Here is a 115343-nt window from a genome sequence, read left to right as displayed (position 1 = left end):
CTGCGGCGGTTTTTCGGCGGCCGAATCGGCGCTGAACATGAACCTGCCGGCGATCAGCAGTCATATGTCGGACCTCGAAGCGCGGGTCGGCATGCGCCTGTGCGAGCGCGGCCGCAGCGGCTTCCGGCTCACCGAGGCAGGGCGCCAGTTCTATGCCTCGGCCGAACGCCTGATCGCCTCGGTAGAAGTGTTTCGCGAAGACATCGGCCTGATCCAGGGCCAGCTGCGCGGCCGGCTCGCCATCGGCACGGTCGACAACACGGTGAGCCATCCGGCCTCACGCATCGCCAGCGCCATCCAGGCGGTGAAGCGGCGCAATGGCGACATCAGCCTCACCCTGGAAATCCTGCCTGCCAGCCAGATCGAAGAAGCCGTGCAGGAAGGCCGGCTCGATGTGGGCATCGGCCCCTTCCGCAACACCTCGGCCAACCTCGCCTGTGCGCCGCTGCACAGCGAGACCCTGCTGCTCTACTGTGGCCGCGGCCATCCGCTGTTCGAGCCGGCACGCTGCGGCATCGAGGTGAGCCAGATCGGCTCGCTGGACTATGTGGTGCGCGGCTATCTGCGCGAATCGAAGGAGATTCCGGACGTGGAGAATTTCCGCCCGGCCGCGGTCGCCTTCAACATGGAAGCGGTCGCGATGCTGGTGCTCTCGGGCCGGCTGGTCGGCTTCCTGCCGGACCACTACGCCGCCCAGTGGGTGGCGCGCGGCGAGCTGCGCGCGCTGCGGCCGGATGTCTTCCGGCATCAGGTGGAATTCAGCTGCATCACCCGGCGCGAGCAGAAAAATTCGCCCGCGCTGGCCTGCTTCCTGCAGGCGCTGCACGAGGGCCAGCCGGCCGCACTCGAGAGCGCCTGAGCGAGGCGCACCGCACTGGTGCGCCCTGCCCCGCGATGCGGCGCTCAGCCCGCGTTGCGTGCCACCGCCGGGCCGGCCGGCCCCTGGCAGGTGGGCATCATCTCGATGGTGTTGATGTTCACATGCGGCGGCAGCTTCAGCAGCCAGGAGATGGTTTCGGCAATGTCGGCCGCGGTGATCGGCTGGGTGCCCTGATACACCGAATCCGCACGTGCCGCGTCGCCATGGAAACGGGTCACCGAGAACTCGGTGCCGCCGCACAGGCCCGGCTCGATGGAGGTGACGCGCACATTCTTGCCCACCAGATCGGCGCGCAGATTCAGGCTGAACTGGTGCACGAAAGCCTTGGTCGCGCCATACACGTTGCCACCGGCATAGGGATAGGTGCCGGCAATCGAGCCGAGGTTGAAGATCCAGCCGTGGTTGCGCTCCACCATGCCCGGCAGCACGGCATGCGTGCAGTAGAGCAGGCCCTTGATGTTGGTGTCGACCATCACTTCCCAGTCTTCCAGCGCCACCTTGTAGGCCGGCTCGATGTTGAGCGCGAGGCCGGCGTTATTCACCAGCACATCGATCGCGCCGTACTCGGCTTCGATGGCCGCGATCGTGGCGCGCACTGCCGCACCGTCGCGCACATCCAGCGCGCGCGCCACCAGATTGCCGCCGCAGCGTGCGGCCAGCGCATCGAGCTTGTCGGCACGGCGCGCGGTGGCGAACACACGATGGCCTTCGCGGCACAGCCGCTCGCTGATGGCTTCGCCGAAGCCGGCACTTGCGCCGGTCACCAGGATGTTCATGGAATGTCCTTTCATTGATGGATGAATGTCGCGCCTCAGACCAGCAGTGCCAGCAAGCCGGAAGCCAGCAGCAAGGCGCAGACGAGACGATCGAATAGCCGTGGCGGCAGACGCGGGCTGAGCCGCTCGCCGGCCCGCACACCGGCCGCAAAGGCGGGCACCAGCAGCGCGCTCAGCACGAGATGCGGCGCCTGCAGCTGATGAGCTGCCGCCAGCAGCATTGTCACACCGCAGAAGAGCAATGCGAAGCAGCCAAGCAGATTGGCGCGCAGCACCGCACCCTGGGCAATGCCGCTGAAATAGCAGACTGCCGCCGGCCCGCCGAGACCGCCGAAAGCCGTCATCGCGCCGCTGGCGAGCCCTGCCAGCACGGTGGAGGACCAGCGCCCGCCATGTTGCCAGCGCCAGCCGGACAGATGCGGCAGCGTGGCGAGCAGCACGCAGGCGCCGATGATCCGGCGCATCCGCGCGGCATCGCTGCCGGCCGCCCAGTGCGTCACCAACTGTGCAGAAAGCAGCGCCAGCAGTACGAAAGGCAACACCCGCGACCAGCGCACCTGCGCATGCCAGCCGCGCACGCCCTGCAGCGACGTGGCGGCATGCACCAGCACGATCAGCAGCGCGGCCTGCTGCGGGGGCACGAAGAAGCTGAACAGCGGCGCCATCACCAGTGCGCCGCCAAAGCCGGTGAGCCCCTTCGCCAGCCCGGCCAGCAGGCTGATCGCGGCCAGCGCGGCGAGCGCTGCCGGACTCGTCCCGCCCATCAGGCGAGCGAGGCGATGGTGCTGCGCAGGATCTCGGTCATGCGCGCGATATGCGCCTCGCTGAAGATGAACTGCGGTGCGAGGATGGCGCAGTCACCGGTGGTCTTGAGGTGCAGGCCGTTGTCATAGAGCTTCTTCTGCAGCAGCTGGCCGCGGCGCCCCGGCTTGCCATCGGACGCGAGGTCGATGCCGGCGATCATGCCGTAGCCGCGGATGTCGGTCACCAGCGGCAGATCGCGCAGCGAGGCCACGGCCTCGAGGAATACCGGCGAGAGCGCACGGGCCCGCGCAAAGAGGCCATCGCGCTCGTAGAGATCCAGCGATGCGAGGGCGGCCGCGCAGGCCACCGGATGCGCCGACCAGGTGTAGCCGTGGAAGAACTCGATCGCGCCTTCCGGCGCCGCTTCCATGACGGTGTCGTGAATGAAGCGCGCCGCCGCCACCGCCGCCATCGGCACCGCGCCGTTGGTGATCGCCTTGGCCATGGTGATGAGGTCCGGCGTCACGCCGAAGCTCTGCGCGGCAAAGGCCTCGCCGGTGCGGCCGAAACCGCAGATCACTTCATCAAAGACCAGCAGGATGCCGTGCGCCGTGCAGATGTCGCGCAGGCGTTCGAGATAGCCCCGGGGCGGCACCAGCACACCGGTGGAGCCCGCGATCGGCTCGACCACGCAGGCGGCGATGTTCTCCGCGCCATGCACGCGGATCGCGGCGATCAAATCGTCGGCGAGTTCGGCGCCCTGATCCGGCTGACCGATCTGGAAGCGGGTCGCCTCCTGCCAGGTCGCCCGCATGTGGCTCACGCCATGCACCGTGCCGCCGAAGGCGCGCCGGTTGTTGACCATGCCGGAGAGCGCCACGCCGCCGAAATTCACGCCGTGATAGGCCCGCTCGCGTGACACGAACACGGTGCGCCCGGCCTCCCCTCGCGCACGATGATAGGCGAGGCACATCTTCATTGCCGTATCCACCGCTTCGGAGCCGGAATTCACGAAGAAGACGCGGTCCAGCCCCTCGGGCAGCAGGCCGGCGATGCGGCGGGCCAGCTCGAAGGATTTCGGATGCGCGCGCAGGAAGCCCGGCGTGAAATCCAGCTCCTGCAGCTGGCGATGCACCGCCTCGGCGATCTCGTCGCGGCAATGCCCGGCCGGCGTGGTGAAAAGGCCGGAGCCGGCATCGAGAACCGGCCGGCCGGCGAGGTCGAAATAGAACTGGTCCTTGGCGCGGGCGAAGAGCTGCGGATCTGCCTTGAACTCGCGATTGGGCGTGAAAGGCAGCCACTGATGCTGCATGTCGGGCAGGGCAAGGACGGGGGATTCAGCGGGCTGGTTCATGAGGGGCTCCATGGGCAGGTGGCCCCATCATTGCAATTTCCGATGGCGCCAGCATACTGCCAGCAGGAAGAATCGATGGTGCCAGAGGAAACCGCCATGTCCGGCGACGCTCAAGAACTGATGTGGCGGCAGCTGCTGCTCCCGCTCGAACGCGGCAGCACGCCGCTGCAGCTCCAGCTGCGCAGCCGGCTGGTCAATGCGATGCTCGACGGCCGCCTCGCGGCCGGCCTGCGCCTGCCCTCGGGCCGCGAGCTCGCCGCCTGGGCCGGCCTCTCGCGCAACACCGTGGTGCTGGTCTATGACCGTCTGGTGGAAGAAGGTCATCTCGAATCCCGCCAGCGCGAGGGCTACTTCGTGCGCGGCAGCTTCGGCAGGGAAGCGCCGCGCGCACTGGCCAGCACGGCGGCCCCCGCCGCGCCGGACTGGTCACGGCATCTGGGCCCCGCCGCCCCCTTCCGCTGGCTGGACCGCCCGGCCGGCTGGCAGACCCTGCCCTATCCCTTCGTGTTCGGCCAGTTCGATGCCAGCCTCTTTCCGCTCGCCGAATGGCGCGAATGCAGCCGCCAGGCGCTGCAGGCGCAGGCGCTGCCGGACTGGGCGCACGACATCCCCGGCAACGACTGCCCGGAGCTCATCGAGCAGCTGATCCACCGCGTGCTGCCCCGGCGCGGCATCGCCGCCACGCCCGGCCAGATCCTGCTCACCCTGGGCACGCAGCACGGGCTCTACCTGCTGGGCGAGCTCTTCGGCCGGCCCGGCTGCCGCCTCGGCGTGGAGAACCCCGGCTACATGGATGTGCGCAACATCTTCGGCCGCTTCGGTGGCGACATCCTGCCCCTGCCGGTGGACTCCGAAGGCCTGCAGATCGGCCCGGCACTGGCCGGCTGCCGCTACCTCTACTGCACGCCCAGCCATCAGTGCCCGACCGGCGTCACGCTCTCCACCGAGCGCCGGCTGGCGCTGCTGGCGCACGCCGCCGAGCACGACCAGATCGTGTTCGAAGACGACTACGACCCCGAAACCCAGTATCAGGGCCAGCCGCTGCCGGCCCTGAAGGCCATCGATCGCGCCGACCGGGTGATCTATCTCGGCAGCTTCTCCAAGCTGCTCTCGCCCGGTCTGCGTCTGGGCTATGTGGTGGCGCCCACCGAAGTCATCGAACGCCTGCGCGTGCTGCGCCGGCTGATGGTGCGCCAGGCGCCGGGCAACAACCCGCTCGCCGCCGCCTTCTTCATCCGCGAGGGGCATTACGATCGCCTGCTGCAGAACACCCGCAACGCGCTGGCCGAACGCGCGGGGCTCCTCGTCGCCGCGCTGCGGCGCCACCTGCCCGAAGCACGCTTCACGCCCCCCCAGGGTGGATCCGGCCTGTGGCTGGCGCTGCCCGGCACGGCAGACCCCGGCGCACTGCGTGAAGCCGCGTTCCGCCGCGGCGTGCTCTACGACCCCGGCGAGCCCTTCTTCCAGCAGCCTGCCGCAAGCACCTGCCTGCGCCTGGGCTTCTCCTCGATCCGCCCGGCCGCCATCGACGCCGGCATCCGCGAACTCGCCGCGGCGCTGGCGTCACTGGGCTGATGGACGGGTGCTGGGTGCTGGGTGCTGGGTGCTGGGTGCTGGGTGCTGGGTGCTGGGTGCTGGGTGCTGGGTGCTGGGTGCTGGGTGCGCAGGATGATGCGCGTTTTCGTAGGGCGCCCTGAGCGCAGCGAAGCGCGCCGAAGAAGCCCGGCCTCGCGCACCGGCTGAGGGACCCGGGCGAATGCGAGTTTGGCGGGAAAGCCGGGCGCTCGGAGGGACGCCCAGGCTTGCCGCGCGTTGCGGCTGCGGCGCGCTTCGCTTTGCTCAGGGCGCCCTGCTTTTTTCCCGGCGCGGCGCGGGTGTTGCGCCGCCCTGGCTCCCAACACCGGGCGGCCAGTCAGCCGCCTTGCTCGGTGCGGACCGCTTGCCCCGTCGCATCCGGCAGACGCCGGAAAACGAGGTCGCCCTCGTCCATCGAGTAGAGCACCGGCAGCGCCTCGCCCTGCACGGAAACGTAACCCGCCTTTCGCAACAGCCCCTGACTGCGAAGGTTGTCAGGATGCACGGTGGCCCAGCAGGCGGGGGTGTCCGGCGCGCACGCCAGTTGGCCATGCAGCCAGTGCAGCGCCTCCAGTGCGTAGCCTTTTCCCCAGAACGCCGGGTTCAGCAGCAGACCGATTTCCGCCAGGCCGTGATGCAGCGTGACTTCGACGCGGCCGATGAGCGCGCCGCTGTCTGCCAGGCGCACGGCGTAATGCCGCCACTGTTCGTCCAGCCCGGGCGGCGGGCCTTCGATGGCGCGTTGCAGGTCGAGCAGAAACGCGTCTTTCGCCGGCAGACCGCCGATGAACTCGAACACCGCCTCCTGATACAGCACCGGCAGCAGCGCCTCGGTGTCCGCCTCGCAAAGCGGAAGAAAAGTCGTGCGGGAAGTCATGCGCGCCAAAACCCTTAAGCCGTCGAGAACACACAGTGTGCCGCAGAGCCTCGCGCCGCGGCCATGACGTTGCTCGCTTCGCTCAATGCTCGCCGGAAGTGCGCCGGAGAAGCCGTTGAAATCATGAAAGCATTTTCATCGGGCGCCCCCGGCGCTGCGAATGACGCCGCGACATCGCTTGGCACGCGGTTTCGCGCGGCCAGCGCATACGGCGCCGGCACCCTCAGGCGCCCGGCTGCCGGGCCAGCCAGGCGGTGAGTTGGCCGAGCTTGCGGGTGAAGTCCTGCGAGACGATGCCCTCGGGGCGCTCGCGCTTCACATAGGGTGCGATCTCCGGCGGGTTGGCAGCGTCATAGGGTGAGGTGTCGTAGATGTCACCGACATTCCGGCTCATGTATTCGCGACCGCCGTGTGCCTTGCGGGGGCCGTCGCCGCGATAGGGGTTGGTCACCGCGGGCAGCGGCGCGAGCCAGTAGTCGCGCGTGCCGAGCGACTTCAGCAGCCCGGCCACGGCCTCATCCGTCAAGGCGGGCAGATCCTCGCGCCCTTCTGCAGCATCCATCAGGCTCTGGCGACCGAAGCCGAAGAAGCGCGGCAGGCGGCCCTTGCCCCGCTGCAGCAGCGGCGAGTTGTCTTTCAGGGCCTGCCGGGCCTCGGGCGCCAGCGCGCGCAAGGCCTGGTATTCGGCTTCCAGCGCATCCAGTTTCAGCATGCGACCGGCCGAATAATGGCTCAGCGTGTCACGGTGGTCATGGTCGCTGTAGTAGGCGCCGTTATGCACATTGGATCCGTAGCGGTGCACATAGCGGGCGCGGTTGCTGCCTTCATCCACGAACGTGGGATGGGTGCGGCCCTTGAGCAGGGGATTCTCCGCGAGGACTTTCTCCGGCAGCGCACAGCGCTTGAGCCAGTCGATGGCTTCCGGAATGCGCGCGAGATAACGCTCGTCTCCGCTCAGGCGGTAGAACTCGCAGAGCTGGCGGATGTTGGTGGCAGTGGTGTGGGTCGCAAAGGCGCGCGGCTCGTAGCTGCGCGCCGCGGCAATGGCGCCTGCAGGGCGACCGCCTGCGGCCTTTGCCAGATGCTGCAGCCCCCAGCCGGCCTGTGGCGCGGGTTGCTGCATGCGTGCCATGCAATCCATGCCGCGCCGGATGGCAGGTGCCAGGCGCGGGTCATCCATCGTCAGGTGGCACAGCAGCAGGAAGCGGATGTTCTCGCCGGCCACGTCGTCATTCCAGGTCACATGGGCGGTGTAGTCGCCATCTTCCATGCCGCCCCGCGCGCCGCGCGGCAGGCCGTAGGGCGGCTTCATCACCGCCGTGCCCGGCACGCGGGGCCAGCGTTGCGGCCAGCCGCCGTCAGCGATGCCGCCGGAATACTGGGCAGCGAGGACAAAATCGATGGCGCGGGCCAGCGGAGCACGGAAGCGCTCGCTGCCCCAGGCCTGATACACGCGCAGCAGCACGCAGGCGGCAGAGGAACTCACCGCGTCGTCAAAGGTGGCATTGCCGTACCAGTGCTGGAATTCTTCCAGCCGCCAGCCGTTGCGGCCGATGGTGTCATACCAGTGGCGCAGCGAATCCTCGCCGGCAAAGTCGTGGATGTAGTTCCAGCCGCCGCAGGGCAGTTGTGCCGCCACCAGCGCATCGGCCGCGCGCTCGGCGGCCACGCGGAAGACCGGGTCGCCCGCGGCCTGCCAGGCATCGATGAAGGCATGCGCTACCGCCGGTGTGCCCGGCGGCTGGATCCAGCACATGCTGCGCTTGGCTTCCATCTCGCCCCAGGAAAGCGAGAGATCCGGCAGCCAGGCCCACACATAGCCGCCGCGGTAAGACACCTGCTCGTCCATGTAGCGCACCGCGCGACGCATCGCGTCGAGCACGCCGGCGCGCTCGCTGCTGCCAGCAGCCTGTGGCGATGATGACGATGGACTGCCGGTATCCGCAGCCGGCGTGGCGCACGCGCCCGCCAGCAGAGGAATCAGGCTGCTGCCCAGAAAGCTTCTGCGATCCATGCGAACTCCCTCCTCTGCCGGCACGCGCCGGGCGCGTCACTCAGCGGTAATACCAGCTCTGCGGCAGGCCACCAGCCGGAGTGGCGTAAGGCCATGCCCATGGCATTTTGTCGTAAACATTCACCAGCCGCTTGCTGACGATGCCTGGCACCTTGAGCGTGGCGACCGTGCCGATCACTTCGAACTCGTCAGCCGCGATCTGCAGGATCTGGCGCAGCAGCGCGTCGGCCTCAGCCTGGTTCTTTGCGACCTTCCACTGCTCATGCAGCTCGAGCCGCTTCTTCATCGAAGCGGAAGGCTCCTCGCCCTGCTTGCCGTCGGTCATCGCCCACTTCGCCCACTGCAGGCTCTGGCGCGATTCGACGCCGGACCAGACAAAGACGCCGGTCTTGTCGAACTGCGGATCCAGCCCGCCACCGACCACGAAGATCGCCATCTCGTAGTCGTTGGTATTGGAGCGGTCGTAGAACAGCGAACGCTCGACGCCCTGGATCACCAGCTCGACGCCCACCTTTGACCACTGCCGGCGCAGCACTTCCATGGTGTCGACATAGTTGCCGCTGGAAATCTGGACCAGCCCGGCAATGCTCACGCGCCCGCCCGAGGGATAGAGCCGGTAGCCGTCGGCATCACGCTTGGTGAGGCCCAGCTTGTCGAGCATCGTGTTGGCGAGTGCCGGGTCGTACTTCAGGTATTGCGTGGCGAGCTGCTCGTTGTAGAAGCGGTTCTGCTTCTTCGGGCCGATCTGCCAGGGCTGGGTCTGGCCGAGATAGACGACTTCGGCGATGTCCTTGCGGTCGGTCGCATGCGAGAGCGCGATGCGGAAATCCTTGTTGCGGATCAGCGCGCGCAGCTTCTCGTTGCGGGTGCTCTGGTTCAGGTAGAGCCCGGCGGCGTTCGAACTGATGTCCTCGAGCTCCAGCACGCGGTAGTTGCCCTTGCTTGCATTTTCCTTGAGCACCGGCAGATTCTGGATCACGCCGATGTGGCGGAACTGGAAGTCGAGCTGGCCATTGATCGCGGCCAGCACCATGGTCTCGATTTCCGAGATCACCGCCAGCCGGAGTTCATCGAGGTAGGGCAATTGCTGGCCCTTGCTGTCGACCTGCCAGAAATACGGATTGCGGCGCAGGGTCACGGCCGAGGAGCCGCCACCGTAGGGATTGACGATGACCCACGGGTCCAGCGTCGGGCGCTCCGGATTGCCCCAGCGCGTCGGAATTTCCAGGTCGCCGCAGCGCACGCGCATCAGGCTGCCCCAGTCCTTCGCGCCGCTGGCCTTCACCAGATCCGCGACCTTCGGGTTGTACTTCGGATGGAACTGCTGGCAGTAGTGCTTGGCATAGAACACTGCCTGCTGGCCGGTGGGATGCGCGAGGTTCTCGATGAAGGACACATAGGGCGCGGCGAAGCGGAACTTCACCGTGTTGTCGTCGATCTTCTCGACGACCACCGGCTTGTCGCCCACGCGATACATCTCGGGCGGCGTGCCAAGGAAACCCTTGTCGCCCATCAGGTCCTGCACGTAAAAGAGAATGTCATCGGCATTAAAGGGAACGCCATCCGACCACTTCGTGCCGGCGCGCAGCTTGAAGGTGTATTCGGTCGAGTTGTCATTCACCGTCCAGCTCTCGGCGAGATTCGGCACCACCTTGTTGAACTCGGTATTCCAGCGCACCAGGCCCTGGTTGCCGACGAGACGCAGGATCGCGTTGCCGTCACCATTGCCGCGCAGCGCGCTGCGCAGCGTGCCGCCGTATTTGCCCACGCTCTGCAGCGGCGTGATGACCTCCGGCTTCGCCGGCAGGCGCTGGTCCACCGGCGGCAGTTTGCCGGCTTTCACCAGCGGATCGAGTACCGGCGCACCGGTGTAGGCCTGGGCCATGGCCGGCAGGATCAGGCCCGCCAGCAGAGCAAGCATGCGCTTGGACATCTTTGTCTCCTTCTTGTTGTCATGGCCGGCGTCGTGCGCCGGCCTTCCGCAATCGTTCAGAGCGCTTCGTAGCGGAAATTCCGGAAGCGCACCTCGCCTTCGCCCGCGGCATACAGCCCGGGGCGCAGGCTCAGAAAATCAAAGGCTACGTTGTGGTGATAGCCACTGACCTCCATCTGCACGCCGAACTTGTGCCAGCTCTGGCCGTCGGCGCTGGTATGGATGGTCACGATGTGGTCGCGGTTGGTCACGCGCATGAAGAGGCGCTTGCCATCGATATGCGGCGCGCGCGGCATCAGGCGCTCGGTGCCGTAGCGATGCATGATGAGTGAGCCCCGGCCCTCTTCCTGCGGAAGCAGGGCGCCCCCCGAGGGGGCCAGAGCCGGCTTGGGGCGGCCCTGCGCCGGCTCTTCCGCTTCGTTCGCGTTGAATCCAAGTCCGACATACAGACGGCGGCTGTAGAAGAGCAGCACGCCACCGGTGGCGCCCTCGCCCACTTCCACTTCCACCTCGAAGCGGTAGGCGCGGTCGCCGCATACACAGGTCAGCGGCGAGCAGTCCGCCGGCACCGTGCCACGGCCTTCGATCACCAGCGCGCCGTCTTCATAGCGATGGCGCACGCCGTGCGTGGGCAGCGGGTCGTAGAAGCCCCACTGGATGCCGAACTTGTCGCGCGAAAAATCATCCGACAAAGCCATGCCGTGCGGCAGCGCGCGCCCCGCAACCGGCAGCGCCAACGGCTGTGACACATCGCCCCCGGCCGCACGGAACCAGCCGTCATCGGTCCATTCGATCGGTTCGAGCAGGCACTGGCGGCCGAGGTTGTAGTAGCCGTTCTCGTAGGCGTGATAGACCATGTACCACTGCCCCGTGGGCCCTTCCACCAGCGTGGCGTGGCCGCGCGACCACCAGGCTTCCTGCGGCGACTGGGTGCGGATGATGGGGTTGTGCGGCGCGTTTTCCCACGGGCCGTGGATCGACTTCGAGCGCGCCACCACCACCATGTGGCCGGTGGCAGGACCTGCGGTGCCGCCCTCGGCGAGGATCATGTAGTAGTACTCGCCGTGGCGCGTGATCTTCGGCCCTTCCTGGGCGAAGGCCTCCACGTCCCATTCCTCGGGGTACTTCCAGCCGTCATAGACATGCTCCATCTCGCCAACGATGGAGAGGCCGTCGTCCGCAAGCTGAACGCGGTCGCCGCCGGAGAGGAAGAGGTAGCGCTTGCCGTCTTCGCCCACGGCGTGGCCAGGGTCGATGCGCGGGTTGCCGAGATCGATCGGCTCGCTCCAGGGGCCACGGATGTCGTCCGCCCAGATCACGTAAATCGAGCCGCGCCCCTGCAGGCCCTGATTCTTCAGGCGCGTGGGGATGTAGAGGTAGTAGCGGCCTTCATGCTTGATGAGCTCCGGCGCCCACACCGAGCCGATGGGCGTTTTCAGCGCGGCCGTCACCGGCTGCCAGTTCACCAGATCCTGCGAATGCCAGATCACCAGACCGGGATAGGCATCGAAGCTGGAGAAGGTCATGTAATAGTCGTCCCCATCCTTGAGGATGGAGGGGTCCGGGTGGTCGCCCGGCATGATCGGGTTGAGATAAGTCCCGTTGCCCAGATCGGCCTTGCGTTGCCCTTCGATCCCCTGCGCCCAGCGCATGTCTGCTGCATGAATCAATCCACTCTCCCCTGCTCAGAAATAACGATTGAGGAGATTTTCGTAGCATTCCTGCCGGCCGGAAACCGGCAGCACATCGCGATCTTCCGCCAGCACGCGATCGGCCAGCGCAGCAAGGTCGAGATGACCACCGAGAATGCCCTGCCCCAGCTCGCCTTCCCAGCCGGCATAGCGCGCCGAGACTTCGGCCTGCAGGCTGCCGTCCTTGATCATGCGCTCGGCAATCAGCAGGGCGCGGGCGCAGACGTCCATGCCGCCGATGTGCGCATGGAAGAGGTCTTCAGGCGCGATGGACTGACGCCGCACCTTGGCATCGAAGTTGAGCCCGCCGCTGGTGAAGCCGCCGTGCTTGAAGATGTGATAGAGCGCGAGCGCGGTTTCCGGAATGTTGTTGGGGAACTGATCGGTATCCCAGCCCAGCTGCGCGTCACCGCGGTTCATGTCGATCGAGCCGAAGATGCCCAGCGCCTGCGCGGTCGCGATTTCATGTTCGAAGCTGTGACCGGCGAGCGTGGCGTGGTTGGCCTCGATATTCACCTTCACTTCGTTTTCCAGACCGTAACGCTTGAGGAAGCCGTAGACGGTGGCGGTGTCGAAGTCGTACTGATGCTTGGTCGGTTCGCGCGGCTTCGGCTCGATCAGGATCAGGCCCTTGAAGCCGATGCGATGCTTGTATTCCACCGCCATCGACAGGAAGCGGCCGAGCTGGTCCAGCTCGCGGGCCATGTCGGTGTTGAGCAGGGTTTCATAGCCTTCGCGGCCGCCCCACAGCACGTAGTTCTCACCACCCAGTTCGAGCGTGGCATCCATCGCGTCACGCACCTGTGCCGCCGCCATCGCGAAGATGGCCGGGTCCGGATTGGTGGCTGCGCCGGCCATGAAGCGGCGATGGCTGAAGAGGTTGGCCGTGCCCCACAGCAGCTTCATGCCGGTGCGTGTCTGATGCGCGGCGAGCTTTTCCACCATGTGGCGAAAGTTCGCATGGGATTCTTTCGGCGTGCGGCCCTCGGGCGCCACGTCGCGATCATGGAAGCAGTAGTAAGGCGCGCCCAGGCGGCTGAAGAAGTCGAAGGCGGCTTCGGCTTTCTGCTCGGCCAGCGCCAGCGGGGCTGCGCCATCGAACCAGGCGCGCTCGAAGGTGCTGCCACCGAAAGGATCGCCGCCGCCCCAGACGAAGCTGTGCCAGTAACACACGGCAAAGCGGAGCTGGTCTTCCATGCGGCGGCCCAGTACGACACGGTCCTTGTCATACCAGCGGAAGGCGAGCGGATTGCGGCTCTCCGGCCCTTCAAAGGGGATGGCCGGGATGTGGGCGAAACAGCTTGTCATGGTGCCTTGTCCTTCGGGTTTGAATGCGGGTGAATTCATGATCGGAAGCTCGCTTGCAGGGCGGGATAGAGCGCGCGGAAGCGCTGGTAGCGGGTCTCGAATGCGTCGCAGTCAGTGGTCGGGCAGAAGCGCGCCGAGACCGGCGGCGGCATGCAGACGGCATCCTGCGAGGCACCGTCGGCGAGCCAGGCCAGACGCGCCGCGCCGAGTGCTGCGCCAGCCTCGCCATCGAGGTGGGTCACGATCTCGACCCCCAGCACATCGGCCAGCAGCTGTGCCCAGAGTGCGCTGCGCGCACCGCCGCCCACGAGCGACAGGCACTGCACCCCGGTGCCGGCGGCCTGCAGGGCCGCAAGCCCGTCACGGAATGCGAAGGCCACGCCTTCGAGCACGGCCCAGCCCAGATCTGCCGGACCGTGTCCGAAACCGAGGCCGAAGAACACGCCCTGCGCGTGCGGGTCGTTGTGCGGCGTGCGCTCGCCACAGAGATAGGGCAGAAAGAGCGGTGCAGCGGCGCGCGCGGCCGCATCGAGCTGCGCCACCTCCCCGAGCAATGCCGCCTCGCTCGCACGACCGCACAGGCGGGTAACCCATTCCAGACAGCTGGCGGCCGAGAGCATCACGCTCATCTGGTGCCAGCGCCCCGGCACGGCATGGCAGAAGGCATGCACGGCCGAGCCGGGATTGGGCCGGAAGGCCTCGTTGACCACGAAGAGAACGCCGGAAGTGCCGAGCGAAAGGAAGCCCGCGCCAGGTTCCACTGCACCGATGCCGATCGCGCTGGCGGCGTTGTCGCCTGCTCCACCGGCCACCGCCACGCCGGGCGGCAGCCCCCAGCGCCGGCACAGCGCAGGGCTCAGATGCGCAGCAAGCTCGCTGCCCTCGACCAGGCGCGGCATCTGTGCACGCGTCATGCCGGTGGCATCGAGCAGCGCGTCGGACCAGTCACGTCGTGCGACATCGAGCCACAGCGTGCCAGCGGCATCCGACATCTCGGACACCTTTTCGCCGGTCAGGCAGAAGCGCAGCCAGTCCTTGGGCAGCAGCACGCAGCGGGTGGCAGCGAAGATCTCCGGCTCATGCCGCGCCACCCAGAGCAGCTTCGGCGCGGTAAAGCCGGGCATCGCGAGGTTGCCGGCGATCCGGCTCAGCGCCGGGCAGCGCCGGGCGAGCTCGTGGCATTCCTCGGCGCTGCGGCCGTCGTTCCACAGGATGGCGGGGCGCAGCACGGCATCCGCGGCATCCAGCAGCACCGCGCCATGCATCTGGCCCGAGAGCCCGATGCCACGCACCCGGGCCATCCAGTCGGGATGCGCCGCGGCCAGCGTGTCCAGCGCACTGCAGCAGGCCGCCCACCAGTCTGCAGGTGCCTGCTCCGAGTGCAGCGGGGCCGGGCGCGACACCGTGAGCGGCACGGCTGCCGTACCGATCACGCGATGGTCGTCGGCCAGCAGGAGCACCTTGAGCCCCGAGGTGCCGAGATCGATACCGAGCCAGGCACTCATGCCGTGCTCCCGCCGGTCGCCGGCACCGTCGTTGGCGCACGGCGGCCGGAAGCCGGAAAACTGCGCGAGGGAATGGAGAAAGGTGTCATGCCCGGAAACTCCTGCAGGCGTCTGGATGAATCAAATTCTGATTAGCGTACCTCAAACTTGGGCGCAGCACCCGCACCGTCAAACTTCATAAGCGGCCTCATGAAATTCAGGGCAGGTTGTCTTTCAGGTACACCTCGATGCGGATCCGCTCCTGGCTGCGCACAACCTCGCCGCCTTCGCACAAGGCCTGCAGCACGCGCACCGCGCTGCGCACTTCATGTGCGGCATCCTGGCAGACGATGGCGTCATAGACCCCCTCGACCAGCGCCTGCCGCACATGCGGCGTGAGCTCGTGCGCCACGGTGACGATGCGTCCCGGCGCACCGGCCTGACGCAGCACTTCCACCAGGCCACGGTTACCCGCCCCCATGTTGTAGAGCCCGACGATGTCGGGGTGGGCGGCGAGCAGTTCGCGCGCGACCTGGGCCGTGGTCTCGGCAAAATCCCGCCCCTCGACCACCGGCAGCGTGCGCAGATGCGGAAAGTCCGCGCGCAGCACCTGCTCGCACCCCAGATGCCGCTCCATGTGGTCACGCAGCGTCATCGAGCCTGCAATCAGCGCAATGCGCCCGCTGCGCCCCGCACTGAGCCGCCCGAGCAGACGTCCGGCCACCCGGCCGGCCGCGATGTTGTCGATCCCCACGAAATGCTGGCGGTGCGAGGAAGGCAGGTCCGACACCAGGGTGACCAGATGCAGGCCGCGCGCCACACAGGCATCGATCGCCTCGCGCACGCCGGGCGCATCCGGCGCCACCACGGCCACACCGTCGCAGTCATCCGGCGAGAGGGCATCGAGCATGCTCGCCACGGCCGGCCCGTCGAAGGCGTCGACAAAGCGCAACTCGATGTCGCAGCGCTCATGGCGCAGGCGATCGGCCGTGCTGCGGATCTCCGCCACCACCATGTCCATGAAGCTGTTGTGCCCGCGCGGCACGATGAACATCAGGCGCAGCGCCTGGCCGCGGGCGAGCCGGGCGGCATGGATGTCCGGCCGGTAGTCGAGCGCGCGCAGGGCGGCTTCCACCTTGTCGACGGTGACCTGGCGCACGCCCGGGCGCTTGTTGAGCACCCGGTCCACCGTTGCCAGGCTGACACCCGCGGCGGCGGCCACATCATGAATCCGGATTCTGGGTCTGTTCATGTCGGATCGAGGCTCTGATCAAAATGCAACACCGGAAATGATGTACGCACATCAAAATATGAGTGTTCTGATTATACTTCCGCATCAGCACCACTCGCGGAGGATCCGCCGGATCTTTCCAGAGTTTTACGAATCCGCTGCCAGGGAGACCTTCATGCCTCGAGTCCTGTTGCCTTGCCCGCGGAGGGCGCCCGCAGCAGCAAGCCGCGCAGACGGCCCCGGCTGCCACGCCGTGCAGGGGGCGCCGTCATGAGTCCGGTCCTGCATCAGCCGGTCAGCCAGAAGACCCTGCGTGTGGCGCTGCTGTTCAATGCCAACAAGGTGTATGACCGCGAGATCATCGCCGGCATCGGCCAGTACCTGAGCTCGACCCGCACGGCGTGGGACCTCTACATGGAAGAGGATTTCCGCTGCCGTCCGCAGCAGATGGCGGACTGGAATGGCGACGGCATCATCGCCGACTTCGATGACCCCGATATCGCGGCCCTGGTGGGCAAGCTGAGCTGCCCGGTCGTGGCCGTCGGCAGCTCCTATGCCGAAGCGGCGAGCTATCCCGAAGGCATCCCCTATGTGGCGACCGACAACCAGGCGATCCTGCGCATGGCCTGCGAGCACCTGCTCGCGGCCGGCCTGCCGCGGATGGCCCTCTACAGCATGCCGGCGCGGCCGGACAACCGCTGGGCCCTGGAGCGCGAGCACGCCTTCCGCGCGCAGCTGGCGCTGACCGGCGAGCAGGCCGAGATCTGGCGCGGCGACCACACCGATTCCCGCAGCTGGCAGCAGCACCTGGACAGCCTAGCGGCCTGGCTGCACAGCCTGCCCAAGCCCGTCGGCATCATCGCCGTGAATGACGCCCGCGCGCGCCATGTGCTGCAGGCCTGCCTGGCCACCGGCATCGCGGTGCCCGAGGAAGTGGCGGTGGTCGGCATCGACAATGACCCGATCAGCCAGACGCTGACCCGCATTCCGCTGAGCTCGGTGATCCAGGGCACGCGCGAGATGGGTCAGACCGCGGCCCGCCTGCTGAGCCGCCTGATCCACGGCGCGCGCGAATGCCCGCGACCGGTGCTGGTGCCGCCTGCCGGCATGCAGGTCGCCACCTCGAGCCAGCATGAAGCGCTGCGCAATCCGTATGTGATGCGCGCGCGTCACTACATCCGCCAGTACGCCGGCCAGGGCATCAAGGCCGAGCAGGTGGTGGACCACATCGGCATCGCACGATCAACGCTGGATGCGCATTTCAGGAAGGAGCTGGGTCGCACGATTCATGACGAAATCATGCTGACGAAACTCGCCCGTGCCCAGGAGCTGCTGCGCTCGGGCCGGCAATCCTGTGCGCGGATTGCCGAGCAGTGCGGCTTTACCTCACTGCAGTACATGCACGCCGTATTCAAGCGCGAACTCGGCTGCACGCCGAGGGAATACCAGCACTCGCAGCGCAGCAACTGATATCGCAACAAACGCCGCCAGATATCGGAATTGTCCGGCCACCGGCCTGCGGCAATCATTCCGGCAGCACCCTCCCGGCCCGTGTCAGGGGGATGACGGGATTTCACCAGAACACATACAAAGGGGACTCATGATGAAACAGCACGGCGCCTTCGCGTCCACTCCGATCGCCCTGGCACTGGCCGCGCTCCTGAGCACGGCGGCCCAGGCCCAGGAAGTCAAGCTCGGCGGCAAGTTCGACGCCGGCTACCAGTTCAAGCACACCGCTGCCGCCGACAGCAGCAACGGCGCGCGCAACGGCACGGCCACCACCGAAACGCTGGGGGACGGCGGCGCCTCCACCTCGCGCATCACGATCGATGCGAAGGAGCAGATCGGCAGCAGCCTGGAAGCCTATGTGTCGCACGATCTGCGCTTCGGCAACGTGCAGGAAGGCACCAGCGGCATCTCGAACAACGACAAGAAGGTCATGGGCCTGCGCACGCCGGTCGGGGACTTTGCCTGGGGCACCTACAACATCACCAACCTGGTCATCGCCGAAAAACCCTACATGACCAACATCAAGGACATGGAGATCGTGAAGTTCGGCATCTCGAAGCTGACCCAGTCCGACCTGACCAGCCGCAACACCGAATACGTGACGCCGATCCTGACGATCGGCCCGGCGAACATGCTGCTCAAGGGCAACTACGCCTTCGGCGACAACCGCAAGAGCGGTGCCAGCGATGACCAGAGCGTGACGGCCACCCAGAGCTCGGGAGACGCCTGGAGCGCGGGCTACGAAATGGTGCTGGGCGCGGTGAAGGACCGCAAGCTGACGCTCTCCTCCGTGGTCACCCGCCGCACGCCGTCGAGCAATGTCGCGCAGGATGGCTACATGTCCTGGGATACCGGCCTCACCTGGCGCCCCGACTTCCTCGACGGGCTCAAGTTCTCGGCCAGCTACTTCGCCGCCAAGGGCTATGTCAGCGGCCCGGATACGGCTTACCAGTACAAGAACACGAACTTCGTGGTGGCCTACAACTACGCCAAGCTCTGGCAGGTCGGCGTAGGCATCTCGCATGCCAACGACGTGGGCTCGAACCGCAACAGCGGCCGCAACATCATGGTCGGCGGCGCCTACTGGCTGAGCCCGAACGTGTACCTCTACGGTGCCGCCTACCAGCAGGACTTCGAGCGCAACGAATCGATCTCCGGCGCCAAGTACGACGGCACCAAGACCGGCTTCAAGGACAGCCTGAAGAAACTCGACGAGAACTACTACCGCTTCGGCATCGTGAAGGAATTCTGACCCATTCGTCATAACTTGCAGTCCGGCTCCGCCCGGGCTGCACCCCGATGATCGCCTCACATGAAAACACTCACCCTGCTGGCCGCCACGGCCGGCTTTCTCCTCGCCTCCCTGCCCTGCTCCGCCGCCAATCCGCTCGACCTCGGCACCGGCCTGCACACTGCCGACCCTTCCGGCCACGTCTGGCCGGACGGCAAAATGTATCTCTACACCTCGCATGACGAGGAGTGCCAGCCCGACTTCTTCATGAAGGACTGGTACGCCTTCTCGTCTTCCGATCTCGTTCACTGGCAGAACCACGGCGCAGTGCTCTCGGTGAAGGATCTCGCCTGGGCAGACAACTACGCCTGGGCGCCGGATGCGGCTTATCGCAACGGCAAGTACTACCTCGTGTTTCCCGCCGGCAATGGCGAGAAGAACCGCGAGAATCCGAAGCTCAGTACCAAGTGGATGGGCATCGGCATTGCCGAAAGTGATTCCCCCACCGGACCTTTCAAGGACATGATCGGCGGCCCGCTGTGGCGCACGCCCTACGCCAACGATCCGGCGCTCTTCATCGATGACGATGGCAAGGTGTATCTCTATGCTCACGCGGTGGGCGCCGACTACAGCGTCGCTGAAATGGCCGATGACATGCGCGGCCTGAAGGCGCCGCTGCAGAAAATGGACATGGGTGGCTACGAGCCGAAGATGGAAGGCCCCTGGGTCTTCAAGCGTCAGGGCCTCTACTACTTCACGATGCCGGAAGGCAATCGGGTGCTGAGCTATTACACCGCCCGATCGCCGAAGGGTCCGTGGACCTACAGGGGCGTGTTCATGGATGAGGAAAACGCCAGCAACAACCATCACTCCATCGTCGAGTACAAGGGTCAGTGGATCCTCTTCTACCATCGCTGGCTCGACACCCCCGACTCCACTTGCGGCAAGCGGCAACGCCATGTCGCTGCAGAGTATCTGGCGTTCAATGAGGACGGCAGCATCCGCAAGGTCCAGCGCACCCGCGAAGGCGTGAGCGACTTCGCCGCACGCACCGCTGCAAAGCCCTGAGCACGGTTCGCATGCATGTTTCGGGATGGCGGCCATGTCGTCATCCCGATGACATGACGGAGTAATATCCTTGCAGACAGGCCGCCATCCGGCGGCCTTCGCCTGCCACCTCCGCCAGCCACCATGACCGCTCGCCTTCTGCTGTGCCTGCTGTTCCCCACGCTCCTCGTTCAGGCGGCCCTGGCCGCCACGCCGTCGAGGAAAACGGCGGAGAAAACAGTCCCGGCTGCAGAAGCCAGGCCTGCGCCCGGGCCGGCAGCCCTTCCGGTACGCAGTCTGGAAGGCATCACCGAATACCGGCTCGCCAATGGCCTGAGGATCCTGCTCGCACCTGACAGCAGCAAGCCGACCACCACGCTCAACATCACCTATCTGGTCGGCTCGCGTCATGAGGGTTATGGCGAGACCGGCATGGCCCATCTGCTGGAGCATCTGCTCTTCAAGGGCACGCCCTCGCTGCCCGGCGGCGCGCTGACGGCCGGGCTCAAGCAGCGGGGCATGCAGTTCAACGGCACGACAGCCTTCGACCGCACCAATTACTTCGAGACCTTCACCGCCGGGGATGAGAATCTCGACTGGGCGCTGACGATGGAAGCGGACCGGATGGTCAATTCCTTCATCGCCCGGAGTGATCTCGACAGCGAGATGAGCGTCGTGCGCAACGAAATGGAACGCGGCGAAAACAGCCCGGTCAGTACGCTGCGCAAGCAGGTGACGGGGCTGGCCTTCCAGTGGCACAACTATGGCAAGAGCACGATCGGCGCCCGTTCGGATGTCGAGAACGTTGTCATAGAACGCCTGCAGACCTTCTATCGCAAGTACTACCAGCCGGACAACGCCGTCCTGATCCTCACCGGAAAGTTCGACACCGCTGACGCGCTGGCGCGCATCCAGCAACGCTTTGGCGCCATTCCGCGCCCGAGCCGCACGCTGGAGCCGACCTGGACGCGCGAACCCCCTCAGGAAGGCGAACGCACGACCACGCTTCGCCGCGCAGGGGATCAGCAGGTTCTGACCGCAATCTACCATGTGCCGAACGGTGCCCACCCCGATCTGGCGGCGCTGGATGTGCTGGGCAGTGTGCTGGCCAGTTCGCCCGGTGGGCGTCTGAACAAGGCGCTGGTGGACACCGGCAAGCTGACCTACGTCGGCGCCGGCGCGATGGCGCTCGCGGAGCCCGGTTACTTCATCGTCCAGGCCCTCTTCGGCAAGCAGGTCGCTGCCGGGGAGGTCCGCCAGCGCGTGTTCGACATCATCGATGCCGTGCGCACCAGCCCCCCGTCTCCCGCCGAGATGCAACGGGTTCAGACTGCCCATGCCAATGCCTTCGACCGTCTGATCGCCAATCCGCAGGCGCTTGGCATCAGCCTGTCGGAATCCGTCGCGCTGGGTGACTGGCGCCTGCTCTTCCTGCGGCGTGACCAGATCGCCGCCGTCAGTGCGGCCGATGTGCAGCGTGTGGCCGCCACTTACCTCAAGGCCTCGAACCGCTCGGTCGGCCAGTTCATTCCGGAAGACACGCCTGATCGCGTGCAAATGCCGGCCGAGGCCAGGCCGGATGAGGCGCTGGCCAACTACACCGGGCGCAAGGCTCTGGAAAGCGGCGAAGCCTTCGATCCGACGCCGGCCAATATCGAGCAGCGCACCACTCGATACATGCTCGACAATGGCGCCAGGCTTGCGCTCCTCGCCAAGAAGAATCGCGGTGAGACCGTCTCCGGCCGCATCGTGCTGCGAATGGGTGACGAGCAATCCCTCGCAGGTCAGCGCGAACAGATCCGTCTGATGGCGGTCATGCTCATGCGAGGCACGAACGGGGCGGACCGCGAACGCGTCGCCGAACGCCTGCACGCCGCCCACAGCCAGGTGAGTATCGGCACCTGGTACAACAGCCTGATCGTCAATTTCGAGAGCCGGCGTGAGTCGCTTTCCGAGTTCCTTCCGCTGCTCGCCGAGATCCTGCGACAGCCTGATTTCCCCGGAAAGGAGTTCGATGTCCTGCGCGCCCAGCAGCTTGCGGCGCTCGAGGCAGTGCGACGCGAGCCCGATGCCCTGGCGCCTCTGGAAGCAGCACGCCAGGGCAGTCCCTATCCTGAGCAGGATCTGCGCTACCGGCCCAGCATCAACGAAAGCATGGCCGGCCTGCGCAGCACCAGCGTCCGTGATCTGACCAGCCTGCACCGCAATTTTCTCGGCGCCCAGGATGCGCAGTTCTCGCTGGTTGGCGACTTTGATGAGCAAGCCGTTCGCCAGCAGCTCGCGGAACTGTTCGGCGACTGGCGCGCCCAAAAGCCCTCCGCGAACCTGCCCCTGCCCTGGTTCGCCAATACCCCGGCCAGCCTGCAGCTGGAAACGCCGGACAAGGCCAATGCCCGCCTGGTGGGAATCCTGAATCTCCCGCTGGGCGAAGCTTCGCCGGACATGCCGGCGCTGGAACTCATGAACGCCATCCTGGGCGGGAGCGGGCTCTCCAGCCGCCTGGCCAACCGGGTCCGGCAAAAGGAAGGGATCAGCTACACCATCAACAGCACGCTCAATCTGCATGAAAAAAGCGCCTCCGGCGTGCTGACGATCAGTGCCAGCTTCGCGCCGGAAAACCGTGAGCGCCTGCTCGGAGCCGTGCAGGACGAGCTGGCCCGCCTCGTCTCGGAAGGCGTCAGCAAAACGGAATTGCGTGACGCACGCAAAGGCCTGCTCGAACAGCGGCGACTCGCTCGCAGCAACGATGCCAATCTCGCCCGCATGCTGTCGACCAATCTTTGGCTGGAGCGCGACATGGGCTGGCAAGCCGGTGTCGAACAGCAACTTGAAGCGGTAACGCCCGAGCAGCTCAATGCCGTCATCCGCCAATACCTGGACCCGGCGCGCTTCACCTTCGTGGTGGCAGGCGATTTCGCCCGGGTCGCGGGCGCAAAATGAACGCGGGAACGCGAGAGACGCGGCCGGACGCCGTCCCGGTGAGGACAAGGAAAAACGACGGGGGAAGATGGGAAAAACAGACTTGTCCGGAAAAGGACAAGTGGCGCATCCGAGACGATTCGAACGTCCGACCCCTGCCTTCGGAGGGCAGTACTCTATCCAGCTGAGCTACGGATGCGCGGAGAGGCCGCAATTGTACATGCAAGCCGGCACTTGGCCCAGCCCCCGGGTAATATCCCTGCTTTCAACGCGTTCAAGCTCGTTATAATCTGCGCTCACCCGGAAAACCTGAGGACTTACCCATGAACAAGGTCTCGCGTCTGTCCCTGCCCGTCCTGGCGCTGGGCATCGCTTCGCTGTTGCTAGCCTGCAGCAAGGGCAAGGTCGATGAAGAGAAGACTGCGGAGCTGATCCAGCCGGTTGCACGCGTTGAAATGGCAGCCCCGGCGCCGGTCGCGGAGAGCACCGGTCCGAAGTCGGCCGAAGACATCGTGGCCCAGGTCTGCAGCGCCTGTCATGGCACGGGTGCGGCAGGCGCGCCCAAGATCGGCGACAAGGCCGCCTGGGCTCCGCGGATTGCACAGGGCATGGATACGCTGGTTCAGCATGCCTTGCAGGGCAAGGGGGCGATGCCGGCCAAGGGGGGCAACCCGGCCCTGTCGGATGACGAAGTCAAGGCCGCGGTGGCCTTGCTGGTCAAGCAGGCCAAGTAAGCCACAGCAGCAAAAGAAAAGGCGACCCGCAGGTCGCCTTTTTTCATGCCGTTGAGCCTTGGACTCAGCGGGCGGCGTCGAGCATTTTATGCAGTTCGCCGGACTGGAACATCTCTTTCATGATGTCGCTGCCGCCGACGAACTCACCCTTGATGTAGAGCTGGGGAATGGTCGGCCAGTTGGCGTATTCCTTGATGCCCTGGCGGACTTCGTCGTCAGCCAGCACATTCACGGCCACATAGTCGGTCACGCCACATGCCTTGAGCATCTGGGCGGCCGCGGATGAAAAACCGCATTGCGGGAAGGTGGGGGTGCCCTTCATGTAGAGGACGACGGGGCTGCCGGTCACGGTTTCGTGGATGCGGTCTTGGACGGTGCTCATTGGGGTTCTCCTGCGCGCGGGGTCGGCGCTCATCTGTCAAATACCCGAGCAACTTTATCGGATTAGTCGCTCCGCGCAAAGCCTCTGCGCGGCAGGAGTTCAGAGATAACCGCCGCTGACGCGCTCGATTCCGGCCAGGTCACGCCAGGACTGGATGGCGTTGAAACCGGCGTCTTCGAGCAGATCGCTGACCTGGCCGGCCTGGTTATAACCGTGCTCGAGCAGCAGCCATGCGCCGGGATTGAGGTGTCGCGGCGCGGCGGCAATGATCTTGCGGATGTCGTTGAGTCCGTCACGCCCCGAGGCCAGTGCGGTGAGCGGCTCGTAGCGCAGGTCGCCCGTCGAGAGATGCGGATCGCCCTCGGCGATGTAGGGCGGATTGCTCACGATGCAGTCGAAGCGCTCGCCTTCCAGCGGGCCGAACCAGCTGCCGGAAACGAAGCGTACCGGTGCGCCGAGCGCCATCGCGTTGGCCTGCGCCACATCCAGCGCGGAGGGCGAGAAGTCGCAGGCCGTCACCGTGGTGGCTGGCGACTCCAGGGCCACGCTGATGGCAATCGCCCCGCTGCCCGTGCCCAGATCCAGCAGGCTGCCGGGCCGGGTCCGCTCGCCCAGGAAATGCAGGGCGAGCTCGACCAGCAGCTCGGTTTCAGGCCGCGGAATGAGCGTGGCCGCATTCACCCGGAAACTGCGGCCGTAGAACTCGCGCTCGCCCAGGATGTGAGCCACCGGCTCACCCTTGGCGCGACGATCCAGCCACTCCATGTAGCGCAGGGCCGCCGCAGGCGCGAGCGGGCGCTCCTGAAAGGCGATCAGCTGCGCTGCAGTTGCACCACTGGCTTCGCGCAGGAGGATGCGGGCATCCCCCTGCTCGACCCGCCCGCGTGCCCGGGCAAGTGCTTCTCCCAGGCTTGCAGGCAGGGAGCTCATTGCGAGGCAGCCGGTTTGGGCTCTGCTGCTGCGGCCTTGCCTTCTTCAAGCTTGGCCTTGCCGACGAGCTCCTTGATGTAGTTGCCGAGGGCTTCCTGCTGCATGGCTTGCTGGAGCTGTGCCTTGATGGATTCCAGCGGCGGCGGCGAGGGCTTGCGGGTGTCTTCCAGCAGGATCACGTGATAACCGAACTGGCTCTTCACCGGCGCGGCAGTGTACTTGCCCTTTTCGAGCGACTTGAGTGCCGCTGCAAACTCGGGCACGAAGGTGGCGGGATCGGCCCAGCCCAGGTCGCCACCGGTCGCGGCACTGCCGGGATCCTTGGAGGCCTTGGCCAGATCAGCAAACTTCGCGCCCTTGTCGAGCTTGGCGATGATGGCCTTGGCGTCGTCTTCCTTCTCGACCAGGATATGGCGCGCGTGATATTCCATCTGGGCAGACTCGCCCGTGCGCTTGTCATACTCGGCCTTGACCTTGTCATCGCTGACCGGGTTCTTGGCGAGCCAGTCCTTGATGTAGGCATTCACGAGCTGCTCGTCACGGATGTAGTCCATGCGCTGCTTCACAGCGGGATCCTTGTCCAGCCCGGCCTTGCGGGCGGCCTCCAGCAGCACCTCGCGCTGGATCAGGTGTTCGCGGGCCTTGGCGCGCAGCGCGTCATCGATCGGCGTGCCGGCCGGCACCTGCTCCTTGAGCAGCCAGTCCAGCGTCTCGGCGGTGATGGCCTTGCCGTCTACCTTGACCAGCACGTCGCCTGAGGGCGCCTTGTCACCGCATGCGGCCAGTGCCAGCACTGCCAGAACCGCTGCCACACCTGCCTTGAGGGAATGCGTCACTTCTGTCTCCTGTCGATTCAATCCGGTGAGAGTGTCGGGCCTGCGCCCGGGTTCAGTCTTCCTGTGTGAGCTGAGCGAGCAGCTCGGTCTGATGCTCGGTGACGAGTGCGTCGACGAGTTCGCCGATTTCGCCTTCCATGGCCGCATCAAGCTTGTAGAGCGTGAGGTTGATGCGGTGGTCGGTAATCCGGCCCTGGGGGAAATTGTAAGTGCGGATGCGCTCGGAACGATCACCACTGCCGACAAGACTCTTGCGCGTGGCCGCTTCCTTCTGCTGCTGCTCGCGCAACTGCGCGTCCTGGATGCGCGCCGCCAGCACGCTCATGGCCTGCGCCTTGTTGCGGTGCTGGGAGCGATCATCCTGGCATTCGACGACGAGGCCGGTCGGCAGGTGCGTGATGCGCACCGCGGAATCGGTCTTGTTGATGTGCTGGCCGCCCGCGCCCGACGCCCGGAAAGTGTCGATGCGGAGGTCGGCGGGATTGATGCTCACTTCGGCCAGCTCGTCAGCCTCCGGCATCACCGCAACGGTGCAGGCCGAGGTATGGATCCGGCCCTGCGTTTCGGTCACCGGAACACGCTGCACGCGATGACCGCCCGACTCGAACTTCAAGCGCGAGAACGCGCCGGCTCCCACCACCCGCGCGATGACTTCCTTGTAACCGCCCAGATCGGATTCGCTGACCGAGACCAGCTCGACCTTCCAGCCCTGGCGCTCGGCATAGCGGGTGTACATGCGCAGGAGGTCTCCCGCGAACAGCGCCGCCTCGTCACCGCCGGTGCCGGCGCGGATTTCGAGGAAAAGATTGCGCTCGTCATTGGGGTCTTTCGGCAGCAGCGCAAGCTGCAATTCGTGCTCGATGCCGGCCTGTGCCGCGCGTGCCGCGTCAAGCTCGAGCTGGGCGAATTCCTTCATCTCCGGATCCGCCAGCATCTCGCGGGCACTGCCTTCGTCGGCCTCGGCCTGCAGGAAGCGCAGCCACAGCGCGACCACCGGCGTGATCTCGGCATGCTCGCGACTGAGCTTGCGGAACTGGTCGATGTTCTGCGTGATCGTCTCGCTCGCGAGCAGGCCATCAAGCTCTTCGAGCCGGAAGGCAAGTTGTTCGAGTCTGGCGCGGATACCTGGTTTCATGAATCCTGTGCGGGCGGCAAATCGCCCCCTGTTTCTTCGAGCTGGAATACGCGGCGCACGGCGCCGACCGCCGAGGCCACATCCACGTCGGCCTGGTTCAGGAAGCTGACCGGCCCGTGCAGCATCTTGTTGGTCAGCGCCTGGCTGAGTGCCTCGAGCACCTCGGCCGGATCATCGCCGCGCGCAAGCATACGCCGTGCGCGCGTCAGTTCGGCCTGCCGTCGTGTCTCCGCCTGCTCCCGCAGCAAGCGGATCGTGGGCACGGCGTCACGACTGTCGAGCCATTGCCGGAAGCCGTCGACCCGCGTGCGGATGATCGCTTCGGCCTCCTGGACCGCGGCCTGGCGCGATTCCATGCCGCTGCTGACGATCTGGGCCAGATCATCCACGGTGTAGAGGAAGACGTCGGACAGCTGCGAAACTTCCGGTTCGATGTCCCGCGGCACGGCCAGATCCACCATGACCATGGGCTTGCGCCGGCGCGCCTTGAGCGCGCGCTCCACCATGCCACGGCCAATCAGCGGCAGCGGGCTGCCGGTGCAGCTCACGACGACGTCATACGCGTGCAATACGTCGGCCAGCGCTTCGAGCGGCAGTACGTCCGCCCGCACGCGCGCCGCGAGTGTCTCGGCGCGCGCCAGCGTCCGGTTGGCAATGCTGATTCGCGCAGGCTGGCTGCCCGCAAAATGGGCGGCGCAGAGTTCAATCATCTCGCCCGCGCCGACAAAGAGGACTTTCGTGTCGCTCATGCGCTCGAAAATGCGCGCTGCCAGATGCACCGCTGCCGCGGCCATCGACACGATATTGGCGCCGATGGCCGTGCTCGTGCGGACTTCCTTGGCCACCGCGAAACTGTGCTGGAAGAGCTTGTGCAACTGGGGCCCGAGCGTCCCGGCGGACTCCGCCATGCGTGCCGCGTCTTTCAGCTGACCGAGGATCTGCGGCTCGCCCAGCACCATGGAATCCAGCCCGCTCGCGACGCGGAAGGCGTGCGCCACGGCGTCCTGCTCCGGCAGCGTGTAGAGATAGGGCGAGATGTCGGGCAGATCGAGGCTGCGCGTCCGTGCCAGCCAGTCCGCCGCGGCTTCAGGCGTGCCGGTGTTGCAGTAGAGCTCGGTACGGTTGCAGGTCGAGAGCAGTGCCGCCTCGCTCGCGACGCCTTCGCTGACCAGCCCCTGCAGGGCCTCGACGAGGCTGCCGGGCGGAAATGCCACGCGCTCCCGGATCGCAACGGGTGCCGAGTGGTGATTCAGACCGAAAGCGAAAAGAGGCATCGTGGGGCGGGAACGCTGCCAACAGGCAGGGAGATGAACCTTGAAGCGACGCGGGCCGGCAGCACCGGCCCGTCGCGGAATCGTGTGGATTGTAGCATCGGGCGGGGCCCTGTCCGGCGCGGGAAAGCCCGCAGCGCGGAATGCGCAGGGCTGGATGCGGAAGCGGCCGTGGCATACTTCGCCACCTCGGCGTACCCCGGTACGCAACGGCGCACGACCTGATGACCTCTTCCCGCACCACGCTGTTTGCCTGTCTCGCCCTCATCGTTGTCACCCTGACCTGGGGCACCACCTTTCCCGCCATGAAAGCCGTTTCGCAACAGATGCCGGCCGGCATGATGGTGGGCGTGCGCTGGGCACTCGGCGCGCTGGCGCTGGCCCCTTTCATCCGATGGCGCGACCGCAGGCTCTGGCGCGACGCCGCCCTGCTCGCCACGCCACTGTTCCTGAGCTTCGTGCTGCAGGTGCTCGGGCTGACCTTCATGAGCGCGGGCCGCAATGCCTTCATTACGGCACTCAACGTGATCATGGTGCCGCTGATGATGCCGCTGCTGGGCGGCCGTATCGGAGGCAAGGTCTGGATCGCGACCGCCCTGGCCGGTCTGGGCATCGTGATCATGAGTTACGAGCAGAGCTCGGGCTGGCTGGGCGACACGCTCACCTTCGGCTGCGCCATTGCCTTTGCCTTCTACGTGCTGGCCATGGAGCGGTTTTCGCCGCGCCATCCGGCCCTGTCGCTGGCCGGTGCCCAGGCCGTCATGATGGCGGCGCTCTCACCGCTCTGGATTGCAGGCGAATGGCTGCACTGGGGTGCGGCCTATCCGGCCATGCTCGCTGGTACCGGCAAGGTATGGCTGGAGCTGCTTTATCTGGGTCTGATCTGCAGCGCCTTTTCGCTGATCCTGCAGACCTGGGCGCAAGCACGCGCGAGCGCGGTGCAGGCCGCCCTGATCTATGCTCTGGAGCCTTTTTTCGCAGCGCTCTTTGCCGCCTGGTGGCTGCATGAAGCGTTCGGGCCGCGCGCCATCGCGGGAGGCGTGCTGATCATCGTCGCGATGATCGTCTCGCAATGGCCGAGCCGACCGCATCAGGGCGCCGGGCACCCCCATGTGCCCAACTGAAGGCGTGCGCGGCGCCCTCCGGCAGCGGCTCAGAGCTGCCTGAACGCGTCCTCTGCCGCCGCCAGCGTGGCCGCAATATCCGTATCGGAATGCGCAGCCGAGACAAAGCCGGCCTCGAAAGCCGAGGGCGCCAGGTAATGGCCTGCCTCCAGCATCAGATGGAAGAAACGGTTGAAGCGCTCGCGGTCCGATGCCATGACGTCGGCAAAGCTCTGCGGCAACGCCGGGCTGAAATACAGGCCGAACATCGCGCCAACGGCCTGGGCCGAGAATGCGACGCCGTGCTTCGCGGCAGCCGAAGCAATGCCTGCCGCAAACGCAGCCGTCCGTGCCGACAGCGCTTCGTAGAAGCCGGGCTGGCGGATGAGACGCAAGGTAGCCAGGCCGGCCGCCACAGCCACCGGGCTTCCCGACAGCGTACCGGCCTGGTACACCGTGCCCAGCGGCGCGATCTTCTCCATGATCTCGCGCTTGCCGCCAAAGGCGCCCACGGGCATGCCGCCACCGATGATCTTGCCCAGCGTGGTCAGATCCGGGGTGATGTTGTAGAGCCCCTGCACACCCTGCAGGCCGACGCGGAAGCCGGTCATGACCTCATCGAAGATCAGTACCACGCCATGCTCGGTGCAGAGCGCGCGAAGGCGATCCATATAGGCCTGCGAGGGGCGCACCAGGTTCATGTTGCCGGCTACCGGCTCGATGATCACGCAGGCGATCTCGCTGCCGCGCGCGGCAAAGCATTCTTCCAGCGCGGGGATGCTGTTGTAATCGAGGACGAGGGTGTGCTTCGCGAAGTCTGCCGGCACGCCGCCCGAGGACGGGTTGCCGAAGGTCAGCAGCCCCGAGCCGGCCTTCACCAGCAGGCTGTCGGCATGGCCGTGGTAGCAGCCCTCGAACTTGACGATGGCATCGCGCCCGGTAAAACCGCGCGCCAGCCGGATGGCACTCATCGTGGCTTCGGTGCCCGATGACACCAGTCGCACCATCTCGATCGACGGCAGCAGCCCGATCAGCAACTCGGCCATTTCGATCTCGCGCTCGGTCGGTGCGCCGAAGGAAAGTCCGTCAAGGGCTGCACGCTGCACCGCCTCGACGACTTCGGGATGGGCATGGCCGAGAATCGCCGGCCCCCAGGATCCGACATAGTCTACATATTGCTTGCCATCGGCATCCCAGGTGTAGGCCCCCTGGGCGCGGGTCAGGAAGCGGGGCGTACCGCCCACCGAGCGGAAGGCACGAACCGGCGAATTCACGCCGCCGGGAATTGAACGCTGTGCGCGTTCGAAGAGTTCAGCATTCTTGGACATTTCGATGAAAACCGGGTGAGCGGGAGTTCGGGTCAGGCATATAGCGCAGCAAAGCGCGCGGCCTGCGCCCCGGGATCTCCGGATTGGTAAATGTCGGTGATGACGGCGAGCCAGTTGGCCCCCGCTTCGACCAGCGGCCGGGCATTGTCTGCGGTGATGCCGCCGATGCAGGCGACGCGGGCACCGAGTTCGCGCCGCGCGCGCCCGACAAGCGCCAGGGGTGCCGGCGGCGCGGCAGGCTTGGTCGGCGACGCGTACATGGCGCCGAAGGCCACATAGTCGGCGCCCGCCTGGTGCGCCGCACGCGCACGCTCGAAATCCCCGTAGCAGGACACCCCCGTCAGCAGACGGCCGCCACTGGCCCGGCGCACTTCGGAAACGTCACCATCGTCGCGACCGAGATGTACGCCATCAGCTTCCGCAGCCAGCGCCAGCGCCAGACTGTCATTGACGATGAAGACGCAGTCCAGCGCGCGGGTGAGTTCGCGCAAGGCGCGCGCCTGTTCGTGGCGGAGCGCTTCGTCAGCCGTCTTGTTGCGATACTGCAGGATCCGCGCGCCCCCCTGGATCGCGGCGCCACTGATCGCCAGCAGGCGCGCGGTGTCGGCCAGGTCCGGAGTGACGAGATAAAGCCCGTCCCTCATGACTTGGCCCAGTCGCACCAGCGGTTAGGCAGGTTGTGTCCCATGCCCAGACGCCAGCTCTGCGACAAGGTCTGCCAGGTGTAGGCCTGAGCGGCATGCGCCGCGGCAGAGAGCTCCATGCCCTGCGCCAGGAAGGCTGCCAGCGCAGCCGAAAGCGTGTCGTCAAACCCCCGCAGGCCGCCGCCCAGCCGTTCCCAGGCATCGGTGCGCAGCACTCCGCCTTCACCATGAAGCGTATTCACGAGCTGGGGGCCGGGCTGACTCGCACCGGTCAGCAGAACATTCGACGCGCCGAACTCGATCAGCCGCCGTGCGCATTCGGAACCGGTCAGGACGCTGTCCTGCTGCTCTTCCTCGTCGCTGACCAGCCTCAGGGCAAGTTCGCCATCCAGAACCAGCACGGTGCTGAGCGGCACGAGCAGCTCGCACAAGGCGCCGATCATCTCCTCTTCAGCCATCTGGTCGGTGAATGCGGGCAAACTCGGACAGCAGACCACCGGCAATTCGGGATAATCGGTCAGGATATCAGCGACTTCAGCTGCGTTTTCGGCACAGCCCAGACCGCCCACCTTGAATGCGTGAACCGGAATATCTTCAAGCAATGCGCGCGCCTGATCGGCCACCCAATCGCCATCCATCGGCTGGCTGGCCTCGATCCGGGAACTGTCCTGCACGGAATAGCCGGTCAGCACTGATAATGGATAGACGCCCAGAGCAGCGGCTGTCAGCAGGTCTGCCTGTACGCCTCCACCGGCAGTGGGGTCGGACATGGAAAAACTCAAAAGGACGCGCGGCGCAGGCAGATTGGGCATGTCAAACAAAATGCGGTAAAGGTCCGGCTGATTTTAACCGATTACCAGAGAAGCTCCGGCAGGCGAAAGCCGGCTGCAGCGCGCTCAGGCTGTATATTTGCTACACAAATCATGCCAGCTGTAACATCATGCGCCCTGCAGGGCACAGTGCTACAGCAAACTTGCTATAGTGTTTTGCAGCATGCGCGCGGAAAATGCATATCGAATGACCGCAGTCAGATGTCACGACGACAGTCTGCAGGCTCGTCACGGAAAGGGTTGAGAGGAGTTTAGCGTTGGCAGAACGAGCTGAAGTCTCGGGAACAAAAGTCATGGTGATTGATGACAGCAACACCATCCGCCGTAGCGCTGAGATCTTTCTCGCCCAGGCGGGCTATCAGGTCTTGCTCGCAGAGGATGGTTTCGATGCCCTGTCGAAAATCGCCGATCACCTTCCCGACCTGATCTTTGTGGACATCATGATGCCGCGTCTGGATGGCTATCAGACCTGTGCACTCATCAAGAAAAATCCGAAATTCTCCGGAACGCCGGTGATCATGCTCTCGTCCAAGGACGGCCTGTTTGATCGCGCCCGCGGCCGCATGGTCGGATCGGACGAGTACCTTACCAAGCCCTTTACAAAAGACAGCCTGCTGAAAGCCGTGTCGTTGCACATGGCGACCCGCGGGCAACGCTGACCTATCCACTGCTAGAGGTTTCCCCCATGGCTATCAAGAAAATCCTGGTCGTCGATGACTCCCCCACCGAACGTTTCGCGCTGATCGAATTCCTGTCCAAGCAGGGTTATTCGGTCGTCACCGCCGACAACGGCGAAGAAGGCGTGATCAAGGCCAAGGCCGAAATTCCCGACCTGATCCTGATGGATGTCGTCATGCCCGGCATCAACGGCTATCAGGCCACGCGCACGATTTCGCGCGAGGAAACCACCCGCCACATCCCGATCATCATGACCACCAGCAAGGATCAGGAAACAGACAAGATCTGGGGCATGCGCCAGGGTGCCTTCGACTACATGACCAAGCCGCTCGACCTCGACGGCTTGCTCCGCAAGATCCAGGCAATCGGCTGACATCACTAAAAGGATCTGTTGAATGGCCAAGCGCATCAGCCTGCGGGAGTTTCAACAGGATCTGACCAAACGGCTCGCCGAGATGAGCAACTCGGGTCGCCGGTCGGCCTTGCTGGCCGTCACGGCGGGCAGCGAGAACTGGCTGGTCGACCTGTCGGATGCCGGTGAAATCATTGCAGCCCCCAGCCTCACGGAAGTCCCGCTGACCCGGAACTGGTTCCGCGGACTCGCAAACGTTCGCGGCAACCTGTTCAGTGTGGTCGATCTCGCGGCCTTCAGCGGCGACCCCCTGCCACCGCTGACCAATGACTCGCGGATGATGCTGATCGGCACCAAGCACGGCCTGCATACCGCCCTGCTGGTGTCGCGGGCGCTGGGTTTGCGCAACCCCGATGATTTCGATGTGGATGAAACCTTCACCGACACCAGACCCTGGATCGGCGGCGCCCTGCGCGACAGCCAGAACCGTCTCTGGAAGAAGCTGATCATCCGCCCCCTGTTGTCCGACACCCGTTTCCTCGATGCAGGGGCGGATTTGCGCTGATCAACCAACCGAGCCGGCGATCCCGCTTTCCTGAGGAATCGCCTCAATCAAGACCGAATCTCCACACGCCCGCACCAATCGGAGCATACGAATGGCACTGAATCTCCCCGGCTTCCTGAATCGTTTCAAGGCCAAGTCCGCTCTGTCGGACTCCACAGAAATGGACGCCCGCGCAACGGTCGTAGAGCGTTCCGCATCGGATTCTGCCTCGGGCAGACGGTTCTCGCTGCCGGTCATCGGCTCGCGACCGCTGAACGAACAGATGCGGATTCTCGGCACGATTTTCGGTGTGCTGGTCGTGATCGTCGTGGCCCTGACCTTCTTCCAGCTCAGGTCCGCACGTCAGGGAACGGCTTTCGTGTCCGCAGCGGGTCAGATGGGTACGCTCTCCCAGACACTGGCAAAAGCCGCACAGCTCGCCGTGACCGGCGGACGTACCGGCTTCTCCGAACTGAAGGAAAGCCGTGAAAACTTCGAAGCCACGCTGAAAGCGATCACGGACGGCGGAGAAATCGACGGGACCGGCATCCCGGGCTCTCCCGGTGCCGTTCAGCCCCAGCTCAAGGCAGTGACCGAACTGTGGACCAAGCTGAACAAGGAAGCACTGGACGTTATCGGTCAGCAGGTCCAGATCGCACGTCTGGGTACCGCGGTCAGCAACATCAACAACAACAACGCCCAGCTGCTCGACTTTGCCGAGCAGGTGGCCCGTCTGAAACTCGAATCGCGCGGTTCCGCCCGTGATATCGAAACCTCAAACCAGATCGTGATGCTCTCGCAGCGGATGGCAAAGAACGCCAACGCGCTGCTGGCTGCGGACACTGTGGACCCGGAAGTGATCTTCCTGCTCGGTCGTGACTCCAACAGCTTTGACGAACTGCTGGAGCAGATCGGCGAAGGCATGGAAGGCGGTGACGCCGGCCAGAAGTACGAAAACCTCAAGCTCTACGGCACCAAGCACCAGATCGCCGTCGGCGGTATCCTGGCCAACGTTCAGCCGCTGCTGACCGCCAAGCACGCCGGCATCTCGATTTTTGACGGTTCCAGCAAGCTGCTGACCGCGATCGACGAACTGAAAGTCGCTTACAGCAAGGCGTTCACCGGCTTCAACATCTTCCTGATCGGTCTGCTGATTTCCGGTCCGCTGGCGCTGATCGCGCTGGTGCTGCTGGTCTGGGTCTATAACAACGACTTAGCCCTGCGTCGTGACGAAGCCGATCGCCAGCGCGTCGAGGCTGAAACCGACAAGAACAACACCCAGCAGGCCATTCTGCGTCTGATGAACGAAATGGGTGACCTGGCTGACGGTGACTTGACGATCCGCGCAACCGTGACCGAAGACGTGACGGGCGCCATCGCCGACTCAGTGAACTACACGATTGAAGAACTCTCGGTGCTGGTACGCCGGATTAACGACGCGGCCGGTCGCGTGACGATCGCAACCGAATCCGCCCAGCGCCTCTCGGGCGAACTGCTCGACGCTTCCGAGCGCCAGTCGCGTGAAATTACCCAGGCCGGTTCGCAGGTGCAGGAAATGGCCCGCTCGATGACCGCCGTTTCCGGCTCCGCACTCCAGACCGCACAGGTGGCACGCCGCTCGCTGGAAGCCGCGCGCAAGGGTGCGGACGCTGTGCAGAACTCCATCAAGGGCATGAACGAAATCCGCGAGCAGATCCAGGAAACCTCGAAGCGGATCAAGCGCCTCGGCGAATCCTCGCAGGAGATCGGTGAAATCGTGGAACTGATTTCCGACATTACCGAACAGACGAACGTTCTGGCTCTGAACGCCGCCATTCAGGCCGCATCCGCCGGTGAAGCCGGTCGCGGCTTCACGGTGGTTGCGGAAGAAGTGCAACGCCTCGCAGAACGCTCCGCCGAAGCAACGAAGCAGATCGCGGCGATCGTGAAGACCATTCAGACGGATACGGGCGATGCCGTGGCCGCTATGGAAAACTCGACCCGTGGTGTGGTGGAAGGAGCCAAGCTGTCTGACGCGGCCGGTCAGGCTCTGTCCGAGATCGGCGACGTGTCGGTGGAAATGGCAACCCTGGTTGAGAAGATCTCCTCCGATACGCAGCGTCAGGCCAACGTGGCAACCGAGGTGTCGGAAGCCATGCGCGGCATTCTCTCGATCAATGAATCCACCACCCGCGGCACCCAGCAGTCCGCGGTGTCTATCGGTCAGCTGGCCGACCTGGCAGTCGAACTGAAGGGTTCGGTGTCGGGCTTCAAGGTCTGATCCATACAGGGGGCGGTCACGATACCGCCCGTACCGCGCCCCCCGGTCTGATGACCGGGTCGAGGCGGTTGAGCCGAGTCTCAAGAAGAGGCAATAGATGAGCCCTAGCAACGAGTTTGATGTCGCGCCCCTGACTTGGGTGAAAGGCGAGATTGACACGGCCCTGAATTCAGCCCGGGAGCGCCTGGAAGAAGTTCTGGCCGACCCGTCACAGCGCGAGCCGCTGCGATTCGCACAAAGTCACGTTCACCAGGCAAGCGGGGCACTCTCCATCGTTGGCCTTGACGGGGTTTCCCAGTTTGCGGAAGCCATCGACAAGCTGCTGTCCGGCATGGCTTCAGGCGAAATCGGCAGCACCCCCGAAAATGTCGCACTGAGCATCCGCTGCGTGGGCATGCTTGGCAACTATGTCAATGAAGTTTCCGCCGGCGCCCCGCACCAGCCGCTCCGCCTGCTGCCGGCCTACACCGATCTCGCGAAAGCACGCGGCGCGGATGCGCCGCAGCCCTCCGAGCTCTTCTTCCCCGACCTCAGCGTGCGTCCGCAGCTCGACAAGTCGGAAAGCATCGCACCGGAACGCGCCGCACATGAGCTGCGCGTGCTGCGTGGCCGTTTCGAGAAGGGCCTGCTGAACTGGATCCGCAAGCCGCAGGACACCGCCGGCCCGATGGAAATGCTCTCCGCGGTTCATCGCATCGAGCAGATCCAGTCGCTGCCCGCCACGCGCGCGTTCTGGTGGGCATCCATTGCCTTCTTCGAAGGCCTGACGCTCCAGGCCATTCCGGCCGATCGTCCGGCCCAGCGGCTCTGCCGCCGCATTGACACGCAGATGCGCCGCTTGATGGAAGGCTCGCAGATCGTCGCGGATCGTCTGGTCCGCGATGTGCTGTATTTCGTGGCAACGTCCGGGTTCGATTCCGAACACGCCCGCGCAGTTCGCCAGACCTACGGTCTGGATCGCGTCCTGCCACCGTCTGACGTGGAACTGTCCGACACCCTGCGTCAGCCCTTCGCACTCAAGGTTCGCGAATCGCTTGAGCAGGCAAAGGAATCCTGGAACCGGTTCTGCGCCGGTTCTGCCGTGGCGCTGCCCCAGTTCCAGGAGCAGCTGGCCGAGCTGCTGCAACGCATCGAGCCGATGCGCATCTCGCAGGTGGATCGCCTGCTGGAAGGCCTCGCCGAAGCAGTGACCTGGCTGCGTGCAGATCCCCTGCGACTCAATGACGACTTCTCGATGGAAGTCGCGACCAGCCTGCTGGTCATCGAGCAGGCCTGTGAATCCCCGAATGCCGACCCGGCGCTGCTGCGCCGTCAGGTCGATCTCTTGTGCAACCAGTTCAGCGCCCGCGTAAGGGGCGACGCCGTCATGGAGCTGGACGCCTCGCCCTTCGGCGAAGCATCGCGGCGTGCGCAGGAGCGCCAGTTCTTTAATCAGCTCGCCCGGGAGGTGATGACCAATCTGGGGCAGATCGAGCAGAGCCTGGACAGCTTCTTCCGCAACCCGGCCCAGCGCGACGGTCTCGCCGCACTGGCCGGCCCGCTCAAGCAGATCGAAGGCGCGTTCGCGGTCCTGGGCGACATGCAGGCCGTCGAACTCGTGACGCGCAGCGCAGCCGAAATTTCGCGATTTGCGGCCCAGGATGATGTACCCAGTCAGGAAGAGTTCGATGCCCTTGCGCACCAGCTCTCCGCCCTGGGCTTTTACGTGGAGGCACTGAGGTCGGGTTCAGCCCGCCTCGAGCGATTTCTGAATCCGGCCGCAACCCTCGTTGAAGAAGAAGTTGTCAGCGCCGTCCAGAACACCGTCGAAGCCCAGCTCGAACGTGAAACCCGGGAAACCCACAATCTGGTCGAGGCCCTGCGCGAAGCGCCGGAAGACGAAGGCCTGCGCCAGCAGCTCGTCAGCAGTCTCGAATCGATCCGGGAAGACGCCCAGCTGGTCGCTGATGCAGACCTCGAACAGAAGGCCCGGGAAGCACTGGCCAGCCTGAAATCGGGTGAAGCAGACCAGGAAAAACTCGTTCAGGCCTTCGCCGCCCCGGCAGCACCGGCTTCGCCTGCGCCCTCCGAAAGCACCGCTCGCCTGCTTGAGGCCAGCGAGCAGGAGGTCGACGCGGAACTGCTCGAGATCTTCCTCGAGGAAGCCGTCGAAGTACTCGCAACCATTGCCGAGAACCGCAACAAGATCATCGGCGCTCCGCATGACGTCGATGCGCTCACGACCGTGCGTCGCGGTTATCACACCCTGAAGGGCTCCAGCCGCATGGTCGGACTGGTCGACTTCTCTGAAGCCGCCCGCCACGTCGAGATGGCCATGAACCGCTGGCTGCAGATGGAACGTAGCGCGGACGCGAGCCTCATCTCGATGATCGACAACGGCTGCCTGACCTTCGGTGCCTGGGTCGAGCAACTCCAGGCCGGCGGTTCCCTGTACAGGGATGCCGATGCACTGATCGCCGAGGCCCAGGCTGTTCTGGCATCGATGGACGCTCCGGCGGACGAATCCGCAATCAGCGCCCCGCCAGCCCCTGCCGCACCCGTTTTGACGCCGGCAGCCAGCGCTGAAAGCTCCCTGCTCAAGACAACGCTCGCGCCGGTATTCGTATCCTCCGAATCCCAGGAACTGGTTGAAGAGGCCGCTCAGGGCGACTCCGAACTGGACCTGACCAGCACCCTGCTTGAACTCGACCTGGCTTCGATCTCCTCCGGCGAGCATCAGGACATGGTCGTCGATCTGGCCGCGACGGACTTCGAAGGCGATGCCCTGCGCGCCTTCAGCGAAGAATTCGGCGAGCAGGCCGGCGATGAAGCCGCCAGTCAGCAAGCCGGGCGCTTTGTACCGCCGGTCGAGCAGTCCCTCGATTCGCTCGATCTGGAATTCGACCTGGATGACCTCGACACCGAAATGGCGGTCTCGGAATCCGGCAGCAGCGCCCTCAGCATCGATACACAGTCCGAGGCGGCTGCTGTTGAAGCCCAGCCCGCTGAAGAAGCTCCGGTCGAGATCGACCTGACCGCGTCCATGACCGGTGGCGACCTCGATGAGCTCCTGCTGGACGACGCCGAAACGGAAATCGACCTGACGGCCACCAACCTCGCCGTGAGCGAGCCGGAGGCGGAAGAGGTCCTGCCGGCCGAAGACCTGCTTGCGCCGATCGAGATCGACAGTGAAGTGCCGCCGGAAGCGGTGGCGCCCCTGGAGCTCGCCAGCCTCGCGCCCGACACATCCGCCGAAGAGACCAGCGCCGCAGACGCTTCCGTGCAGCCTGACGAATCCGCCCTCACCGAGCTGCTCGCACCGGTCACGGCGGAGGCCGACGAAAGCCTGCCCGTCCTCACCGACGAAGCCGAAGCGCTCGATGCGGCCGGCATTTCTGAAGTGCCGACTCAAGCGGAGCCGGCAGCGCCCACCGGATTTGAAGCCCCCGAAGCGGCAGCCCCTGCAGAAGAAGAGTTGTTCGAGATTGCCATTGATGACTCGGATCCTCATGTGGATCTGCCGATCATCAATCTGAGCAGTCTTGGTGCCCCGCGTCCGGTGTCGGTCAGCGAAGCGCCTGCGGCGGAAGTCGTCACGGATGCGGAGGTCAGCATTGGCGACCAGGTGCTGTCGAGAGGTCTTTATGACCTCTACATTGCCGAAGCGCGCCAGCTGCTCGATAACCTGCTGGATGAGCACACCCGCCTGGCCGGCAATCCGCTGAGGGTTCCGACCATCGACGCCTTGCGCGCCGCACACACCCTGGCCGGCATCTCGGGAACAGCCCGCATCGAATCCGCCTATGCCCTGGGCAAGGCACTCGAGCACGCGCTGCACCGCTTCACCGACGTGAATACGCCGCCGCTCCCGGCGCAGACCGATGTTTTCGGCACCGCAATCGTGACGCTCGACGGCATGCTGGCCGAGGTGGTGCACTACGTGATGCCGCTGGAAACGCCCGATCTGATCGAGCAGCTGCGTCAGCTCCAGCCGGTCACGGCAGACGCTCCGGCGGAAGCAGCGGAACCCGAGGCCGCAGCACCGGAAGTCGCTCCGCCCGAAGAGCTGCGCGTCGATGCCGAAATCGCCGAAGCCATTGCGCGCATGCCGACGCCGGAGGAATCCTCCGTCGGTCAGCATGACGAGCTGGATGAACAACTGCTGCCCATCTTCTTCGAAGAAGCGGAAGAGCTCAGCGATGCGATTGCCGGCGTACTGCGCGACATGCGCGCCGATCCGGCAGACACCGCAGCCCAGCAGGCCCTCGCTCGTCATCTGCATACCTTCAAGGGCAGCGCACGGATGGCTGGCGCCATGCGTCTGGGTCAGTACATCCACAACATCGAAAGCCATCTCGAGGACAGCCTGCGCCAGGACGCCGTCGGCGCCGCGCTGGTCGACGAACTCGAGAATGGGCTGGATCACATTGCCAGCCAGATCGAAGCACTGAAAAATCCGCCCGCTGTCACGACGGAACAGGATGCCGGCCTCGAAGCGGAAGCGCTTGTCGAAACTCCGCAAGCTGTTCCGGCCGCAACCGCAAATGTCAGCGAAGCGCCCGTCGCACCGGCAACGGTCAGCGCTGCACTGAGCCCGGCCGTCATGCCCAGCCCGGTTTTCGACGACCTCGAAACCGCGCAGCCGCAGCAGCGCGCACCGCTGCGCGTGAAGGCCGACATGATCGACCGCTTCGTTAACGAAGCCGGCGAAGTTTCGATTGCGCGAACCCGGATCGAAGGCGAACTGCGCGTGCTGCGCCGATCGCTGCTCGATCTGACCGAAAACGTGATCCGTCTGCGCAACCAGTTGCGTGAAGTCGAAATCCAGGCCGAATCGCAGATGCAGTCCCGCATCGCGCAGGCCGAAGCCCAGCACGGCGGCAACTTCGACCCGCTCGAGTTCGACCGTTTCACCCGCCTGCAGGAACTGACCCGGATGATGGCCGAGTCGGTAGGTGACGTCACCACGATCCAGCAGAACCTGCTGCGCAACCTCGATGGCGCTGACGCGGCATTGCATGCCCAGGGTCGTCTGTCGCGCGATCTGCAGCAGGCGCTGATGGGTGTGCGGATGGTGCCTTTCGAGGAACTCTCCGACCGTCTGTATCGCGTCGTCCGCCAGACCGCAAAGGAACTCGGCAAGCGCGCCAACCTCGATATCCAGGGCGGCTCGATCGAAATCGACCGCGGCGTGCTCGACCGCATGACCGCACCGCTGGAGCACCTGCTGCGCAACGCGATCGCTCACGGCATCGAACTGCCCGAAGTGCGCTCGGCCGCAGGCAAGCCGGAGTTCGGCCAGATCACCCTGCGCCTGACCCAGCTTTCCAACGAAATCGCACTGGAACTCGCCGACGACGGCAAGGGCCTGGACTATGCGCGCATCCTGGCACGTGGTCAGGCTGTCGGCCTGATCGGTCCGGATGAGCAGCCCAACGAAAACCGCCTGACCCAGCTGATTTTCGAACCCGGCTTCTCCACCGCAGAAAGCGTGTCCGGCGTTGCCGGACGCGGCGTCGGCATGGACGTGGTGAAGAACGAAACCCTGTCGGTCGGCGGTCGCATCGAGATTGCCTCCGAGCCCAACAAGGGTTCGCGCTTCCTGATCCATCTGCCGCTGACCCTGGCCGTAACCCAGGCGCTGCTGGTGCGCTCGGGCGAGCGCACCTATGCCATTCCGTCGAACATGGTCGAGCAGGCACTCGAGCTGAAGGAAGCCGCACTCGCCGAAGTTCGCGCCAAGGGCTATGTCGACTGGAAGGAAGCGCGCTACCCGCTGACCTATCTGCCGCGCCTCCTCGGCAATGTGCATGCGCAGCCCCTGCCCGCTCGCTACCAGTGGGTCCTGCTGGTCCGCGCCGGCAACCAGACGCTGGCGGTGCATATCGACGAACTGCGTGGCAACCAGGAAATCGTGGTCAAGAACGCAGGCCCGCAGTTCGTGCGTCTGCAGGGTTACTCCGGCGCCACGGTGCTGGCGGACGGTGAAATCTCGCTGATTCTGAACCCGGTTGCATTGGCGGCCCGCCAGACCGCAACGGTCGGTACCGAAAGCGAAGCGCAGGCAGCCGATACGGCTTACACCGAAGCGGAGCAGACCAAGATCCCGTCCATCATGGTGGTCGACGATTCGCTCACGGTGCGCAAGATCACCAGCCGCCTGCTCGAACGCGAAGGCTTCCAGGTGGTCACCGCGAAGGACGGCGTCGATGCGCTCGAACAGCTCGTCGAGTACAAGCCGGACGTCATGCTGCTGGACATCGAAATGCCGCGCATGGACGGTTTCGATCTGGCCCGCAACGTGCGCGCAGATGCCCGCCTGAAGGACGTGCCGATCATCATGATCACCTCGCGCATGGCCGACAAGCACCGCAACTACGCGATGGAAATCGGCGTCAATCACTACCTCGGCAAGCCGTATCAGGAAGAGCAGTTGCTCGAACTGATCACCAGCTTCATCGCCGCCCAGCGCAGCAACTGAGCCTCAGCTGCCGCGCAACGGCACACCCGGCCGGCCCGCTCTGCGGGCCGGCTTTGTTTTGTGGGGGCCGTGCAAATCCGGACCGCTGCCGTGACATATTCGTGCCTCGCGCTGCGCAAAAAGTAAGCACCTCTCAATCCTGATCCGCTAGAATTCGTCCCTTCGCGCACGCTTTTCATCTCCCTCCCCCGTACCATGGAATTCGCAGGTGTCCCGTTGAAAAACAGCCTGTTCGTCGCCCCCATGGCGGGCGTCACGGACCGGCCCTTCAGGCAGCTCTGCCGGCAGCTCGGCGCGGACATCGCAGTCTCCGAGATGGTCACATCGAACGCCCAGCTCTACGCCAGCAACAAGACCCGCCGGCGCACCGACCATCGCGGCGAAACAGGCCCGATTTCGGTCCAGATCGCGGGAGCCGATCCGGCGATGATGGCAACTGCGGCCCGGTTCAATGCGGACAACGGCGCCCAGATCATCGACATCAACATGGGCTGCCCGGCCAAGAAGGTCTGCAATGTGGCGGCGGGCTCGGCCCTGATGCGCGACGAGAAACTGGTGGCACGCATCCTCGAGGCCGTGGTGAGCGCGGTACCCGAACTCCCGGTCAGCCTCAAGTTCCGCACCGGCTGGGATCGCGAGCACCGCAACGCGCCGACGATCGCACGCATCGCGGAAGAGTCCGGCATCCGGCTCATCGCGATTCACGGCCGCACCCGCGCGGATCTCTACATGGGTGAAGCCGAATACGACACGATCGCCGAGGTGAAGTCGCGAGCGGGCATCCCGGTCATCGCGAACGGCGATATCGATTCGCCGCGCAAGGCCAGATTCGTTCTCGAATACACCGGGGCTGACGGCGTGATGATCGGCCGCGCAGCGCAGGGCAGACCGTGGATCTTCCGCGAGATCGCTCACTACCTTGCCACCGGCGAAGAGCTGCCCCCGCCGGAAGTCGCCGAGGTTCACGCCATCTGCCGCCGTCATCTGGCGGAGCTGCATGCCTTCTATGGCGGGATTGCCGGCGTACGCGTGGCCCGCAAGCATCTGGGCTGGTATACGCGCGGCATTGCCGGCTCGCATGCGTTCCGTCAGCACATGAACCAGCTCGAAACCGAAGCCGGGCAATTCGAAGCGCTCGACGAATTCTTCAACCACCAGGCCAGGCTCTCGCCGCGCCTGCAATACGATCCCGGCCTCGCAGCCGGGATGGAAGTCCTTGCAGCATGAACAAGAAAAACGACATCGCCCAGAGCGTCAGCTACGCGCTCGACCGTTACTTCGCCGACCTTGATGGCGAGAAGCCTGCCAACATCTATGACATGGTCATGCGCCAGGTCGAGCGTCCGCTGCTCGAATCCGTCATGGGTCGGGTGGGCAACAACCAGACCCAGGCTGCCGAGATCCTCGGCATCACCCGCAACACCCTGCGACGCAAGCTGACCGATCACGGTCTGCTCTGAGCCCGCCGCCTTTTCTACCCTGTCATTCCCGAACCAGGTCAAGCCATGAAAGTCACCCAAGCCCTCCTGAGCGTCTCCGACAAGACCGGCGTCGTCGAGTTTGCACGCGAACTCGCCGCCCTCGGCGTCGAACTCCTGTCCACCGGCGGTACCGCCAAGGCTCTGCGCGATGCAGGCCTGGACGTCACCGACGTCGGCGACTACACCGGCTTTCCGGAAATGCTCGATGGTCGCGTGAAAACCCTGCACCCCAAGGTGCACGGCGGCATCCTTGCCCGTCGCGACATGAAGGAGCATCTGGACACCATCGACGCGCATCACATCCCGCGCATCGATCTGGTGGTGGTGAATCTCTACCCCTTCCAGGCCACTGTTGCCAAGGCCGGTTGCACGCTGGCCGACGCAATCGAGAACATCGACATCGGCGGCCCGACCATGGTCCGTGCGGCCGCAAAGAACCACGGCAATGAAGCCGGCGGCGTCGGCATCGTGACCGACCCGACCGACTATGCCGGCATCATCGCCGAGCTCAAGTCCAACGCCGGCACGCTGAGCCACAAGACCCGCTTCGAGCTGGCTCGCAAGGCCTTCACCCACACGGCCCGCTATGACTCGGCCATCGCCAACTGGCTGACCGCGGTGAACGCAGACAAGCTCGACGACGCGGCGGCACCGGAACGCGCCGAATACCCCACCCGGCTGCAACTGGCGTTCGACAAGGTTCAGGATCTGCGCTACGGCGAGAACCCGCACCAGACTGCCGCGTTCTATCGTGATCTCGCCTCCCCCGCCGGCGGCATCGGCAGCTACACCCAGCTGCAGGGCAAGGAGCTTTCCTACAACAACATCGCTGATTCGGACGCTGCCTGGGAATGCGTGAAGGCCTTCGACACCGCAGCCGTGGCCTGCGTGATCGTCAAGCATGCCAACCCCTGCGGCGTGGCGCTGGGTGCGACGGCGGAAGAAGCCTATCGCAAGGCGTTCTCGACCGACCCGACCTCGGCCTTCGGCGGCATCATTGCCTTCAATGCCGAAGTCGACAGGGCCACGGCCGAAGCCATCTCCGGTCAGTTCATGGAAGTCTGCATCGCCCCGTCCTACACCGCCGAAGCGCTCGAACTGCTGGCCGTGAAGAAGAACGTGCGCGTGCTGACCTGCCCGCTCGGCAAGATCAGCCAGACCGATTACAAGCGCGTGGCGGGTGGTCTGCTGGTGCAGACTTATGACGACGCCGTGCTGACCGAAGCCGACCTGAAGGTCGTCACCAAGCGTGCGCCGACGCCAAAGGAGCTCTCCGATCTGCTCTTCGCCTGGCGCGTCGCCAAGTACGTGAAGTCCAACGCCATCGTGTATTGCCGTGACGGCATGACCGTTGGCGTCGGCGCCGGCCAGATGAGCCGCGTGGATTCCGCGCGCATTGCGAAGATCAAGGCCGAGAACGCCGGACTGGTGATCCCGGGCTGCGTGGTCGCGTCCGATGCCTTCTTCCCCTTCCGTGATGGTCTCGACGTACTGGCCCAGGCCGGTGCGACCGCCGTGATCCAGCCGGGCGGCTCGATGCGTGATGCGGAAGTCATCGCCGCGGCCGACGAGCAGAACGTCGCCATGGTGTTCACCGGCTTCCGCCATTTCCGTCACTGATCCTGCAGTGGTTGCGGACAGCCCGGCTGTCCGCCCGCCCCCCAGCCAAGAATACCCATACATCATGAAAATCCTCGTCATCGGCTCCGGCGGTCGCGAACACGCGCTGGCCTGGAAGCTTGCCCAGTCCAAGCGTGTGCAGAAGGTCTTCGTTGCGCCCGGTAACGCCGGCACCGCGCTCGAACCCGAACTCGAAAACGTGGCGGCCAGCACCATCCCGGAATGGATTGCCTTCGTGAAGAAGGAAGGCATCGGCATGACCGTGGTCGGCCCCGAAGCGCCACTCGCCGCTGGCGTGGTGGACGCCTTCCGCGCCGAAGGCCTGCCGATCTTCGGCCCGACGAAGGCTTGTGCGCAGCTCGAATCCTCGAAGGATTTCGCCAAGCAGTTCCTCGTTCGCCACAACATCCCGACCGCGAAGTACCAGACCTTTACCGATGCCGCCGAGGCTCACGCCTATGTGGATCGCGAAGGCGCGCCGATCGTGATCAAGGCCGACGGTCTCGCTGCCGGCAAGGGCGTGGTGGTGGCGATGACCCTCGTCGAAGCGCACGAAGCGATCGACATGATGCTGGTGGGCAACAGCATGGGGGACGCCGGCGCGCGCGTGGTGATCGAGGAGTTCATGCAGGGCGAGGAGGCCAGCTTCATCGTCATGGCAGACGGCCGCCATGCGCTGGCGATGGCCACCAGCCAGGATCACAAGCGCCTGAAGGACGGCGATCAGGGTCCGAACACCGGCGGCATGGGCGCCTATTCGCCGGCGCCGGTCGTCACCCCGCAGATCCATGCACGCGTCATGCGCGAGATCATCAATCCGACGCTCGCCGGCATGGCCGCAGACGGTCTGCCCTACAGCGGCTTCCTGTATGCCGGGCTGATGATCGACGAATCGGGTGCGCCGCGCGTGGTGGAATTCAACTGCCGCTTCGGCGACCCGGAGACGCAGCCGATCATGATGCGTCTGAAGACCGATCTGGTGGATCTGGTCGAGGCCGCGATTGCCGGCAAGCTCGACACTGCCGAGGCCGACTGGGACCGTCGCGTGGCGCTGGGCGTGGTACTCGCTGCGGGGGGCTACCCCGAAGCGCCGCGCAAGGGCGACGTGATCTCCGGCCTCGACAGCAAGGTGGAAGACGCCCATGTCTTCCATGCCGGCACCACGATGCAGGATGGCAAGGTGGTCTCTTCCGGCGGTCGCGTGCTGTGTGTCACAGCCCTGGGCGACTCGGTGCGCGAAGCGCAGGCGCGTGCCTATGAACTCACCGGGCAGATCCGTTTCGAGGGCATGCAGTACCGCCGCGACATCGGCCACCGTGGCCTCAGCAAACGCTGAGTCTTCCACTTCCCGCAAGAAAAGCGCCTCGCGAAAGCCAGGCGCTTTTTTCATGCGCTGCGTGACTTAACGGCACGCGTTTGCTTTTTTTCAACTTCCCTCGCTTACGTGATTTTCATTTGTTTTTCTTCGTTTACCATGCCCTCGCCTCGTGGTGATTCACCACATGTCAAAGGAAAATCATGTTGAACAGAAAGTTTGCCGCTCCGCTGGCGCTCGCCGCCCTTGCCACCCTCTCCGGATGTGCCACCGAAGGCTCCCGCAGCCTGGAAGTTCCCCGTGTCGCCACGGTGAATCAGCCTTACACCGGGGAGCGCAGCCCCTTGTCCGTCGGCAAGTTCGACAACCGCTCGAGCTACATGCGCGGCATCTTCAGCGACAACGTTGACCGTCTCGGCGGCCAGGCCAAAACCATCCTGATCACCCATCTGCAGCAGACCGGCCGCTTCATGGTGCTGGATCGCGACAACCTCAAGGAAACCGCGCAGGAAGCCGGCTTCAACAAGCAGAACCAGAAGATCAAGGGCGCGACCTACGTTGTCACCGGTGACGTGACCGAATTCGGCCGCAAGGAAGTGGGCGACCACCAGCTGTTCGGCATCCTCGGCCGCGGCAAGGAACAGGTGGCCTATGCCAAGGTCGCGCTGAACGTGGTCAATGTGGAAACTTCGGAAGTCGTGTTCTCGGCGCTGGGCGCCGGCGAGTACAGCCTCTCCAACCGCGAAGTCGTAGGCTTCGGCGGCACGGCAAGCTACGACTCCACGCTCAACGGCAAGGTGCTCGATCTCGCCATCCGCGAGGCCGTCAACAACCTGGTGCAGGGCATCGAAACCCGCGCATGGCGCCCCTGAACCCAGCGGACTGATCCATGACATCCATCCAATCACGCAGCCTGGCCCTGCTGGCCTGTGTTGCAGGGCTCGCGCTGGCCGGCTGTGCCAGCAAGCCCGCCGGCCTCTACTACTGGGGTGACTACCAGAAGCAGGTCTATGCCGAACTGCGCAGCGAAAGCGGCGGCGGGCCGGAGCAGATCATCGCGCTGGAGAAAACCGTTCAGCAGGCGCGCTCGCAGAGCAAGCCCCTGCCGCCCGGCTTCCACGCCAACCTCGGCCTGCTCTATCTGGGTCAGGGCAAGATCGACCAGGTCGTGCAGGAATTCGAAACGGAAAAGGCGCTGTTCCCTGAAGGCGCGTCCTTCATGGACTTTCTGCTCCGCAAGATCAAGGGAGAGCAGAAATCATGAACCTGTCATCACTGCTGAAATGGGCCGGCGTCGCACTGCTGGCGCTGCTCGCCTCCGGTTGCGCAACCCGGCAACCGTATGACTACAGCGCCTTCCGCCGTGCACAGCCGAAATCGATTCTGGTGCTGCCGCCGGTCAACAAGTCGCCCGACATCCTGGCCTCCAACAGCCTGCTCGCTCACATGAGCATGCCGCTGGCCGAAGCAGGCTATTACGTTTTCCCGGTTGCGCTGGTCACCCGGACCTTCAAGGAAAACGGCCTCAACAGCCCGGATGAAATGCACGCCGTCAGCACCGCCAAGCTCCGCGAAATCTTCGGAGCCGATGCGGCGCTGTATGTGGAGATCACCGAGTACGGCACGAGCTACGCCGTCATCCGCAGTGACACGGTGGTGGCTGCCAAGGCCCGGCTGCTCGATCTGCGCAGCGGCGAAACGCTCTGGGAAGGCAGTGCCCGTGCTTCAAGCGGCGAGGGTCAGAGCAACAACAACGGGCTGATCGGCGCACTGGTCAAGGCTGCGATCGACCAGATCGTGAATACGATCGGCGAAAAGGGGCACGAAATCGCGGGCATCACCAGCCAGCGCCTGCTCTCGCCCGGCCCCTCCGGCATTCTGGTCGGGCCTCGCTCGCCGGAATACGGCAAGGACACCGGCAACCGGCCTTGACGCGGACCTGCACGGTAAAACGCCCGGCATTGCCGGGCGTTTTTCATTGCGCGCCGGCCGGCAAACCGGCCGCTCGCTCAACCCACCGGTGTGACGCCCGGCAGATGGCTGTCGAGAATCGCACCGCGCAGCAGATCGATGACCTTGGTCCGCGGATAGGTCACGCGCCAGGCAATCGCCACGCGCCGGCTCGGGGCCGGCTCGGCGAAGGGGCGCACCGCCACCAGCTTCTGGCTCTCCACGAGCGGATCCGCCGCAGCCGCCGGCAGCACGGTCACGCCCAGACCGGTGGCGACCATATGACGGATGGTTTCCAGCGAACTGCCTTCCATCGTTTTCTGCAGCCCGGTGCCATGCGCACAGCGCGGGCAGGCCTCCAGAACCTGATCGCGGAAGCAATTGCCGGCGCCCAGCAGCAGCAGGGGCTCCTCCTGCAACTGCTGGGTGGTGAGCTCGCGGAAGCCGGACCACGCATGATTCGAGGGCATCACGACCCGGAAGGGCTCGTCATACACCGGCTGAGTCACGATGCCTTGCTCCACGAAAGGCAGCGCCAGCACCGCCACATCGATCTCGCCCTTCTTGAGCTGCTCGGCCAGCTTGTGGGTGTAGTTTTCCTGGATCACCAGCGGCATGCGGGGAGCACGCTCGGCCAGCAGCGGAATCAGTGAAGGCAGCAGGTAGGGTGCGATGGTGAAGATCACGCCGATGCGCAAGGGCCCCGAGAGTGCGTCACGGCCAGCCTCAGCCAGATCACGGATCTGGCTCGCCTCGCGCAACACGCGTTCGGCCTGATCGACGATATGACGACCGATTTCGGTGACTTTCACATCCACCGCGCTGCGTTCGAACAGCGTCACGCCCAGCTGCTCTTCAAGCTTCTTTACGGCCACCGACAGGGTCGGCTGACTGACATGGCACTTCTCGGCCGCGCGACCGAAGTGACGCTCCTGTGCCAGTGCAACGATGTATCGCAGATCAGTGAGGGTCATGACAGCTCCGGCACATCCGGTCCGGAACCGGATGATGAATAGGATTTTTCAATTATATGCCTCTCGCTGGATAGCCTGATTGATCGAAATCGACCTCTCTTGAAGTTTGCGCCCCCCACCCCATTTCGTAACGAGATGTAAATCCCCGGAACCGCCTACGGCGGGGCCGGGTCGGAATCACCGTGCCACGCAAGCCGATGTCGTGGTGCACAGGAAATCACTGTTATTCCGGAGGACCTCAATGCGTCAATCCCTGCTTCGTGCGACCCTGCTTTCCGGCGTGGCCGCCATTGCATTCACCGGTTGCATCGATGCGACCGGCATTTCCGCTTCCCACGCCAGCACGCCCGCCACCGCGGCGGCAGCGGCGCCGGCACCTGCGGCAACTGCCGCACCCGCCAGCCGGATCGCACTGCCGGACTTCAGCAGTCTGGTCGAAGCCGTCGGGCCGGCCGTGGTCAATATCAGCGTCACCAGCGTCGACAAGAGTTCGCCGGCCGCGCTGCCCTTCGATGAAAACGACCCCTTCTTCGAATTCTTCCGCCGCTTCGGCATTCCCGGCCAGGGTCAGGGCCAGCAGGCTCAGCCGCGCGTGCAGCAGGGCGTGGGCTCCGGCTTCATCCTGAGTGCGGATGGCTACATCCTGACCAACGCCCATGTGGTGGATGGCGCCACCGAAGTCACCGTCAAGCTCACCGACAAGCGCGAGTTCAAGGCCAAGGTCATCGGCGCGGACAAGCGCACCGACGTGGCCCTCATCAAGATCAACGCCAAGGGCCTGCCCTTCGTGAAAACCGGCAACCCGGAGGCCAGCAAGCCCGGTCAGTGGGTGCTGGCCGTCGGCTCACCCTTCGGGCTCGAAAACAGCGTGACCGCGGGCATCATCTCGGCCAAGGCACGCCGCCTGGATGGCGACAGCTATGTCAATTTCATCCAGACCGATGTGGCGATCAACCCGGGCAACTCCGGCGGCCCGCTGATCAATCTCGATGGCGAAGTGATCGGCATCAACTCGCAGATCTATTCGCGCTCGGGCGGTTACATGGGGATCTCCTTCTCCATCCCGATCGACACCGCGCTGCAGGTGAAGGACAAGCTGCAGAAGTTCGGCAAGGTCTCGCGCGGCAAGCTGGGCGTCGTGATCCAGGGCATGGACAAGGAGCTCGCGCAGTCCTTCGGCCTCGACAAGCCTGAAGGCGCACTGGTCAATTCCGTCGAGCAGGACGGCCCGGCCGACAAGGCCGGCCTGCAGGCCGGCGACATCATCCAGCAGGTCGATGGCGCGAAGATCGCGGACTCGGCTGACCTGCCGCGCCTGATCGGCAACCACTCGCCCGGCGATGCAGTGAAGCTCAAGGTCTGGCGCAACAAGGCGGTGCGCGACATCAGCGTCAAGCTCGGCGAGCAGGCTGACGAGCGCGTCGCGGTCGGCGCCGATGACGACAGCAGCGCGGCAGCGCCCGGCGGCAAGCTCGGCCTGATCGTCCGTCAGATCAATGCCCGTGAAGCCCAGCGTGCCGGCATCGCTGCCGGTCTGGTGGTGGAACAGGTGACCGGAGCCGCCGCCCGCGGCGGCATCCGTCGCGGTGACGTGATCCTGGCTGTCGGCAACACCAAGGTCACGAGCTCCGACCAGCTGCGCAAGGCAGTGGAAGCGGCCGGCAAGACGATCCCGCTGCTGATCCAGCGCGGCGATGTGCAACAGTTCGTCGTGGTCCGCACCAACTGATTCCCGCTACGTCTCCTCCCCCGCAGGGTGCCCATCAGCCCCTGTCGTTTGAACGGCCGCAGATGCGGCCGTTTTTTTTCGTCCCGAACCCTGCGGGCGGACAGGCATGCAACACCGCGCCGCGCAGGAAGGCGGATTCGTGCAAAAGCGTTTTATTGCCGGCGCCAATCCTGATGGAATGGCGTTCCTGCCACCTGTTTCCGGTCACATCATGTCGCTCAAACCGCTCGCCGCCCTTCTTCCGTTTGCCCTGCTGCCCGCTGTCGCACAGGCCCTGCCGGCCTTCCCGGGCGCCGAGGGCTTCGGCGCCAATGCCACCGGCGGCCGTGGCGGCGAGGTGGTATTCGTCACCAACCTCGACAACTCCGGCAGCGGCAGCCTGCGCTCGGCGCTGTCCGGCTGGAGCAACTCGCCCAAGATCATCGTCTTCAAGGTCGGCGGCGAAATCCGCCTCAGCTCGCCGATCCGCATCTCGAACAGCAACATCACCGTGGCCGGGCAGACCGCACCGGGTGGCGGCATCACGCTGCGCGGCGCACCGCTCGAAATCACCGGCAGCAACCTGATCATCCGGCACATCCGCATCCGTCACGGCAACGAGCGCAGCGGGGATGACGATGCCGTGTCGATCATGGACGGCGCGCGCAACATCATCCTCGACCATGTCTCGGCCAGCTGGTCGGTCGATGAAACGCTCTCGCCGTCCGGCGACATCCGCGACATCACGATCCAGTGGTCCGTCATCTCGGAGAGCCTGCGCAACGCCGGCCACAAGAAGGGCGCGCACGGCTATGGCAGCCTGCTGCGGGCCACCGGCGGCGTGAGCCTGCACCACAATCTGTGGGCCCATCATCTGGGCCGCAGCCCGCGCTTCGGCGACAACTACGGCAAGCCCTTCTACCCCTCGCCCACCTTCGACTTCCGCAACAACGTGATCTACGACTGGGGCAGCTACGCCAGCGGCACCATCGACGGCAACATCAGCGTGAATTACGTGGCCAACTATCTCAAGCCGGGCCCCAGCACGAAGAAGCTGCTGCCGGTCACCCTGACCCGCTTTGCCGACGCGAAGACGCGTTTCCACCTCGCCGGCAACCTCGTCGACGGCCACCCCGAAATCAGCGAAGCCGCCGGCAACTTCATCGGCGCCGAGAGCAACAATCCGCCGGCCGTGTTCACGCTCAGCGAGACGCCCTTCCCCGCCCCGGCCCTGAGCACCACCGACGCGGCCACCGCCTACGAGCAGGTGCTCGCCCGGGCTGGCACCACCGTGCCGAAGCGCGATGCGGTCGATGAACGCGTGATCCGCCAGGTCCGCAGCGGCACCGGCGGCCTGATTGACACCCAGAACGATGTCGGCGGCTGGCCGCAGCTCGAATCAGGCTCCGCAGCGCTCGACAGCGACGGCGACGGCATTCCGGATGACTGGGAAATCGCTCACGGCCTCGACCCGAAGAACCCGAAGGATGCGCGCGAGCTGGACGCCAGCGGCTACATGCACATCGAGCGCTGGTTCAACGAGCTGGCAGATAAAAAGGACTGAGGATCAGGCAGACGGTGGCTGTGGCGGCTGCACGTCCAGCGCATCCAGCGCGGCCGGAGACAGCAGACCGGCTGCGGTATCGATCTGCAGGACGAGGCTCTGGCCGTTCTTCAGCTGCCAGTCGTGAAAGTCCGCCAGGCCCGCACCGCTGAGCGCGCGCAGCACCTTGGCCACGAAACCATGGGCGACGAGCAGGACGGTCGCGCTGCCCTGCTGCGCCAGCAGGCGGCCGAGGCCGGCATGGACACGATGGAACACCGCCGAGATGCTCTCGCCGCCGGGAGGTGCCTCATGCCACAGCCGCGTGACGTTCCGGGCCCAGAGTTCCGGATACCGCGCCTCGGCCTCCTGCCGCGTCAGGCCTTCATACACGCCTACATGACGCTCACGGAAGGCCGGATCGATTCCGGCCTGCACGCCCAGCGCCGCGCACACGATGTCAGCGGTCTGGCGGGCACGCCGCAGCGGTGAGGAAATCACCACGTCCGGCCAGGCCGGCAGATGCGGCGCAATCGCCTGTGCCTGCGAAATTCCATTGGCATTCAGATCCGGATCCAGCGCACCGAGGTAGCGTTCCTCTAGGTTGAACGCGGTCTGGCCATGGCGCACAACAATCAGCTTCATCTGGCTCGGTCGTGAAGAGTGAAAAAGGGACAGGCTTGAACACCGGCCCGCTGCGGCAGCGATGCCATTGTCACAGGAATCCGGCATCCAGACGCCTCCTGCGGCTCAGCGGCGCGGAGCCGGGCTCAGCTTGCCGGCCGGGACGCCCGTTCCCGCAGCAAGGCGCGGGTGTAAGCTTCCTGCCTCGCCTGCACCGAGCCGCTCATGGAATTCCGCCAGCTCAAGTACTTCATCGCCGTCGCCGAGGAAGGCAACATCAGCCGCGCGGCGGCACGCCTGCATATCTCGCAGCCACCACTGACACGCCAGATCCAGCTGCTGGAAGAGCAGCTCGGCACGCAGCTCTTCCGCCGCACGCACTGGGGCGTGGAGCTCACCGCAGCGGGCAGTCTCTATCTCGAGCACGCCCGCCAGATCACCGCGCACATGACCCAGGCCGGTGAGCTCGCCCGGCGCGCCGGCGAGGGGCGCATCGGCCGGCTCGACGTGGGCGTGTTCGGCTCGGCGATGCTGGGCTTCGTGCCGCAGATCCTCAACAGCTTTTCGGCGGCCCATCCCGATGTCGAACTGGTGCTGCACAGCGCCCCCAAGGGTCAGCAGATCGAAGCCCTGCAGCGCGGCCGCATCCTGATTGCCTTCGACCGCTACCTGCCGGAGTCCGACACACTCCATGTGGAAACCGTCTGCGCGGAGCCGGTGCTGGTCGCCCTCAATTCCCGCCATCCGCTGTCACGGCACGAAGCGGTCAGCGTGGAATCGCTGCGTGACGAGGCCCTGATCGGGGAGCACAACTGGAGCGTGTTCGCGGCCACCCGCGAGCTCTTCGCCCATCACGACATCGAGCCCCGCATCGGCCAGCGCGCGCCCGACATGATCACCGCCGCGGTGATGGTGGCGGGTGGCTTCGGTACTGCGCTGGTGCCGGCCTCGGTGCGCAACCTGCAGCTGCCAAACGTGGTCTACCGCCCCCTGACGGGCGCCGTGCCGGCCGAGATCCTGCTCCACTGCGCCTGGCGGCGCGGCGACGACAACCCGCTGCTGCAGGCCCTGCTCGCCACCGTGAGCGCCTTCCGGCGCAGCCACGAAGCGGTCCAGCAGCGTGCGCAGCAGTCCGGAGCGGTCTAGCCGCGGGCTGGCCCGCCCGGCTCAGACAATGCTGTCGTACAGCGCCATGTAGCCCTGGGCGGCCACGTCCCAGGAGAACTCGCGGCTCATTGCGCGCTGCATCACCTGCTGCCAGCGGTCGGGCTGCTGCCTGAGCGCGACCATGCGGTCGAGCGTGGCCTGCAGGGCGCCCGCGGTCGCCTCGCGGAAGACGAAACCTGTCGCCGTGCCGTCGAGCAGCGTGCGCTCGTTGGCGTCCACCACGGTGTCGGCCAGTCCGCCGGTGGCGCGCACCAGCGGCAGGCTGCCATAGCGCAGCGCATAGAGCTGGGTCAGGCCGCAGGGCTCGAAGCGCGAAGGCACGAGAATGGTGTCGGCGCCGGCAATCACCCGATGCGCCAGTGATTCGTCATACACCATGCGCAGCGCGACCTGGCCCGGATGCGCGGCCACGGCCGCCTGGAACGCCGCCTGCAGCGCCGGGTCGCCACTGCCCTGCACGACCAGCTGGCCGCCGAGCGAGAGCAGATGGGGCAACGCCGCGAGGATGAGGTCCAGCCCTTTCTGCGAGGTCAGCCGGCTGACAACGCCGCACAGCAGCGCCTCAGGCCGCGGTGCGAGACCGCATTCACGCTGCAGCGCCGCCTTGCAGGCGGCCTTGCCGGAGAGATCGGCTGCGCTGTAGGTGGCCGCCAGACCGGTATCCCGCTCAGGATTCCAGATCGCGTAATCCACGCCATTGAGCACGCCCGACACATCCGCGCCGCGCCCCTGGATCACGCCTTCGAGGCCGCAGCCGAACTCACGCGTGGCGATTTCCCGGGCGTAGCTGTGGCTGACTGTCGTGACCTTGCGGGCGAACTTGAGGCCGGCCTTCATGAGCGAGAGCTGGCCGTGGAACTCGAGCGACTGCGGCCGGCCGAAAACCGCCGGCAGGCCCAGCAGATGCAGGTCCGCCAGCGCGAAAAGGCCCTGATAGGCCAGGTTGTGAATGGTGAAGACGGTGCCGGTGGTGGCGGCCGGGTTCTGCGACAGATAGGCACAGGCCAGCGCGGCATGCCAGTCGTGGGCATGCAGCACATCGGGCTGCCAGCTCTCGTCCAGCTCGCCCGCGGCAAGCTGCGCCGCCACCCAGCCGAGCAGGCCGAAGCGTTGCAGGTTGTCCGGCCAGTCCGCGCCGTTCGAGGCCTGATAGGGGCTGCCCGGACGACGATAGAGGAAGGGCGCGTCGATCACATAGACCGGCACCTGGCTGAAGGGCATGGTGGCGCGCAGCAGGCGCACCCGGGCGGCGCCGAAGGCCGCGCCGATCTCGCAGACGGTGTGCGGCGAAATCACCGCATCGAGGATCGCCGGCAAGCCCGGCAGGAGAAGGCGCGCATCCGCCTTGCGGGCGATCAGCGCCTGGGGCAGCGCCCCCAGAACATCGGCAAGACCGCCGGTCTTCACCAGCGGGAAGACTTCGGCAGCTACGTGCAGGACTTTCATCGGCATGGGTTCCGGCAGGATCGGGCGCACCCGCCGGAGGGGCGGGTGCGAGCCGCGACAATGCCGAGAAAACGCCGGCCGCGCAAGCTGCGCGGCCGGCGTCTCAGCCCTGCAGGGCCTTGAGCATGTCGCGGGTAACGAGCACGATGCCCTGCTCCGAGCGGTAGAAGCGGCGGGCGTCGGCCTCGGCGTCCTCGCCGATGACCATGCCGTCGGGAATCACGCAATCGCGATCGACCACCGCGCGATGCACGCGGGCGCCCCGCCCGACCTGCGCCCCGGGCATCAGCACCGACCAGCTCACATGCGCATGCGAATGCACGCGCACGCTGTTGAACAGCAGGCTGCGCACCACCTCGCCGGAGACGATGCAGCCGGCCGACACCACCGACTCGATCGCCGCGCCGCGACGGCCGGGCTCGTTGTGCACGAACTTGGCCGGCGGCAGCTGGGCCTGGTAGCTCCAGATCGGCCAGCGCGTGTCATAGAGGTCGAGCTGCGGCACGGTGGCGGTGAGGTCGATGTTGGCGTCCCAGTAGGCGTCGATGGTGCCGACGTCTCGCCAGTAGGGCTCATCGGTGGGCAGGTTGCGCACGCAGGATTGCGAGAAGGGGTGCGCGGCGGCCTGCGCGTTGCGCACCGCACGTGGAATGATGTCCTGGCCGAAATCGTGCTTGGAGTCAGGATCCGCCATGTCGCGCTCGAGCTCCTTGTAGAGGTAGCGCGCGTTGAACACATAGATCCCCATGCTCGCCAGCGCGAGATCCGGATGGCCCGGCATCGGCGGCGGATCGGCAGGTTTCTCGACGAAGTCGGTAATGAGGTTGTTCTCATCGACCGCCATCACGCCGAAGGCCGTAGCCTCTTCCCTCGGCACGGCAATGCAGCCGACCGTGCACTCGCGGCCCTTGGCCACATGGTCGGCGATCATCAGCGCGTAATTCTGTTTGTAAATATGGTCGCCCGCGAGCACCAGCACATAGTCGGCGCGGTAGCTCGCGATGATGTCCTGGTTCTGATACACCGCGTCTGCCGTGCCGCGGTACCAGCTTTCCTCGTCGGTGCGCTGCTGTGCGGGCAGCAGGTCGATGAACTCGTTCATCTCCGGCTTCAGGAAGGCCCAGCCGCGCTGCAGGTGACGCAGGAGGCTGTGCGACTTGTATTGCGTGATCACGCCGATGCGCCGGATGCCGGAGTTGAGGCAGTTCGACAGGGCGAAATCGATGATGCGGAACTTGCCGCCGAAATAGACCGCGGGCTTCGCGCGGCGATCGGTGAGATGCTTGAGCCGGCTTCCCCGGCCGCCGGCAAGGACCAGCGCAACGGTGCGCTTGGGCAGATCGAGGCTTTGCGCCAGATCGTACTGGGCCATGATGGTTGTCTCCCCTTCTGGACTGGTTGCAGGCCATTGCAGTGATCACCTGCTGCATGGCAGCAGCAATCAGTGTGCCACCATTCGTCGGCGTACGCGAAACCGGACACATGGGTACGAAAGTCCCCCGCGCCGGCCTGCTGACCCGGCCCGCTATTTGCATGAACAGACAATGGAGACCGCATCGGCGGATAAAAATTCAATACCATGTCTGCAGCGCGGCACACCGCCTGAAGCCTTCGGTCAGCCCGTCCGCCGCGTCCACGCAACCGCCCGAGCCGGGCAACAAAGGAGATCAAGGTGAGCCTCACGACCCCGACCGACCGACCCAGCCTGCGTGCAGCCATCGACGAGCAGCTCCTGAAGAGCGTTGGCGTGCCGGCGCGCGACGCGACGCAGACCGACCTGATGAAAGCCGTCGCCGAGATCGCCCGCGAGCAGCTCTCGCAGCGCTGGGTCGAGACCCAGCAGGCCGACACCGATGACAAGGCGCGGCGCGTGTATTACCTGTCGATGGAATTCCTGATCGGCCGCACGCTCTCGAATGCGCTGGCGGCCCTGGATCTGACCGGCGGCGCGGCGGCGGGCGTCAACGAATACGGGCAGAAGTTCGAAGAGGTCGCCGATCACGAACCGGATGCCGCACTCGGCAATGGCGGCCTCGGCCGGCTCGCTGCCTGCTTCCTGGACTCGATGGCCACGCTGGGCCTGCCCTCCTTCGGCTACGGCATCCGTTATGAATACGGCATGTTCGCGCAGGACATCATCCGCGGCTCGCAGGTCGAGTATCCCGACCCCTGGCTCGCCGACGGCACGCCCTGGGAATTTCCGCGGGCCGACATCAGCGCGCCGGTGCGTTTCGGCGGCTGGGTGGAGCACTTCGGCGAGCGCGCGATCTGGCGTCATGCCGGCGAGGTTGTCGCCAAGGCCTATGACATGGTGATTCCCGGCCACGGCACCCGGCGAGTCTCCACGCTGCGGCTGTGGAAGGCCGTGGCCCCGGCCCACCTGGATCTGCAGGCCTTCAATACCGGCGACTACGGCCGTGCGGCCCAGGTCAAGAACGAGTACGAGAACATCTCCTGGGTGCTCTACCCGAACGATTCCACGCCCGCCGGCCGCGAGCTGCGCCTGCGCCAGGAATACTTCTTCGTGGCCGCTTCGGTGCAGGACATCCTGCAGCGTCACCTGGCCGAGCATGGCTCGCTGGATAACCTGCACGAGAAAGTGGCCATGCACCTGAATGACACACATCCGGCCATCGCAGTGGCCGAATTGATGCGTGTACTGTGCGACGACCATGGCATGCCCTGGGTGAAAGCCTGGGAGATCACGCGCCAGACCTTCTCCTACACCAATCACACGCTCATGCCCGAGGCACTCGAGACCTGGCCCGTCTCGCTGATGCAGCATGTGCTGCCGCGGCACCTGGAGATCATTTTCCGGATCAATGCCGAGTTCCTCGAACTCGCGGCCACCGTGCGGCCCGGTGACAACGGCTTCCTCTCCCGTCTCTCGCTGATCGACGAAGCCGGCGAGCGCCGCGTGCGCATGGCCCATCTCTCGATCGTGGGCAGCCACAAGGTCAACGGCGTCTCGGCCCTGCACTCCAATCTGCTGGTGCAGACCATCTTTGCCGACTTCGCCGTGCTGTGGCCGGACCGCTTCACCAACATGACCAATGGCGTCACGCCCCGCCGCTGGCTGGCGCAGGCCAACCCCGGCCTGGCCGGGCTGCTCGACCGCAGCATCGGCAGCGGCTGGCGCCTGCAGCTGAGCGAGCTGAAGAAGCTCGAGGCGCTGCGCGAAGACGCGGCCTTCCGCGCCGAATTCATGGCCATCAAGCGCGCCAACAAGGCCCGCCTCGCGGCACTGGTCGAACGCGAAACCGGCGTGAAGCTCAACCCCGACAGTCTCTTCGACGTGCAGGTCAAACGCATCCACGAATACAAGCGCCAGCTGCTCAACGTGCTGCATGTGATCGCCCGCTACCAGGCCATCATTGCGGCCCCCGAGGCAGACTGGGTGCCCCGAGTCACGCTCTTCGCCGGCAAGGCCGCATCGAGCTATGTCGCTGCGAAATCCATCATCCGCCTGATCCACGACGTGGGTCAGGTCATCAACAACGACCCGCGCGTGGGCGACCGCCTCAAGCTCGTCTTCGTGCCCAACTACGGCGTCTCGGTGGCCGAAGTGATCATGCCGGGCGCAGACCTCTCGGAGCAGATCTCCACCGCCGGCACCGAAGCCTCGGGCACCGGCAACATGAAACTGGCATTGAACGGCGCGCTCACCATCGGCACCGACGACGGCGCCAACATCGAGATCCGCGAAAACGTCGGCGATGACAACATCTTCATCTTCGGCCTGCGCACGCCAGAAGTGGCCGCCCTCAAACGCGGCGGCTATCAGCCGATGCGCCTCTGCGAGAGCAACCTGGCGCTCAAGTCGGTGCTCGACGCGATCACCGGCGGGCAGTTCTCGCCCGATGATCCGGGTCGCTACCGGCCGCTGGTCGACGCGCTGCTGTGGGGCGGGGACCACTACATGCTGCTGGCCGATTACCAGTCCTACATCGACACGCAGTACCGCGTCGATGCGCTCTACCAGCAGCCCGAAGCCTGGGCCCGCAAGGCCATCACCAACGTAGCCAACATGGGCAGCTTCTCGGCTGACCGCACGATCGCGCAGTACGCACGGGAAATCTGGGGAATTCCCGTGCGAGCCTGAGGTCTGACCCCGCCCGGGCAGGCGCAGGCCTGCCCTCACCGACGGACCCGCACGATGATCGACCCGAACGAACTCAACCTGCTCCTCGCTGCGCGCCATCCCGATCCCTTCGCCGTGCTGGGCATGCACGAAGACGAGGATGGCCTGCTGTGCGTGCGTTGCCTGCTGCCGGGTGCGCAGTCGGTGGAACTCATCAATGCCGACAACCGCCGGCTGCGCGCACGCCTTCGTCCGCACGGCGACACCGGTTTCTTCGAAGCCCGGCTGAAGACCGGCGAGCGCTTCGCCTACCGCTTCAACGTGCTCTGGCAGGACGGCCAGCGCAGCATCCTGCACGACCCCTACCGCTTTCCGCCGGTGCTGGGCGAACTGGATGTCTGGCTGCTGGCAGAAGGCAGCCATCTGCGACCCTGGGAGCTGCTCGGCGCCCGGCCGCGCGAGATGGAAGGCGTGGCCGGCACCAGCTTCGCGCTGTGGGCGCCGAACGCCTCGCGCGTGTCGGTGGTGGGCGACTTCAATGCCTGGGATGGACGCCGCCACCCGATGCGGCGACGCCCGGAGTGCGGCGTGTGGGAAATCTTCCTGCCGGAAGTCTTCGCCGGTGCGCACTACAAGTTCGAACTCGTCGCGGCCGATGGCCGCCTGCTGCCGCTCAAGGCGGACCCTTACGCGCTGCGCGCCGAGCTGCGGCCGGCCACCGCCAGCATCACCGATGCCCTGCCCGCCGCGGTGCCACCGTCGGCGGATCGTGCCCGCGCCAACGCCCCCGATGCGCCGGTCAGCATCTACGAGGTGCATGCCGGCTCCTGGCAACGCAAGCACGAGGGCGCCGACTGGCTGGACTGGGACGAGCTCGCCGGGCGCCTCATTCCCTATGCCATCGACATGGGATTCACCCACCTCGAGCTGATGCCGGTCAGCGAACATCCCTTCGACGGCTCCTGGGGCTATCAGGCCACCGGCCTCTTCGCGCCGACCGCACGGCATGGCGAACCGGCCGCCTTCCGCCGCTTCGTGCAGCGCTGCCACGAGGCAGGGCTGGGCGTGCTGCTCGACTGGGTGCCGGCACATTTCCCCACCGATGACTTCGGCCTCGCGGAATTCGACGGCAGCAAACTCTACGAATACGCCGATCCGCGCGAAGGCTTCCATCAGGACTGGAACACGCTGATCTACAACTTCGGCCGCACCGAAGTGCGCAACTTCCTGGTCGGCAACGCGCTCTTCTGGCTGGAGCGCTACGGCGTGGACGGCCTGCGCGTCGATGCGGTGGCCTCGATGCTCTACCGCGACTACTCGCGCAACGAGGGTGAATGGGTGCCCAACCATTTCGGTGGTCGCGAGAACCTCGAAGCCATCGCCTTCCTCAAGCGCATGAACGAAGTGCTGGGCAGCGAGCGGCCGGAAGCGGTCACCGCGGCCGAAGAATCGACCAGCTATCCCGGGGTGTCACGCCCGACCTTTGCCGGCGGGCTGGGCTTCCACTACAAGTGGAACATGGGCTGGATGAACGACACGCTGCGCTACATGGCACGCGACCCGATCCACCGCAAGTATCACCACGGCGAACTCTCCTTCGGCCTGATGTACGCCTTCAGCGAGAACTTCGTGCTGCCGATCTCGCATGACGAAGTGGTGCACGGCAAGGGCTCGATGCTCGCCAAGATGCCCGGCGACCGCTGGCAGCAGTTCGCCAACCTGCGCGCCTACTACGGCTTCATGTGGGGGCATCCGGGCAAGAAGCTGCTCTTCATGGGCTGCGAGTTTGCCCAGAACGATGAATGGAAAGCCGATCACAGCCTTGACTGGCACCTGCTGGACTCGGACCCCGAAGCCGGCCTGCACGCCGGCGTGCAGCGCCTGGTGCGCGACCTCAACCATTTCTACCGCGGCTGCCCCGCGCTCTGGCAGCGCGACTTCACGCCCGAAGGCTTCGACTGGATCGAGCACAGCAACGGCGAGCACTCGATCCTCTCCTTCGTCCGCTACAGCGCCAACCGTGAAGCCCTGGTGGTGGTGATCTGCAACTTCACCCCCACGGTCCACGGCGATTATTTGATCGGCGTGCCGAGACCCGGCAGCTATGCCGAACGCATCAATACCGACTCCCTGCATTACGGCGGCAGCAATGTCGGCACACCCTGGAGCGTCGCCCGCAGCACGCCCCAGCCCTGGAACGGCATGCCCTGCTCGATCCGGATCAATGTTCCTCCTCTCGCCACGGTCATCCTCGAATGGCAAGCCTGAGCAATCCGCCCCTTCCCGGGCGCCCCCCCCGCCTGGCGCCCGGTCTGCCCTGGCCACTCGGCAGCCAGTGGGACGGTCAGGGCGTGAACTTCGCAGTCGCCTCCGAAAATGCCACGTGCATCTGGCTGTGCCTGTACTCCGCCGATGGCGGAACCGAGCTGGCCCGCGTCGAGCTGCCCGGCCAGACGCGCGACATCTTCCACGGCTATCTGCCCTATGCAACGCCGGGCCTGGTCTACGGCTTCCGTGCGGAGGGCCCCTGGGCTCCCGACGAAGGCCATTTCTTCAATCCGGACAAGCTGCTGCTCGACCCCTACGCCCGCGAGGTGGTTGGCGAGTTCGGCTGGCGCCCGGAAGACTTCGCCCATGTGCTCGATGAGCCGGCGGAACGCGACACCCGCGACAACGGAGCCGGCGCGCTCAAGGCCCGCGTGGTCGACGAGCAGGATTTCGACTGGGGCGACGATCATCCGCCGCGGATTCCCGCCGCCGACATGCTCATCTACGAGCTTCATGTAAAGGGTTTCTCGAAGCTCAATCCGGCGATCCCCGAGGCTCTGCGCGGCACCTATGCCGGGCTGGCGCACCCCGCCTCGATCGAGCATCTGCAGCGCCTGGGCATCACCAGCCTGAGCATCCTGCCGGTGCATCACCACATCGACGAGCAGCGCCTCATCGAGATGGGCCTGGTCAATTACTGGGCTTACAACACCCTGGCCTTCTTCGCGCCGGACCCGCGCTACGCGTCCGGCCATGAAGGCATGAGCCTGCGCGACGAGTTCCGCAACATGGTAGCCAGCCTCCATGCCGCCGGCATCGAAGTACTGCTCGACGTGGTCTACAACCACACCTGCGAGGGCGATGGAAACGGCCCCTGCATCAGCCTGCGCGGGCTGGACAACGCGAGCTACTACCGCATGGACCAGCAGTCGCCGCGCAACTTCATCAACGACACCGGCTGCGGCAACACGGTGAACATGAGTCACCCGAACACCCTGCGTCTGGTCATGGACAGCCTGCGCTACTGGGTCAGCGAGATGCATGTCGACGGCTTCCGCTTCGACCTCGCCCCCATCCTTGGCCGCTATGACGATGGCTTTGACCCGCAGCATGCCTTCTTCACCGCCGTTGCGCAGGATCCGGTGCTCAATCGCGTGAAGATGATTGCCGAACCCTGGGACATCGGCCCTGGCGGCTATCAGGTGGGCGGTTTTCCGCGCGGCTGGCGCGAATGGAACGACCGCTTCCGCGACGCCATGCGCAGCTTCTGGCTGCATGGCGGGCCCACCCGCGGCGAGTTCGCGATGCGGCTGTGCGGCTCCTCCGACATCTTCCAGGGCAGCGGCCGGCCGCCGGTCGCCTCGGTCAATTTCATCGTCGCCCATGACGGCTTCACGCTGCGCGATCTGGTGAGCTACAACGAGCGCCACAACGAGGCCAACGGCGAAGACAACCGCGACGGCCATGGCGACAATCACAGCCACAACTGTGGCGTCGAAGGCCCGAGCGCCGATCCGGTGGTGGCGGCACTGCGCAGCCGCCTGCAGCGCGCGCTGCTCGCCACGCTGCTACTGGCGCAAGGCACCCCGATGCTCGCTCAGGGCGATGAGCTCGGCCACAGCCAGCAGGGCAACAACAACGCCTACTGTCAGGACAATGACATCAGCTGGATCGACTGGGCGCAGGCCGACGAGGATCTGATCGAATTCACCGCCGGCGTGATCCGCCTGCGCCGCCAGGCCCTGCTTTTCGACAAGCACTGGTACAGCGGCGAAGCCGACCCGCACGGCCTGCACGATCTCTACTGGCTCAGGCCCGACGGCAAACCCATGCGCGGCGAAGACTGGGGGCGCGGCGGCAGTCTTGCCTGCCTCATCGGCCGCCCGGGCCGGGCCAGCGCGCCGCTGCTGCTGCTCGTGAATGCCGGCGCCGAGGCGCAGGACTTCATGCTGCCCGCCGGCGTCTGGGAAACCCAGCTCGACACCACCCATCCGCGCGGCGCCGGGCGCTGGCATGGTCAGGGCGAAGTGAACTACGAAGTGCCGGCGCACAGCCTGGTGCTGCTCTCTGCGGCCGGGGCGGGGATAAGGCTTTGATACCGGGTGCTGAGCGCTCTGGACAGGGTGCGGGGTGCGCGGAGCGCTACCTGCAAAACTTGCGACTTGGAACTTGATCCTGTGTGCTGCGGAGCGCCCGGGGACTTCAGGAGAACATCATGACTAGGCTTGCGACGCTTGCCCCGGCTGTACCACGAACAAGGACGCCGAACGCACTCGGCCGTCAGTCCTCCGCCCTCATCACGGTCTTCCAGCCATGAGACTCCCACGCGCCAGCGGCATCCTGCTGCATCCCACGTCCCTGCCCGGTCCGCATGGCTCGGGAGACCTCGGTCCGGCGGCATTCGCGTTCGTCGACTGGCTGGTCAAAGCCGGCCAATCACTGTGGCAGATCCTGCCGCTGGGGGGCATCGGGCCAGGCAACTCGCCCTACATGAGCAGCTCGGCCTTTGCCGGCAATGTGCTGCTGATCGACCTCGCCGAGCTCGCCGACCAGGGCTGGCTGGACACCGCCGAGCTCGTGCCCGCTACGCCGTTCGACACGCACGCGATCGACTTCGCCCGGGTCGTGCCCTGGCGCATGGAGCGCCTGCGCCGCGCGGCCGGTGCGTTCCGCGATGGCGCCACGGTGACGCAGCGCGAGGATTACGCGCGGTTCTGCGTGAGCCAGATCGGCTGGCTCGACGACTATGCATTGTTCATGAGTCTGGCCGATCATTTCGGCTGGCAGGACTGGGCCGACTGGCCGCCCACCCTGGCGCGCCGCGAAGCGGCCGGGCTGGCCACCGCGCGCGAGGTGCATGCCGAGGCGATCGCGTTCTGGAAGTTCTGCCAGTGGTGCTTTTTCCGCCAGTGGCATGCGCTCAGAACTTACGCCAACGCGGCCGGCATCCGGATCGTGGGCGACGCACCGATCTTCATCGCCTGCCAGAGTGCCGAAGTCTGGGCCCGGCCGGAGCTCTTCGAGCTCGACGAAAACGGCCGCCAGACCGTGGTGGCCGGCGTGCCGCCGGACGCGTTCTCCGAGACCGGCCAGCGCTGGGGCAATCCGCTCTATCGCTGGTCCGCCCACGCCGAAGAAGGCTACGCCTGGTGGATCGAGCGGGTGCGCGCCACCTTCGAGCTGGTCGACATCGTGCGCATCGACCACTTCCGCGGCTTTGCGGCACACTGGGAGATCCACGCCAGCGAAGAGACCGCGATCAATGGCCGCTGGGTGCCGGGGCCGGGAGCCGCGCTGTTCGAAGCCATCGCGGCGGCACTCGGTCCGCTCCGGATCATTGCGGAAGACCTCGGCGTAATCACGCCCGATGTGGAAGACCTGCGCCGCCAGTTCGACTTTCCCGGCATGCGCATCCTGCAGTTCGCCTTCGGCAGCGACAGCAGCAATGCCTATCTGCCGCACCGCCATGCGCGTGACAGCGTGATCTACACCGGCACGCACGACAACGACACCACGCCCGGCTGGTGGGCCTCGATCAGCGAGGCAGAACGCCAGCATGTACGCGACTACCTCGCCATCGACGGCCAGGACATCGGCTGGCAGATGATCCGTGCGGCCTGCGCCAGCGTGGCGGATCTGGCGATCCATCCGCTGCAGGACGTGATCGGGCTCGGCAGCGAAGCGCGCATGAACTTTCCCGGCAAGCCCTCCGGCTACTGGCAATGGCGTTTCGACTGGGCCCAGCTGCAGCCACGCCATCATGAGCTGCTGGCGAGTTTCTGCCGGCTCTACGGGCGCTGAAACCGTGGCCACCCGCACTGTGCCGCACCAACCGAACACCGCTCCACGCTGACCGCGCGGCGCCGCCGGAGGGTGTCCTTCGGCGTTTCTCTCCGGGCTGCAGTGCCGCTCGCTTGGATTCCTGCCCCTCCCGGCGCGGAGAGGCCGCGCCCCCTCTGGTCACGCGCTGGGCTATCCTGCGCGCTGGCGCCGCAGCCTGCGGCCCCTTACTGAAAGCTCAGGCATGCAGGAACAACCCGCCAACCCGCTTCACGGCCTCACCCTGGAGGCGATCCTGACCGATCTGGTCACCCACTTCGGCTGGGAGGAGCTCGGCCGGCGGATTCCGGTGCGCTGTTTCCTGTCCGACCCCAGCATCAAGTCGAGCCTCAAGTTCCTGCGCCGCACGCCCTGGGCCCGCGCCAAGGTCGAAGCGCTGTATCTCGACGCGCTCTGAGCGCCGCCGCCCCATGACTTCGGACGCCACCGCGCTTTTCAGCACGCCACGCCTTTTCGCCCGGCACTGCCTCGAGGCGGACCTGCCCGCGCTGCTCGCCGTCTATGGCGACGCGGCCGCCATGCAGGGCGTCGACGACGGCGAGCCGCTGAGCGAGGCCGACTGCGCCCGCTGGCTGCAGATCACGCTGGAGAACGCGCGTCGCCAGCGCAGCGGCATGCTGGCGCTGGTGTCGCGCCAGCATGGGGGCGTGCTCGGCTTCTGCGGGCTTCTTCAGCCCGAAGGCGAAACCGAGGTCGAGCTGAAGTTCGCGCTGCTGCGCAGCCACTGGGGGCAAGGCCTTGCCGGCGAAATGCTGCCGGCCCTGCTCGACTGGGGCTGGCACTGGCATGCCTTCGCCCGCGTGGTGGCGATCTGCGTGCCCGAAAACACCGCGGCCCGCCGCGTGCTGGAGCAGGCCGGCTTCCGCTACACCGAAATGCGCGCCGAAGACGACGGCCGCCTCATGGATATCCTGACCTGGCAAGCCAGACCGGGCAGCGCCGCGACGGCGTGACGGAATCCCCGCCACACGGGCTTGAGCCGGATTCCGACATGCCGGCACCATGGTTTATCGTTAGAATCCGTAAGGAATCGTTAAAAACAACAAACCTGCGCCGCGGACACCTGCCGGGTCCGGTGCCGCGCGGGCGTCGCCGGGCTTGGGGAATGACACAGGAAAAAACGCTCTACGACCTGCTCGAGGTCAGCACATCGGCTTCCACCGAAGCCATCACCGCCGCGTTCGAACGCCTGAAGGCGAACTATCTGGAGGGCACGCTGCGATCCGACCGGCTGGACCCCGATACGCACTTCAATCTGATCAAGGACGCCTTCCAGACGCTCTCCAACCCGGAGCTGCGTGCCCGTTACGACCGGCGCCTGAACCCGCCCGCCCTGCCGGCCTCTGCCGTGGTGATCCATGAATCGCACGCCGATTCGCCCCATACGCTGCGCTGGGCCGCGGCGGTGGTGGTGGCCTGTGTGCTGGGCGCCTGGCTCTACTTCAACCACAAGGCCGACGTGCAGCGCCAGCGCCTGGTCGCGGAAGCGATCCGGCTCGAAGAGCAGCGCCTCGCGCAGGAAGCCGAGGCCCGTGCCGCCGAAACGGAGCGCGACCTTGCCCGCCAGGCGCGCATGGAACAGCAGCAGGAAGAGGCCCGGCGCCGGATGGAGGCACAGCGTGTGGAGCAGGACATCCGCATCGCCCGCGCCCAGGCCGATCGCGCCTACAACCAGTCGGACTCGCAGCAGCGTTATGACCAGGCCCGCGCCGAGCGTGAAGCGCTCAATGCCCAGCGCCGCAGCCAGTACGAGGAAGAAAGCCGTCGCCGCCGCGAGGAATCCGAAGCCCGCTACCGCCTCGCCCGCGACGAAGCCACGCTGCGCCAGCTCGAGCGCGAGAATCATCGCGGCTCGGGCAGCATCGCACCGCGCTGATCGCCCGTCCCGCCGCAACCGGGCCGGCTCCGGACAGCCTGATCCGGCGTCGGCCGCCTCGGCTGAGCCGTCCCTGATTTCTCCGGGAGCGCTCACCTGAACGCCCGGCCCGGATCGAATGCGGCCTGCCCGAGCGCACCGCCCGAAGCGTCGGGCACCGGGCGCACGAGCGGAAGCAAGGGCAGCCGCGCGGCAAACCCCTCTTGCAATCAGGGTGGAACCGCCGGGATTCGCGTGCCAGCATGAATGAAGGCCGCGTCCGCCGCGGCCGTCTGCTGAGTGCGGACCGGCCGGCCTTGCCCGCCCTCCGCCTTCGACGCAAGGGGGCGCATGAAACGAACCGCCTTTTACAGCACGGCCCGCACCGCGGCAGCGCCCGCAGCCCTGCCCGCAGGTGCTGCGCCGGCTGCGGCCGGCCCGGCCCGCCGGATCCGCCCGGGCCGGCGGTGGCGACGCGTACTCCCCCTGCTGCTTCTGGTGCTCTCTGCCCTGGGCGGCGGCCTGCTCTCGCGCCAGTTCATGCCGCCTGCCGAGCGCCTGACCCAGGCCGACATCGACCGCGCGGTGCTGCGCAGCTTCGAAACGAAAACCCTGCCCTCGGCCACGGCGCGTGCCTATGCGCGGGTGAGCCCGTCGGTGGTGCGGGTCAGCGGCCGTGAACCCGCTGATACGGCCAGCGCAGCACAGCCGCGCGGCAAGGGCCGGCGCCAGGCCGACGCGGGCGAGCGTGAACGGACCGCCATCGGCAGCGGTGTGGTGATCACCGAGCAGGGCGCGATCCTGACCAGCCTGCATGTGGTGCTGGGCACGCGGGAGATCCGCGTCCGCTTCGCGGACGGCTCGGAGTCGGGTGCCGCCATCGCCAGCGTCGACCCCGCCAATGACCTCGCCGTGCTGCGCGCCGAGCGCGTGCCGGACGACCTCAGGCCGGCCACCCTGGTCTCCACCGCCGGCCTGCAGCCCGGCGACGAAGTGGCCGCAGTGGGCTTTCCCTTCGGCTTCGGGCCCTCAGTGTCGGCGGGCGTGGTGTCGGGTCTGGGCCGCGAGTTCCGCTCGCCCGAGGGCGACACCCTGCTCGGCGGCCTGATCCAGTTCGATGCCGCAGCGAACCCGGGCAACTCCGGCGGGCCGCTGGTGAACATGAAGGGCGAGGTCGTCGGCATCGTGGCAGCCCTGCTCAATCCGGTGCAACAGCGCTTCTTCGTCGGCCTGGGTTTTGCCGTACCGATCGAGAACGCAGCCGCCGGCGTCGGCCTGTCTCCGTTCTGACCCCTCCCACCGGCCCGAGGAATCCGCCATGAGCCCTGCGCCCGCCCGCCCCGCCGAAGTCGCCAGCCTGATGGAACGCATCCTGTACGAGGTGAAGAAGCTGATCGTGGGGCAGGATCAGTTCCTCGAGCGCGTGATGGTCGCCCTGCTCGCGCAGGGACATCTGCTGGTCGAAGGCGTGCCGGGCCTGGCCAAGACACTGACCGTGAAAACGCTTGCCACCGCGCTGGGCGGCGCCTGCAAGCGCATCCAGTTCACGCCCGACCTGGTGCCGGCAGACCTCGTCGGCAATCGCATCTACAACCCGAAGACGGGTGAATTCGCCACCACGCTCGGCCCGGTCTTCACCCATCTGCTGCTGGCCGACGAGATCAACCGCGCCCCGGCCAAGGTGCAGAGCGCGCTGCTCGAAGTGATGCAGGAGCGGCAGGTCACCCTCGCCGGCGAAACCCATCACCTGCCCGCCCCCTTTCTGGTGATGGCCACCCAGAACCCGATCGAGACCGAAGGCACCTATCCGCTGCCGGAGGCGCAGGTCGACCGCTTCATGATGAAGCTGCGGGTGGACTACCCCACGCCGGAGGAAGAGTTCGTGATCGTCCAGCGCGTCACCGGCGAGCCCCCGCAGATCACCGCGGTGGCCAGCATGGCGCAGCTCGCCGCGCTGCAGGAAGAATGCCGGCGCGGCTTTGTGGAGCCGGCGCTGATCCAGCATGCGGTGCGCCTGGTCTGCGCCACGCGCGAACCGGAACGCTACGGCGTCGCCGAGCTCGCACCGCTGCTCGCGTGCGGCGCCAGCCCGCGCGCCACGATTCACCTGGTCGAAGGCGCGCGGGCGCTGGCCTTCCTGCGCGGGCGGGACTACGCCCTGCCGACCGACCTGCTCGAGCTGGTGCCCGATGTGCTGCGCCACCGCCTCGTGCCCAGCTACCAGGCGCTGGCCGAAGGCATCACGACCGACGTGCTGATCTCGCGCCTGATGCAGCACATCCCGGCACCGCAGAAGAGCCTGGAGCCCGCCCATGTCGCCACTGCCTGAGGCCGAAGCGCTGCTGCTGCGCCTGGAGTGGACGGTGATCCGCCGCCTCGACGGCCTGCTGCACGGCGATTACCGCAGCCTCTTCCGTGGCCCCGGGCTGGACCTCGCCGACCTGCGCGAGTACCAGTCGCACGACGACGTGCGCCACATCGACTGGAACGTCACCGCGCGCCTGCAGACGCCGCATGTGCGGATCTACAACGAGGATCGCGACCTCACCGCCTGGTTCCTGCTCGACCTCTCCGCCTCGCTGGATTTCGGCATGCGGGTGCGCAAGCAGGTCATCTCGGCCGAATTCACCGGCGTGATCGCCCGGCTGCTCAGCCGCCACGGCAACCGGGTGGGCGCGCTGTGCTACGGCAGCCGGGTGGATACCGTGGTGCCGGCCCGCACGGGTCGGCGCCATGTGCTGCATCTGCTGCAGACGGTGCTGGCGCGGCCACGTGGCCCCACCGCGCCGACCGCGCTGGCCGGCCTGCTCGAACATGCCGCCGGCATTGCTGCCCGGCGCTCGCTGATCTTCGTGGTGTCGGATTTCATCAGCGCGCCGGGCTGGGAAACCGTGCTCGGCCGCCTCGCCCAGCATCACGAAGTCATCGCGGTGCGCCTCTCCGACCCGCTCGAACACGCGCTGCCCGAGCTGGGCATGCTGCTGCTCGAAGACGCCGAAAGCGGCGAGCAGCTCTTCGTCGACACGCATGACAAGGGCTTTCGCAAGCGCTTTGCGACCCTCGTCGAGCAGCGCGAAGCCGCCCTGCGCAGCGCCTTTGCCCGCGCCGGCGTCGACGCGCTGGAGCTCTCCACCGAAGGCGGGCTGATCGACGCCCTGCTGCGCTTTGCCGACCTGCGCCGGATGCGCCAGCCCGGCGCGCGCGGCATGCCGGCGCATCTGGCCGCGGCCCCGGCGCAGGGGAGACCGGCATGACCTTCCTGTGGCCGCACGCGCTGTGGGCGCTGCTGCTCGTGCCGGCCTTCGTTGCCGCCTATGTGCTGATCCTGCGCCGGCGCAAGCGCCACGCGCTGCGCTATGCCGGCCTGGAACTGGTGCGCGAGGCACTGGGCCGCGGCCATGCGCTGCGCCGCCACCTGCCGCCGCTGCTGATGCTAGTCGCGCTGGCGCTGATGCTGCTGGCCGCCTCCCGTCCGGTCATGACGCTGACATTGCCGGTGCAACAGCAGACGGTGATGCTCGCCATGGATGTGTCCGGCAGCATGCGCGCCACCGACGTCGAGCCCAGCCGCATCGAGGCCTCACAGGCGGCCGCGCGCAACTTCCTCAAGGCGCTGCCGCCCGCCACCCGGGCCGGCATCGTGTCCTTCGCGGGCACGGCCTCGGTGGTGCAGGCGCCCACCCACAACCGCGAAGACCTGCTCGCCGCCATCGACCGCTTCCAGCTCCAGCGCGGCACCGCGATCGGCAGCGGGCTGATCCTCTCGCTCGCCACCCTGCTGCCCGACAGCGGCATCGACCTCTCGCAACTGCTCTACAACCACGCCGACAATCTACCTGTCGGGCAGGACAAGGCCCGCGCGGAGTTCAAGCCGGTGCCGCCGGGCTCGAATGCCACGAACGCGATCATCCTGCTCACCGACGGCCAGCGCACCACCGGGCCGGATTCGCTCGAAGCCGCAAAGCTGGCGGCCGAGCGCGGCATCCGGGTCTATACCATCGGCATCGGCACGCGCGAGGGCGACACCATCGGCTTCGAGGGCTGGTCAATGCGGGTACAGCTCGATGAGGAGACCCTCAAGCGCATGGCAGAAATGACGCTGGGCGAATACTTCCATGCGGATTCCGCGCTGAACCTCGCCCGCGTCTATGAGTCGCTGAATTCCCGCATCGGCTTTGAAACGAAGCAGACCGAAGTCAGCGGCCTGATCGCGGCCCTGGCGGCGGCCCTGGTGACGCTGGCCAGCGCCCTCTCGCTGGCATGGCATGGCCGGCTGCCCTGAAACGGCAACCCCATACCGCAAAGGTATTCCCACTGACTTATTCTGAATTGGACGGTATGACCTCCTTGATCCACGCTTGTGTCATTCCTCAGCCGCGCCCCGGCGCCGGCGACGCAAAGGCTTTCACTACAAGGAGACATGCAATGTCCGGTTCATTCAGTGCCGATCTTTCCGGCAAGGTTGCCGTGGTTACCGGCGGTGGCGGTGTGCTGTGTGCAGGCATGGCGCGCACCCTGGCCGCCAGCGGCGCCCGCGTCGCCATCATCGATCTGCGTCAGGAAGCGGCCGAAGCGGTTGCCGCCGAGCTGCGCGCGGCCGGCCATGAGGCCATCGGCCTGGCCGCCAACGTGCTCGAACGCGAGTCGCTCGAAGCGGCCGCGGCCGTGGTGCTCGAAAAGCTCGGCCCCTGCGACCTGCTGATCAACGGCGCCGGCGGCAATCACCCGAAGGGTACGACCAGCGCCGAAACCTTCTCGCCGGAAGACCTCGAGAATCCCGATCCCGCCAAGGTGAATTTCTTCACCCTGGCCCCCGAAGGCATGCGCTTCGTGTTCGATCTGAACTTCCTCGGCACCCTGCTGCCCAGCCAGGTCTTCGCGCTGCAGATGGTGGGCCGCGAAGGCTGCTCCATCCTCAACATTTCCTCGATGAACGCCTTCCGGCCGCTCACCAAGATCCCCGCCTACAGCGCTGCCAAGGCCGCCGTGAGCAACTTCACCCAGTGGCTCGCGGTGCATCTGGCACCTGCCGGCATCCGCGTGAATGCGATCGCGCCCGGATTCTTCGTCACCAACCAGAACCAGGCGCTGCTGTTTTCCCCCGATGGCCAGCCCACCGCCCGCGCTGGCAAGATCCTCGCCAACACGCCGATGAAGCGTTTCGGTGAAGCGAAGGAGCTTGACGGTACACTGCTCTGGCTCGCGTCCGGCGCGGCATCCGGCTTCGTCAATGGCGTGGTCGTGCCCGTCGATGGCGGTTTCTCTGCCTATTCCGGCGTCTGAGAACGGGAGGCCCGCCATGATGCAGATCTGGATCGTCTGGAGTCACCAGCCCCTGGCCTGTTTCTCCTCCGAAGAACGTGCCCGGCAATACATCGCCAGCCAGCCCCATTCCGGGCAATGGCATTGCGTTGCCACCGAACTGAATCCCGAATCCGCCGGCGTCGCGCTGCCCGCACCCGCGCCGGCCCGTCGCAGCGCCCGCCCGGTGCTGCGCCTGAACCACTGAAACAAGAAGGAGACTCCCCATGAAAATGTCATTCCGCTGGTATGGTGACTCGGACCCCGTCACCCTCGAATACATCCGCCAGATCCCCGGCATGCACGGCATCGTGTCCGCCGTGTATGACGTGCCGGTCGGCGAAGTCTGGCCGGTCGAAAACATCCGCGCCCTCAAGGCCAAAATCGAAGCCCACGGCCTCGCCTTCGACGTGATCGAATCGGTGCCGGTGCATGAAGACATCAAGCTCGGCAAGCCGACCCGCGACCGCCTGATCGCCAACTACCAGCAGAGCATCCGCAACCTCGCCGAATGCGGTCTGAAAGTGATCTGCTACAACTTCATGCCGGTCTTCGACTGGACCCGCACCACGCTCGCCAAGAAGCTCGAAGACGGCTCCACCACGCTCGCCTTCAGCACCGCCGAGGCCGAAGCCATCGACGTATCCAAGGGCATCTCGCTGCCCGGCTGGGATTCGAGCTACAAGCCCGAGGAACTCAAGGCCCTGCTCGACGAATACTCGCGCATCGACGAAGAGAAGCTCTGGTCGCACCTCACCTACTTCCTCCAGGCCATCATCCCGGTCGCCGAGGAAGCCGGCATCAAGATGGCGATCCACCCGGACGATCCTCCCCGCCCCATCTTCGGCCTGCCGCGCATCGTGAAGAACCGCGACGACCTCGCCCGCATCGTAAAGATCGTCGACACCCCCGCCAACGGCCTCACCCTCTGCTCCGGCTCGCTCGGCGCCGGCCCGGAGAACAACGTGGAAGCCCTGGTGCGCGAGTTCGGCGGCATGGGCCGCATCCACTTCGCCCACCTGCGCAACGTGAAGGTCAATGCGGCCGGCGACTTCGAGGAAACCGCGCACCGCTCGGACTGCGGCTCGCTCGACATGGCCGCCATCGTCAAGGCCTACCACGACACCGGCTTCCAGGGCTATGTGCGCCCCGACCACGGCCGCATGATCTGGGGCGAAACCGGCAAGCCCGGCTACGGCCTCTACGACCGTGCCCTCGGCGCCGTGTATCTGAACGGCCTCTGGGAAGCCGTCGACAAGTTCGGCGCGGCACGCTGAGCTGGGTGCTGGGTGCTGGGTGCTGGGTGCGCAGGATGACGTTCTTGTGCCCGACACGTAGGGCGCCCTGAGCGAAGCGAAGCGCGCCGTAGCAGCTGAGTGAAGCGCGCCGCAGAAGCCCTGAACAAGCCTGAGCTCGCTGCACCAGCCAAAGCCCGCCGTCTGACGGGCATGCGCGACGGAAACAGGGCCCGGCTCCCGGGCCCCGGCTCCCCGGGTGACACCGCATCACCCCGCAGCGCTGCCCGCACAAAGCCATCAAGAGAAAGCTGCCCTCCCCCGAGCCCGGCCTGTGAAAACAGCCCGGGCTTTTTCCATCCGGCCGCCTGACTTCACCCACCCCCAGATCATTCATCCGTCATGAATGGCCAGTAGGGCGCCCTGAGCGAAGCGAAGCGCGCCGTAGAAGCCCTGAGCGAAGCGCGCCGAAGCACCACGGAGCGAAGCACGCCGTAGTAGCCCTGAGCAACGCCCGCCGAAGCGCCCGAGCGCGATGCTGCTGCGGCGCGCTTCGCGTTGCTCAGAGCGCCCTACGGCAAACGTCAATTCGCGCACCTGTGGCAGCATGCTCGTCTGACATGCCGTCCGACAGGAGCAAGCGATGAAGCACGAAGCCTTTCCCGCCGAAGGCGGATGCGACTGCGGAGCAATCCGCTACCGGCTGGCCAGCGCCCCCCTCATCGTGCATGCCTGTCATTGCCGCTGGTGCCAGCGGGAATCCGGCAGTGCCTTCGCGCTCAACGCCATGATCGAGGCCGACCGCGTCACGCTGCTGCGCGGCACTCCCGAACTGATCGACCTGCCCACCGCCAGCGGTGCCGGCCAGCGCGTGGCCCGCTGCCCGCACTGCCGCCTCGCCCTCTGGAGCCACTATGCCGGAGCTGGTCCGCTGGTGAGCTTCGTGCGCGTCGGCACGCTGGACGAGCCTGACATCGCGCCGCCCGACATCCACATCTTCACCTCGACGAAGCAGCCCTGGCTGCCGCTGCCGGCGGATGTGCGCGCCGTGCCTGAGTACTACGACATGGCGCAGGAATGGCCCGCCGAAAGTCTTGCGCGGCGCGAAGCCCTGAAACCTGCGCTCGCCCTCTGGCGCGCGAGCCGCGTCTGGCCCACCCTGCCTGACAGAGCCCCGCGCCGCAGCGTGCGTCTGCGCGAGCTGGCAGGCGACTATGGTATCGCCCGCTTGGACCCCGGCGCGGCCGTACCGGACTGGGCAGGCGGTGCGGGCTTCCTCTCGGTCAGCCGCAGTGCAGACGAACTCTCCATCACCTGCCGCCAGGAACACATCCCGTCGTCATGCACGGCTTCACGCGACTGGGCCTGCCTCCAGCTCGTCGGCCCCTTCGCCTTCGACGAAACCGGCATCGTGCTCGCCGTCATCGAACCACTCTCCCGCGCCGCCATCGGCATCTTCATCGTCTCCACCTACGACGGCGACCACCTCCTGCTCCCGCGCTCCGAGCTCGCCCGCGCGCGCGCCCTCCTGCGACAGGCGGGACATGTTTTCGTTGAGGACTGAGGACAGCATTCAGTCTGGCTCGCCCGAAGCAGGCACCCTGGCGCGATTCGCTTTGCTCATGGCGCCCTACGTGGACCGGCCAGACAAGAAATTGCCCCGCGCGCCCTCATCTCCAGGATGTGCGTGCGACTTCACGGGATGGCTCAAAGCGGCCTCCGAAAGCCGGGCCGGCCACGTCTGGCGTAGGGCGCCATGAGCGCAGCGAATCGCGCCGCATGCGTCCCTCATCCCACGCAGCACGCACCGGCTTCGGATGAACCACACGCCGCCAGCCCGGTGCGCGCCGCAGTTGAGAATGGCCGGGCTTTTTCTGCCCACGCGCCATGGCGCCGTCCGCTCCGTATCGCTCACCCATCAAGGCGCCGTTCCGGCACCCTGGCGCGATTCGCTTTGCTCATGGCGCCCTACGTGGACCCGCCAGACAAGAAATTGCCCCGGACGCTCTGCGCGCCCTCATCTCCAGGAGGTGTGTCCGACTTCACGGGATGGCTCGAAGCGGCTTCCGAAAGCCGGGCCGGCCACGTCTGGCGTTGGGCGCCATGAGCGCAGCGAATCGCGCTGCATGCATCCCTCATCCCACGCAGCGCGCACCGGCTTCAGATGAACCACACGCCGCCAGCCCGTTGCGCGCCGCAGTTGAGAATGGCCGGGCTTTTTCTGGCCACGCGCCATGGCATCGTCCGCTCCGCATCGCTCACCCATCAAGGCGCCGTTCCGGCACCCTGGCGCGATTCGCTTTGCTCATGGCGCCCTACGCAGGCCGGCCAGACAAGAAATTGCCCCGGACGCCCTGCGCGCCCTCATCTCCAGGATGTGCGTGCGACTTCACGGGATGGCTCAAAGCGGCCTCCGAAAGCCGGGCCGGCCACGTCTGGCGTAGGGCGCCATGAGCGCAGCGAATCGCGCCGCATGCGTCCCTCATCCCACGCAGCGCGCACCGGCTTCAGATGGACCACACGCCGCCAGCCCGGTGCGCGCCGCAGTTGAAAATGGCCGGGCTTTTTCTGCCCACGCGCCGTGGCGCCGTCCGCTCCGCATCGCTCACCCATCAAGGCGCCGTTCCGGCACCCTGGCGCGATTCGCTTTGCTCATGGCGCCCTACGCAGGCCGGCCAGACAAGAAATTGCCCCGGACGCCCTGCGCGCCCTCATCTCCAGGATGTGCGTGCGACTTCACGGGATGGCTCAAAGCGGCCTCCGAAAGCCGGGCCGGCCACGTCTGGCGTAGGGCGCCATGAGCGCAGCGAATCGCGCCGCATGCGTCCCTCATCCCACGCAGCACGCACCGGCTTCGGATGAACCACACGCCGCCAGCCCGGTGCGCGCCGCAGTTGAGAATGGCCGGGCTTTTTCTGCCCACGCGCCATGGCGCCGTCCGCTCCGTATCGCTCACCCATCAAGGCGCCGTTCCGGCACCCTGGCGCGATTCGCTTTGCTCATGGCGCCCTGCTGACCTGACCCAGCGCCGAAGGCGTGAGCACCACCTTGCGGCAGTCTTCGAGCTTCTCGGCGAAGAGGCGGTAGCCTTCGGCCGCCTGATCCAGCGGCAGATGGTGCGAGATGATGACTTCCGGATTCAGCCGGCCTTCGAGGATGTGCTCCAGCAGCACCGGCATGTGATGCTGGGTATGGGTCTGGCCCATGCGGAAGCTCAGGCCTTTCTCGAAGGCGTCGCCAAAGAGGAAGCCGTGTATGAATCCGGCATACACGCCGGGCACGCTCACGATGCCGCCGCGCCGGGTCGCGGCGATGGCCTGGCGCAGGCACTTGCCGCTGGAGCCTTCGAGCTTGAGGTCGGTCAGCACGGTTTCGAGCGCGCTGCCCTTGGCCTCGAAGCCCACCGCATCGATGGCGCAGTCGACCCCACGGAACCCGGTGAGCTCGATGATGCGTTCGGCCGGGTCTTCGATGTCGTCGAAATTGATCGGCACGACGCCATAGGTGGCTTCCGCAAAAGCGAGCCGGTAGGCGTGGTGGTCGATCATGAAGATCTGCTCCGCGCCGAGCAGTCGCGCGCTCGCCGCTGCCATCAGGCCCACCGGGCCCGCGCCGAAGATCGCCACCGATGAGCCGGGGCCCACGTTTCCGTTCAGCGCGGCCTGATAGCCGGTGGGGAGGATGTCGGAGAGGAAGAGCACCCTGTCGTCCGCCACGCCGGGAGGCAGCTTCAGCGGGCCGACATTGGCCTTTGGCACACGCACGTATTCGGCCTGGCCGCCGGCGTAACCGCCATAGAGATGGGTGTAGCCAAACATGCCGGCGCCGGAGCGGGCGGTCTTCTTGTTCATGATCGCGCCGCGTGCCGGGTTGGTGGTTTCGCAGGCGGAATAGAGTGCGCGCTCGCAGAAGAAGCAATGGCCGCAGGAGATCGTGAAGGGCACCACCACCCGGTCGCCGGGGGCGAGGCGCGTCACGTCGCGGCCCACTTCCTCGACGACGCCCATGAACTCGTGGCCGAGGATGTCGCCATCCTTGAGACCGGGCACCTTGCCCCGGTAGAGGTGCAGATCGGAGCCGCAGATCGCGGTGGCGGTCACCCGCAGCAGGATGTCATCCGGCTCATGCAGACGCGGGTCGGGTACGTTTTCCACGCGAACGTCGCGTACGCCGTGATAGGTCAGTGCTTTCATGATGGGCTCCGATGCGTGGCGCTGCCGAGGCACGGCGGCGGTGCAACCCATTCTCGGCAGCGCGTCACCGGCACGGAATCGGCCGCGGCCGCTGATCGGCGTCAGTGATTTCTCACGCACTCACACCAAAGCCCGGCCTGCACCAGGGCCGGGCTTGATCTCGACAGCAGGAAGGTCAGTCCGCCTCCTCAGCCACAGGCGCTGCCAGCGCCGGGGCGAGCAAAGCATTCCAGTCCACCTTGCGGGTGCCCACCATCACGCAGGCCAGCAGCGCGAAGAGCAGCAGGCTGCCCATCAGGAGCGCGTTCTGCTCCGACAGCAGGATCATGTAAAGCGCGCCGTAAAGCGCGCCCAGCCCCAGCGTGAAGCCGCTCGCCAGCCACAGGCTGCGCAGAAGATGCGCGCTGTAGAAACCGATCAGCAGCACGCAGGCGCTCGCCGCCGAAAGATAGGCCAGCCCGAAGCCCAGGCGCTCGGAGAGCGAGAGCAGCATCAGGAAGAAGATCAGCAGCGCGGCCGCAATCAGCAGGTAGTTCATCGGATGCAGACTCAGGCGGCGCAGCAGTTCGAAGAGCAGGAAGGCGCCCAGGGTGATCGCGATGAAGAGCTCGGCATACTTGCTGGCGCGGTCGGACATCGAATAGACATCCACCGGATCGATCATGCTCACCACCAGCGTATCCACCGGCCGCGCCGCCCCCTCCGGCCCCATCGGCCAGCTCTGGCGGGCATTCGAGGCCAGTGCGCTGACATGCCATTGTGCTTCGAAGCCCTTTGCCGTCACCGTACGCGTCTCCGGCAGGAAGCGCCCGCCGAAGGACGGATGCGGCCAGCGTGAGTTGAGGCTCGCGCTCGTGTCCCGCGCCAGTGGCACCATGCTGAATGAATCCGTGCCGGCCAGATCCAGCGCCAGGTCGAAGGTCAGCAGCTTGCCGGCCAGCGTTGCCGCCTCCGGCAGTTGCGCGCGCGCACCACTGCCAGCCCGCTCCATGCCGGTACCGGGCTCCAGCGCCAGCGGCCGGCCATCCACCTTCAGTTCCAGCTTGCGCAGGCCGCGCGGATCGGTCACCGAAAGCAGCAGCTCGGCGGAATCGATCACCACGCTCGAATCCGGCTCCTGCCGTGAAAGCCCGGCGAGTGCCGGCATCTTCAGCGTACCGGCCAGCTTCCCGCTCAGCACATAGGCATTGATGTGAAAGATGCCGCGCTGGCGTGGCTCGCTGATCAGGTTCCCACTCAGCTGCACCGTTTCCGGCAGGACCAGCAACTCATGTCGCGCGCTGCAGGCCTCCTGTCTCAACACCCGCCCGTCCTTGTCCGTCACCGGACGTTGCCAGTGCTCGGTGTAGCTCACGCGAAGCAAGGGGCCGGCCAGCGTCTGCCGCTCCGCCAGCCCCTCGCTGATCGACTGCCGCGCCACCTCGCGGTTCATGATCCGGTCCGCCACCACCCCACGCACCATCGTCCCCGCCACAAACAGCAAGACCGCCAGCACACTGATCATCAGCATCTTGAAAAAGAAACTGCGCATGAAGAACTCCCTCCAGGTTGAATACCCGGACAGCATGCGCGCTCACTTTGAGGCGGGAATGAGGGCTGTGTGAAGCGAGGGTGAAGTGGGGAGTCGGGAGTCGGGAGTCGGGAGTCGGGAGTCGGGAGTCGGCCAAAGCGTAAGTCGGAAAAGCCGCAGGCGCCTTCCGACGATTGACTCGTTCAACTTACGCCATCACTCATCAAGCATTCCCGAACGTCGGAAGGCGCTTCGCTTTTCCGACCTACGAATCGGGCATGGATTCCGGGTTACGGCCTTATCAAATAGTACTGCAATATGTGACTCCCTCACTCATGCGAGTTCCATGGGGATAAATTCCCAGCATATTAAGTTCACGGCTTTCCTTTGACGATACAGCGATGTACCCGAGTTCATACACTCCATTTTTATTATGAAATTTTTTCTTTTCTTTGTTTGAATGAAATTTACTAAATGTCACGCGTAAAGTATTAAGCGCCTTGCCGTATATACTTTCATCTGGCTCAGCCTTTATCCATTCTCCACCTGAATAAATGAACTTATTAACAGAAGCCATGCCGCGCGGAGATTTCTGTTTCAAGCAATCTTCGATCGTCAAAGGCGATATCACAACCCAATTTACTTCATTGAGTGGATTGATCTCATAATCCAGCACGATCGGTTCATCACTTCCTGACCATGCTTTTGCTCCTGGAAATTCAACTGTGTACTCTTGTTTTAACATCACATAACCAACATCAGGACCTACTATCCAGTGTTTATAGGCCGTTCTGTCAACTCTTACGGTTTTACCGTCGCGCAATTCCACCTGCTCAGCCCAATGCAAGGTGTACTCCCTTTCGCACCCTGACAGACAAAATAGGGCGACACAACAAACCACTAATCGATTTGATTTGGTTCGTTCTCTATTTTTTAAATAAAAAAATATCTTTACAATAAAATTCATGTCTTTCATCTTGCTCGCCTTTGACATTCACAATCGAAACAAAAAGCAATAACTGACCCAATACTGTTCGGTTAGATTGTTTTCCTTGCGGGTTTGCGTGCGGATAGCGCCAAGGGTTTCAACAGACATGGCGAAGTATCGATAGGCCTGCGCCGAGGGTAGTCATGGTCATGTGAAGCATAGGGTGAGTTTTTGCCGCTTGACCTGCCGCGGCGCGTGCTGGCCCAAGGTGCGCACGGCGCGCAATGCTGAGGCCCCTTGAAGCAGCTCACGAAACCACCGCTTTCGCTTTCTTGGTTGCCCTGGGGGGAAAGGCCCCGGAAAGGGGCTGGGTGCGTCGCAGCAGCTGGACGTGTCCTGTAAAGGACAGTTGAGCGTGGGAGAGTTGATGTTCGCTGGCCGTCTGATGCATCAGCCAGCGCACGGCGTAGTGTGCCAACACCCAGCCATAGAATTCCTGACGCACTAGCTCGGGGGTCTTGGAGCGCAATACGCGACGCCGTTGCTGCAGGTGCGTTTTGAGCTCATCAAACACGGCCTCGACTTGCCAGCGCGTGTGATACAGCGCAGCCAGCTCCAGCGCAGGTGCCTGTGCCGGGTCAAGCAAACTGGTCATCAGGCGGTAACGTGTGGGCTCACCGTCAAGGCTGGGCAATGCGTACTCAACCACGCGCACGACAATGGCATCAGCTTTGCCGTCACGGTCCTTGGCACTGGGGCGTATCTCGCTCAGAAAGGAGCCGTCCGCTAGAGTCTGGAGGACAGGGAGTTGTCGGTCCTTGGTGCAGCGCCACAGTAAATCCGCCCCACTACGTCGTGCCGACTCCCAGTAACGATAGCCATTGAAGCCACGATCAGCCAGACACAGCATGCCCGGCTTGAGAGTGTCGAGAAGCGGGACGCATATCTCCCACTCACTGGTGCGATAGGCGCCAATATAGGCGTCCAGAATGGCGTGTGTGGCGCACTCCACCAGCACCGCGCATTGAGCTTGCGGATAGCCCGCATGGCCTGTGCGGCTGCCGGGGTAGCCGAACTGCTCGACGTTATCCACTTCGTCGGGGACTTCAAAGTTGCTGCCGTCAATGGCGACGACTCGTAGCCCCGCGTAGAACGCTTCCGGGTGCGTCTGCGCATTGGCCAACGGCAAGCAGGCTTGGCGCATGAGCGCCCGCAAGGGTGCGTGACCGAGTTTGCCGCGCAGTTCGCTGATGGAGGATTTGGATACCTGCGCGGGTACGGGACTCGATTGCGCCCACGCCAGGCCTTGCGCGATGACGGCAAACACTTCTTCGTAGGCCGCTTCGGGATACAGACTCAACGCCATGCAGTAGTAGGCGCCCGCGACAGCTGGAAAGCTGCGGATGCGCTGGCTGTTGCAGCCATGCTCGTCGAGCAGTGCGTTGATCTGCTCAGCCGGGTAGACACGCGCCAGAAGACTGGCGCTCAGGTAGTCACTGAGCCGGGCGCCTGCGCCCAGCACCGCTTTGGTTCGTGCCATCACTACTCACAGTGGAAGGTCGTAGCCCCAGAATAGCAAGAATTTAGTTACTAACCGAACAGTATTGGGTCAGATCTTGAATTCAAGCATCTCGCCCAGGGTCACCAAATTCGGCGCAGTTCGCTTCACTCATTGTTCCCTTCGGCGCCCTAGGAATATCCGACTCCAGGCCAGATTACCGACCGTCCGCTCCTGGCCGATTGACGCATTCGGCATAAAAACCGACTTATCCCGCCACCCGCAAGCACGCCTCCACCCCGCCCTCGGGGTGATTCGCCAGCGTGACGCTGCCGCCGTGCAGGCGGGCGACTTCCTGGGCGATGGCGAGGCCGAGGCCGGAGCCCTTGCTGCCGTCGGGGCGCGGCAGGCCGTAGAAGCGCTCGAAGAGATGCGGCACGGCGTAGTCCGGAATGCCTGCGCCCTGATCGCGAATGCGGAAGCAGCAGGCGCCGGCTTCGGTGCTTGCCGAGAGCAGGATCAGGCTGCCGGCGGGGGCGTGATCGAGGGCGTTGTCGAGCAGGTTGCCGAGTGCCAGCAACAGGCGCTCGCGGTCGCCGCGCAATGTGTAGGCCGGATGAAGGCCAGCAGCTGGAATCCGGGAGTGCTCTCCGTCTGTGCGACCAGGCCCCGGACTCCACCGGGCACTGCCCGCTTCATCCTGCGCTTGTTGAAGGGCGGCATCCGGGCGACTCACTTCAAACGTGATGCCTTGGGCATCGGCACGCGGCATACGCACCCGGCATAGATCCTCCAGCAACTCGCCGGCCTCCAGCGTTTCGAGCTCGCCCAGCCCGCGTCCGGCTTCAAGGCGCGAGAGCGAGAGCATGCGCTCGACACATTCCTGCATGCGTGCGCCCTGGCTCAGCACATGACCGGCGAACTGCCGGCGCTGGGCGTCGGGCAGGCCCGGCTCGGCGAGGATTTCACCGGCGCCACGCAGGGCGGCGAGCGGGCTCTTGAGTTCGTGGGTGAGCGCCTGCACGGTCTGCTCGACATACTGCTTGCCTTCGAGCTTCTGACGCATGGCTTCCATCGCGCGGGCAAGGTCGGAGAGTTCCTGACCGCCACCGGTGGGCGGGGTGGCGGATTCGCCGGCGGCCACTGCCTGGGCATAGTGGCGCAGGCGGCGGATCGAACCGGTGAGCCATAGGGTGACCAGCACGCCGATCAGCGCGGCGCCACCCATCAGCCAGAAGCCGTGCCGGAGGATGGTCTGCTCGCTGCGAGTGATGATGGGCTGCACGGTGCGCACCGGCTTGGCCAGGGTGAGCACGCCGATGATGCGATCGCCCTCGCGCACGGGGGCGGCCACATAGAAGACCGAGGAGCCGTCGTCATCAGGATCGTCGCGCGTGGAGCGGGCGCCGTATTCGCCGCGCAGGGTGCGGTAGACGTCGTTCCAGCGCGAGTGGTCGGCGCCGACGGCGACGCCATCCGAATCGAAACGGACAATGCCTTTGTCATCGGTCACGGTCACGCGGAAGTCGAGCGTGCTCTTGCGGAAGTGCCAGATCGGCGCATCGACACCGCGGGCGCGGTATTCGGCAATGCGGGCGGCGAAGCTGCCCTGGGCGATGCGGCCGGCACTCAGCTCGTCTGCCGCCATCACGGCGAGGATGTTGGCGCTGTCGACCATGGTTTCCTCGATGGCTTCGCGCACGCTGGGCTGCACTTCGCCGACGAAGATGCGCAGCACGAAAACAGCCGCGAGCCCCACTACCAGAAAGTAGCCGAGCAGCACGCGCAGGGGCAGGTTCATGCCACCGCCAGCGAGTAGCCCATGCCGCGATGGGTGAGGATGGGGTCCAGCTCGGGCGCCACCGCGCGCAGCTTGGCGCGCAGGGTCTTGATGTGGGTGTCGACGGTGCGGTCTGTGCTCTCGCTGCCAGTGCCCCACACCGCATCGAGCAACTGGTCACGCGAGAAGACGCGGCCGGGCTGCTTGAGCAGGTGGCGCAGCAGCAGGTATTCGTAACGCGTCAGCGGCAGCGGATGGCCCTCATGCAGCACGCGTGCGCCGGCTTCATCCAGCTGCAGGCCCGGCACAGGCCGCGACGCGGCGGGCAGTGCGCCGGCGCGGCGCAGCATCACGCGCAAACGGGCCACCACCTCGCGCGGGCTGAAGGGCTTGGCCACGTAATCATCGGCGCCGATCTCGAAGCCGAGCACGCGATCGATCTCGTCGGAGCGCGCAGTCAGAAACATCACCGGCAGCGCGGCGTCCTGCGCACGGATGCGGCGGCACAGTTCGAAGCCGGAGAGATCCGGCAGGCCCACATCCAGCACCGCCACCGCGATGCCGCCCTGCGCCAGCCGCGCCAGCGCCTCGCCGCCGGTGGCGACATGGCAGGGCTCGAAGCCCTCGCTTTTCAGCGTCCAGGCCAGCGTGTCGGCAATCGCCGGTTCGTCTTCGACGAGAAGGATCACGGGATTCATGACGACATTCTCCGGCAGTGCGAGGCCGGCCGGCAAGGCGGCTCAGCCGATGCGCTTGAGCGCTTCGCGCCGGGTGAGGCCGGAGACTTCATCAGCGTGGGCGCCCAGCCAGGCGCGGACCCAGTCGGGATCGGTGTAGGCAAACTCGCGCAGGGCCCAGCCCATGGCCTTGCGGATGAAGAAATCGGTGTGCGCGAGATTGGCGGTGAGGATCGCGTCGAGCCGTGCGCGGTCGGTATCGTCAGCACAGCTGAGCTGATGCAGGATCGCGACGCGCCGCAGCCACAGGTCGGGGTGACTGGCGTAGGCATCGAGGCGCTCGCACAGTGCGGGGGCGCTGCGAACGAGCGTGCCATACACACGGGATGCCAGCGGGTCGACCGTATCCCACCAGGCGCGGGTCTGCACCAGGCGCGCGAGTCGCGGCTCATGCCGCGCTTCCAGCAGCCTGGCGAACTTCACCAGCAGATCGGCCGCCACATACTGGCATTCGCGCTCCTCACAGGCCCACAACGCTTCGGCCACGGCGAGCAGCCAGTCCGGATCCGGCCTGCGGCCCAGCGCCACTACCAGCGGCTTGACCGCAGCACGGCGCGCCGGCATCGGCACGCCGAAGAAGGCAAAGTGACCTTTCATGTAGGCGGCCATGGCCGGCGCACGCTGCGGATCGGCCAGGGCGGAGAGCGCCTCGCGCAGGCGGGCGGCGAAGTCGGCGGGCGGAAGCGTTGCCGGGGTGGCGTCAGAAGATGTCAAAGGCATGTCTTGTCCGGTCCATGGCAGTCATGGTGTGGCAAACGGCGGCCGGGGCGGCGCGTCAGTCCGCGCTGCGCCGCAGCCACTGCTCGACCTCGTCGCCGGACTCATCCACGCGGCAGCCCGCCCACCTTAGCCCGGCCTTGCGCACCACCGCGAGCGACGCATGATTATGAGGCTCGACTTCAGCCAGCACGGCCTGCGCCCCCGCCTCGAAGGCCTTTTGTATCAGCGCCCGCAGTGCAGCCGTTGCCGCGCCTTCGCCGCGCGCTTCGGGGGCCACACCGTAACCGACTTCGACACGGCCCTCCTCCAGCGCCGCCTTGAATCCGCAGGCGCCCACGAAACGACCATCCCGCGTGCGGCGGATCAGGAAGGTACAGCACCAGGGCGCCGGCACGCCCTGCTCCGCAAGACGCAGCGAAAGCCGTGCGATGAATGCAGGCGGCATGGATTCCGGCAGGGCATCGGCCTCGAGTTCGAGCGGCACCTCTGCGCGGGCGAGGCGGGTGAGCTGCCCCATGTCCAGTTCGAAAAGCGAGAAGGAAGCGTTCAAGAGGAATTCCGGCTGCTGGCAAAGTCTGCCGGCAGCCGGACGGGCTGCGGCATTTCGTCCGGCCTCAATATACCGTCGGCATCAGCGCCGGAACAGAGCGGAATCGGCATCCGGAAAAAAGATCCGCGACCGAGCAGCCGGAAGCCGGCTGAACGGTACGCGGAAAGGCACCCGGCAGGGCCCCTTCGTCAGGCCACTACCGGACGGGGAGGCAAGTGTTTGCTCAGGCGAGGCGCAAGGCCAGGCGGCGCGAGCCGGCGACCGCCTTGTCGCTGATCAGCGTGGCGCCGCTGAGGCGGATGGCGCGCTTCTCGCCGGCCGGCAGAAGCACGTCGATCTCCAGCCCCATGCCGGGCCAGCTGCCGCAACGCCCGATGGCGATGCCGAGGCCTTCCTCGGCACTGGTGACGCGGATCTGCCAGCTGCCGCGGCGACCCTCGCTGCTGTGGCCGTCGTCCTCGAAGATCTCGTCGCTGAATTCGCCGCTCTCGGCCAGCGGGAAGATGGCGAAACCGCGCCTGTCAGCCGGGGCGGCAAAGTGTTGCTCGGCAAGGTTCAGCGGAATGACACTGGCTTCACGGGCGAGCAGCGGCGGGCAGCGCATGTCGGTGGCGGGCAGCACGATTTCCTGACCCCCGGCATGCCGCTGACCGGTCCAGAAGTCATACCAGGCAGCGCCCGCCGGCAGGCGCACGCGCCGATCGGTGCGACCGGCATCGACCACCGACGCCACCAGCAGATTGCGGCCCAGCAGCATGTCGTCGTTTTCCTCGAAGCAGCGCGGGTCGTGCGGGAAGTCGTGCAGCGTCGGGCGGATCATCGGTTCGTAACCCGAGTGCGAGCGCCACATCAGGTCATACAGATAGGGCATCAGGCGATAGCGCAGGCGGATGAGATCGCGCACCACGGCAGTGTGCTCCGGATACATCCAGGGCTCGTTCACGCTGCGGTCGTCATTCCAGGAGTGGATCGAGAAACGCGGCAGGAAGATGCCGTGCTGTATCCAGCGCAGGAAGAGTTCCGGCTCGGGCGCCGGGCCCGAGAAACCGCCGATGTCATGACCGGTGTTGGAGACGCCCGAGAGTGCGAGACCCATCGCCATTTTCACGTTGTAGCGCAGGGTTTCCCAGCTCGTGTAGTTGTCGCCGGACCAGGTCTGCACATAGCGCTGCATGCCGGTCGCGCCGGAGCGCGAAACAAGGTAGGGACGCTCGGCGGGGTTCGCCTCGATCTGCGCTTCTTTCGAGCTGCGGATCATCAGCATGGTGTGCAGCGGACGCGCCTCGCGGGCGGCAAAGGGCTGGCCGAAACCATGAACGCGGGCCTTGTCGCTCCAGATCTCGAATTCGTTGTTGTCATTCCAGGTGGAGGCCACGCCGTAGTCGAGCAGCGCATCCTTCACGCGTGACTTCCACCAGTCGATGGTGGCCGGATTGGTGAAGTCGAGGTAGGCGCCGGTTTCGTCCCAGAACTGCACGGCCAGCGGGCTGCCGTCCGGTTCCTGCACCAGCAGGCCTGCAGCGGCGGCCTCGGCAAAACGCGGGTGATCGCGCAGCAGGGCCGGCTTGATGTTGGCGCAGAGGCGCACACCATGTTCGAGATAATGACGGACGAATGCGGCCGGATCCGGGAACTTGTCGCGGTTCCAGTTGAACACGTAGCGCTTGTCGCCGATCGAGGTGTAGCCCGAAGAGAGATGGAAGGAGTCGCAGAGGATGTCGTTCTCGCGACAGCCATCGAGGAACTCGTTCATGCGCTGCTGGGCATCCGGCGCATCGGTATAGGTCATGGTGGAGCCGGAGTAGCCGAGGCTCCATTTCGGCAGGAAAGCCGGCCGGCCGGTCAGCCAGGTGAAGCGGCGGGTCACGTCTGCCGGCAGCGGGCCGGCGATGAAATAGAGGTCCAGATCCCCATGATCGGCGCGGAAGTAGCGGTAGTGGCCGTGATAGTTGTCCAGCTCGCGCCCCATGTCGAAACTGCAGTCCGACAGGGTGTCGTAGAAGAGGCCGAAGGCGTGGCCGGCCTGGCGGCGCCAAGTGATGTAGAAGGGAATGTGCTTGTAGAGCGGATCGGTGCTGCGCGCGCTGTAACCCATCGGATCGAGATTGCACATGCGGTAGTTCTGACCGAGGCGGTTTGCCTCACCGGCACGCTCGCCGAGGCCGAAATACATCTCGTCGGGATTGCGCTGCAGGTAGTGATAGACCTTCTCGTCCCACCAGCCGAAGTTGTAGGCCTGGGTGTAGCGGTCGCTGGCGGCAGGCACCCAGCTGCCATCGATCAGGCAGTCCCAGCGGCAGGCCAGACCGTCCAGCCGGATGGCGAGGCGGATCCGGGTCGTCTGCACCGTCAGGACACCGTCATGCTCGCTCACATCGGCGCGCGGCAGCGTGAAGCCGGAGAGGTCGAAGCGGTCGCGGCCCTCGGCCGGCACGTCATCGGCCCCCGGGGCGATGGCCCAGGTGCGCGCTGCCTTCAGCTTGCCCTCGGGCAGCACCACCATGCGCAGGATGTCTTCCTCGAGCACGAAGACGTGGGCGCGCTGGCCGGCATCACTCTCCAGCACCAGATGGCCGGGCAGTGATTTGCTCAGACGGAAGACGGGGGGTTTCAGCATTGAACTCATGATCGGATGTCCTGCAGGAATTGAGGGGGTGAAAGGCCGGGGCGTCTTGCAGGGCGCGCCCGGCCTGTTTGTCAGGCGTTGGCCGGGGTGCGGTTGCGCAGCAGCGAAACCACGATGATGGCGCCGACGATGTCGAAGATCGTCAGGCATACGAAGAGCGGGTTGTAGCCGATCTTCGAGGCCAGAGCGCCCACGATCAGGGAGAAGGAGAGCCCGCCGATCCAGGAGACCATGCCGGTCATGCCGTTGGCGGTGGCCAGCTCATGCGGTTCGAACACATCGGTCGAGAGCGTATTGAGCAGCGCCGAAATCATCTGGTGGGCAAAGCCGCCGAGTGCGAACAGCGCGATCGCGGTGTAGGGGCTGGCTGCCAGACCGATACAGCCCGGGCCGATCATGCAGAGCGCACCGATCCACACGCCGGCGATGCGGGAATTCACCAGACTGAAGCGGAAGTGCTTCATCAGGAAGGGCGACAGGTAACCGCCCAGCACGCCGCCCAGGTCGGCCGCGAGGAAGGGCAGCCAGGCGAACATCGCGATCTGCTTGATGTCCATGCCGCGCTCGGTGGCGAGGTAGAGCGGAATCCAGAAGCTGAAGGTCTGCCAGGCCGGCTCGGCGAGGAAGCGCGGCAGGGCGATGCCCCAGAAAGCCTTCGAGGCGATGATCTTCTTCAGCGCGGGTTTCTCGGTGGAGACCTTCTTCACCTGGCCGGAGAGGATGTAGTCACGCTCCTGCTCGGTGAGCAGGGGATGATCTTTCGGCGAGCGGTAGCAGAAGAACCAGAGCGCGGCGAAGACCAGACCCAGCGCGCCAGTCACGATGAAAGCCATGCCGGTGCTGTGCTGGGTGGCCACGAAAATGACCAGGGGTGGCGCAAGCATGGCGCCGAGCGAAGTGCCGGCGTTGAACCAGCCGATGGCGACCGACCGCTCCTTCGCCGGGAACCATTCGCCCACCGCCTTGATGCCGGCCGGAATCGCGGCGGCTTCGTTGATGCCCAGCAGCCCGCGGAAGAAGGCGAGCCCGCCCCAGGTGGTGGCACTTGCATGCAGCATGCATGAAATCGACCACAGCACGGCAAAGACGGCGAAGCCGACCTTCAGGCCGAGGAAGTCGAGCAGATAGCCGCAGACCGGCTGCATCAGGGTGTAGGCAAGCTGGAAAGCGGCCACGACATAGGAATATTCCTGGGTCGTGAAATTCATTTCCTGCTGAAGCTGGGGTGCAAGTACGCCCAGCGAGTTCCGCGCAAGATAGTTGATGATCGTGCCCAGGCAGATCAGTCCAATGATCCACCAGCGCAAGGCGTGGATACGCTTCATGTTTGACTCCTCCTAAAGTTTTGTCCGCCTGGGCGGGTCCGGGCGCCGGATCGGGTTCCGACACGCGCCGGCACCCTGCTCCGGCACCGGGCCGGGATGCCCTCCGCTTCGTTCGAGCGGCTGTTCGGCATGTCCCGGCGCAGAGTCAGGTTATTCAGCGGAATTCGTGCAAACAAGGAGATTCGGTGCAAAAAACAAGCATCCAGCTTGGCCCGGAAAGCTCGTCTGAGATATAAGTATCTTATTCATCTAGACAAAATATCTATGCAAATTTTTGCATGGCGAGCAAGAAGGAGTCAGCATGGCGGGCAAACTGAAGATCGGCGAAATCGCAAGACGCACCGGACTATCGGTCAGCACCGTGTCACGCGTACTCGCCGGCAAGCTCAACACCAGTGCCCGCGCACGCACGCTGGTGCTCGATTGCGCACGTGCAGAGGGCGTGCTGGAGTCGGTGGCGAAAGCCAATCTGCTGTTCAACCGACTGACGGTTTTTGCGCCGGCCCGCGCCTTCGATCAGCGGGCGGATGTCTTCTACTACCGTATCGTTCAGGGCCTGCGCGAAGCCGTCGCGCCCTTCGACATCCACATGTCGGTCTGCGCGCTGGATGAGAGCCACAGCGACGCGCCACTCTTCCTGCGGCTGATGTCGGATCCGGCCAACGATGCAGCCGTCATCATCGGCATCGATGATCCGGCCATCCACGAGATCGCCGCCGATCTCGGCAAACCGGTGGTGCTGGTCAACAGCCGGGACCGGCTGATGCGGCTTGACGCGGTCATGCCCGACCACCGCCAGGTCGGTGATTTCGCCGCCCGACACCTGCTGCAACACGGGCACCGGCGCATCCTGGTCATCACCTCGCTGCGCCGCTTCACGCTGGAGTGGCGGCTCGACGGCATCCGCGACGCCCTGCTCGACCAGAACATCCCCTTCGATGAAACGCATGCCCTGATCACCACCTCGGGCTTCAGCGGCAGCGAGGCGGAGGCCGCGATGAACAGTTTTCTCGACCGTTGCACGCCCGAGCAGATGCCCACCGCCATCCTCGCCGGTGGTGACTTCATGGCCTCGGGCGTGATCCGCGCCCTGCAGGCGCATGGCCTGTCAGTGCCGCGTGACGTGTCGGTGATGAGTATCGATGGCTTCAATCTCGCCACCGTCGGCGAAGTCGAGCTGACCTCCGTTCACGTGGCCCGCGAAGAGCTCGGTGGCGAAGCTCTCGCCCTGCTGCAGAACCGCCTCACCCGCCCCGATCGCCCGGCCCGCACCCATCTGATCGGCGGCCGCCTCGCCACCGGTGCCTCGGTGCGGCGCATGGGCAAGCATCGCGGCCAGACTGTGGGCGACGCCGCACCGGGCAAGCTCTACGAATAGCCGCCGACGCAAAAAAGCCCGGCCTGCTTGCGCAGGGCCGGGCTCATCCGAAGCAGGCTTGCAGTGCTTACCAGCGCGGGCCCGGGCCGGGGCCGTGGTGGCGCGGGCCGCCCCAGTAGCCCCAGCCGAGGTCCACCGATACGGCGGGCGAGGGGGTGACGTAGACCGGGCGCTCGCGCACCACGGTGACCGGGTCGTCATAGATCACGTCGTCATCGGCCTGCACATCGCTGCTGACCACGCCGCCGGCGGGCGCCACCTGGATCGCGATGCGCTCGCCCGGGTCGCTGGACATGCGGGTGCGGTAGGTCTTGCCGGCGTATTCGTATTCCACGTCGTAACCCACGACCTGCTGGCTGCGCACCTGGCGGGTGCCGCAGCGCTGCACGGTGCGGGTGGTGGCGGTGTCGTCGGCGTTGGCAACCTTGTCGCCGGCCACGGCGCCCACGATCACGCCGGCGGCCGTTGCAGCGGCCTTGCCGGATCCGCGCCCCATGGTGCTGCCGAGAATGCCGCCGGCGACAGCACCCAGCACCGAGCCGGTGGCGTCATGCGGCTTCTCGACGACCACTTCCTCGTTGCGGCAGACACGCTGCGGGGTGGTGACTTCACGGGTGACCGGCGTGCTGGAGATCACGCGGCCATATTCGGTGGCCTGGGCAAGGGCGGGCATCGCGACCAGCGCCACGAGCGCGAGCATTTTCCTGTTCATGTCTGGCTCCTTTCAAAAGGCTTTCTGCCATGCATGAATGATGCGCGCGCGACCTGTAAAGCGATCACGCCAGGATGTATCCCGGTACTAAGAGTTGTATCCGCTTGTAACAGCCCTGCCCCGGCAACGGCCTCAGGCCGGCACACCGGCGGTGCGCGCGGCCTTGAAGGCCTGGAAACGCCCGGCCAGCTGCTCGCTGGCACGCGCCAGCAGGGCGATGTCTGCCCCCACCGCGGTGAACACGCAACCCCATTCGATGTACTGGCGTGCCTGCGCTTCGTCGCCGGTGAGGATGCCGGCCGGCTTGCCGGCCACCCGGATGCGCCGGATCGCGTCATGAATCGCGGCCTGGACCTCCGGATGCCCCGGCTGACCGATGTGGCCCATCGCGGCGGAGAGATCGCCCGGCCCGATGAAGATGCCGTCGATGCCCTCGACTGCGGCGATGGCCTCGATCTGCGCCAGCGCCTCGGGCGTTTCGACCTGCACGATCACGCAGAGGTCTTCATGCGCCTGCTCGTGATAGCCGGCGATGCGGCCGAAGCGCGAGGCCCGCGAGAGCCCGGTGAAGCCGCGCACGCCGCCCTGCGCCGGGTAGCGCGTGGCGGCCACCGCATCGGCGGCCTCGGCCGCGTTCTGCACATAGGGCACCAGCAGGGTCTGGGCGCCGATGTCGAGCACGCGCTTGATGAGGACCTTGTCATTCCACGCCACCCGCACCACCGGGCTGGCGCCGCCTTCGACCAGGGCCTGCAGCTGCTGGTGAAGCAGGAAGGTTTCGTTGGGTGAATGTTCGGCGTCGAGCACGATCCAGTCGAAGCCGGCCCCGCCGATGACTTCGGTGCTGACATGGTTCGACAGGTGCGACCACAGGCCGATCTGCAGCTCACCGGCGACAAGGCCCTGCTTGAATCGGTTACGGATGCGTTCCATTGCGGCTCCCGGTGAGGAATCAGGCGGCGACAGGCGGGTTGGCCATGTCGCGGCTGTAGTGGCGGCTGGCTTCGACCAGCATGCGGGTATAGGGGTGTGCGGGCTGGCTGCCGACGATGGCGCTGGTTTCGAGCAGATCGACGATGCGGCCCTGCTGCATCACCGCCACCCGGTCGCACAGATGTGCCACCACGCCGAGGTCATGCGTCACCAGCAGATAGGTGAGGCCGTCGCGCACGCGCAGGTCGGCCAGCAGGTTCAGGATCTCCGCCTGCACGGATACGTCCAGCGCGGAGGTGGGTTCGTCGAGCAGCAGGATGCGCGGCTCGAGGATCAGGGCGCGCGCAATCGCCACGCGCTGGCGCTGGCCACCGGAGAGCTGGTGCGGATAGCGGTAGCGGAAATTCGCCGGCAGGCCGACCTTGCCGAGGATGCTGTCGATGCGCTCGCTGCGGCGGTCCATGCCGTGAATCGCCAGCGGCTCGGCCAGCGCGGTTTCCACCGTATGGCGCGGATGCAGCGAACCATAGGGATCCTGAAAGACCATCTGCACCTTGCGGCAGCGGGCGTGGTCCAGCTTGCGGCCCAGCCCCTCGCCGTGAATCGACAGGCGGCCGCGCCAGTGGTTGTACTGCCCGGCGAGGCAGCGCAGCACGGTGGTCTTGCCGGAGCCGGATTCGCCGACCAGCCCGAAGGCTTCGCCATCACCGACCTGGAAGCACACGTCATGCAGCACCTGAGTGGCCTCGGCGCCTTCGCCGAAACTCAGGTTGAGCCCTTCGACTTCGATCATTGCCATGCTCATTCTCCTCAGGCGGCGAGCCAGGCCGGGTCACGCTGCAGCACCGGCAGGCGCTCGCGGCGCTCGTCCACGCTGGGCAGGGCGGCCAGCAGGCCGCGGGTATAGGGATGCTGGGCCTGCTCCAGATCGCAGGCCGCAATCGATTCGACCACCCGCCCGGCATACATCACCAGCACGCGGTCGCAGAAGTGGCGCACCAGATTCAGGTCGTGGCTGATGAAGATCAGCCCGAGCCCGCGCTGGCTCACCAGATCGTCAAGCGTGGCGAGCACCTGCAGGCGGACCGACACGTCGAGCGCCGAGGTCGGCTCGTCGGCGATCACCACTTCGGGATCGGTGATCAGCATCATCGCGATCATGATGCGCTGGCCCATGCCGCCGGACACCTCGTGCGGATACATGCGCATCACTCGCTGCGGATCGCGGATGCGCACGGTTTCGAGCATCGCGAGCGCCTTGTCGAGCGCCTCCTTCTTCGGCACACGATGGTGCGTCAGGTAAGCCTCGGCGATCTGGTCGCCCACACGCATCACCGGGTTCAGCGAGTATTTCGGATCCTGCATGATCATCGACATGCGGCGGCCGCGCACGGTCTGCATCTCGCGCTCGGAGCAGGCGAGCAGATCGAGCTCGCCGAAACGCATTTTCGTGGCGCTGATGAGCGCGCTGCGGGGATGCAGGCGCAGCAGGCTGCGGCCGACCGTGGACTTGCCCGAGCCGGATTCGCCGACGATGGCGAGCTTCTCGCGGCCCAGCTGGAAGGAGACACCGCGGACGGCCTCCACCAGACCTTCGCCGGTGCGGAAGGCGATGCGCAGATCCTGAACATCGAGCATCGGTGCGTGGGAGGTATTCATCGCATGTTCCTCATTCGCTGCGCGGATCGAGCACGTCACGCATGCCGTCGCCGAAAAGGTTGAAGGCCAGGCTCACCATCATGATGGCCATGCCGGGCATGGCGACCAGCCACCAGCATTCGAGCATGTAGCGGCGGCCGGCGGAGATCATCGCGCCCCACTCCGGCACCGGCGGTTGTGCGCCGAGGCCGAGGAAGCCCAGACCGGCGGCGGTGAGGATGATGCCGGCCATGTTCATGGTGAGGCGCACCACCACCGATGACAGACACATCGGCGTGACATGGCGCAGCAGGATGCGCAGGCTGGACGCGCCCTGCAGCTGCACCGCGACGATGTAGTCCGCACGACGCAGGGAGAGCGTTTCGGCACGGGCCAGGCGCGCGATCGGCGGCCAGGAGGTCAGCGCAATGGCGATCACCGCATGGTCCAGCCCCGGGCCCAGCGCAGCCACGAAAGCCAGCGCCAGCACCAGACCGGGGAAGGATACGAAGATGTCGGTGATGCGCATGAACACCGTGTCGATCCAGCCGCCGAAGTAACCCGACACCACCCCGACCGCCAGCCCGACCGGCCCGACGATCACGGTGACCAGCGAGATGATGTAGAGCGTGACGCGGGAGCCGTAGACCAGCCGGCTGAATATGTCACGGCCATATTCGTCGGTGCCGAACCAGTGCTCTGCGCTGGGCGCCTTGAGCGTGTTGGCGAGGTCCTGCGCGAGCGGGTTGTGGGTGGCCACCCAGGGCGCGAAGGCCGCCACCAGCAGGAGGCCGAGAATCACCAGCAGGCCGGCCACCGAGAGCGGGTTGCGCAGCAGCTTCTTCAGGCTGCGGGCCAGATTCTGGCGCAGGGCCTGGGCGGAGGATTGCGGGCTGCCGTTGGCAGGCTTGGGAGCAGTGATGGTCATGGTGGCGGTCATCTCAGCGCGTCCTGGGATCGAAGACCTGGTAGAGCGCATCGGCCACCAGGTTGAGCGTTACGAAAATGATGCCGATCAGCAGCACGCAGCCCATCACGGCGTTCATGTCGCCCAGCAGCAGGCTGCTGGTGAGATAGCTGCCGAAGCCGGGCCAGGCGAACACGGTTTCGATCAGCACCGCGCCTTCGAGCAGCGAACCGTAGGCCAGGGCCACGATGGTGAGCAGCTGGACGAGGATGTTGCGGAAGGCATGGTTCCAGATCACCTCGCGCTCGGAGAGACCCTTGACCCGCGCGGTGATGATGTATTCCTGATTGAGCTGGTTGAGCATGAATGACCGTGTCATCCGCGCGATGTAGGCCATCGAATGCAGGCCGAGGATGCAGGCCGGCAGCGTGATGTACTTGAGCGCGTTGCGGAAGACTTCCCATTCGCCGGCCAGGGCCGAGTCGATCAGCAGCAGGCCGGTGCGGCTCTGCACGAGGCCGTCATAGGCAAGATCCACGCGGCCCGCGCCACCCGCCCAGCCGAGCCAGGCGTAGAAGATGATGAGGCCCATCATGCCGAACCAGAACACCGGCACCGAGTAGCCGCAGAGACTGATCACGCGCACCACCTGGTCGCCGAGGCGACCCTTGTGGGTGGCGGCGAACACGCCCAGCGGCACGCCCACGCAGGTTCCGAACAGGATCGCCAGCGTGGCGAGTTCGATGGTCGCCGGGAACACGCGCAGGATGTCGGTGGTGACCGGGTTGCCGGACATCAGCGAGCGGCCCAGATCGCCATGCAGCAGGTCGCGCAGGTAGTAGCCGAACTGCACATACAGCGGCTGGTCCAGCCCGAGCTGCTTGTAGACCTGTTCGTAGGTGGAATGGTCGGCGTCCGAGCCGACGATGGAGAGCACCGGGTCGAGCGGCATCACGCGACCGATGAAGAAGGTCATCGCCAGCAGACCGAGCAGGGTCACGGCTACGATCGCCAGACGGCGGCCGAGGCCGCCCATCCTGCGGCTGCTGAAGGCGGGCAAGGCAAGTGTGGTCATCAGGGACTCCGCGGAACAGGCCGCCCGCAGCACGGGCGGCCGGGCATCAGGGCTCAGCGCTGCTTGTAGACGTCACGCCAGTGGGTGGTGGCTGCCGGATGGCCGCGGAAATTGCGGATGTCCTTCTGCAGCACGACGGTGTCGATCATCTGCGACACCGGCTGGATCGCGCCGACCTGCTGGTCGTAGAGCTTCTGCACGTCCTGATACATCGCGAGCTGCTTCTTCTCGTCGGCCTCGACCTCGGCCTTCTCGATCAGCGCGTTGATCTCGGGACTGATGAAGGAGGTGCGCCAGCCCTGGAAATTGGTCAGCTTGGCCTCATCGCGGTTGTCCGGGTTGTAGACCAGCGAGCGCAGGTTGCTGTGCGGATGCGGCTCGGCACCGCCACCGCCCCGGCCGACGATGATCTCGAAGCTGCGGTCACGCATCGCGCCATAGACCTGGTTGCCGGTGCCGGGAATCACGCTCGCGTCGATGCCGGCCAGCGCCAGCGTGGATTGCAGGCTGGTGGCGATGTTGATGAAGGGCGGGTCGGAGAGCACGCGGATGCTGGTCTTGAAGCCGTTCGGAAAGCCGGCTTCGGCGAGCAGCTTCTTCGCGGCAGGTACATCGAGCCTGTAGCCGGGCTCGGGCAACGTGGCCGGCAAGCCGAGGGCGACCGGGCGCTGATGGAACACGCCGTAGTTGGGCATCACCGTCTTGTTGATGCCGTCATAATCGATGAGGCTGCGGATGGCCTGGCGCACGCGCTTGTCAGCGAACTTCTGGTCCTTCACGCTCATCGCCACGTAGTACACGTTGCCGCGCTGCACCGACTCCACCACGATGGCCGGGTTCTTCTTCATGGCTTCCACATCGGGCACCGACATGCCGTTGGCCACATCGATGTCACCGCGCTCGAGCATCAGGCGCAGGGTCTGCGATTCGGTCATGTGCCGCAGCAGCACGCGGCGCAGCTTGGGCGCGCCACGCCAGTAGCCGTCGAAGCGCGTCATCATCAGCACGTCCTTCTGACGCCATTCGTTGAACACGAAGGGGCCGGAGCCGGCTTCATTGGTGGTGAGCCAGGTGCGGCCGAGGTCACCGTCCTTCTCATTGGCCATGACCTTCTTGCTGTCGAGCACCACCGCACTCACCGAGGTGGCAAGCGTGTAGATCACCAGCTTCGGGTCGGTGGCTTCGGGCAGGCGGATCACCAGGGTCTGCGCGTCGGGCGCCTGGATGCTGGTCTCGGCGTTCTGCGCGGTGAAGCCGTAGCCCTTCCAGACCGAGGCGAGCGCCAGGTTGAGTTTCAGCACGCGCTGCAGCGACCAGGCGGCGTCCTGCGCGGTGAGCGGGTTGCCGGAATGGAACTTCACGCCACGGCGCAGCTTGAAGGTGATGCTGCGCTTGTCGTCGGCAATCGCCCAGCTCTCGGCCAGTGCGGGCATCACCTTGTAGGTGTTGACCGGATCGAGTTCGACCAGCGAGTCGTACAGGTTGGCATTGATCTCGACCACGTCGTTGCCGGTGGCGCCGGCCGGATCCAGCGAGAGCAGGTTGTTCATGCTCATGCCGATGATCAGCTGGTCGGAAGGCGTCTTCGCCAGTGCGGGTGCGCCGATCAGCGACACGGCGAGTGCGCAGGCGGCCAGCACGGAAGGCATCTTTCTCATCTCTGTTCTCCTCTGGATTCGGTGTGGCTTCTTGTTGTCAGTATTTTTCGAGTGTGTGGGCGGCGATATGTTCAAAATTGATGTCTTCGCCCAGGCCCGGTTTCTGCGACAGATGCACGAAGCCTTCGCTGTCCATCGGGTCCGCGAGACTGTGAAGATAGGCCGGCACTTCGTCGTAATCGAGGAAGGGATGCAGCAGGCCGCGCTCGTACCAGGCGCAGTTCTTGATCGCAGCGCAGACCGCGAGGTTGGCCGAGCCGTTGCCGTGCACTTCGCAGTTCATGCCAAAAGCATCCGCCATGTAGGCCACCTTCAGCGTCGGGGTGATGCCGCCCACGCCCGGCACGCCGGCGCGGGTCATGGTGGAGGCACCGGCCTTGATCCACTCGGCGCGGGTGTGATGCTTGCCGCTCATGTATTCCGGCCCGAGGATGGGGATCGAGAGCTGCTGGGTCAGCCAGACGAAGGACGACATGCTCTGCTCGTCCATCATTTCCTCGAACCAGGCGAACTGGAGCTTTTCCAGTGCCCGGCCGATCTTCAGCGCCTCGGTGCGGGAGTACCAGTGATAGCCGTCGAGCATCAGGTCGATGTCCGGCCCCACCGCTTCGCGCACGGCCGCGCAGCACTTGATGTCCATGTCCACACTGGGTGCGAAGGAGACCGGCGGCATCCAGGTATGCAGCTTGATCGCCTTGTAGCCGCGCGCCACCAGCTTCAGTGCGAAGTCGGCATATTCCTCCGGCGTGGAGAGGCCGCCCTTCAACTCGTCACCGCACATCGTGGAGCCGTAGGCCGGCACCTTGTCACGATAGCCGCCGATGAGCTTGTAGACCGGCTGGCCGAGCTTGCGGCCGGCGAGATCCCACAGCGCCTGGTCCGCCACCGCGAGCGCACGGTCGGTGAGCTGGCCGGCGCTGCCGCGCTGCCAGTGCGCGAGGTCCTGCCAGATCTGCTCGCGCATGAAGGGGTCCGCGCCGATCATGACCTTGCGGAAAAAGGCGTCCAGCACATGCTTGCGGATCACTTCGACCGGGCCGAAGGCATGGCCCTGGCTGCCGTCGTCACAGGTGATCGTGAGCATCGCAAGCTTCGCGTCCTTCTCGGGCCCCGGGTGCGAGTGGCCGGCGCTGTCGACCGAGCGCTTGCTGGGATAGGTGAATACGGTGCCACTGACGCTTTCGATCTTCATCGTGTCTCCTTGTGCGGCGGGCGGGGCCCGCATCTCATCAGTCATCATACGAGTTGATGCGCATATTAGGGCCGTCAATTTCAGATCGTCAAAGCCGCAAAACCCTTAATGGTTTACCCGTTTATTTGCCATCTACCCCACATGAACAGCACTTCATTGCCCTTTCTAAGCCGACTGCCCGCCTCTCCGCAGAGGAGGCCTGCCGCAATTTCAGACAGCACAAGTCATATAATGACTAGGCACAATTTCCGAAATCAGCCAAACTTGTCATGATGAATTCAGCTAAGGAAGAGACATGACGCTTGCCCGCCCGCGTGAAACCCTGACCGGCCAGCTGACCCGCACGCTGACCGAACGCATCGCAGCCGGCCAGTACGCCGTCGGCTCCCGCCTGCCCAGCGAGCAGGACATGATCAGCGAGTTCGGCGTAAGCCGGACGGTGGTGCGCGAGGCGATTGCCAACCTGCGTGCCAGCGGCCGCGTGCTGACCCGCCAGGGTGCCGGTGCCTTCGTGCTGCAGCAGGAGCTCACGCCCGGTTTCCGCATCGACTCCAGCCAGCTCACCGACGTGCAGGAGGTGATTTCGGTGCTGGAGCTGCGCATCGGGCTCGAATCCGAAGCCGCGGTGCTTGCCGCCCAGCGCCGCACGCCGGCCCAGCTCGAAGCCATGAAGCAGGCGCTGCGCGACATCGAGCACGCGATCACGCATGACGGCAACGCCGTCGAGGCCGATCTGCGCTTTCACCGCCTGATCGCGGAGGCCGCCGGCAATCCGCATTTCCTCAAGCTCTTCACCTATGTCAGCGAGCAACTGATGACCCGGGCACGCCTGCGCCCGGGCCGCCTCAGCAGTCGCTCGCCAGAGGAATACCTCGCCCATGCGCAGCGCGAGCATGAGCAGATCTGTTTCGCGATCGAACGGCAGGACCCTGAAGCCGCCCGTGCTGCGCTGCGCATGCACCTCTCGGAGAGCAAGGCGCGCCTGTTGCGCAAGGTCGGGCAGCTGGCCGACTGAGTCGGCCCAAAAAAAATGGCCGGCGTACGCGACGCCGGCCACAGTGGGGAGGAGACTGCTCAGGAGGCTGCGGCGGTTTTGACAGAAGCCTCGCGTCGGGTGCGGAGGGTCTGATACACATGCACGCCGACCGAGGCCGCCGCGATGGCCAGGAAGGTGGCGGAAATCGGCTCGGTCAGGAAGCCCATGAAGTTGCCATCCGAGAGCATCAGGCCGCGGCGCAGATTGGTCTCAGCCATCGGGCCGAGAATCAGGCCGATGATGAAGGGCGTCTGCGGGATCTTGCACTTCACGAAGCCATAGCCCAGCAGGCCGAAGAACACGATGGTGCCGACGTCGAAGACGCGGTTGCCCAGGCCGAATGCGCCCACCACGCAGAGCACCAGGATGATCGGCAGCAGGATGTGCTTGGGGATCGCCAGCATCTTCACGAAAATGCGAACGCCATACAGCTCGCAAACCAGCATCATCACCGAGGACACCACCATTGCGATGAAGATGGAATACACCAGCGGACCTTGCGACATGAACAGCAGCGGCCCCGGCTGGATGCCGTGGATCATGAAGCCGCCCAGCAGCATCGCCGTGACGGTGTCGCCCGGGATGCCCAGCGTCAGCAGCGGAATCATCGCGCCGCCCACCGCCGAGCAGGAAGCCGCTTCGGATGCGACGATGCCGTCGATGCAACCCTTGCCGAATTTCTCCGGTGTCTTCGAGCGCTTCTTCGCGACCATGTAGGCGACGATGTTCGAGGTGCCCGAGCCGATGCCGGGCAGGATGCCGATGCCGGTTCCGATCAGCGTGGAGCGGATGCAGTTCCAGCCTTGCTCGAAGAACTCCTTGAGCGAGAAGCCGAAGCCCTTCATCTTCACCGTCTGGATGGTGGCCTGCTGCTCATGCTTCACCTCCTCCGCCACCTTGATGATCTCGGAAATGGCAAAGAGGCCGATCAGCACCGGCAGGATGTCGAAGCCGCTGTTGAGTTCGGTCTGACCGAAGGTGAAGCGGGTGATCGCGTCCACCGGTGCGATGCCCACGGTCGAGAACATGAAGCCGAGCGCGCCGGAGAAAATGCCCTTGACCATCGAGCCGGTGGAAAGCGTGATGATCAGCGTGAGCGAGAAGATCGCGATCGAGAAATACTCGTGCGGCCCGAAGCTCAGTGCGATCTTCGCCAGGGTCGGCGCGATGAAGATCAGCGCCAGGATCGAGAGAAAGGTGCCGACAAAGGAGTAGAAGATGCCCACGCCGAGTGCCTTGGCGCCCTCGCCCTTCTCCATCATCGGCCCGCCATCGAAGGTGGTGGCAACCGAGGCCGGCGTGCCCGGAATCTTGAGCAGGATCGCCGAGATGAGCCCCCCCGACACGCCGCCGATATAGAGCCCGATCAGCAGTGCGATGCCTGCCGAGGCGCTGAGCGAATAGGTGATGGGCAGAAAGAGCGCGACCGCCATGGTAGCGGTGAGCCCCGGAATCGCACCGAAGATGATGCCGACCACGGTGCCGAAGAAGATCAGGCCCAGCACCTGGAAGGTGAAGACGATCTCGAGGCCTTGCTGGAACAGGGAAAGCATGACGTGCCCCTTTTCAGTTGATGAAGGCGCTCAGCACACCGACCGGCAGCAGCATGTCGAATGCATAGCGGAAGGTGGCATACACGGCCGCTGAGCTCAGCACCGCGATGGTGGCGTACATCGGGTAGCTGATCGCCTTGTCACGCGGGGTGAGCACGATGAACTGGGCGAACAGATAGATCACCGTCATCAGCGGAAACCCCAGAGGCTGCAGCAGCGCGGCATAGGCGACGATCAGCGCGAGGGTTTTCACGACGGTGCGGTAATCCGCCGTGTCTTCCTGCTTGCCGGTGTCACCGGCGGGCATCCTGGCAGCCTCCCAAAGCTGGAAGGCGCCGAGCAGGCACATCGTGATGGCCAGCACATAGGGCACGAAGGCGGCGTCAATGAACTGCTTGCGGGGCAGCTGGCTGGTCATCCAGAGGTAGGCCAGGCCCACCAGCAGAAAGACGATGCCCACTGCGAACTCGCGTTTGCGAAGGTTGCTCATGGTGTTTTCCCGGGATTGAAGATGGTCAGGTCCGAAGGAGAAGGCGTGCGCGGACGCACGCCTCCGGAGCCGGCTTACTTCTTCTGACGCAGCAGGTCCTTGTATTGCATGTAGTCGTCACGCACCGCGTTGAGCTCGGTGATGGCTTCCTTCGTCGGGTAGAACGCCACCGGCTGCTTGAAGCCCTCTTCCAGGGCCTTGGCATAGGCCGGATCCTTGGTGATCTGCGCCATCACGTCGGACATCTTCTGGATGATCGCGGCCGGCGTGCCCTTCGGGAAGGCGACGACATAGGGCTTCTCCATGTCGAACTTCATGCCCTGCTCGTTGAAGGTCTTGATCTCGCCCAGCAGCGGGTTGCGCGCCTTGTTGTACTGGCCTGTCATGGCCATGTCGCCGGTGGTCTGGTAGTCCTTCACCGGACCGTAGGAGATCGAGGCCAGATCAATGCGACCGCCCAGCAGCGAGGTGATCTTGTCGGAAGCCGAACCGACGTCGACGAACTTCATCTGGATGCCCGCCTGCTTCTGGAAGATCAGACCCTGCAGATGCGAGTAGCCGCCCAGCTCGGTACCGTAGATCACCGAGTTCGGCGCGGCCTTGGCCTTGTTCACGATGTCGGCCACGTTCTTGAGGCCGGATTTCTTGCTCGCGGCCATCACCACGCTCTTGTCTACCGCGGCAATGCAGGCGACATCGAACTTGCTGTCGAACCTGTAATCGATGAGGCCCGACACCTCGTTCACGATCAGGTGACCGGTGTGGCCGAAGAGGATGGTGTTGCCGTCGGGTGCGGCGCTCGCCACCTGCGACATGGCGATGGTGCCGCCGCCGCCATTCACGTTGGTCACGATCATCGTCTTGCCGGTGATCTTCTCGAAATAGCGCGCCATCTGGCGGGCGTTGAAGTCGGTGTCGCCACCGGCACCGGCAGGCACGACGATCTGGACGGGGCGGGTCGGCCAGTTGGTCTGCGCCGAGGCCGGCAGCGCAAGCACGGCCACGACAGCGCAGGTGGTCGCAGTGAGGGTCAGGCGGGAAAAACTTTTCATGTCGAGGTCTCCTTGTGGTTATCAGGTGCTGCAGCACTTCTGTTCGCGAGGCAGGCGGAAGCGGCCTGGCCTCATCAAAGCGACGGCATGGCGCATGCCATGGCGCCACGCCTCTCAGGGCGTTGCGGCGACTTCAAGCGCATCGGCATAGCGGTCGCGCAGCGACTGGGTGGCACTGCGGAAGGCCCCCAGGTCGCTGCCCACCGCAACAAAGCGCGCGCCCATGGCGAGATAGCGGCGCGCATCGGCTTCGACCGGGGCGAGAATGCCCGCGGGCTTGCCGGCCGCCCTGGCCCGGGCAAACACATGAGCGATCGCGGCCTGGACTTCCGGATGACCGGCATTCCCCAGATGGCCCAGTGCGGCCGCCAGATCGGAGGGCCCCACGAAGAGGCAATCCACGCCGTCGATGGCCGCGATCGCGTCGACCGCATCCAGCCCGGCCCGGGTCTCGATCTGCACGATCAGCGCGATGTTGTCGTTGATGACAGTCTGGTAGTCCTTCACCGTGCCGTAACGGTTGCTCCGGTGCGCCACCGATACGCCACGGATGCCGGCGGGCGGGTAGCGCGTGGCGGCCACCGCACGGCGCGCGTCGTCCGCGCTTTCGACAAAGGGAATGAGGAAGTTGTAGAAGCCGATGTCGAGCAGGCGCTTGATGAGCACCGCATCGTTATCGGCCGGCCGTACCACGGGCGCGCTGATGCTGTCTTTCAGCGCGGTCAGCTGCGGAATGAAGGTGAGCACGTCATTGGGCGCGTGTTCGCCATCGAGCAGGATCCAGTCGAAGCCGGCCAGGCCGAGCACCTCGGTGGTGATCGGGTTCGCCAGCGCGCTCCAGCACCCGATCAGAGGCTGGCCCGCCAGCAGTTGCCGGCGGAAGGTATTGGGAAAGGGTGAGAACGGCAGCCGCGCAGTCATGACATCGTCCTTTACGGTTCAGCGTCCGAGGCTCGGCCGCTTCGGGTCATATTTCCAGCCGGGTACGAGGAACTGCATGGCCATCGCATCGTCGCGCGCGCCCGTCCCCACTTTCCGGTACAGCGCATGCGCCTGCAGGATGCGCTCCATGTCGGGCTCGATGCCCAGACCGGGCCGGTCAGGCACCCGCACGCAGCCATCCATGATGCGCAGCGGCTCGCGCGTGAGACGCTCGCGCCCCTCCTGCCAGATCCAGTGCGTGTCGATCGCGGTGATCTCGCCGGGCGCGGCGGCCGCGGCGTGGGTGAACATCGCCAGCGACACGTCGAAGTGGTTGTTGGAGTGCGAGCCCCAGGTGAGGCCGAACTCGCTGCAGAGCTGGGCGACGCGCACCGAGCCCTGCAGGGTCCAGAAATGCGGATCGGCCAGCGGGATATCCACCGCCTCCAGGCGCAGCGAGTGACCGAGCTGGCGCCAGTCGGTCGCGACCATGTTGGTGGCGGTGCGGATGCCGGTTGCGCGGCGGAACTCGGCCATGATCTCGCGCCCGGAATAGCCGGCTTCCGGCCCGCAGGGGTCTTCGGCATAACTCAGCACATGCCCCTGCCCGCGACACAGCGCGATGGCCTCGTTGAGCGACCAGGCGCCGTTCGGGTCGAGCGTGACCCCGGCCTCCGGAAAGCGCTGCTTGATGGCGGCGACGGCGGCCATTTCTTCCTCGCCGCGCATCACGCCGCCCTTGAGCTTGAAGTCATTGAAGCCGTAATGCGCCGCCGAGGCTTCGGCGAGCCGCACGATGTCCTCGCAGCGGGTGGCGGCCTGATTGCGCAGCCGATACCACTCCGGGCCGGCCGCATCCTCCGCCGGATAGGCCAGGTCGGTCTGGCGGCGGTCGCCGATGTAGAACAGGTAGCTCAGCATGCGCACCGAATCGCGCTGCCGCCCGGTACCGAGCAGCTCGCACACCGGCACACCCAGATGCTGGCCAAGCAGGTCCAGCAGCGCCGCCTCGACCGCGGTGATGACATTGTCAAGACGGAGATTGATTTCGTGCGGCTGGCGCAGCACACGCGCCTCGGCCTCCGAAGTCACCTCATGCTGTGTGACCTGCCGGCTCGTCTGGCCGCCGCCCAGACTGCGGCGGATGCACTCGAGCACATGATTGAAGCGGCCGACAGGCTGACCGACGACGAGACTGACGCTGCGCTCGAGCGCCTGGCGGATGCCTTCGCCGCCCGGCACCTCGCCGATGCCGGTGTGGCCCGCGCTGTCGCGCAGGATCACGATGTTGCGCGTAAAGTACGGCCCGTGCGCACCGCACAGGTTGAAGAGCATGCTGTCATGCCCGGCAACCGGGATCACGTCCATGCCGGTGACATGAGGGGTGCCGCTTTCACTGCTCTGTGGAACCATGCCTGCCTCACCTTCTCGTGATGGCTGCCCGGCATGTCTGCCGGGCCAGCGCGGATGTCCTGCACCATTCGGGTCGTATGTCGTCGTACGACGTTATCAACAAGTATAATGAGTGCATGAGTATTCTCTATACGCGTTCTCGCTGACTGCGGAAAACCCTATGAGCGATACCGAAAGCCTGACGCCGACCAGCCGCAAACGGGCACCCAGCCTGGTTGAAACCGTCATGAATGATCTGGCGGACAAGATCCGCAGCGGCGCCTATCCGGCCGGGGCCAAGCTGCCGACCGAGCCCGAGGTGATGGCCACACACGGCGTGAGCCGCACGGTGGTGCGCGAGTCGATGTCGCGCCTGCAGGCAGCGGGACTGGTCGAAACCCGCCACGGCGTCGGCACATTCGTGCTGGCCCGGCCGGCCTCTGCGAGTCTGCAGCTCGACAGCGCGACGGTCATGACCATCCGCGAGCTGCTGGCGATGCTGGAGCTGCGGATCAGCGTGGAAACCGAGGCCGCAGGCCTGGCCGCACTGCGCCGCACCGACGAGCAGGTGGAGCAGATGCGGCGCGCACTTCAGGATTTCGACGAGGAGACCGCGCGTGGCGGCAGTTCGGTGGAGCCGGATTTCCGTTTCCATCTGCTGATCGCGCAGGCCACCGGCAATCCCTATTTCGAGAATTTCTATCGCCAGCTGGGTACCAATACGATTCCGCGCACCCGGCTGGATACCTCGGTTTTCTCCTCGGCACCCGGTCAGGGCTACCTGCGCCGTTCCAATGAAGAACACGCCAACATCCTCGACGCGATCGCCCGTCGCGACGCGGAAAACGCGCGCGCCGGCATGCGCCTGCACCTGTCGAACAGCCGCGAGCGCTTGCGTCTCGCCAGCGAAGCCGCGCAGGAAACCCGGCCGGACTGAGCTTCATCGATCGACGGCGCCGTGTCGCGCGGGACGGGCAAACCGCCGCTTGTCATACGACGTCTTCTGACAAAGAATGGCGCCTTCCTGAAATGCGACTGCCACCATGAACGCGCTGTGGATGCTCCTGACCTGTTTCCTGTTCGCCACCATGGGAGCCTGCGTCAAGTTCGTCGGCAGCCATTTCAACATCGGCCAGATCGTCGGTGTGCGCGGTCTGGTGCCGGCGCTGATCCTCGGTGCCTGGGTGCTGTGGCAGCAGCGCACGCTGTATTCGGTGCACTGGAAGAGTCATCTCTACCGCTCCACTGCCGGCACGCTGTCGATGCTGCTGTATTTCATGGCGATCACGCGCCTGCCGCTGGCCACGGCGGTTACGCTCAACAACACCTCGGCGCTGTTCATTGCCATCGTGCTCTCGCTGCGCCAGCCTCCACCGCGTGCGGTACTGGGCGCACTGGCGCTGGGCTTTGCCGGGGTGGTGCTGGTGCTGCGGCCCACCATCGAGCATGACCAGTGGCTGGGGGCTGCCTGCGGGCTGGCGTCGGCCTTCCTGACCTGCATTGCCCAGCTCAACCTGCGCGAACTGGGCCGCGCCGGCGAGCCGGAATGGCGCACGGTCAGCATCTTCTCGATCACCACCGCCGTGCTGGCACTGCCGCTCGCCGTGCTGCAGCCCTCCTCGATCAGCGAGGCCGGCAGCGGAGAATGGGGCTATCTGATTGCGGTGGGTCTGTGCGGCGGGCTGGGTCAGCTCACGCTGAGCAGGGCCTTCGGCCGTGGCCGGGCGATCGTGACCGCCAGCGTGGGCTATTCGACGGTGATCTTTTCGAGCATCTACGGCGCATTGCTGTGGGGCGACCGCATCTCGCCGCTTTCATGGCTCGGCATGGCCATGATCATTGCGGGCAGCCTGATCAGCTCGCACCCGGCGACCTGGCAGGGCCACAAGGCCGAGCACGCCGACTAGGCCCGCTCAGCGCAGCAGGCTGCGCACGCTGCGCCAGAGGGCGTAAAGCCGGGAGGCCTGGGCGAGCACCCGGCGCGGCCCGCGGAACAACAGCGCCGCGCTGATGCCCACGCCCACCAGCATGCGGTTTTCATACACCCAGCGCCCAGCACGCCAGGCGCGCTCGGCGCCGTAAACGTCTCCGTCAAGCTGCTGCATGCCACCGGCAATGCGGCGGCGCTGCGCAGCGGATTCGGCCACCAGACGCTCGCGGTGGCGGGCCAGCACCTGCTCGCGCTGGAGCAGGCGGTTCATCGCTCGTCTCTCCGCAGCAGTTCGCGGTCACGCGCGAGCTCGGCCACGCTGTCGGTAAACAGGCGCTTGCCCTGCTTGAGACGACGCCAGGCATTGTTGCCGGCGAAGATCGCCATGACGAAGAAGAACAGGGTGGCCAGGCCGATCACCAGCAGGCGGTGGCTGTCCCACAGCAGCACGGTCAGGAAGATCGCCAGCGCGAAGAGGCCGAAAGCCAGGAACAGGGCGGCGAGGATCAGGTTGAACAGGCCGGCACCGAGCCGGATGCCTTCTTCCTCGACCTCTACCGCCAGCAATGACAGGCGGGTCTGGACAATGCCCAGGATCCCGTCCGTCACCGAGGACAGGCGATCGATCAGACTCGAGGTTTCACGCCCGGCCATGCTGCTCAGCGGCGCCCGGCCAGCAGACCCAGCAGGAAGGCCGCGCCGGCGGCAATGCCGATGGACTGCCAGGGATTCTCACGCACGTATTCGTCGGTCGCCTTGGCGGCCTCCTTCGTACGGGCGCGCAGCAGCGCTTCGGCGTCACCCAGGCGCTCGCGGGCGGCATCGACATGCTCGCCCAGGCGCTCGCGCACGTCTCCGAGCTTGCCGGTGGCATCAGACGCGGTCAGGCGCAGCAGCTCTTCCGCATCGGCGAGCACGGTTTTCAGGTCAGCCACCAGACGATCGCGACTGTCACGGGTCAGTTCATTCATGGTCTTGCTCCTTTCAGCGGGGGTTGGAGGCATTGCAGCCACTGTTCAGATCCGGAAACCGCCTGAGGGTTCCCGCCCGGCATGCGCCCCGGAAGGGGCAGGATGCGCTTTCCGCCGCGGCGGCAGGCTTTCCGCCACCCGGACGGGCGCACCAGCCGCCCTGCGGCAGACGCGAGAGGCGCGCTGAGTGCAGAGCCCCTGACGCGTTATCTCAGCGCGTGCTTTTGTCATATACCACGTATCCTCCGAAGCGGGTCCGGACCCTGGCCGACCCAATACCCCGGCAGCACCACCCCGCTCAGGCGTTGCCCCACAGCGTCTGACGCAAGCCCCCAACTACTCTCCTTGCGCCTTGGCGAAAGCGATGATGACTTCGCGCACGCTCCGGCGCTTGTCGGCGGGAAGTTTCAGGAAAACTTCGATCCCTGGCGCAGCATTTCGAGGCCGTCCTCGAAATGGCCGGATTAGCCTTAGCAACGCATCAATGCGCTCTGAACAAGGCCGCAACAACGTCCGTCTGCCCGAAGTCCTCGCCCTTGAACAGCAGCGGCTCGCCACTTTGCCGGGCCAGCGCGTAAGCGAAGCAGTCGCCGAAGTTGAGCCCGGCGGGGTGGCGGCCTTTGCCGTAGCGTTGCCATGCGGCGAACGCGGCGGCGGCTTGTGCCGGGTCGGTGGCTTCGATGCGGATGGCCGCTGCGTCGAGCAATTCTTCCAGCGCCTGTGTGCCCGCGTCGCCCAGCCGGGTGGTGATGACGATCATGGCTTCGAGCCAGTTGGCGGCGCTGATGCGCGGGGCGTCGGCGCAGGCCAGTGCTTCCGCCAGGGCTTCGGCCTCTGGCTCACCGAGCAGGATGGCGACGAGGGCGGAGCTGTCGATGATCATGCTTGCGGGATGCCCTCAGCGCTCAGGCCGAGAATGTCGGCTTCGCTGCGGGCATCCTGCACCGGCAGGCTGGCGCTGCGCTGGGCGATCTGGCGGATGCGGGCGAGGCGCGCGGCTGGATCGGCTTCGGTAGCGGGCTTCTGGCGCAGGGCGTCGAGCTGGGTGATGACTTCCTGATTGAGGGAACGGCGGTGTGCCAGTGCCTGCTGTTTGAGCCAGCCGTGCAGCTCCTCGGGTACGTCGCGCAGGGTGAGATGGGGCATGGAGACCTCACTTTTGATGCCAAAGTGATGTCACTATAGCATCGGTCTTACCAGAAACGCCAAGGGCCGCATTTTGCGGCCCTTGGCGTTTCTGGTGCTGCGTAGCTCAGCCCAGCTTCTTCTTCAGCAACTCATTGACCTGCGCGGGCGAGGCCTTGCCCTTGCTCGCCTTCATGACCTGACCGACCAGCGCGTTGAAGGCCTTTTCCTTGCCGGCCTTGTACTCGGCGACATTGGCAGCGTTGTTCGCGATGACCTCGTCGATGATCGGCTCGATGGCGGACACGTCCGTCACCTGCTTGAGGCCCTGCTTCTCGATCACTTCGTCGGCGGAAGCGCCGTCCCCGTTCCACAGCGCCTCGAAGACCTTCTTGGCGATGCTGTTGGAGATGGTGTTGTCGGCAATCCGTGCGATCAGGCCGGCGAGCTGGGCGGCGGAGACGGGGCTCCCGGCCACGCCCTTCTCTTCCTTGTTCAGACGCGCTGCCAACTCGCCCATCACCCAGTTGGCGGCAATCTTGGCCTGCGCGGCGCCTGCGAGTTTGACCACCTCGACGTAATACTGCGCGGTGTCGCGGCTGGCGGTCAGCGTCGTCGCGTCATAAGCCGACAGACCGTATTCGCTCTGGAAGCGCGCGGCGAGCTGGGCCGGCAGCTCCGGCATCGCGGCGGCCACGGCCGCCTTCCACTCGGCAGAGATTTCCAGCGGCAGCAGGTCGGGGTCGGGGAAGTAGCGGTAGTCGTGCGCGTCTTCCTTGGTGCGCATCACGCGGGTCTCGCCACTGTCCGGGTCGAAGAGCACGGTGGCCTGCTGGATCTTGCCGCCATCCTCGATGGTCTCGATCTGCCAGTTGATCTCGTAGTCGATGGCTTGCTGCAGGAAGCGGAAGGAGTTGAGGTTCTTGATCTCGCGACGCGTGCCCAGCGGCTCGCCGGGGCGGCGCACCGAGACGTTGGCGTCACAGCGGAAGGAGCCTTCCTGCATGTTGCCGTCGCAGATGTCGATCCACTGCACCAGCGCATGGAGTGCCTTGGCGTAGGCCACGGCTTCGGCGGAGCTGGACATGTCCGGCTCGGTCACGATCTCCAGCAGCGGGGTGCCGGCGCGGTTCAGGTCGATGCCGCTCTGGCCGTGGAAGTCTTCGTGCAGGCTTTTTCCCGCGTCTTCCTCAAGGTGGGCGCGAGTCAGATGCACGACCTTGGTGTAGGCCTTGTCGCCCTCGCCGACCTGGATGGTGATCTCGCCGCCCTGCACGACCGGCAACTCGAACTGGCTGATCTGGTAGCCCTTGGGCAGGTCGGGGTAGAAGTAGTTCTTGCGCGCGAACACCGAGCGCGGTGCCACTTCGGCACCAATCGCGAGGCCGAAACGGATCGCGCGCTCGACGGCGCCGCGGTTCAGCACCGGCAGCACGCCAGGCAGGGCGATATCCACCGCGCTGGCCTGCACGTTGGGCTCGGCACCGAAGGCGGTGCTGGCTCCGGAGAAGATCTTGGAGGCGGTGTTGAGCTGGGCGTGAGTTTCCAGACCGATGACGACTTCCCAATCGCGGCGCATGTGAGGCTTTCAAGAACGGTTTTGCGAGCCCCCAATCTTAGCGCATGCAGCCTGCCCCCACCCACCCGGCAGGCGCGGAGAGCCTTTCACGCAGCAGGCGGCTGGCAGACTCGGGAAGGATGCAACAACATTTCTTTACAAGATTTGAGGATTTACCCTCCGGATGTTAAGTTTGGGACCGATAACATCCACATCCCTCCCCGAATAGAGCAGCCTCAAAAGGACCTGCCAGATGTCGATTGCCGTTCCGCCCACGCCCGCGGCAGCCGCCGCGCCCGAGGCGACTTCCGCGAGCCGTCCGCTGCTGAGCGCATGCGAGGCTGCATGCTTCACGCCTGCGCGTTACCTCGCGCAGGGGGGGCTGCTGTCCGCCCTCGACGGTGAATGGCAAGCGCGCGCCCTCACGCTCGAACACGCCGACTTCACCGTGGGCGAAGGCGGCAGCCATGCCAGCGTGCAGGCCGCAGTCAATGCCGCGATCCGCAGCGGCCGGCGTGGTCGCCAATACATCCGCGTGTTGCCCGGCTGCTATCGCGGCGTGGTCTACATCCCGGCTGACGCGCCCCCGCTGACGCTCTTCGGCTCGGGAGCGACGGCCGCCGAGGTGCGCCTGGAGCTGACGCTGGATTCACGCATGAGCGTGGCCGACTACATCGCGGCGGTGAATCCGGCAGGCGAATTCCAGCCCGGCGACCCCGCCTGGTACATGTACGAGGCCTGCTCCGGCGTGCCGGCCGGCCAGCTGATCGACACTCCGGCGGCGGCCGTGTTCTGGAGCCAGGCGCCGGATCTGGAGCTGTGCCGCCTGAGCATTACCAACACCCTGCTCGACACGGTCGACGGCAGCACCCACCAGGCCGTGGCGCTGCGCTCGGATGGCGACCGCACCCGGCTGGAGGACGTCCGCCTGGTCAGCCGTCAGGACACCTTCTTCTGCAACGCCGGCGAACGTGCCGGGCCCGACAATCGCCTCGGCGCCTACCCGACCGACCGGATCGCACGCGTGTACGCCCGCCACTGCTACATCGAAGGCGATACCGACTATGTGTTCGGCCGCGCCAGCGCGGTCTTCGAGGCCTGCCACTTCCACTCGGTCTCGAGCCGCCACCTGCGCCCGGCGATCATCTTCGCGCCGAACACGCCGCATGACCGCCCCACCGGCTTCCTCGCGCTGCAGTGCCGCTTCACCGGGGATGCCTTCCATCGCCAGCAGGGCCAGTGCTGCCTGGGCCGCTCCTGGGATTTTGCCGCCCGCAACGGCTATCTGCCCGGCGTGACCAGCAACGGTCAGGTGCTGGTGCGCGACAGTCACATCGACGAGGCCTACAGCCTGGCCAGCCCCTGGGGTCGGGCCGCCACCAGTGCGCGGCCGCATGCCGGCAACTGCGCAGCCGGCCGCGATCTGGACGATCCGGCCTTCAACCGTCTGTGGGAATTCAATAATCGCGGACCCGGCGCACGGCCGGCCTGAAATCCGGCGCGGATGAACTTCCCGCCGCGCTGATGGACTAAACTGCGCCCATGCTTCGCCTCCTGCGCCACTGCCTCCTGCTGATGCTGATGCTGACAATCCCTGTCCAGGGCGTGTCGGCGGCACTCATGGCGGCAATGGGTCCGCATCATGAAAGCGGCATGACGCAGTCGGCCACCAGCTGCCATGAAGACGCCTCGGCGATGGCCGACAGCAGCCCGCATCTGCCGGGCAAACCCGTGCCGGCCAAGGGCAAGGTCTGCAGCACCTGCTGTGCCGGTGTCATGGCGGCCAGCGAAGCCGTGCTCCATCCGGTCGCCCGCCCGGCGCGGCATTTCGGCGCCAGCGAGCGCCCCTCGCCCGAAGGCGTCATTCCCGCCGGGCTCGAACGCCCGCCCAGACAGCTCTCCTGAAGCAAGGCCCCCGCACGTCCGCCGTTTGCGCACGTGTCCGCTTTTCACCTTTCAGGAAAGACCCGTCATGAACTTCCGTATCGCCCTCGCGAGCGCGCTGCTCGCCCTCTCCGCATTTGCCCTGCCGGCCTTCGCCCAGACCGCCGGCCACGACCATCACGCCGCTCACATGAACGCGGGCGACGAACTCACGCCGGCCGAAATCCGCGCGCTGGACCTCAAGGCCGGCAAGATCACGCTGCGCCACGGCGAGCTGAAGAACCTCGGCATGCCCGGCATGACGATGGTCTTCGCGCTGGATCGCAAGCTCGCGCTGCCCGCCGGCCTCAAGGCCGGTGACAAGGTGCTCGTGCGTGTCGAGGATCTCGGCGGCACGCTGACGGTCACCACCCTCAAGCGCTGAGGAGAGCCCCATGTTCTCCGGACCCCTGCGGGCGGTCTGGCTGAGCGTCGCCCTTGCCGGGGCGGCGCCGGCCGCATTCGCCCTCGAATCCCCCGGCGGCACGCCGCTGGGCCTCGCCGAAGTCCAGCGCCTGGCCGAAGCCCGCGCGCCGCAACTGCAGGCCCTGCAGGCGCGCGAATCGGCGGCGCGCGAAATGGCCGTCTCGGCGGCTCAACTGCCCGACCCGGTTCTGAAGCTGGGCGTCAGCAACCTGCCGGTCAGCGGTGAAGCCGCCTGGAATCTCGGCCGCGAAGGCATGACTATGCGCACCGTCGGCGTGATGCAGGAACTCACCCGCGGCGCCCGGCGCGAAGCCCGGCGCGAGCAGGCTGGCCGCGAAGCCGACATGGCCCGCGCCGAAGCCGGTCTCAGCCTTGCCACCATCCGCCGCGAAAGCGCGCTGGCCTGGCTGGATGTGGCCTGGATGACGCGCATGTGCACGGTGCTCGGCGAGCAGATCAGCGAACTGCGCCTGCAGCAGCAGGCCGCCGAAGCCGCCTTCCGCAGCGGGCGCGGTCTGCAGGCCGGCCTGCTCGGCGCAGCACTCGCGCTGGGCCGTGTCGAAGACCAGCTCGCCGGCACCGAACGCGAGCTCGCCTCGGCGCAGGCCAGGCTGGCGCGCTGGATCGGCGAAGCGGACGCGCGCCGCCCGGCCGCCGACGCCGAATCCAGCCTCGCGCCGCCGGCCGTTGCCACGCCTGCCGAGGATCTGCGCCACCCCAGCCTGCTGCTCGCCGAGCGGCGCGTGGCGCTGGCAGACGCCAGTGCGCGCCTCGCCCGCGAAGACCGCACGCCCGACCTCGCGGTGGAAGTGATGTATGGCAAGCGCGGCGCCGCCTTCAACGACATGGTGTCAGTGAATCTGGTGATGCCGCTGCCCTGGAACCGCGCCGGTCGGCAGGACCGCGATCTCGCCGCCGCACTCGCGCGGGCGGATGCCGCACGTGCCGAGCAGGACGACGCGCAGCGCGAATACCGCGCCGAAGAAGCCGCCGCACGCAGCGAATGGCAGCTCAATCAGCGCCGCCTCGCCCGTTATGACACACAGCTGGTGCCGCTCGCCACGCAGCAGGTGGAAGCCACGCTCGCCGCCTACCGCGCCGGCACTGCCACGCTCGACATGACGCTCGAAGCCCGTCG

General features: G+C 65.8%; 97 protein-coding genes and 1 tRNA gene (2 of these 98 cut by a window edge). 46 read left to right on the top strand and 52 right to left on the bottom strand.

Annotation, left to right across the window (positions count from 1 at the left end; all coding sequences use genetic code 11):
- Window positions 1-859, top strand: partial view of a LysR family transcriptional regulator gene (locus ABDB87_RS08425; RefSeq protein ID WP_345925907.1) — the 3' portion only. 59 nt of this gene lie to the left of the window's left edge; 859 of the gene's 918 nt are visible here — the last part of the coding sequence; the start codon falls outside the window, past its left edge; the stop codon is at window positions 857-859.
- A 44-nt stretch (window positions 860-903) separates the two neighbouring features.
- Here ABDB87_RS08425 and ABDB87_RS08420 read toward each other — a convergent pair whose 3' ends face one another.
- The 3 genes from ABDB87_RS08420 to aptA are packed head-to-tail and all read right to left on the bottom strand — an operon-like array spanning window position 904 to window position 3754.
- Window positions 904-1656, bottom strand: a complete 753-nt coding sequence (locus ABDB87_RS08420; protein ID WP_345925905.1) for an SDR family NAD(P)-dependent oxidoreductase — start codon at window positions 1654-1656, stop codon at window positions 904-906.
- Window positions 1657-1691: 35 nt separating this feature from the next.
- Entirely contained in the window at window positions 1692-2420 is a 729-nt protein-coding gene (locus ABDB87_RS08415; RefSeq protein ID WP_345925903.1) for a sulfite exporter TauE/SafE family protein, read from the bottom strand.
- Complete coding sequence (gene aptA, locus ABDB87_RS08410; protein WP_345925901.1) at window positions 2420-3754, bottom strand: omega-aminotransferase AptA; 1335 nt, start codon at window positions 3752-3754, stop codon at window positions 2420-2422. The genes ABDB87_RS08415 and aptA overlap by 1 nt, the downstream gene beginning before the upstream one ends.
- Window positions 3755-3829: 75 nt before the next feature.
- Here aptA and pdxR point away from each other — a divergent pair, with 75 nt between their 5' ends.
- On the top strand, window positions 3830-5329 hold the full coding sequence (pdxR, locus tag ABDB87_RS08405) for a MocR-like pyridoxine biosynthesis transcription factor PdxR (RefSeq protein ID WP_345925899.1): 1500 nt from the start codon (window positions 3830-3832) through the stop codon (window positions 5327-5329).
- A 337-nt stretch (window positions 5330-5666) separates the two neighbouring features.
- On the opposite strand, the gene ABDB87_RS08400 is transcribed toward pdxR, so the two are convergent.
- The 7 genes from ABDB87_RS08400 to ABDB87_RS08370 all read right to left on the bottom strand — a co-directional run bounded on the left by ABDB87_RS08400 (window position 5667) and on the right by ABDB87_RS08370 (window position 15888).
- Window positions 5667-6206, bottom strand: coding sequence for a GNAT family N-acetyltransferase (locus ABDB87_RS08400; RefSeq protein ID WP_345925897.1), 540 nt, complete (start codon window positions 6204-6206; stop codon window positions 5667-5669).
- Window positions 6207-6429: 223 nt separating this feature from the next.
- Complete coding sequence (locus ABDB87_RS08395) at window positions 6430-8220, bottom strand: pectate lyase (RefSeq protein ID WP_345925895.1); 1791 nt, start codon at window positions 8218-8220, stop codon at window positions 6430-6432.
- Between the two features lie 40 nt (window positions 8221-8260).
- A complete protein-coding gene (locus tag ABDB87_RS08390) occupies window positions 8261-10153 on the bottom strand; it encodes an ABC transporter substrate-binding protein (protein ID WP_345925893.1) in 1893 nt (630 codons plus the stop codon).
- Between the two features lie 56 nt (window positions 10154-10209).
- Window positions 10210-11823, bottom strand: coding sequence for a family 43 glycosylhydrolase (locus tag ABDB87_RS08385; protein WP_345925890.1), 1614 nt, complete (start codon window positions 11821-11823; stop codon window positions 10210-10212).
- A gap of 15 nt (window positions 11824-11838) precedes the next feature.
- On the bottom strand, window positions 11839-13152 hold the full coding sequence (gene xylA, locus ABDB87_RS08380) for a xylose isomerase (protein WP_345925888.1): 1314 nt from the start codon (window positions 13150-13152) through the stop codon (window positions 11839-11841).
- 35 nt (window positions 13153-13187) lie between these two features.
- A complete protein-coding gene (xylB, locus tag ABDB87_RS08375) occupies window positions 13188-14657 on the bottom strand; it encodes a xylulokinase (RefSeq protein WP_345925886.1) in 1470 nt (489 codons plus the stop codon).
- 196 nt (window positions 14658-14853) lie between these two features.
- A complete protein-coding gene (locus ABDB87_RS08370) occupies window positions 14854-15888 on the bottom strand; it encodes a LacI family DNA-binding transcriptional regulator (protein WP_345925883.1) in 1035 nt (344 codons plus the stop codon).
- A gap of 249 nt (window positions 15889-16137) precedes the next feature.
- On the opposite strand from ABDB87_RS08370, the gene ABDB87_RS08365 reads away from it, so the two are divergent.
- The 4 genes from ABDB87_RS08365 (at window position 16138) to ABDB87_RS08350 (ending at window position 22594) form a co-directional block, all read left to right on the top strand.
- A complete protein-coding gene (locus ABDB87_RS08365; protein ID WP_345925881.1) occupies window positions 16138-17337 on the top strand; it encodes a XylR family transcriptional regulator in 1200 nt (399 codons plus the stop codon).
- 130 nt (window positions 17338-17467) lie between these two features.
- The gene (locus ABDB87_RS08360; protein ID WP_345925878.1) at window positions 17468-18628 is read left to right on the top strand and encodes a porin; all 1161 of its coding nucleotides are present in this window, start codon (window positions 17468-17470) and stop codon (window positions 18626-18628) included.
- Between the two features lie 60 nt (window positions 18629-18688).
- The gene (locus ABDB87_RS08355; protein ID WP_345925876.1) at window positions 18689-19675 is read left to right on the top strand and encodes a family 43 glycosylhydrolase; all 987 of its coding nucleotides are present in this window, start codon (window positions 18689-18691) and stop codon (window positions 19673-19675) included.
- 123 nt (window positions 19676-19798) lie between these two features.
- Window positions 19799-22594 carry a M16 family metallopeptidase gene (locus tag ABDB87_RS08350; RefSeq protein WP_345925874.1) on the top strand — a complete coding sequence of 932 codons (2796 nt, stop codon included), beginning with the start codon at window positions 19799-19801 and terminating at the stop codon, window positions 22592-22594.
- Window positions 22595-22695: 101 nt separating this feature from the next.
- Here ABDB87_RS08350 and ABDB87_RS08345 read toward each other — a convergent pair.
- Window positions 22696-22772: transfer RNA gene (locus ABDB87_RS08345), tRNA-Arg, on the bottom strand.
- Between the two features lie 124 nt (window positions 22773-22896).
- Here ABDB87_RS08345 and ABDB87_RS08340 point away from each other — a divergent pair.
- Window positions 22897-23307 carry a c-type cytochrome gene (locus tag ABDB87_RS08340; RefSeq protein ID WP_345925872.1) on the top strand — a complete coding sequence of 137 codons (411 nt, stop codon included), beginning with the start codon at window positions 22897-22899 and terminating at the stop codon, window positions 23305-23307.
- A gap of 64 nt (window positions 23308-23371) precedes the next feature.
- Here the strand turns inward: ABDB87_RS08340 and grxD are convergent, their stop codons facing one another.
- The 5 genes from grxD to hemA all read right to left on the bottom strand — a co-directional run bounded on the left by grxD (window position 23372) and on the right by hemA (window position 27864).
- On the bottom strand, window positions 23372-23689 hold the full coding sequence (gene grxD / locus ABDB87_RS08335; protein ID WP_345925870.1) for a Grx4 family monothiol glutaredoxin: 318 nt from the start codon (window positions 23687-23689) through the stop codon (window positions 23372-23374).
- A gap of 99 nt (window positions 23690-23788) precedes the next feature.
- Window positions 23789-24619, bottom strand: a complete 831-nt coding sequence (gene prmC / locus ABDB87_RS08330; RefSeq protein WP_345925868.1) for a peptide chain release factor N(5)-glutamine methyltransferase — start codon at window positions 24617-24619, stop codon at window positions 23789-23791.
- Entirely contained in the window at window positions 24616-25455 is an 840-nt protein-coding gene (locus ABDB87_RS08325) for a peptidylprolyl isomerase (protein ID WP_345925866.1), read from the bottom strand. Before ABDB87_RS08325 ends, prmC begins: the two co-directional genes overlap by 4 nt.
- A 52-nt stretch (window positions 25456-25507) precedes the next feature.
- Complete coding sequence (gene prfA / locus ABDB87_RS08320) at window positions 25508-26590, bottom strand: peptide chain release factor 1 (protein WP_345925864.1); 1083 nt, start codon at window positions 26588-26590, stop codon at window positions 25508-25510.
- Window positions 26587-27864 carry a glutamyl-tRNA reductase gene (gene hemA, locus ABDB87_RS08315; protein WP_345925862.1) on the bottom strand — a complete coding sequence of 426 codons (1278 nt, stop codon included), beginning with the start codon at window positions 27862-27864 and terminating at the stop codon, window positions 26587-26589. Before hemA ends, prfA begins: the two co-directional genes overlap by 4 nt.
- 221 nt (window positions 27865-28085) lie before the next feature.
- Here hemA and ABDB87_RS08310 point away from each other — a divergent pair, with 221 nt between their 5' ends.
- Complete coding sequence (locus ABDB87_RS08310; protein WP_345925860.1) at window positions 28086-28985, top strand: DMT family transporter; 900 nt, start codon at window positions 28086-28088, stop codon at window positions 28983-28985.
- A 29-nt stretch (window positions 28986-29014) separates the two neighbouring features.
- Here ABDB87_RS08310 and hemL read toward each other — a convergent pair whose 3' ends face one another.
- The 3 genes from hemL to thiD are packed head-to-tail and all read right to left on the bottom strand — an operon-like array spanning window position 29015 to window position 31706.
- Window positions 29015-30292 carry a glutamate-1-semialdehyde 2,1-aminomutase gene (hemL, locus tag ABDB87_RS08305; RefSeq protein ID WP_345925858.1) on the bottom strand — a complete coding sequence of 426 codons (1278 nt, stop codon included), beginning with the start codon at window positions 30290-30292 and terminating at the stop codon, window positions 29015-29017.
- Window positions 30293-30324: 32 nt separating this feature from the next.
- Window positions 30325-30936, bottom strand: a complete 612-nt coding sequence (gene thiE / locus ABDB87_RS08300) for a thiamine phosphate synthase (RefSeq protein WP_345925856.1) — start codon at window positions 30934-30936, stop codon at window positions 30325-30327.
- Entirely contained in the window at window positions 30933-31706 is a 774-nt protein-coding gene (thiD, locus tag ABDB87_RS08295; RefSeq protein WP_345925854.1) for a bifunctional hydroxymethylpyrimidine kinase/phosphomethylpyrimidine kinase, read from the bottom strand. Before thiD ends, thiE begins: the two co-directional genes overlap by 4 nt.
- 353 nt (window positions 31707-32059) lie before the next feature.
- On the opposite strand from thiD, the gene ABDB87_RS08290 reads away from it, so the two are divergent.
- From ABDB87_RS08290 to ABDB87_RS08235, 12 genes are all read left to right on the top strand, one after another.
- A complete protein-coding gene (locus ABDB87_RS08290; RefSeq protein ID WP_345925852.1) occupies window positions 32060-32425 on the top strand; it encodes a response regulator in 366 nt (121 codons plus the stop codon).
- Window positions 32426-32451: 26 nt separating this feature from the next.
- Entirely contained in the window at window positions 32452-32817 is a 366-nt protein-coding gene (locus tag ABDB87_RS08285) for a response regulator transcription factor (RefSeq protein WP_345925850.1), read from the top strand.
- A 22-nt stretch (window positions 32818-32839) separates the two neighbouring features.
- The gene (locus ABDB87_RS08280; RefSeq protein WP_345925849.1) at window positions 32840-33361 is read left to right on the top strand and encodes a chemotaxis protein CheW; all 522 of its coding nucleotides are present in this window, start codon (window positions 32840-32842) and stop codon (window positions 33359-33361) included.
- Between the two features lie 91 nt (window positions 33362-33452).
- On the top strand, window positions 33453-35600 hold the full coding sequence (locus ABDB87_RS08275) for a methyl-accepting chemotaxis protein (RefSeq protein WP_345925847.1): 2148 nt from the start codon (window positions 33453-33455) through the stop codon (window positions 35598-35600).
- Window positions 35601-35697: 97 nt separating this feature from the next.
- Window positions 35698-42060, top strand: a complete 6363-nt coding sequence (locus ABDB87_RS08270) for a FimL-related protein (protein WP_345925844.1) — start codon at window positions 35698-35700, stop codon at window positions 42058-42060.
- A gap of 195 nt (window positions 42061-42255) precedes the next feature.
- Window positions 42256-43287 (top strand): tRNA dihydrouridine synthase DusB, encoded by a 1032-nt coding sequence (dusB, locus tag ABDB87_RS08265; RefSeq protein ID WP_345925842.1) that lies wholly within the window; start codon window positions 42256-42258, stop codon window positions 43285-43287.
- On the top strand, window positions 43284-43520 hold the full coding sequence (locus ABDB87_RS08260) for a helix-turn-helix domain-containing protein (protein WP_345925840.1): 237 nt from the start codon (window positions 43284-43286) through the stop codon (window positions 43518-43520). The genes dusB and ABDB87_RS08260 overlap by 4 nt, the downstream gene beginning before the upstream one ends.
- 45 nt (window positions 43521-43565) lie before the next feature.
- A complete protein-coding gene (purH, locus tag ABDB87_RS08255) occupies window positions 43566-45161 on the top strand; it encodes a bifunctional phosphoribosylaminoimidazolecarboxamide formyltransferase/IMP cyclohydrolase (RefSeq protein WP_345925838.1) in 1596 nt (531 codons plus the stop codon).
- 64 nt (window positions 45162-45225) lie between these two features.
- The gene (gene purD, locus ABDB87_RS08250) at window positions 45226-46497 is read left to right on the top strand and encodes a phosphoribosylamine--glycine ligase (RefSeq protein ID WP_345925836.1); all 1272 of its coding nucleotides are present in this window, start codon (window positions 45226-45228) and stop codon (window positions 46495-46497) included.
- A gap of 182 nt (window positions 46498-46679) precedes the next feature.
- Window positions 46680-47348, top strand: coding sequence for a CsgG/HfaB family protein (locus ABDB87_RS08245; RefSeq protein ID WP_345925833.1), 669 nt, complete (start codon window positions 46680-46682; stop codon window positions 47346-47348).
- 17 nt (window positions 47349-47365) lie between these two features.
- On the top strand, window positions 47366-47740 hold the full coding sequence (locus tag ABDB87_RS08240) for a DUF4810 domain-containing protein (protein ID WP_345925831.1): 375 nt from the start codon (window positions 47366-47368) through the stop codon (window positions 47738-47740).
- Window positions 47737-48408, top strand: a complete 672-nt coding sequence (locus ABDB87_RS08235; RefSeq protein WP_345925829.1) for a DUF799 domain-containing protein — start codon at window positions 47737-47739, stop codon at window positions 48406-48408. The genes ABDB87_RS08240 and ABDB87_RS08235 overlap by 4 nt, the downstream gene beginning before the upstream one ends.
- A 77-nt stretch (window positions 48409-48485) precedes the next feature.
- On the opposite strand, the gene ABDB87_RS08230 is transcribed toward ABDB87_RS08235, so the two are convergent.
- Window positions 48486-49400, bottom strand: a complete 915-nt coding sequence (locus tag ABDB87_RS08230) for a hydrogen peroxide-inducible genes activator (protein ID WP_345925827.1) — start codon at window positions 49398-49400, stop codon at window positions 48486-48488.
- 241 nt (window positions 49401-49641) lie between these two features.
- On the opposite strand from ABDB87_RS08230, the gene ABDB87_RS08225 reads away from it, so the two are divergent.
- A complete protein-coding gene (locus ABDB87_RS08225; RefSeq protein ID WP_345925825.1) occupies window positions 49642-51129 on the top strand; it encodes a DegQ family serine endoprotease in 1488 nt (495 codons plus the stop codon).
- 106 nt (window positions 51130-51235) lie between these two features.
- Window positions 51236-52672 (top strand): hypothetical protein, encoded by a 1437-nt coding sequence (locus ABDB87_RS08220; RefSeq protein ID WP_345925824.1) that lies wholly within the window; start codon window positions 51236-51238, stop codon window positions 52670-52672.
- Window positions 52673-52675: 3 nt separating this feature from the next.
- On the opposite strand, the gene ABDB87_RS08215 is transcribed toward ABDB87_RS08220, so the two are convergent.
- Window positions 52676-53296, bottom strand: a complete 621-nt coding sequence (locus ABDB87_RS08215; RefSeq protein ID WP_345925822.1) for a histidine phosphatase family protein — start codon at window positions 53294-53296, stop codon at window positions 52676-52678.
- A 204-nt stretch (window positions 53297-53500) separates the two neighbouring features.
- Between ABDB87_RS08215 and ABDB87_RS08210 the strand changes: the two genes are divergently transcribed.
- A complete protein-coding gene (locus tag ABDB87_RS08210) occupies window positions 53501-54421 on the top strand; it encodes a LysR substrate-binding domain-containing protein (RefSeq protein ID WP_345925820.1) in 921 nt (306 codons plus the stop codon).
- 21 nt (window positions 54422-54442) lie between these two features.
- On the opposite strand, the gene glgA is transcribed toward ABDB87_RS08210, so the two are convergent.
- Together glgA and glgC are read right to left on the bottom strand one after the other, a co-directional pair.
- On the bottom strand, window positions 54443-55888 hold the full coding sequence (gene glgA, locus ABDB87_RS08205; protein ID WP_345925819.1) for a glycogen synthase GlgA: 1446 nt from the start codon (window positions 55886-55888) through the stop codon (window positions 54443-54445).
- Window positions 55889-55991: 103 nt separating this feature from the next.
- Window positions 55992-57260 (bottom strand): glucose-1-phosphate adenylyltransferase, encoded by a 1269-nt coding sequence (gene glgC, locus ABDB87_RS08200; protein WP_345925817.1) that lies wholly within the window; start codon window positions 57258-57260, stop codon window positions 55992-55994.
- 300 nt (window positions 57261-57560) lie between these two features.
- On the opposite strand from glgC, the gene ABDB87_RS08195 reads away from it, so the two are divergent.
- From ABDB87_RS08195 to ABDB87_RS08125, 15 genes are all read left to right on the top strand, one after another.
- Window positions 57561-59990 (top strand): glycogen/starch/alpha-glucan phosphorylase, encoded by a 2430-nt coding sequence (locus ABDB87_RS08195; RefSeq protein ID WP_345925815.1) that lies wholly within the window; start codon window positions 57561-57563, stop codon window positions 59988-59990.
- 54 nt (window positions 59991-60044) lie between these two features.
- Entirely contained in the window at window positions 60045-62237 is a 2193-nt protein-coding gene (gene glgB / locus ABDB87_RS08190) for a 1,4-alpha-glucan branching protein GlgB (RefSeq protein ID WP_345925814.1), read from the top strand.
- Complete coding sequence (glgX, locus tag ABDB87_RS08185; protein WP_345925813.1) at window positions 62225-64333, top strand: glycogen debranching protein GlgX; 2109 nt, start codon at window positions 62225-62227, stop codon at window positions 64331-64333. The genes glgB and glgX overlap by 13 nt, the downstream gene beginning before the upstream one ends.
- Before the next feature lie 217 nt (window positions 64334-64550).
- Window positions 64551-66038 (top strand): 4-alpha-glucanotransferase, encoded by a 1488-nt coding sequence (gene malQ, locus ABDB87_RS08180; protein WP_345925812.1) that lies wholly within the window; start codon window positions 64551-64553, stop codon window positions 66036-66038.
- Window positions 66039-66261: 223 nt separating this feature from the next.
- A complete protein-coding gene (locus ABDB87_RS08175; RefSeq protein WP_345925811.1) occupies window positions 66262-66474 on the top strand; it encodes a VF530 family protein in 213 nt (70 codons plus the stop codon).
- 13 nt (window positions 66475-66487) lie between these two features.
- A complete protein-coding gene (locus ABDB87_RS08170; protein WP_345925809.1) occupies window positions 66488-67030 on the top strand; it encodes a GNAT family N-acetyltransferase in 543 nt (180 codons plus the stop codon).
- A gap of 152 nt (window positions 67031-67182) precedes the next feature.
- On the top strand, window positions 67183-67953 hold the full coding sequence (locus ABDB87_RS08165; protein WP_345925807.1) for a DnaJ domain-containing protein: 771 nt from the start codon (window positions 67183-67185) through the stop codon (window positions 67951-67953).
- A 330-nt stretch (window positions 67954-68283) separates the two neighbouring features.
- A complete protein-coding gene (locus ABDB87_RS08160) occupies window positions 68284-69222 on the top strand; it encodes a S1C family serine protease (RefSeq protein WP_345925806.1) in 939 nt (312 codons plus the stop codon).
- Between the two features lie 28 nt (window positions 69223-69250).
- Entirely contained in the window at window positions 69251-70261 is a 1011-nt protein-coding gene (locus ABDB87_RS08155; RefSeq protein ID WP_345925804.1) for an AAA family ATPase, read from the top strand.
- Window positions 70245-71186 (top strand): DUF58 domain-containing protein, encoded by a 942-nt coding sequence (locus tag ABDB87_RS08150; protein WP_345925802.1) that lies wholly within the window; start codon window positions 70245-70247, stop codon window positions 71184-71186. The genes ABDB87_RS08155 and ABDB87_RS08150 overlap by 17 nt, the downstream gene beginning before the upstream one ends.
- A complete protein-coding gene (locus ABDB87_RS08145; RefSeq protein ID WP_345925800.1) occupies window positions 71183-72214 on the top strand; it encodes a VWA domain-containing protein in 1032 nt (343 codons plus the stop codon). The genes ABDB87_RS08150 and ABDB87_RS08145 overlap by 4 nt, the downstream gene beginning before the upstream one ends.
- Window positions 72215-72357: 143 nt before the next feature.
- Window positions 72358-73215: an SDR family oxidoreductase gene (locus tag ABDB87_RS08140; protein ID WP_345925798.1), complete on the top strand. Its 858-nt coding sequence runs from the start codon at window positions 72358-72360 to the stop codon at window positions 73213-73215.
- Between the two features lie 16 nt (window positions 73216-73231).
- Entirely contained in the window at window positions 73232-73441 is a 210-nt protein-coding gene (locus ABDB87_RS08135; RefSeq protein ID WP_345925796.1) for a hypothetical protein, read from the top strand.
- Between the two features lie 19 nt (window positions 73442-73460).
- Window positions 73461-74510 (top strand): mannonate dehydratase, encoded by a 1050-nt coding sequence (gene uxuA, locus ABDB87_RS08130; protein ID WP_345925794.1) that lies wholly within the window; start codon window positions 73461-73463, stop codon window positions 74508-74510.
- 601 nt (window positions 74511-75111) lie between these two features.
- The gene (locus tag ABDB87_RS08125) at window positions 75112-76032 is read left to right on the top strand and encodes a GFA family protein (RefSeq protein WP_345925791.1); all 921 of its coding nucleotides are present in this window, start codon (window positions 75112-75114) and stop codon (window positions 76030-76032) included.
- Window positions 76033-77467: 1435 nt separating this feature from the next.
- Here the strand turns inward: ABDB87_RS08125 and ABDB87_RS08120 are convergent.
- The 10 genes from ABDB87_RS08120 to ABDB87_RS08075 form a co-directional block, all read right to left on the bottom strand.
- Complete coding sequence (locus ABDB87_RS08120; RefSeq protein ID WP_345925790.1) at window positions 77468-78661, bottom strand: zinc-dependent alcohol dehydrogenase; 1194 nt, start codon at window positions 78659-78661, stop codon at window positions 77468-77470.
- A 175-nt stretch (window positions 78662-78836) separates the two neighbouring features.
- Window positions 78837-80192, bottom strand: a complete 1356-nt coding sequence (gene creD, locus ABDB87_RS08115; protein WP_345925788.1) for a cell envelope integrity protein CreD — start codon at window positions 80190-80192, stop codon at window positions 78837-78839.
- Window positions 80193-80472: 280 nt separating this feature from the next.
- Complete coding sequence (locus ABDB87_RS08110; protein WP_345925786.1) at window positions 80473-81147, bottom strand: hypothetical protein; 675 nt, start codon at window positions 81145-81147, stop codon at window positions 80473-80475.
- Between the two features lie 259 nt (window positions 81148-81406).
- On the bottom strand, window positions 81407-82639 hold the full coding sequence (locus ABDB87_RS08105; RefSeq protein WP_345925784.1) for an IS4 family transposase: 1233 nt from the start codon (window positions 82637-82639) through the stop codon (window positions 81407-81409).
- 226 nt (window positions 82640-82865) lie between these two features.
- On the bottom strand, window positions 82866-84398 hold the full coding sequence (gene creC, locus ABDB87_RS08100; protein WP_345925782.1) for a two-component system sensor histidine kinase CreC: 1533 nt from the start codon (window positions 84396-84398) through the stop codon (window positions 82866-82868).
- Window positions 84395-85075 (bottom strand): two-component system response regulator CreB, encoded by a 681-nt coding sequence (gene creB, locus ABDB87_RS08095; RefSeq protein ID WP_345925780.1) that lies wholly within the window; start codon window positions 85073-85075, stop codon window positions 84395-84397. Before creB ends, creC begins: the two co-directional genes overlap by 4 nt.
- Window positions 85076-85117: 42 nt before the next feature.
- Entirely contained in the window at window positions 85118-85834 is a 717-nt protein-coding gene (locus tag ABDB87_RS08090) for a DNA alkylation repair protein (protein ID WP_345925778.1), read from the bottom strand.
- A 55-nt stretch (window positions 85835-85889) separates the two neighbouring features.
- Complete coding sequence (locus ABDB87_RS08085; RefSeq protein WP_345925776.1) at window positions 85890-86384, bottom strand: GNAT family N-acetyltransferase; 495 nt, start codon at window positions 86382-86384, stop codon at window positions 85890-85892.
- A 223-nt stretch (window positions 86385-86607) separates the two neighbouring features.
- Complete coding sequence (locus ABDB87_RS08080; protein WP_345925774.1) at window positions 86608-89010, bottom strand: glycoside hydrolase family 31 protein; 2403 nt, start codon at window positions 89008-89010, stop codon at window positions 86608-86610.
- A 71-nt stretch (window positions 89011-89081) separates the two neighbouring features.
- Complete coding sequence (locus ABDB87_RS08075) at window positions 89082-90335, bottom strand: MFS transporter (RefSeq protein ID WP_345925772.1); 1254 nt, start codon at window positions 90333-90335, stop codon at window positions 89082-89084.
- Between the two features lie 301 nt (window positions 90336-90636).
- Between ABDB87_RS08075 and ABDB87_RS08070 the strand changes: the two genes are divergently transcribed.
- The gene (locus ABDB87_RS08070) at window positions 90637-91713 is read left to right on the top strand and encodes a LacI family DNA-binding transcriptional regulator (RefSeq protein ID WP_345925770.1); all 1077 of its coding nucleotides are present in this window, start codon (window positions 90637-90639) and stop codon (window positions 91711-91713) included.
- 67 nt (window positions 91714-91780) lie between these two features.
- Here ABDB87_RS08070 and ABDB87_RS08065 read toward each other — a convergent pair whose 3' ends face one another.
- The 8 genes from ABDB87_RS08065 to ABDB87_RS08030 form a co-directional block, all read right to left on the bottom strand.
- Entirely contained in the window at window positions 91781-92425 is a 645-nt protein-coding gene (locus ABDB87_RS08065) for a glycine zipper 2TM domain-containing protein (protein WP_345925768.1), read from the bottom strand.
- Window positions 92426-92557: 132 nt separating this feature from the next.
- Complete coding sequence (locus ABDB87_RS08060; RefSeq protein ID WP_345925767.1) at window positions 92558-93358, bottom strand: aldolase/citrate lyase family protein; 801 nt, start codon at window positions 93356-93358, stop codon at window positions 92558-92560.
- A gap of 19 nt (window positions 93359-93377) precedes the next feature.
- Window positions 93378-94157, bottom strand: coding sequence for an ABC transporter ATP-binding protein (locus ABDB87_RS08055; protein WP_345925766.1), 780 nt, complete (start codon window positions 94155-94157; stop codon window positions 93378-93380).
- Window positions 94158-94168: 11 nt separating this feature from the next.
- The gene (locus ABDB87_RS08050; protein WP_345925765.1) at window positions 94169-95017 is read right to left on the bottom strand and encodes an ABC transporter ATP-binding protein; all 849 of its coding nucleotides are present in this window, start codon (window positions 95015-95017) and stop codon (window positions 94169-94171) included.
- 10 nt (window positions 95018-95027) lie between these two features.
- Window positions 95028-95936, bottom strand: a complete 909-nt coding sequence (nikC, locus tag ABDB87_RS08045) for a nickel transporter permease (protein WP_345925764.1) — start codon at window positions 95934-95936, stop codon at window positions 95028-95030.
- A gap of 1 nt (window position 95937) precedes the next feature.
- Entirely contained in the window at window positions 95938-96978 is a 1041-nt protein-coding gene (locus ABDB87_RS08040) for an ABC transporter permease (protein WP_345925762.1), read from the bottom strand.
- A gap of 53 nt (window positions 96979-97031) precedes the next feature.
- Window positions 97032-98636 (bottom strand): ABC transporter substrate-binding protein, encoded by a 1605-nt coding sequence (locus tag ABDB87_RS08035; protein WP_345925761.1) that lies wholly within the window; start codon window positions 98634-98636, stop codon window positions 97032-97034.
- Window positions 98637-98673: 37 nt separating this feature from the next.
- Complete coding sequence (locus ABDB87_RS08030) at window positions 98674-99828, bottom strand: mandelate racemase family protein (RefSeq protein ID WP_345925760.1); 1155 nt, start codon at window positions 99826-99828, stop codon at window positions 98674-98676.
- Between the two features lie 295 nt (window positions 99829-100123).
- Between ABDB87_RS08030 and ABDB87_RS08025 the strand changes: the two genes are divergently transcribed.
- Entirely contained in the window at window positions 100124-100843 is a 720-nt protein-coding gene (locus ABDB87_RS08025) for a FadR/GntR family transcriptional regulator (RefSeq protein ID WP_345925759.1), read from the top strand.
- A gap of 59 nt (window positions 100844-100902) precedes the next feature.
- On the opposite strand, the gene ABDB87_RS08020 is transcribed toward ABDB87_RS08025, so the two are convergent.
- From ABDB87_RS08020 to ABDB87_RS08000, 5 genes are all read right to left on the bottom strand, one after another.
- Window positions 100903-102417, bottom strand: coding sequence for a tripartite tricarboxylate transporter permease (locus ABDB87_RS08020; RefSeq protein WP_345925758.1), 1515 nt, complete (start codon window positions 102415-102417; stop codon window positions 100903-100905).
- A 13-nt stretch (window positions 102418-102430) separates the two neighbouring features.
- Window positions 102431-102907 carry a tripartite tricarboxylate transporter TctB family protein gene (locus ABDB87_RS08015; protein ID WP_345925757.1) on the bottom strand — a complete coding sequence of 159 codons (477 nt, stop codon included), beginning with the start codon at window positions 102905-102907 and terminating at the stop codon, window positions 102431-102433.
- Window positions 102908-102981: 74 nt separating this feature from the next.
- Window positions 102982-103959, bottom strand: coding sequence for a tripartite tricarboxylate transporter substrate binding protein (locus ABDB87_RS08010; protein ID WP_345925755.1), 978 nt, complete (start codon window positions 103957-103959; stop codon window positions 102982-102984).
- Between the two features lie 114 nt (window positions 103960-104073).
- Complete coding sequence (garL, locus tag ABDB87_RS08005; RefSeq protein ID WP_345925753.1) at window positions 104074-104880, bottom strand: 2-dehydro-3-deoxyglucarate aldolase; 807 nt, start codon at window positions 104878-104880, stop codon at window positions 104074-104076.
- Between the two features lie 18 nt (window positions 104881-104898).
- Entirely contained in the window at window positions 104899-106293 is a 1395-nt protein-coding gene (locus ABDB87_RS08000; RefSeq protein ID WP_345925751.1) for an enolase C-terminal domain-like protein, read from the bottom strand.
- 160 nt (window positions 106294-106453) lie between these two features.
- Between ABDB87_RS08000 and ABDB87_RS07995 the strand changes: the two genes are divergently transcribed.
- Window positions 106454-107209 (top strand): FadR/GntR family transcriptional regulator, encoded by a 756-nt coding sequence (locus ABDB87_RS07995; protein ID WP_345925750.1) that lies wholly within the window; start codon window positions 106454-106456, stop codon window positions 107207-107209.
- A gap of 106 nt (window positions 107210-107315) precedes the next feature.
- Window positions 107316-108179: a DMT family transporter gene (locus tag ABDB87_RS07990; protein WP_345925749.1), complete on the top strand. Its 864-nt coding sequence runs from the start codon at window positions 107316-107318 to the stop codon at window positions 108177-108179.
- A 6-nt stretch (window positions 108180-108185) separates the two neighbouring features.
- On the opposite strand, the gene ABDB87_RS07985 is transcribed toward ABDB87_RS07990, so the two are convergent.
- The 6 genes from ABDB87_RS07985 to gatB all read right to left on the bottom strand — a co-directional run bounded on the left by ABDB87_RS07985 (window position 108186) and on the right by gatB (window position 111877).
- The gene (locus ABDB87_RS07985; RefSeq protein ID WP_345925748.1) at window positions 108186-108473 is read right to left on the bottom strand and encodes a YqjK family protein; all 288 of its coding nucleotides are present in this window, start codon (window positions 108471-108473) and stop codon (window positions 108186-108188) included.
- Window positions 108470-108856, bottom strand: coding sequence for a phage holin family protein (locus tag ABDB87_RS07980; RefSeq protein ID WP_345925747.1), 387 nt, complete (start codon window positions 108854-108856; stop codon window positions 108470-108472). Before ABDB87_RS07980 ends, ABDB87_RS07985 begins: the two co-directional genes overlap by 4 nt.
- Window positions 108857-108861: 5 nt before the next feature.
- The gene (locus ABDB87_RS07975) at window positions 108862-109173 is read right to left on the bottom strand and encodes an ElaB/YgaM/YqjD family protein (RefSeq protein ID WP_345925745.1); all 312 of its coding nucleotides are present in this window, start codon (window positions 109171-109173) and stop codon (window positions 108862-108864) included.
- Window positions 109174-109654: 481 nt separating this feature from the next.
- Complete coding sequence (locus ABDB87_RS07970) at window positions 109655-110056, bottom strand: type II toxin-antitoxin system VapC family toxin (RefSeq protein ID WP_345925743.1); 402 nt, start codon at window positions 110054-110056, stop codon at window positions 109655-109657.
- A complete protein-coding gene (locus tag ABDB87_RS07965; protein WP_345925741.1) occupies window positions 110053-110319 on the bottom strand; it encodes a FitA-like ribbon-helix-helix domain-containing protein in 267 nt (88 codons plus the stop codon). The genes ABDB87_RS07970 and ABDB87_RS07965 overlap by 4 nt, the downstream gene beginning before the upstream one ends.
- 106 nt (window positions 110320-110425) lie before the next feature.
- The gene (gene gatB, locus ABDB87_RS07960; protein ID WP_345925740.1) at window positions 110426-111877 is read right to left on the bottom strand and encodes an Asp-tRNA(Asn)/Glu-tRNA(Gln) amidotransferase subunit GatB; all 1452 of its coding nucleotides are present in this window, start codon (window positions 111875-111877) and stop codon (window positions 110426-110428) included.
- Between the two features lie 232 nt (window positions 111878-112109).
- Between gatB and ABDB87_RS07955 the strand changes: the two genes are divergently transcribed.
- The 4 genes from ABDB87_RS07955 to ABDB87_RS07940 all read left to right on the top strand — a co-directional run.
- Window positions 112110-113348, top strand: a complete 1239-nt coding sequence (locus ABDB87_RS07955; protein WP_345925739.1) for a putative acyl-CoA thioester hydrolase — start codon at window positions 112110-112112, stop codon at window positions 113346-113348.
- A gap of 50 nt (window positions 113349-113398) precedes the next feature.
- Window positions 113399-113761, top strand: coding sequence for a hypothetical protein (locus ABDB87_RS07950; RefSeq protein ID WP_345925738.1), 363 nt, complete (start codon window positions 113399-113401; stop codon window positions 113759-113761).
- Window positions 113762-113828: 67 nt separating this feature from the next.
- The gene (locus ABDB87_RS07945) at window positions 113829-114164 is read left to right on the top strand and encodes a copper-binding protein (RefSeq protein ID WP_345925736.1); all 336 of its coding nucleotides are present in this window, start codon (window positions 113829-113831) and stop codon (window positions 114162-114164) included.
- A gap of 10 nt (window positions 114165-114174) precedes the next feature.
- Window positions 114175-115343 carry the 5' portion of a TolC family protein gene (locus tag ABDB87_RS07940; RefSeq protein ID WP_345925734.1) on the top strand. The gene runs 127 nt beyond the window's last position, so the window shows 1169 of its 1296 coding nt (coding positions 1-1169); the start codon lies at window positions 114175-114177; its stop codon lies off the right edge, out of view.

It is taken from the genome of Uliginosibacterium paludis (assembly GCF_039631355.1).
GTDB lineage: Bacteria > Pseudomonadota > Gammaproteobacteria > Burkholderiales > Rhodocyclaceae > Uliginosibacterium > Uliginosibacterium paludis.
The sequence above is the reverse complement of the archived record's forward strand: the minus strand, read 5'-3'. Positions and strand labels throughout refer to the sequence as shown.

Coding starts and splice junctions, on each gene's coding strand:
- ABDB87_RS08420 (WP_345925905.1), bottom strand. CDS start 1,656: ATGAACATCCTGGTGACCGGCGCAAGTGCCGGCTTCGGCGAAGCCATC.
- ABDB87_RS08415 (WP_345925903.1), bottom strand. CDS start 2,420: ATGGGCGGGACGAGTCCGGCAGCGCTCGCCGCGCTGGCCGCGATCAGC.
- aptA (WP_345925901.1), bottom strand. CDS start 3,754: ATGAACCAGCCCGCTGAATCCCCCGTCCTTGCCCTGCCCGACATGCAG.
- pdxR (WP_345925899.1), top strand. CDS start 3,830: ATGGTGCCAGAGGAAACCGCCATGTCCGGCGACGCTCAAGAACTGATG.
- ABDB87_RS08400 (WP_345925897.1), bottom strand. CDS start 6,206: ATGACTTCCCGCACGACTTTTCTTCCGCTTTGCGAGGCGGACACCGAG.
- ABDB87_RS08395 (WP_345925895.1), bottom strand. CDS start 8,220: ATGGATCGCAGAAGCTTTCTGGGCAGCAGCCTGATTCCTCTGCTGGCG.
- ABDB87_RS08390 (WP_345925893.1), bottom strand. CDS start 10,153: ATGTCCAAGCGCATGCTTGCTCTGCTGGCGGGCCTGATCCTGCCGGCC.
- xylA (WP_345925888.1), bottom strand. CDS start 13,152: ATGACAAGCTGTTTCGCCCACATCCCGGCCATCCCCTTTGAAGGGCCG.
- xylB (WP_345925886.1), bottom strand. CDS start 14,657: ATGAGTGCCTGGCTCGGTATCGATCTCGGCACCTCGGGGCTCAAGGTG.
- ABDB87_RS08370 (WP_345925883.1), bottom strand. CDS start 15,888: ATGAACAGACCCAGAATCCGGATTCATGATGTGGCCGCCGCCGCGGGT.
- ABDB87_RS08365 (WP_345925881.1), top strand. CDS start 16,138: ATGAGTCCGGTCCTGCATCAGCCGGTCAGCCAGAAGACCCTGCGTGTG.
- ABDB87_RS08360 (WP_345925878.1), top strand. CDS start 17,468: ATGATGAAACAGCACGGCGCCTTCGCGTCCACTCCGATCGCCCTGGCA.
- ABDB87_RS08355 (WP_345925876.1), top strand. CDS start 18,689: ATGAAAACACTCACCCTGCTGGCCGCCACGGCCGGCTTTCTCCTCGCC.
- ABDB87_RS08350 (WP_345925874.1), top strand. CDS start 19,799: ATGACCGCTCGCCTTCTGCTGTGCCTGCTGTTCCCCACGCTCCTCGTT.
- ABDB87_RS08340 (WP_345925872.1), top strand. CDS start 22,897: ATGAACAAGGTCTCGCGTCTGTCCCTGCCCGTCCTGGCGCTGGGCATC.
- grxD (WP_345925870.1), bottom strand. CDS start 23,689: ATGAGCACCGTCCAAGACCGCATCCACGAAACCGTGACCGGCAGCCCC.
- prmC (WP_345925868.1), bottom strand. CDS start 24,619: ATGAGCTCCCTGCCTGCAAGCCTGGGAGAAGCACTTGCCCGGGCACGC.
- prfA (WP_345925864.1), bottom strand. CDS start 26,590: ATGAAACCAGGTATCCGCGCCAGACTCGAACAACTTGCCTTCCGGCTC.
- hemA (WP_345925862.1), bottom strand. CDS start 27,864: ATGCCTCTTTTCGCTTTCGGTCTGAATCACCACTCGGCACCCGTTGCG.
- ABDB87_RS08310 (WP_345925860.1), top strand. CDS start 28,086: ATGACCTCTTCCCGCACCACGCTGTTTGCCTGTCTCGCCCTCATCGTT.
- hemL (WP_345925858.1), bottom strand. CDS start 30,292: ATGTCCAAGAATGCTGAACTCTTCGAACGCGCACAGCGTTCAATTCCC.
- thiE (WP_345925856.1), bottom strand. CDS start 30,936: ATGAGGGACGGGCTTTATCTCGTCACTCCGGACCTGGCCGACACCGCG.
- thiD (WP_345925854.1), bottom strand. CDS start 31,706: ATGTCCGACCCCACTGCCGGTGGAGGCGTACAGGCAGACCTGCTGACA.
- ABDB87_RS08290 (WP_345925852.1), top strand. CDS start 32,060: ATGGTGATTGATGACAGCAACACCATCCGCCGTAGCGCTGAGATCTTT.
- ABDB87_RS08285 (WP_345925850.1), top strand. CDS start 32,452: ATGGCTATCAAGAAAATCCTGGTCGTCGATGACTCCCCCACCGAACGT.
- ABDB87_RS08280 (WP_345925849.1), top strand. CDS start 32,840: ATGGCCAAGCGCATCAGCCTGCGGGAGTTTCAACAGGATCTGACCAAA.
- ABDB87_RS08275 (WP_345925847.1), top strand. CDS start 33,453: ATGGCACTGAATCTCCCCGGCTTCCTGAATCGTTTCAAGGCCAAGTCC.
- ABDB87_RS08270 (WP_345925844.1), top strand. CDS start 35,698: ATGAGCCCTAGCAACGAGTTTGATGTCGCGCCCCTGACTTGGGTGAAA.
- dusB (WP_345925842.1), top strand. CDS start 42,256: ATGGAATTCGCAGGTGTCCCGTTGAAAAACAGCCTGTTCGTCGCCCCC.
- ABDB87_RS08260 (WP_345925840.1), top strand. CDS start 43,284: ATGAACAAGAAAAACGACATCGCCCAGAGCGTCAGCTACGCGCTCGAC.
- purH (WP_345925838.1), top strand. CDS start 43,566: ATGAAAGTCACCCAAGCCCTCCTGAGCGTCTCCGACAAGACCGGCGTC.
- purD (WP_345925836.1), top strand. CDS start 45,226: ATGAAAATCCTCGTCATCGGCTCCGGCGGTCGCGAACACGCGCTGGCC.
- ABDB87_RS08245 (WP_345925833.1), top strand. CDS start 46,680: ATGTTGAACAGAAAGTTTGCCGCTCCGCTGGCGCTCGCCGCCCTTGCC.
- ABDB87_RS08240 (WP_345925831.1), top strand. CDS start 47,366: ATGACATCCATCCAATCACGCAGCCTGGCCCTGCTGGCCTGTGTTGCA.
- ABDB87_RS08235 (WP_345925829.1), top strand. CDS start 47,737: ATGAACCTGTCATCACTGCTGAAATGGGCCGGCGTCGCACTGCTGGCG.
- ABDB87_RS08230 (WP_345925827.1), bottom strand. CDS start 49,400: ATGACCCTCACTGATCTGCGATACATCGTTGCACTGGCACAGGAGCGT.
- ABDB87_RS08225 (WP_345925825.1), top strand. CDS start 49,642: ATGCGTCAATCCCTGCTTCGTGCGACCCTGCTTTCCGGCGTGGCCGCC.
- ABDB87_RS08220 (WP_345925824.1), top strand. CDS start 51,236: ATGCAACACCGCGCCGCGCAGGAAGGCGGATTCGTGCAAAAGCGTTTT.
- ABDB87_RS08215 (WP_345925822.1), bottom strand. CDS start 53,296: ATGAAGCTGATTGTTGTGCGCCATGGCCAGACCGCGTTCAACCTAGAG.
- ABDB87_RS08210 (WP_345925820.1), top strand. CDS start 53,501: ATGGAATTCCGCCAGCTCAAGTACTTCATCGCCGTCGCCGAGGAAGGC.
- glgA (WP_345925819.1), bottom strand. CDS start 55,888: ATGAAAGTCCTGCACGTAGCTGCCGAAGTCTTCCCGCTGGTGAAGACC.
- glgC (WP_345925817.1), bottom strand. CDS start 57,260: ATGGCCCAGTACGATCTGGCGCAAAGCCTCGATCTGCCCAAGCGCACC.
- glgB (WP_345925814.1), top strand. CDS start 60,045: ATGATCGACCCGAACGAACTCAACCTGCTCCTCGCTGCGCGCCATCCC.
- glgX (WP_345925813.1), top strand. CDS start 62,225: ATGGCAAGCCTGAGCAATCCGCCCCTTCCCGGGCGCCCCCCCCGCCTG.
- malQ (WP_345925812.1), top strand. CDS start 64,551: ATGAGACTCCCACGCGCCAGCGGCATCCTGCTGCATCCCACGTCCCTG.
- ABDB87_RS08175 (WP_345925811.1), top strand. CDS start 66,262: ATGCAGGAACAACCCGCCAACCCGCTTCACGGCCTCACCCTGGAGGCG.
- ABDB87_RS08170 (WP_345925809.1), top strand. CDS start 66,488: ATGACTTCGGACGCCACCGCGCTTTTCAGCACGCCACGCCTTTTCGCC.
- ABDB87_RS08165 (WP_345925807.1), top strand. CDS start 67,183: ATGACACAGGAAAAAACGCTCTACGACCTGCTCGAGGTCAGCACATCG.
- ABDB87_RS08160 (WP_345925806.1), top strand. CDS start 68,284: ATGAAACGAACCGCCTTTTACAGCACGGCCCGCACCGCGGCAGCGCCC.
- ABDB87_RS08155 (WP_345925804.1), top strand. CDS start 69,251: ATGAGCCCTGCGCCCGCCCGCCCCGCCGAAGTCGCCAGCCTGATGGAA.
- ABDB87_RS08150 (WP_345925802.1), top strand. CDS start 70,245: ATGTCGCCACTGCCTGAGGCCGAAGCGCTGCTGCTGCGCCTGGAGTGG.
- ABDB87_RS08145 (WP_345925800.1), top strand. CDS start 71,183: ATGACCTTCCTGTGGCCGCACGCGCTGTGGGCGCTGCTGCTCGTGCCG.
- ABDB87_RS08140 (WP_345925798.1), top strand. CDS start 72,358: ATGTCCGGTTCATTCAGTGCCGATCTTTCCGGCAAGGTTGCCGTGGTT.
- ABDB87_RS08135 (WP_345925796.1), top strand. CDS start 73,232: ATGATGCAGATCTGGATCGTCTGGAGTCACCAGCCCCTGGCCTGTTTC.
- uxuA (WP_345925794.1), top strand. CDS start 73,461: ATGAAAATGTCATTCCGCTGGTATGGTGACTCGGACCCCGTCACCCTC.
- ABDB87_RS08125 (WP_345925791.1), top strand. CDS start 75,112: ATGAAGCACGAAGCCTTTCCCGCCGAAGGCGGATGCGACTGCGGAGCA.
- ABDB87_RS08120 (WP_345925790.1), bottom strand. CDS start 78,661: ATGAAAGCACTGACCTATCACGGCGTACGCGACGTTCGCGTGGAAAAC.
- creD (WP_345925788.1), bottom strand. CDS start 80,192: ATGCGCAGTTTCTTTTTCAAGATGCTGATGATCAGTGTGCTGGCGGTC.
- ABDB87_RS08110 (WP_345925786.1), bottom strand. CDS start 81,147: ATGAAAGACATGAATTTTATTGTAAAGATATTTTTTTATTTAAAAAAT.
- ABDB87_RS08105 (WP_345925784.1), bottom strand. CDS start 82,639: ATGGCACGAACCAAAGCGGTGCTGGGCGCAGGCGCCCGGCTCAGTGAC.
- creC (WP_345925782.1), bottom strand. CDS start 84,398: ATGAACCTGCCCCTGCGCGTGCTGCTCGGCTACTTTCTGGTAGTGGGG.
- creB (WP_345925780.1), bottom strand. CDS start 85,075: ATGAATCCCGTGATCCTTCTCGTCGAAGACGAACCGGCGATTGCCGAC.
- ABDB87_RS08090 (WP_345925778.1), bottom strand. CDS start 85,834: ATGCCTTTGACATCTTCTGACGCCACCCCGGCAACGCTTCCGCCCGCC.
- ABDB87_RS08080 (WP_345925774.1), bottom strand. CDS start 89,010: ATGAGTTCAATGCTGAAACCCCCCGTCTTCCGTCTGAGCAAATCACTG.
- ABDB87_RS08075 (WP_345925772.1), bottom strand. CDS start 90,335: ATGAAGCGTATCCACGCCTTGCGCTGGTGGATCATTGGACTGATCTGC.
- ABDB87_RS08070 (WP_345925770.1), top strand. CDS start 90,637: ATGGCGGGCAAACTGAAGATCGGCGAAATCGCAAGACGCACCGGACTA.
- ABDB87_RS08065 (WP_345925768.1), bottom strand. CDS start 92,425: ATGAACAGGAAAATGCTCGCGCTCGTGGCGCTGGTCGCGATGCCCGCC.
- ABDB87_RS08060 (WP_345925767.1), bottom strand. CDS start 93,358: ATGGAACGCATCCGTAACCGATTCAAGCAGGGCCTTGTCGCCGGTGAG.
- ABDB87_RS08055 (WP_345925766.1), bottom strand. CDS start 94,157: ATGGCAATGATCGAAGTCGAAGGGCTCAACCTGAGTTTCGGCGAAGGC.
- ABDB87_RS08050 (WP_345925765.1), bottom strand. CDS start 95,017: ATGAATACCTCCCACGCACCGATGCTCGATGTTCAGGATCTGCGCATC.
- nikC (WP_345925764.1), bottom strand. CDS start 95,936: ATGACCGCCACCATGACCATCACTGCTCCCAAGCCTGCCAACGGCAGC.
- ABDB87_RS08040 (WP_345925762.1), bottom strand. CDS start 96,978: ATGACCACACTTGCCTTGCCCGCCTTCAGCAGCCGCAGGATGGGCGGC.
- ABDB87_RS08035 (WP_345925761.1), bottom strand. CDS start 98,636: ATGAGAAAGATGCCTTCCGTGCTGGCCGCCTGCGCACTCGCCGTGTCG.
- ABDB87_RS08030 (WP_345925760.1), bottom strand. CDS start 99,828: ATGAAGATCGAAAGCGTCAGTGGCACCGTATTCACCTATCCCAGCAAG.
- ABDB87_RS08025 (WP_345925759.1), top strand. CDS start 100,124: ATGACGCTTGCCCGCCCGCGTGAAACCCTGACCGGCCAGCTGACCCGC.
- ABDB87_RS08020 (WP_345925758.1), bottom strand. CDS start 102,417: ATGCTTTCCCTGTTCCAGCAAGGCCTCGAGATCGTCTTCACCTTCCAG.
- ABDB87_RS08015 (WP_345925757.1), bottom strand. CDS start 102,907: ATGAGCAACCTTCGCAAACGCGAGTTCGCAGTGGGCATCGTCTTTCTG.
- ABDB87_RS08010 (WP_345925755.1), bottom strand. CDS start 103,959: ATGAAAAGTTTTTCCCGCCTGACCCTCACTGCGACCACCTGCGCTGTC.
- garL (WP_345925753.1), bottom strand. CDS start 104,880: ATGACTGCGCGGCTGCCGTTCTCACCCTTTCCCAATACCTTCCGCCGG.
- ABDB87_RS08000 (WP_345925751.1), bottom strand. CDS start 106,293: ATGGTTCCACAGAGCAGTGAAAGCGGCACCCCTCATGTCACCGGCATG.
- ABDB87_RS07995 (WP_345925750.1), top strand. CDS start 106,454: ATGAGCGATACCGAAAGCCTGACGCCGACCAGCCGCAAACGGGCACCC.
- ABDB87_RS07990 (WP_345925749.1), top strand. CDS start 107,316: ATGAACGCGCTGTGGATGCTCCTGACCTGTTTCCTGTTCGCCACCATG.
- ABDB87_RS07985 (WP_345925748.1), bottom strand. CDS start 108,473: ATGAACCGCCTGCTCCAGCGCGAGCAGGTGCTGGCCCGCCACCGCGAG.
- ABDB87_RS07980 (WP_345925747.1), bottom strand. CDS start 108,856: ATGGCCGGGCGTGAAACCTCGAGTCTGATCGATCGCCTGTCCTCGGTG.
- ABDB87_RS07975 (WP_345925745.1), bottom strand. CDS start 109,173: ATGAATGAACTGACCCGTGACAGTCGCGATCGTCTGGTGGCTGACCTG.
- ABDB87_RS07970 (WP_345925743.1), bottom strand. CDS start 110,056: ATGATCATCGACAGCTCCGCCCTCGTCGCCATCCTGCTCGGTGAGCCA.
- ABDB87_RS07965 (WP_345925741.1), bottom strand. CDS start 110,319: ATGCCCCATCTCACCCTGCGCGACGTACCCGAGGAGCTGCACGGCTGG.
- gatB (WP_345925740.1), bottom strand. CDS start 111,877: ATGCGCCGCGATTGGGAAGTCGTCATCGGTCTGGAAACTCACGCCCAG.
- ABDB87_RS07955 (WP_345925739.1), top strand. CDS start 112,110: ATGTCGATTGCCGTTCCGCCCACGCCCGCGGCAGCCGCCGCGCCCGAG.
- ABDB87_RS07950 (WP_345925738.1), top strand. CDS start 113,399: ATGCTTCGCCTCCTGCGCCACTGCCTCCTGCTGATGCTGATGCTGACA.
- ABDB87_RS07945 (WP_345925736.1), top strand. CDS start 113,829: ATGAACTTCCGTATCGCCCTCGCGAGCGCGCTGCTCGCCCTCTCCGCA.